Consider the following 108,917-nt stretch of genomic DNA (forward strand, 5'->3'; position numbering starts at 1 on the left):
GGCGGTCTCCGAGGTGAACCGGTCACCGGTGAGCTGCATGCCGTCACCCGAGTCCCCCGCGAACCGGATGATCACCCGGTCCAGGCGCCGCACGTCCTTCGCGCCGCCCGGTTTGCGCTGCTCTCCAACGACGGTACCGTCGGCCTGCTCCGCTGGGCTGCTGACCTGGCTGGTCACTGAACTGGACCTCCTTCGAGGCGGCTGTCCGTCGGGTGGTCGTCCCACGGACCATCCCAGGATCAACCCTACGTCGGTTAGGGTCGCCTTCCCGAGGCCATCCAAAGATTGGACGGTGTTTCGAGACGGCCTGTCGCGCTGCTACTCACTCTCCCGCATGATGACCCGGGACGCCGGAACTCCGATCAAGAAGTTCCCGAGCGTCCCTCGGTTGTCTCCTGAGTCCTCCCCAGCCGGGTGCCCGGCCGCCGCGGCGACCGGGTGGTGCTCCGCCGGGAGCCGGCTCAGGAGTTCAGGTACGTCAGAACGGCCAGAACGCGCCGGTGGTCCCCGTCGCTCGGGGCCAGCCCGAGCTTCAGGAAGATGTTGCTGACGTGCTTCTCCACGGCACCGTCGCTGACCACCAGCTGCTTGGCGATCGCCGAGTTCGTGCGCCCCTCCGCCATCAGCCCGAGCACCTCGCGCTCGCGCGGGGTCAGCCCCGTCAGCACGTCCTGCTTGCGGCTGCGGCCGAGCAGCTGCGCCACCACCTCCGGGTCCAGCGCCGTACCGCCCTCGGCCACCCGCACCACCGCGTCCACGAACTCGCGCACCTCGGCGACCCGGTCCTTGAGCAGATAGCCCACGCCCCGGCTGGAACCGGCCAGCAGCTCGGTGGCGTAACGCTCCTCCACGTACTGCGACAGCACCAGCACGCCGAGCCCGGGATGCGCCTTCCGCAGCCGTACGGCGGCCCGTACGCCCTCGTCGGTGTGCGTCGGCGGCATCCGTACGTCCGCCACCACCACGTCGGGCAGCGTGCCCTGTGCCTCCAGGTCGGCGATGGTCTTCACCAGCGCCTCCGCGTCCCCGACGCCGGCCACGACGTCGTGCCCGCGGTCGGTCAGCAGCCGGGTCAGGCCCTCCCTGAGCAGCACTGAATCCTCGGCGATGACCACCCGCACCCTGTCCTCCACGATCTGCCGGCCCCCCCAAGCCCATGCCGTCCGCCCCGGCGCCCGTCCGTTCGACCCGCGACGCTCGCCCGTGCGGACGTTCGTCCGTACGAAGGTCAAGCATCTCAGTATCCGATCAGCACCGCCGCTGCACGGCACGATCCGGCCGACGGGAGACGGCTGTTGGGGGCTGGGGGCTGGGGGCTGGGGGCTGGGGCCTGCGGTCCCGCCGGTTTGCCGTGCGGGGCGCGGGGGCGGGGCGTGCCCTGGGCGGGGCTGCCGGGTGTTTCGTACCGGCTGTCAGGCCCGCCAGGGGAGTTCGGCGATCACCCGGGTGGGGCCGCCCGGCGGGGAGTCCACCACGAGGATGCCGTCCACCGCGTCCAGGCGGCCGGCGAGGCCGGCCAGGCCCGAACCGCGGGAGACGTCCGCGCCGCCCACACCGTCGTCGGTCACCTGCAGCATCAGCTGGTCCTCCGTGCACCACACGTCGACCGAGGCGGACCGGGCCCCGCTGTGCTTGCTGATGTTCTGCAGCAGCTCGGACACCGTGAAGTAGGCGATGCCCTCGATGGCCGGCGCCGGGCGGGCCGGCAGCTCGACCTCGACCCGTACCGGCACCGTGCAGCGGGAGGCGACCGAGGACAGGGCCGCGTCCAGACCACGGTCGGTCAGCACCGCCGGATGAATGCCACGGGCGAGGTCGCGCAGCTCCTGCAGCGCCGTCTTCACCTCGCCGTGCGCCTCGTCCACCATCCGCGCCGCCGCCCGCGGATCCTCCCGGAGCTTCTCCTTGGCCAGCCCCAGATCCATGGCCAGGTTGACCAGCCGGGCCTGGGCCCCGTCGTGCAGGTCGCGCTCGATGCGCCGCAGGTCGGCGGCGGCCGTGTCGACCACGACCCCGCGGTCCGACTCCAGCTCCACCACCCGCGCCGACAGCGGCGACGGCCCCAGCAGCCCCCGCACCAGCAGCCCGTCCACCGTCGTCAGGGCCCTCACGATCCACGGCGTGACCAGCGTGAACAGCAGGCCGACCAGCGCGGTCACGGTGATCTCGAACGGGTTGTCGAGGTAGACGCTGTGGTGCTCGTCGCCGTACAGCTGCAGCCCGCCCTGGCCGCCGTACATCGGGAAGACCCAGAACCACAGCGGGTACGTCAGCATCGTCAGGCTCGTCGTCCACAGGGTCACCGCCACGCAGAACGAGAACACCGCCCAGGGGAACTGCACCAGCGCGTACAGCAGGTTCCGCCAGGAGGTGCCGCTCTTGAGCACCGCGCCCATCCAGGCCAGGGCACCAGGTCTGCGCATCCGCAGCGGCTCCGGCTCGGCCACCTCCAGCCGCAGCAGCCCGCGTGCCCGCGCCCGCTCCAGCGCGCCGAAGCCCCGGCAGCCGGCGAGCGCCGCCGCGAGCACCGGGATGCCGAGGAAGGTCACCAGCAGGCCCGCGCCGAGCGAGGCCATGGTCACCGTCCAGGTGAACAGCACGACGGAGATCGGCAGGCTCAGCAGGACATAGCCGAACTCGCGCGCGCTGCGTGCCTCGAACGGCGCCCGCAGCGCGGCGGGCAGCCGACGACCGGGGCCGGGGGACCGTCCGTCCTCCCGCCCGTACCCGTGTCCGTACTCCGTGGCCATCGATGTCGTCCTGTTCTCGTCGTTCGAGCGGCGGTTCAGCCGTGTCTCCAGGGTCGTGGGCCGGAGGGTGCCGGGCCATGGAGTTCGTCGGCGTCTTGGGCGGGGGGTTTTCCCCACCCCCACCCCCGCCGGTCCGGCCGGCCGCACGGTGCCGTCGGCTTCCGGTTGCCGTCGGCCGCGGTCGGCTCAGGAGTTCGCCATGGGGATTCGCCGGAGGGATTCGCCGTAGGGATTCGCCGTAGGGGTGCTGCTGTGGGCCGGCTGCTGGTTCGTCGGCCGCCCCGCTACTCCGTCCGGTCCCGCCACGGCAGCTCTGCCGTGATCACCGTCGGGCCGCCGGCCGGGGAGTCGAGCACGAACAGGCCGTCCACCGCGCCCAGCCGCTCCGCAAGGCCCCGCATCCCGGTACCGCCCTCCAGCCGGGCGCCACCACGGCCGTCGTCCCGGACCTGGATGAGCAGCCGGTCCGCCGCCCGCCACACGTCGACCGAGGCGGACCGGGCCCCGCTGTGCTTGCTGATGTTCTGCAGCAGCTCGGACACCGTGAAGTAGGCGATGCCCTCGATGGCCGGCGCCGGGCGGTCCGGCAGGTCCACGGTCACCTTGACCGGCACCGTGCAGCGGGTGGCGACCGAGGACAGGGCCGCGTCCAGGCCCCGGTCCGTGAGCACCGCGGGATGGATGCCACGGGCGAGGTCGCGCAGCTCCTGCAGGGCCAGCTTCACCTCGCCGTGCGCCTCCTCCACCATCGCCGCCGCAGAGTCGGGATCCTCCAGCAGCTTCTCCTTGGCCAGACCGAGCCCCATGGCCAGGTTGACCAGCCGGGCCTGGGCGCCGTCGTGCAGATCGCGCTCGATGCGCCGCAGGTCGGCGGCGGCGGTGTCGACCACGACCCCGCGGTCCGACTCCAGCTCGGCGATACGGCGTTCCAGCTCGTCCGAGGGCGACAGCAGACCGCGCACCATGAAGCGGTCCACGTTCGCGAGGCCCCGGGCCAGGTACGGCAGTACGGGCCACAGCACGAACAGCGAGGTCAGCACGGTGCAGAAGGTGAGGACGCCCCAGGGCAGCCGGATGGCGTCGTACAGCATCGTCCGCCAGCCCACCGGGTCCTTCAGCGCCATCCACAGCCGCTGCGTCAGCGTGCCGCTCCTGGCGAGCGGCAGCGGCGTCGGCTCCTCCACCCGCACCCCGAGCAGCCACCGGGCACGGGCCCGCTCCAGCTTCCCCAGCTGCCGGGAACCCAGCAGGCTGAGCGCCAGCAGCGGAAGGCCGATCACGGTGAGCGTCAGGGACCCGCCGACGGACAGCACGGTGATCGCGTAGACGAAGCCGAACACCGTCACCGGCAGGTTCAGCAGGAGAAAGAGGATCTCCTTCCACGTGTGCGCGTCGTACGCCGGCCGGATCGGCGGCAGCCGGTCGGTGCCGTCGGCCGCCCGGCCGGTGGCGGAGCTGGTAGCGGTCATACCGGTCAGCCTGCCGTGCACGGCACCCTCCGCGCCATGCGGTATGCCGCCCTCGGCCGCCGGGGGAAAACCCCACCCTCGCGCGCCTCTTCTGTCTCACCCCGTGACGGGCTGCTTACCCGCTCTTTATCAGGGCCTAGACTCCCGTGCGTACAGATCGTCGAATCGCGTCACATCACGGCGCATCACAGAGTTCACGAATTCACCAAGGTCACGAGGTCAGGGAGCGAGGTCGGACGGTGCGGGAGACGTTGGGGGACTCGTCGGCCGCCGCGGCGCACGTCATCGCGGCCGGCTACTTCCGGTCCTACTCGGTGGTGGGACTGCTCGCGCTCATCGGCGTGCTGTTCGTCGCGGTCGCCTTCGGCGCCGGCCGCCTGCTGCGCCCGGTCGTACCGACACCGGAGAAACTCCTCACCTACGAGTGCGGTGTCGACCCCGTCGGCGAGGGCTGGGCCCACACCCAGGTCCGCTACTACGTCTACGCCTTCCTGTACGTGATCTTCGCGGTCGACTCGATCTTCCTGTTCCCCTGGGCGACGGTCTTCGCCGCCCCCGGCTACGGAGCGACGACCCTGGTGGAGATGTTCGTCTTCCTCGGCTTCCTCGCCGTAGGCCTGCTGTACGCATACAAGAAGGGCGTCCTGGCATGGACGTGACCCCGGATCCCGTGTACCTGCCGGAGCCCAGGCGGCTCGGCGCCCTGGCCCGCCTGGCCCCCGAGCCGATGAAGGTGGTCCTCAACTGGGGCCGCCGCTACTCGCTCTGGGTCTTCAACTTCGGCCTCGCCTGTTGCGCGATCGAGTTCATCGCCGCGTCGATGGCCCGCCACGACTTCATCCGCCTCGGCGTGATCCCGTTCGCTCCCGGGCCGCGCCAGGCCGACCTGATGGTGGTGTCGGGCACGGTGACGGACAAGATGGCCCCGGCGGTCAAGCGCCTGTACGAGCAGATGCCGGAGCCGAAGTACGTCATCTCCTTCGGCGCCTGCTCCAACTGCGGCGGCCCCTACTGGGACTCCTACTCGGTGACGAAGGGCGTCGACCAGATCATCCCGGTCGACGTGTACGTCCCCGGCTGCCCGCCGCGCCCCGAGGCGCTGCTCCAGGGCATCCTCAAGCTCCAGGAGAAGATCGCCCGCGAGTCGCTCGCGGAGCGGTATGGCACCGGTACCTCCCGGCCGTCCGCGGCGGCCCTGACCAGCGACCTGGTGAAGCCCCCGGCCCGAGCGGACGCGACGGACGACCCGGCCCAGCCCCCGGCGGCTCCGGCCCCGGCCGGTGGGACCGGGAGCCCGGCGGGGCCTTCGGCGGCGGCCGGTGGGACGGGGAGCCCGGCGGGGCCTTCGGCGGCGGCCGGTGAGGAGGACGCCCGATGAGCGCGGTCGGCTGGCTGCCCGCCCCCGCCGAGGAACTCTTCGGCGCCGAGGCGGTGGCCGAGGAGTCGTACGAGGTCCTGACGGTGGACGTCCCGCCGTCCTCCTGGCTCACCGCCCTGGAGACGGCGCGTACGACCCTGGGCTGCACCTACTTCGACTGGCTGAGCGCCGTCGACGAACCGGGCACGGGTTTCCGCGTCTCGGCCCATGTCGTCGCCCTCCACCCGGTCCGGCGTCTCCTCGTCCGCACGACCGTCCCGCACGAGGCACCGACACTGCCCTCCGCCGTCGGCGTCTACGCGGGCGCCGCCTGGCACGAGCGCGAGACCCACGAGATGTTCGGGGTCCGTTTCGAGGGCCACCCGTCGCTGGAGCACCTCCTCCTCCCCGAGAACTTCGAGGGCCACCCGCTCCGCAAGGACTTCGTCCTCGCCGCCCGCGTCGCCAAGGCCTGGCCCGGTGCGAAGGAGCCCGGCGAGTCCGAACACGGTGGTCCGAAGCGCCGGCAGATGCTGCCCCCGGGCGTGCCGGACCCCAACGAGTGGGGCCCGCTGAAGGGCCAGCTCCCGCCTGCCCCGGCCCGCCCTGCCCGTGCGGCGGCGGGTCGCGCGGCGGGAGAACGTCCGGCCCGCGCGGCGGGAGAACGTCCGGTACGACGCACCCGTACGGCTGCGGAGGGCTCCGCGAGCCAGACGGGAGCGGCACCCACGAGTGCAGCCGAGGCAACCGGAACCGTCGGGGCCACTGGTGCCGATGGTGCGGCCATCGGCGCTGCTGGGGCTGCTGGAGCTACTGGGGTTCCTGGTGCCGCCGGGGCTCGGCCGCGGCGGATGCGGAGCGCGAGCGAAGGCTCGGTGAGCCAGACGCGGGCCCCGCAGGACGCGGCCGAGCAGAAGCAGGCCGCGGCTGAGGGCGACACGACCCGGACGGCGAGCGCGGAAGGTCCGGCCGCCGAGGCCTCCGTGGCGCACGAGCCCGGCCCGGCCCCGGCCCACCCCCGCCGCGCGCGCAGCGCCTCAGAGGGCTCGGCCTCACAGAGGGCTCATGCCGCCGCGGAGCCGTCCGGTGAGCCGACGGCCGCGGGTTCCGGAGAGCCGACGGCACCGGACGACGTGGCTGACCCTGCCCGCCGGAGTACGGCCCCACGCAGCTCGGACGCCCCCTGGCACCACGCCCGGCCGACCTTCGACGAGCCGACGGATCCCGAGCGGAAGCGTGCGGGAACGGAACAACCCCCTGAGGAGCCGGAGCCCGAGCCGGCCTCCGCGGACACCGAGCCGGCCCCTGCCGTTCCTCGGCCGGCCCCCGCGGAACCCGAGCCGGCCGAGGAACGGCCCGAGCAGACCGCCGCCAGGGCCGACTCCACCGGAGGCGACTCCACCGGGGCCGACTCCGCCGGGGCCGACTCCGCCGGGGCCGACTCCGCCACCCGCGAAGACCCGGCCACCCCCGCCGACGGCGACAACCCCGACGACCCCCACCCCACAGGAGGCCCGCAGTGAACGGCGCGCTGGACGTCGCCCTGCGACTCCTCGTCGTGTTCGTCGTCTTCCTCACCTTCCCGCTGATCATCGGCCAGACCGAGCACAAGGTGATGGCCCACATGCAGGGCCGCCTCGGCCCGATGTACGCCGGCGGCTTCCACGGCTGGGCCCAGCTCATCGCCGACGGCGTGAAGTTCGCACAGAAGGAGGACGTGGTCCCGGCGGGCGCCGACCGCCGCGTCTTCCAGCTCGCCCCCGCCGTAGCCCTGCTGCCGTACCTCCTCGTCCTGCTCGCCATCCCGATCGGCCCGGGCGAGGGCGCCGTCGGCCAGGTCCTCGACGCGGGCGTGTTCTTCGTGCTCGCGGTGATGGGGGTCGGCGTGCTCGGCTCGCTCATGGCCGGCTGGGCCAGCGCGAACAAGTTCTCCCTGCTCGGCGGCCTGCGCACGGCCGCCCAGCTGCTCGCCTACGAACTCCCCATGCTGCTCGCCGCGGCCTCGGTCGCCATGGCGGCGGGCACGGTCTCCCTGCCCGGCATCCTGCACTCCTTCCACTGGTGGTGGGTGCCCTGGCAGATCGTCGGCGCCGTCGTCTTCTTCGTCGCCGGACTCGCCGAGCTGCAGCGCCCGCCCTTCGACATGCCCGTCGCCGACTCGGAGATCATCTTCGGCGCGTACACCGAGTACACCGGACTGCGGTTCGCACTCTTCCTCCTCGCCGAGTACGCCGGGATCGTCGTCCTGTGCGGTCTGACCACCGTCCTCTTCCTGGGCGGCTGGCACGGCCCGTGGGGCCACGACGGCCTGGGCTGGCTGTGGACCCTGCTGAAGACCGCGATCCTCGCCTTCCTCGTCATCTGGCTCCGCGTCACCTACCCGCGCCTGCGTGAGGACCAGCTCCAGAAGCTCTCCTGGACCCTCCTCGTGCCCCTCTCCCTCGCCCAGATCGCCCTCACCGGCATCGTCAAGGTGGTGATCTCCTAACCATGGCCGCGCCGTCCCAGCCCTCCCGTCCCCGCGTTCCCGGCTCCGGCCTCGTCAAGGGCCTGGCCGTCACCCTCCGCACGATGACCCGCAAGACGGTCACCGAGCAGTACCCGGACGCCCAGCCCGAACTGCCGCCCCGCACCCGTGGCGTGATCGGCCTGTTCGAGGAGAACTGCACGGTCTGCATGCTCTGCGCCCGTGAGTGCCCCGACTGGTGCATCTACATCGACTCCCACAAGGAGACGGTCCCGCCGGCCGCCCCCGGTGGACGCGAGCGCAGCCGCAACGTCCTCGACCGGTTCGCCATCGACTTCTCCCTGTGCATGTACTGCGGTATCTGCATCGAGGTCTGTCCTTTCGACGCGCTGTTCTGGTCCCCGGAGTTCGAGTACGCCGAGACCGACATCCGCGAGCTCACCCACGAGCGGGACAAGCTCCGCGAGTGGATGTGGACCGTCCCGGCCCCGCCTGCCCTCGACCCCGCGGCCGAGGAGCCGAAGGAGATCGCCGCCGCCCGCAAGACCGCCGAGAAACTGGCGGCCGCGCAGGCCGAGCCGGGGGAGGGCGACGCATGAGCCTCACCACGACCCTGAGCGCCGCAGCCGTGAGCCCGGCCGCGGGCCACCCCGGCTTCCTGTCCCCGGCCGGCGTCGAGATCGCCTTCCTCCTCGTCGGCCTGGGCACCTTCGGCGCCGCACTGGTCACCGTCACCACCCGGCAGCTGGTGCACGCCGCCCTGTGGCTGGTGGTCGCCCTCGGTGGTCTCGCCGTGGAGTACCTGCTGCTCACGGCCGAGTTCATCGCCTGGGTACAGGTCCTCATCTACGTCGGCTCCGTCGTCGTCCTTCTCCTCTTCGGGCTGATGCTCACCAACGCGCCCATCGGCCGCTCCCCGGACGCCGACTCCGGCAACCGGTGGGCCGCCCTGACCGTCGCGGTCGCCGCCGCCGTCGCCCTGGTCTGGGTGGTCGTCGACGCCTTCCGCACCACCTGGATCGACCTGAGCGGCCCGGCCGCCGGCTCCACCCGGGTCACCGGCGCGAGCCTGTTCCGGAACTGGGTGCTGCCCTTCGAGGCCCTGTCCGTGCTGCTCCTCGCGGCCCTGGTCGGAGCGATCGTGCTGTCCCGCAAGGCCAAGGCGGACACGGACACGGACACCGCCGCCGCTGTCGGCGTCCCCGGCGACAAGGAAGGCGCCCGCTGATGCACCTCGCCTACCCGGCCGTACTCTCCGCCCTCCTCTTCTGCACCGGCCTGTACGGCGTCCTCGCCCGCCGCAACGCGATCCTGGTCCTGATGTCGGTCGAGCTGATGCTCAACGCCGTCAACCTCAACCTGGTCGCCTTCGACGTCTGGCTCAGCCGGGCCGCGAAGGACACCCTGCACTCCGGCCAGGCGCTGACCCTGTTCACCATCGCTATCGCCGCCGCCGAGATCGGCATCGGCCTGGCGATCGTGCTCGCCGTCTACCGCAACCGCGGCACCTCCGACATCGACAAGCTCCGCGACACCGCCGAGGGCCCCGGCACCGAGGGCCCCGGCACCGAGGGCCCCGGCACCCCCGCGGCCGGGAAGGCTGAGGCCACCGCGTGACCACGACCACCCTCGCCGTCCTCGTCCCCCTCCTGCCGTTCCTCGGCGCCGCGGCCGGACTGCTGCTCGGCCGCACCGCGCCCGGGTTCCTCCGCCCGCTCGCCGTACTGCCGACGCTGGCCTCGCTCGTCATGGCCGCGCTGGTCGCCGTGCACCAGGGCGGCGAGGCGGCCATCGACGCCCACACCGAGCTGACGCCCACCGGATCGGTCCCCATCGAGCTGGCACTGCACATCGACGGCTTCGCCGCGCTCGTCGCGATCCTGGTCGCGTTCGTCGCCGCCTGCGTGCAGATCTACTCGACCGGCTATCTGCGCGACGACCCGCGCTACCCCTCGTACGCCGCTCTGGTCTCCCTCTTCACCTCCGCGATGCTCCTGGTCGTCTACTCCGGCGACCTGATCGTGCTGCTGGTCGGCTGGGAAGTCATGGGCATCTGCTCCTACTTCCTGGTCGGCCACTACTGGGAGACCCCCGAGGCCCGCGCCGCCTCCCTGAAGGCCTTCCTCGTCACCAAGCTCGGCGACGTGCCGTTCCTCATCGGACTGTTCGCGCTCGCCACCGACGCCGGCTCCTTCCGCATCACCCGCGTCCTCGGCGCCGTCGCGAGCGGCAACCTGCACCACCCGACGCTGATCGCCCTGCTGCTCCTCGCGGGCGTCGCGGGCAAGTCGGCGCAGTTCCCGCTGCACACCTGGCTCCCGGACGCCATGGCGGGCCCGACGCCCGTCTCGGCGCTGATCCACGCCGCGACGATGGTCGCCGCCGGTGTCTACTTCATCGCCCGTCTCCTTCCCGTCTTCGAGGCCTCCTCGGCCGCGATGGTGGTCCTCGCCGTCATGGCCGCCGTCACCATGGCGGGCTCGGGACTCGCCGCGCTCGCCCAGGACGACATCAAGCGCGTGCTCGCCTACTCGACGATCGGCCAGCTCGGCTACATGACCGGCGCCCTCGCCGTCGGCGACCGCGGCGCCGCCGTCTTCCACCTCCTGTCCCACGGCGCCTTCAAGGCGCTGCTGTTCCTCGCGGCCGGCGTGATCATCCACGCCGCCGGCACCAACTCCCTGGCCGCCATGTCCCGCATGCACGGCCTGCGCGACCGTGTCCCGGACGCCTACTGGACGATGACCGTGGCACTCCTCGCGCTCGCCGCGGTCCCGCCCTTCAGCGGCTTCTTCTCCAAGGAGTCCGTCCTCGGCGCCGCCGAACACGCCGTCGACGGTCGCACGGCGCACGTGCCCGGCGCGGCCGGCTGGATCGTCCTCGTCGCCGGCCTGGTCACGGCCCTGCTCACGGCCGCCTACGCGACCCGGCTGTGGCTGCTGGCCTTCTGCGGCCGGGGCGCCGAGGCCCCGGACCACGGCCGTCAGCCGCTGACCATGACCGTCGTCCTGTGGGTGCTCGCGGTGCCCTCCCTCGCCTTCGGCGGGCTCGCCTACCGTTCGCTGCCCAGCTGGTTCGACGGCCGCGATCTGACCCCGACGCTGCTCACCTCCATCCTCGGCACGGGCCTCGCCCTGGTCGGCGGGCTGCTCACCTACGGTGCCTGGCAGCGCACCGCCCAGCTCGCCGCCCGGGTCCCGCTGGGCGCGGTCGCCGCCCACCCCGAGGGCGACGCCGGCCTGGTCGAGGCCGAGGCCATCGCCACCCACGAACCGGCCTACGGCGACATCGCCCACGCCCCCGATCCGGCCGACCCCGGCCGGCTGCTGCTCGGCCCGCTGCACCGGCCCGCGGCCGCCGGGTTCCACCTGGACGCCGTGTACACGGCGCTGTTCGTCCGCCCGGTCCAGGCCGGGGCGAGTCTTGTCCGGTTCCTCGACAGCGAGGTCGTCGACACCTACGTACGCGGCGCGGCCGCCCTGCCCCGGCTGCTCGGGGCCGCCGTACGGCGGGCGCAGACCGGCAATGTGCAGACCTATGTGAGCGCGCTGCTCGCCGGCACCGTCGTCCTGGCGGTCGCCGTCGTCCTCGTCGCCACGGGAGCGTGAGCAGGCGTGATCGATATCAACGAGTCCGTGATGCAGTTCCTTCTGGCGTTCGTCGTCGTCGGCCCGCTCCTCGGCGCCGTCGCCGCTCTCCTCCCGGCACCGCCCGGGCTGAAGGGGAAGTCACCCGGACAGGCCGTGCTGCGCCACGGCGTGACCGTGACCGGCGCGATCCTCATCGCCGCGATCGTCCTCGCGCTCGGCTTCGACCACGACCACGCGTCGAGGATGCAGGCCACGACCGACATCAGCTGGATCCCCGCACTCGACGTGCGGATCCACCTCGGCATCGACGGCATCTCCCTCCCCCTCGTCGTCCTGACCGCGCTGCTGACCTTCCTCTGCGCGCTGTACTCCTACTTCAACCCGCCCAAGGGGCCGTCCCCGAAGGCCTTCGTCGCGCTGCTGCTCCTGCTCGAATCCGGCACCCTCGCGACCTTCGCCGTCCTCGACCTGCTGCTGTTCTTCCTCGCGTTCGAGATGGTGCTCATCCCGATGTACTTCCTCATCGCCCGCTGGGGCGGCGAGGGCCGGACCCGGGCCGCGTGGAAGTTCATCCTGTTCACGCTGCTCGGCTCCGTGGTCATGCTGCTCGGCCTGCTCCTGATCGGAATCAAGGCGGGCACGTTCGACATGGTGGCACTCGCCACTGACAACGGCCGGTCGCTGACCGCATCCGTGCAGGTCATCGCCGTTCTGGCGATCGGGATCGGGCTCGCGGTCAAGACGCCGATGTGGCCGCTGCACAGCTGGCTGCCCGACGCCCACACCGCCGCCCCGACCGTCGGCTCGGTCCTGCTGGCGGGTGTCCTGCTGAAGATGGGTACGTACGGGGTCGTCCGGATTCTGCTGCCGATCGCACCGCACGGCTTCCACACCTTCGCGCCGTACCTCGCCGCGCTCGCCGTCGTCGGGATCATCTACGGATCCCTCGCCTGCCTGGCCCTGGCCAAGCGTGGCGCGAAGGGCGACCTCAAGCGGCTGATCGCCTACTCCTCCGTCGGCCACATGGGCTTCGTCCTGCTCGGCATCGCCACCATGACCCCGACCGGGGTGAACGGCGCCCTGTTCGCCAACATCGCCCACGGCCTCATCACCGGCCTGCTGTTCTTCCTGGTCGGCGGGCTGAAGGACCGCACCGGCACCACCGACCTGGACACCCTCGCCGAGGAGACGGGCGCCGCCCTGTACGGCAAGGCCCCGCGGCTCGGCGGACTGCTCGCCTTCGCCGCCGTCGCCTCGCTCGGTCTGCCGGGGCTCGCCGGCTTCTGGGGCGAGATGCTGGCCCTGTTCGGCGCGTTCAAGCCCGCCGCCGGCCTCAGCCGGCCCGCGTTCCTCACCTTCATGGCGATCGGCGCGTTCGGGACCCTCCTGACGGCCGCGTACATGCTGATCGTGGTCCGCCGCGTCTGCATGGGCGGCGTGGAGCAGGAGGTGCCGAAGCTCGCCGACGTCCACGGCTACGAGTTCGCCGCCTGGACCCCGCTCGTCGCCCTCACCGTCGTCGCCGGACTGTGGCCGAGGGCGCTGCTCGGCCTGACCGATCCGGCCGTGCACCAGCTCCTCGCAGGAGGCCCCCGATGAGCGCCCAGCCCCTCGCCGAGTCGCTGGTCCAGTCCGTCGACTGGCTCGCCGTCGCCCCGCCGACCATCGCCGCCGCGGTCGGACTCGTCGTCCTGGTCGCCGACCTGTTCCTGCCCGAGGCCCGCAAGGCCGTGCTCGGCTGGATCTCGGTCGCCGGACTGGCCGTGGCCGCGCTGATGCTGCTGCCCCTCCTGGACGGCGACCGCAGCACCTTCTGTGTGAACGGCGCCACGCGCGCGTGCAGTTACACCGCCGACCACTTCACGCTCGTCATCCAGTTCCTCGTCCTCGGCGGCGCGCTCCTCGCGGCACTGCTGTCGGTCACGAACCTCAGGGACGACCAGCGGCGCGTCCCGCCCGGCGAGTTCTGGTTCCTGCTGCTGTCCTCCGCCGCCGGCGCCGCCCTGCTGCCCGCCTCCCGCGACCTGGCCACCCTGATCGTCGCCCTGGAGGTCGCCTCCCTGCCCGCCTTCGCCCTCGTCGGCATCCGGCACGGCGACAAGCGGTCCTCCGAGGCCGCCCTGAAGTTCTTCCTGTCCTCGGTGACCGCCACCGCGGTCAGCCTGATGGGCATCAGCTTCGTCTACGCCTCCACCGGCACGCTCTACCTCACCCAGGTCGCCCAGCGCCTGACACACGTCGACGGGCAGCTGCACACACTCGTCCAGGCGGGTGTCGTCCTCACCCTGATCGGCTTCGCCTTCAAGACGGCCGCCGTCCCGTTCCACTTCTGGGTGCCCGACACCTACGTCGGCGCGCCGCTGCCCGTCGCCGCGTACCTGTCGGTCGTCGGCAAGGCGGTCGGCTTCTCCGGCCTGATCCTCGTCACCGTCGTCGCGTTCCCGTCGTACGCCGACGTCTGGGGCCCCGCGCTCGCCGTCCTGGCCGCTCTCACCATGACCGTCGGCAACGTCGGTGCCCTGCGGCAGCAGGCCACGCGCGCGTACAGCGCCGTACGGCTGCTTGCCTGGTCCTCCGTCGGCCAGGCCGGCTACCTGCTGGTGCCGATCGCCGCCGCCGGCTACACCAAGGACGCCCAGAAGGCGATCGGTTCGACGGTCGCGTACGCCCTGATGTACGCCGCGGTGAACCTCGGCGCGTTCGCGGTGGCCGCCCTGGTCGGCCGTAGCCGGGCGCTGAACCGGATTTCCGACTACCGCGGCCTGTACGCCACCAACCCGCTCACCGCGCTCCTCCTGGCCTTCTTCCTGCTGTGTCTGGCCGGACTGCCCCCGGGCGTCATCGGACTGTTCGCGAAGGTCACCGTGTTCTCAGCGGCCGTCGACGCGGGCCTCGGCTGGCTCGCCGTCGTCATGGCCGTCAACGTCGTGATCGCCCTCTTCTACTACCTGCAGTGGACGGCCCTGCTGTTCCGCGCCCCCGAGGGCGAGCCCGCCCGGCACCGCGTCCCGGCCCCCCTCACGGCCGCCCTCGCCCTCACCGGCGTGCTCGGCGTCGCCCTCTCCGGAGCACCCCAGCTGGTCCTCCGCTTCGCCGCCACCGGCCTCTTCTGAGAAGCCGTCACGCGCGCGTGTCCCCTCCACGTCTCCACGCGCGCGTGCCGTCGGAAAGCCGCCTCACCCGTACGGCCGAGGCGCGGCACCGCCCGCACCAGGGAACTCGTGGCGTCCGCCTGGCGTTGGGCAGTACGGGAGGGTCCACTGGACCGAAGGGTTCCCTGCTGCATGATTTGGAGGGCGTACGGTGCACCGCCGGCACAATGGGCTCAGGACCGCAGTACTCCTCGGGGGACTGTCCGCACTCATCATCGTCATCGGCAGCTTCTTCGGCCGTGCCGGCCTGGTCATCGCGGTCCTGGTCGCCCTCGGTACGAACGCGTACGCGTACTGGAACAGCGACAAGCTGGCCCTTCGCGCGATGCGCGCCCGCCCGGTCAGCGAGTTCGAAGCCCCGGCGCTGTACCGGATGGTGCGCGAGCTGTCCACGCAAGCCCGCCAGCCCATGCCCCGGCTCTACATCTCCCCGACGGAGGCGCCCAACGCCTTCGCGACTGGCCGCAATCCGCGCAACGCCGCCGTGTGCTGCACCGAGGGCATCCTGCGCCTGCTGGACGAACGCGAGCTGAGGGGCGTCATCGGCCACGAGCTGAGCCACGTCTACAACCGGGACATCCTCATCTCCTCGGTGGCCGGCGCCCTGGCTTCGGTGATCATGTTCCTGGTGAACTTCGCCTGGCTCATCCCGGTCGGCCGCTCGGACGACGACGACGGCCCCGGCCTGCTCGGCATGCTCCTGATCATGATCCTCGGCCCGCTCGCCGCCACCCTCATCCAGCTGGCCATCAGCCGCTCCCGCGAGTACGAGGCGGACGCCTCCGGCGCCCAGCTCACCGGTGACCCGCTGGCCCTCGCCGGCGCACTGCGCAAGCTGGAGGTCGGCGCCCAGCAGCTGCCGCTGCCGCCCGAGCCGCAGATCCAGACGGCCAGTCACATGATGATCGCGAACCCCTTCCGGGCGGGCCAGGGACTGACCAAGATGTTCTCCACGCACCCGCCGATGGCGGACCGCATCGCCCGGCTCGAAAAGATGGCAGGTCGCTACCAGTGAAGATCATCCTGAACGTCATCTGGCTCATCCTGAGCGGCTTCTGGCTGTTCCTCTGCTATCTCCTCGCCGGTGTCCTGCTCTGCATCACGATCATCGGCATCCCCTTCGGGATAGCCGCGTTCCGTATCGGCGTCTACGCCCTGTGGCCCTTCGGGTACACCACGGTCGAGCGCCGCGACGCGGGCGCCCCCTCCTGCATCGGAAACGTCCTGTGGCTGATCCTGGCCGGCTGGTGGCTGGCGCTCGCGCACATCGCCACCGGTATCGCCCTCTGCCTCACGATCATCGGCATCCCGTTCGGCATCGCCAACTTCAAGCTGATCCCGGTCTCCCTGCTGCCGCTGGGCCGCGAGATCGTCCCCACGGACCAGCCGTTCGCGACCCGCTGAGCCGGCCGGCAAGAGCCGCGCGCCGGGCCCGCGTGCGGCAGCGGGCGTACTGACCGCGCGTCACTCCCCGCGCCCCTGGCCGCCGCACTCGCCGCGCCGCCGGGCCCACCGCCGTACGCCGTGGGCGGCCGCGCCCACCGCGAGCACGCCCGCACCCGCCGCCACCGACCCGGCCGGCAGCGCGAACGCCAGCGTGGCGCAGCCCAGCAGGCCCACCACGGGCACCACGCGGGACCGCGGGGCCGGGACCAGGGTCCAGGCGGACGCGTTGGCGACGGCGTAGTAGGCGAGGACCCCGAAGGAGGAGAAGCCGATCGCGCCGCGCACGTCCACCGTCGCGGCCAGTACGGCGACCACCGCGCCCACGGCCAGCTCCGCCCGGTGCGGCACCTGGAAACGCGGGTGCACGGCCGCCAGCGCTCCCGGCAGGTGGCCGTCCCGGGCCAGGGCGAGCGTCGTGCGGGAGACGCCCAGGATCAGCGCGAGCAGCGAGCCGAGTGCCGCCACCGCCGCCCCGGCCCGCACGACGGGCACCAGCCCCGGTACACCGGCCGCGCGCACCGCGTCGGCCAGCGGTGCCACCGCCTCCCCGAGCCGGTCCGCGCCGAGGACATCCAGCACCGCGACGGCCACGCACGCGTACACCACGAGTGCGATCCCCAGGGCGACCGGGACCGCGCGCGGAATCGTGCGCGCCGGATCCCGTACCTCCTCCCCGAGGGTCGCGATGCGCGCGTACCCGGCGAACGCGAAGAACAGCAGTCCCGCCGCCTGGAGCACCCCGCCGGCGCCCGACGACAGTCCGACGTCCAGCCGCCCGGCGTCGGCCCGGCCGGAGGCCAGGCACACGGTCACCACTGCCGTGAGCACGGCGAGCACCACCGCGACGATCACGCGCGTCAGCCACGCCGACTTCTGGATCCCGCCGTAGTTCACGGCGGTCAGGGCCACCACGGCCGCGACCGCCACCGCGTGCGCCTGCCCCGGCCACACGTACGTGCCCACGGTGAGTGCCATGGCCGCGCAGGACGCCGTCTTGCCGACCACGAACGCCCAGCCCGCGAGGTATCCCCAGAAGGGGCCCAGCCGTTCCCGCCCGTACACGTACGTCCCGCCGGAGGCCGGATAGAGGGCGGCGAGACGGGCCGAGGACATGGCGTTGCAGTAGGCCACCACGGCGGCGAGCGCCAGACCGGGCAGCAGCCCCGGGCCGGCCGCGTCGGCGGCCGGCCCCAGGGCCGAGAAGACGCCGGCACCGACCATCGAGCCGAGGCCGACGACCACGGCGTCCCGCGCCCCCAGGGTGCGTCTCAGCTCGGTACCGGAAGACGTCATGAACCGCACCCTAGTGAGTACGGCAACCGCCGGGTGGCCCCGTGACGTCCTCTTCATCGACACGGCACGAACACGCGCGCGTGGACAGCGGTCCGCACCTGATTCCCAGCGGCCGGACAGTGCGGTCACAGCGCGGAAGGGCAGGTTCACGGCATGGGCATCATCGCTTGGATCATCCTGGGACTGCTGGCCGGAGCCATCGCCAAGGTCCTCCTGCCGGGCCGCGACCCCGGCGGCTTCATCGGTACGACCCTCATCGGCATCGCGGGCGCGTTCATCGGCGGCTGGATCTCCGCCCGCTGGCTGCACCATCCGATCACCAAGAGCTTCTACGACGGCGCCACCTGGGCCGCCGCCGTCGGCGGTTCCCTGGTGCTGCTGATCGTCTACCGCATCCTGTTCGGCAACTCCCGGGACTGAAGCCCCCGGGACTGAAACCCCCGGAACTGAGCACGGCACCGGCAGCACGGAAGGGTGGGCACCGCTCGGGGGCGCCCACCCTTTCCTGTGTTCCTGCCGATGTGCTGCCGGTCTCCTGCGACCTTTGGCGGCCTCTTACCGGTAGTTCACGAACTGGAGCGCGAAGTCGAAGTCCTTGCCCTTCAGCAGCGCGATCACGGTCTGCAGATCGTCACGGCTCTTGGAGGAGACGCGCAGTTCGTCGCCCTGGACCTGGGCCTTCACGCCCTTCGGACCCTCGTCGCGGATGATCTTCGCCACCTTCTTCGCGTTCTCCTGGGAGATGCCCTCCTCGATCGAGGCGAAGATCTTGTACTCCTTGCCGGACAGCTGGGGCTCGCCCGCGTCCAGCGCCTTCAGCGAGATACCGCGCTTGATCAGCTTGGACTGGAAGACGTCGAGGACAGCCTTCACCCGGTCCTCGGAGTTCGCCTCCATGAGGATCTTCTCGCCGGACCACGAGATCGAGGCACCCACGCCCTTGAAGTCGTAGCGCTGCGAGATCTCCTTGGCGGCCTGGTTGAGGGCGTTGTCGACCTCCTGCCGCTCGACCTTCGAGACGATGTCGAAACTGGAGTCGGCCATGTCCTGTGGCTCCTTGTATCGGGGTGCGTATCGGTGCGTATCGGGTGCGTGCCGGCGTGCGCGGCGGCGGCCGCCGGGCCCGGCGTCGCGCCGGGCCGCATCCGCACCAGCCTAGCCACCCCGCGAGCCGAGGGGTGGAGATCAACCGGGTGGCGAAGCACCCCCGTGTATCGGGTATTGTTTACGTCGTCGCCAGGGAGCACCGCCGAAGAGTGGTTCGATCTGGTGGCCGACCCGGCGGTGTGCCCGAGCGGCCAAAGGGAGCAGACTGTAAATCTGCCGGCTCAGCCTTCCCAGGTTCGAATCCTGGCGCCGCCACACGGGAACGAGAGCCCCGTGATCTGTGAGAACAGATCACGGGGCTCTCGTCGTTGTCGTGTGGCCGCCCTGCCCGGCCGGCAGCGACTCAGCGCACCGAAGGTGCGCTGAGTCGCTGACCTGCACTTATGTGCAGTTCCTCGTAAACGTTCAGGTCAGGAAGGCTTGACCGCCGAGACCGGGGTGACGGTCACCTTGTTGTCGCACTCGGCCCACACACCGTCGTTCAGGGCGACCTGGTGCTTCCCGGAGTGCGGCAGCCCGATGACCATCGTCGGATACGTCACCGGGTCCTTGCCCGACACGCAGTAGCCGTCGGCCTCCCCCTGGACCTGGACGAAGGTCAGCTTCACCCACGCCTTGCCGTGCGGCCGGACCGTCACGGTGGCCGCCCTGCCGGTGGGGGTGACCTTGAGCGGGGTGTTGTGGGCGGGGGAGCCGTTGCCGGCGCCCGCAACCGTCGGGTGGCCCTTCAGGACGCACGTCCTCCGGGAGACGTTGGTGAACTGCACGACCGCCGCCCCGGTCCCGGTCCCGACGGGCCGGTGGACGGCCTGCCAGGCGCTGACCTGGAGGGCCGAGGCCGGACAGGCGGGCGGCGGAGTGGAGGTGGTGGTGCTCGCCGCCATGGCGGTGCCGGGCAGGATGCCGGTCACCGCCGCCGCGACGGCCGTGACCGCCGTCGTCGCCAGAGCCGCCCTGCGAATGCCGTTGCTGTGACGCATGCTGTCGTCCCCCTGAGTCGTCTCGTCCGCGGGTTTCGGTCGTCGGTTGTTGTCCCGCGGTACGCGTGGTCGTGGTACGTGAGTGCAGACAGGGCGCGAGAGTGGCAGGGTTCCGTGCGGCGACTATTTGTGACGGAACGGTGACGACAGGCTGCACTCGTGCGGATGGCCGTCAGGGCAGACTGAAGCACCTCCAGCGCGCCCCGGGTTTTACCGCGCCCCCAGCGCGCAAGGTCCGATGGCAAACGGTCAAGATCCAGTGGCACGGGACAGCCGCATCCGCTGGTCGCACTTTCCGGCCGGTTCACTAGAATCGAACGCGTGAACGATGACCGTCTGCTGACGCGTCTCGACATGCTGCGTTTCGCCCGCCGCGTCGTCGAACATCAGGCCGCGAGGCATCTTGCCCTGATGGACCGGTGGATCGCGGACGAAGAGCGCAGGGAGGCCGAACGGCACCGCCGCCTCGCGACCCGGCAGGCCGCGCCGGAGTGGCTGATCGAGCGCGGTCTGAACGGCCGAACCGCCGTGTACGTCCATGTCGGCGGCTGCGCGAGCGCCGGCGGCCGTACCAAGGGGGCCGGCCGGGACGAGGCGGTACGCGCACTCACGGAAGGAAGTGTTCCCGCATGCCCGTTGTGCCGCCCCGACACCGCGCTGGGGATTCTGGAATGACCGGTCAGGGTGCGGGCCCGGGCGGTCCGGACGATGCTGGAGCCATGGCCGGGAAGCGACCCATCATCGTGCACCTGCCGTCCCCGACCGGGGGCCGCCGGGTCCGGGTGGACGGCGAGATTCTCGGCCTGGCACACAGCGTGCGGGACCTGGTGGAGTTCCTGCGCCGGGCGGGGCTGGAGATCGAGCCGGAGCAGGTGGCCGACTCGCCGTTGATCGACTGGCGCGGGGTGGGCCCCGACCGCTGGGAGGCCGAGACCCGCACCTGACGGCAGTGTCGCCTCCGCGCTGCTGCGGGCACACTGACGGCATGTCCTCGCCACGCAGAAACTGCCCCGTGTGCCGCCGCGACATCGCCGTCGTCGCGGGCCGTTTCGCGCGGCACGACCCGCCGGGGGCGCGGCGAAGCGGGGAACTCGTCTCCTGTGCCGGTTCACGGCGGCAGGCGGAACCGGATGTCGTCCAGCCGGCGTTGGACGGTTACGCCGTACCGGAGTTTCCCGGGCAGCTGCCTCTGTTCTGAGGTGCGGGACGGAGAGCCGGCTCGTACGAACCTGACGGGGCGGCAGGAGGCCGTGCTGAGGGGCGTGGTGGTGGGCCCGGTCGTTCAACGGCCGGTGGCCGGCCTCAGTTCCCGGCCACCGACTTCACCGCGACCGACACCGGCGTCGATCCGCCGATCAGCTCCAGCGTCAGGCCGGTCGTCGCCGGGGTGTCCACCAACTCCGCGAGGACGGCCGCCACATCGTCCCTTGGGACCGCGCCACGCCCGGTGTGCGCCTCCAGGCGGACCAGCCCGGTGCCCGCGTCGTCCGTCAGCGAGCCGGGGCGCAGGATCGTCCAGTCCAGGGCCTCCTGGCGGGTGACGTACGCGTCCGCCTCGCCCTTGGCGCGCAGGTACGCGTCGAAGACGTCATCTCCCTGGTGGGCGGGATCCGCGCCCATCGAGGAGACGACCAGGAAGCGGCGTACACGCGCGCGGACGGCCGCGTCCGCGAACAGCACCGCCGCACCCCGGTCCACCGTCTGCTTGCGTTCCGCGCCGCTGCCCGGGCCCGCGCCGGCAGCGAAGACGGCCGCGTCGGCGCCCTGCAGGTGCGCCGCGACCTCCTCGACCGAGGCGGACTCCAGGTCCAGCAGAACCGGTTCGGCGCCGACCGCCCGAAGATCGTCGCCCTGCTCCGCCTTGCGAATGATCCCCGCGACCTCGTCCCCGCGCGCGGAGAGCAGGCGCTCCAGGCGCAGCGCGATCTGACCATGACCACCAGCGATGACAATGCGCATGAATCCGACCGTACGCCGGAAGGAGTGCATTCGCCGCATGAGTTGACCGGCGTGGCCGGAGCGCTCCGGGCTCACGCCCTTCCCCACGCGCACGGCGAGCACAGGCACACCTGCGTCGGCCGGCTCAGCCATCTCACGAGAGTTCCCCACGCCCCTGCCGCGGCAGCCCGAGTTCCGCCGCGGCCGCGGAGTTGCAGTACTCGCGCACCGCGCTCGTGCGGGCCACCACCCGGCCCCGGTGGACCACGATCCGGCTGTAGGCCAGGGACAGGGCGCCGGACAGACGGTCGCCGCGTACGGCGAGGAGCTCGGCGGGGAAACCGGCCTCCACGCGCACCTCCGGCAGGCCCAGCGCCGCGCGCGCCGAGGCACTCACGGCGTCGTAGGCGTCCTGGGGGCGCAGGCCGTGGGCGGAGGCGAGGAGGTAGGCCGCCTCCAGGGGGTCACCGCGGCCGACGGGGTTGGAGAGGTCGCGCAGGGCGCCGCTGCCGGCCGCCACCCGCACCCCGGCCGCGCGCAGCAGCCGTACCGGAGCGGCGCCCCGGCGGTCGGCGCCGCAGCAGCCGCCCTGGGGCAGGCACACGACCGTCACACCGGCCGCCGCCAGCTGGTCGGCGGCGCGTGACGCGGCCTCGGCGGGCAGGCGGGCGAGACCGGCGCAGGGCCCGATCGTCACGCCGGGGCGCAAGCCCCCCGCCATGGCCGCGAGCCGGGACAGGCGGGCCGAGTCGGAGGCGTCGGTGTGCAGATCCACCGGGCAGCCGTGCTCGGAGGCCACCTCCAGGACCGTCTCCACGTACCCCGTGGGGTCGGGGTCCAGGTCGGGACAGCCGCCCACCACGGAAGCACCCATCTTCACCGCGTCGCGCAGCATCGCCAGCCCGTCGGCCCCGGCCACCCCGGTCAGCAGCCGTGGCATCGCCACCGCCGTCAGCTCAGCGAGCCCGCGCAGCGAGCGCCGGGCCTGCAGGACGGCACCCAGCGCGCCGAGGCCCTGGACGTCCCCCACGCGTACGTGCGCGCGTGCCGCCGTCGCCCCGTGCCCGAGCTGCAGCAGAGCCGCCTCCGTCGCACGGCGCTGGACGGCCTCGGGGGCATAGGACACCGGCCCGGGGTGCTCGGCGGACAGCGCGGTGTCACTGTGTGTGTGCGGTTCGGCCGGAGCCGGGAGGAGCAGGTATCCGTTCAGGTCCACGCGCGTGCCGTTCGTCCGGGCCGTGCCCGGGGCCAGGCTGCCTGCCGTGCCCACCGCCTCGATGCGCCCGCCGCCCAGCCGTACGTCCACGGTCCGGCCGTCGGTGAGCCGCGCCCCGCACAGCAGCAGGGCGGCCGTGTCGGACTGGCCGGAGGATCCCGAGGAGTTCGACGGTGGGTGGGGCTGCGGCTGGCTGTCGGGCATCGCGCTCCAGGTTCGGGGCCGGGGGCTCGGGCGGACCCGCGTGAGGGTTCGGGGTTCGGGCACCCAAAGATCACGCAGAGTGAGTCGAGCCTAGGACGGCGAGCCGCGCCGGGCGCGCAGGAGCGCAATAGTCGTACCGGTGTGGCCTGCCCTTTGGCGGTACCCGAGTCGCCCACGCGCGCGTGCACCGCTTCCGGCTCCATGCCCCCACCCATGCGGCTCACGAGGCCGCTGCGAGGCCTGGGATGGAGGTCACGGCGGGCGGCCCGATATGGATTTGGGTGAACGGCGGCGGACCGTGTAATGTCTTCATCGCTCGCCCCAATAGCTCAGTCGGCAGAGCGTCTCCATGGTAAGGAGAAGGTCAACGGTTCGATTCCGTTTTGGGGCTCTGGTGTGAGAGGCACCCGCCGAAAGGCGGGGTCCGATCGCATCACAGCGGTGTAGCTCAGTCGGTAGAGCAAGCGGCTCATAATCGCTGTGTCACCGGTTCAAGTCCGGTCACCGCTACTGACGGTAGCCGATTGCGGGGTCGGTCCTTCGATCGGCTACTCTTTTTGCGTTGAATCAGTCCATCCGTTCGTCTTAGGAGCACTCACGTGGCTGCCACCGACGTCCGCCCGAAGATCACGCTGGCCTGCGTGGAGTGCAAGGAGCGGAACTACATCACCAAGAAGAACCGGCGTAACAACCCGGACCGTCTTGAGATGAAGAAGCACTGCCCGCGTTGCAACGCGCACACCGCGCACCGCGAAACGCGATAAATCAGGCTCGTACACGAGGCCGTCCCCTCCGGGGGGCGGCCTCGTGTCGTTTCACCGGCGATCAACGGCTGGGCGCCCGCCAGGGTGCGCATTCCCCGGCTGGTTTCCGGCTAATTTGGGGCCATCACAGCAGACATCAGGAGGTGCCGGGCCATGGCGCTCGACCAGTCCTTCGTGGGACGGACCTACCCGCCCACCGCGCCCTACGAGGTGGGCCGGGAGAAGATCCGGGAGTTCGCCGAGGCGGTGGGCGAGACCAACCCGGTGTACACGGACCCCGAGGCCGCGAAGGCGTACGGACATCCGGATGTGATCGCCCCGCCGACCTTCGTGTTCTCCATCACCTTCCGGGCCGCCGGACAGGTCGTCGAGGACCCGCAGCTCGGCCTCGACTACAGCCGGGTGGTGCACGGCGACCAGAAGTTCGCCTACCGCCGCCCGGTGCGCGCCGGCGACCGGCTGACGGTCACCTCCACCATCGAGGGGATCAAGTCCCTCGCGGGCAACGACATCCTGGACATCCGCGGTGAGGTGCACGACGAGGCGGGCGAGCACGTCGTGACCGCCTGGACCAAGCTCGTGGCCCGTGCGGCCGAGGGGGCGTGAGGACCTGATGACGGCGAAGATCGCGTACGACGACATCGAGGTCGGCACCGAGCTGCCGGCGCAGACCTTCCCCGTGACCCGTGCCACGCTCGTGCGCTACGCGGGCGCCTCCGGGGACTTCAACCCGATCCACTGGAACGAGAAGTTCGCCAAGGAGGTCGGCCTGCCGGACGTCATCGCGCACGGCATGTTCACCATGGCCGAGGCGATCCGCGTGGTCACGGACTGGACCGGGGACCCGGGCGCGGTCGTGGAGTACGGCGTCCGCTTCACCAAGCCCGTCGTGGTACCCAACGACGACCAGGGTGCCCTGATCGAGGTCAGCGGCAAGGTCGCGGCCAAGCTGGACGACAACACCGTGCGCGTGGACCTCACGGCGACCAGCGGTGGGCAGAAGGTGCTGGGCATGTCCCGGGCCGTCGTACGGCTGGCCTGACGACTCCTCCGGAAGCGGTCGCGTAGGGGCCGAGACGAGTGGTGTAAGGGGCGTCCTCCCTGGTGGGGCGCCCCTTACGTCCGTTCTGAGCGGGCCGCTTGGCAAGCCGGCGCGGGCCGGCATGCCGATGCCCTTCGCGCCGGTCGCCGGGATCCTCTCCGACCGTGCCGGCGGCCACGCGCGCGTACGCATGTCTGGGCCGTGCCCGTCGGCCCGACCGGTGGGCCGGCCCGTGCCCGTCCGTCCGGACTGGCGGAGCCGTCTCGTAGTCTTGGGCCCGTGCAGGTACTCCACGACGCTCCTCTTGCCCCGCTGACCACCTTCCGGCTGGGCGGTCCCGCGACGCGCCTGGTGACCGCGGTGACCGACGCCGAGGTGATCGCCGCCGTCCGTGAGGCCGACGACACCGGGACGCCGCTGCTGGTCATCGGCGGCGGCTCGAACCTGGTCATCGGGGACAAGGGCTTCGACGGCACCGCCCTGCGCATCGCCACCCGCGGCGTCGAACTGCACGGCACGACGCTGGAGCTGGCGGCCGGTGAGGTGTGGACGGACGCCGTCGCCCGCACGGTCGAGGCCGGGCTCGCCGGTATCGAGTGCCTGGCCGGCATCCCCGGATCTGCGGGCGCCACGCCGATCCAGAACGTGGGCGCCTACGGCCAGGAGGTCTCCTCCACGATCACCGAGGTCATCGCCTACGACCGGCGCGCCGGCGAGACCGTCACGCTGACGAACGAGGAGTGCGCCTTCTCGTACCGCCACAGCCGCTTCAAGGCCGACCCCGAGCGCTATGTCGTCCTGCGCGTCCGGTTCGAGCTGGAGGACGCGGACGGGCTGTCCGCACCGGTCAGGTACGCCGAGACGGCGCGCGCTCTCGGCGTGGAGCCCGGCGACCGGGTGCCGCTGGCCGAGGCCCGCGCGTGCGTGCTGAGGCTGCGCGCCGGGAAGGGCATGGTCCTCGACCCCGAGGATCACGACACCTGGTCCGCCGGGTCCTTCTTCACCAACCCGATCCTCAGCGACGAGCAGTTCGCCGTGTTCCACGCGCGCGTGCGCGAGCGGCTGGGGGACGGCGCCGAGCCGCCCGCCTACCCGGCGGGGGAAGGCCGTACGAAGACCTCCGCCGCCTGGCTGATCGACAAGGCGGGCTTCACCAAGGGGTACGGCACCGGCCCGGCCCGCATCTCCACCAAGCACACCCTCGCCCTCACCAACCGTGGCGACGCCACCACCGAGGACCTGCTGGCGCTGGCCCGTGAGGTGGTCGCAGGTGTCCGCGAGGCCTTCGGGGTCACGCTCGTCAACGAACCGGTGACCATCGGCGTCAGCCTGTAGGAGGCGCTCAGTACGCCACCCCCACCCCCTGCTTCACCGTCCCCTTGTCGTCGATCATCGCCAGCATCGCGTGGGCGACGTCCGCGCGGGCGATGAAGCGGCCCTTGCGCGGGAATCCGCCGACGACGGTGCGGTAGCGGCCGGTGAGCGGTTTGTCCTGCAGGCGCGGCGGCCGTACGGACGTCCAGTCGGCGCAGCTGCGGGCCAGTTCGGCCTCCATCTCGTGCAGGTCGGCGTAGACGTCCCTGAGGATCGCGGACACCAGGCCGCGCGCGGCGCGGTCCAGCGGGCCGTCGTCCGCCGGTGCCGGGCCGACGGGACCGGCGCTGACCACGAGCAGCCGTCGTACGTCCTCCGCCTCCAGGGCGCGCAGGACCGTACGGGTCAGCCGGGTGGCGACCCCGGCGTCCTTGCGGCTGCGCGGGCCCAGACCGGAGAGGACCGCGTCCCGGCCCCTGACGGCGGCACGCAGGTCCTCCGGGTCGGTCAGGTCCGCGCGGAAGACCTGCAGGGCGTCCCCCGCCGCGTCGAGCCGGGCCGGATCGCGGACCACGGCGGTCACCCGGTGGCCGGCGCCGAGCGCCTGACGCACGATCTGTCGGCCGATGCCGCCGGTCGCGCCGAAAACGGTGAGGTTCATGAGTGCTCCCGTATACTCGGGACGGGTGGGTGAGCGTTCACTCACCCATGCTTCCCCCTAGAGTGGGTAAGTAATCACTCACTCGTCAAGCCCGATTGGACCTCCCATGGAGCCGAAGCCGGCGCGTGTGCGCATCCTCGACGCCGCTCACGAGCTCATGCTCACCGTCGGACTCGCCCGCGCCACCACCAAGGAGATCGCCCGCGCGGCCGGCTGCTCCGAAGCGGCCCTCTACAAGTACTTCGACAGCAAGGAGGAGCTGTTCGTGCGCGTGCTCACCGAGCGGCTTCCCCGGCTCACCCCGCTCCTGGACAGCCTCGCCGCCGAACCGGGCCGCGGCACCCTGGCGGGCAACCTCACGGAGATCGCCCGCCAGGCCGCCCTCTTCTACGAGCAGAGCTTTCCGATCGCCGCCTCCCTGTACGCCGAGACCCAGCTCAAGGAGCGCCACTACGAGGCACTGCGCACGCTCGGTTCCGGCCCGCACAAGCCCATCCAGGACCTGGACGCCTACCTCCGCGCCGAACAGGCCGCCGGCCGCGTCCGTGCCGACGCCGACACCTTCGCGGCCGCCTCCCTGCTGCTGGGCGCCTGTGCGCAGCGCGCGTTCGCCTACGACGCCACGGACCCGGGGGAGCGGCCGCCGGTCGACGACTTCGCCGCGCGGCTCGCGAAGACGCTGCTGGGAGGAATCTCCGTCGCGCCGGCCTCCGCCTGAGCTCCACGCCGGGTTCGGCGGCCGTGACGCCTGTGCCTGTCCGCCCTGTGCCCGCTTCGGGCGGCCCGTGCCCGCTTCAGGCGGCCGGGCGGGTCAGCCATTCGTCGATGCCGGCCAGCAGCCGCGCCCTGACGTCCTCCGGGGCGGCCGAGCCCCGCACCGACTGGCGTGCCAGTTCGGCGAGTTCGGCGTCCGAGAAGCCGTGGGCATGGCGGGCGATCTCGTACTGGGCGGCCAGCCGGGAGCCGAACAGGAGCGGATCGTCGGCGCCGAGCGCCATCGGGACCCCGGCTTCGAAGAACGTCCGCAGCGGCACGTCCTCGGGCTTCTCGTACACCCCGAGCGCCACGTTCGACGCCGGGCACACCTCGCAGGTCACCTGCCGGTCGGCCAGCCGCTTCAGCAGCCGCGGGTCCTCCGCCGCGCGCACCCCGTGCCCGATCCGCGAGGCGTGCAGGTCGTCCAGGCAGTCGCGCACCGAGGCCGGGCCGGTCAGCTCACCGCCGTGCGGGGCCGACAGCAGTCCGCCCTCGCGCGCGATGTGGAAGGCACGGTCGAAGTCCCGCGCCATGCCCCGCCGCTCGTCGTTGGAGAGCCCGAAACCGACGACACCCCGGTCCGCGTACCGCACGGCGAGACGGGCCAGCGTACGGGCGTCCAGCGGGTGCTTCATGCGGTTGGCGGCGACCAGCACCCGCATGCCGAGCCCGGTCTCCCGGGACGCCGTCTCCACCGCGTCCAGGATGATCTCCAGTGCCGGGATGAGACCGCCCAGGCGGGGCGCGTACGACGTCGGGTCCACCTGGATCTCCAGCCAGCCCGAGCCGTCCCTCAGATCCTCCTCGGCCGCCTCCCGGACCAGGCGCTGGATGTCCTCCGGTTCGCGCAGGCAGGAGCGCGCCGCGTCGTACAGCCGCTGGAAACGGAACCAGCCGCGCTCGTCCGTGGCCCGCAACTTCGGCGGTTCGCCGCTGGTCAGCGCTTCCGTCAGGCTCTCGGGCAGACGTACGCCGTGTCTGTCGGCCAGTTCCAGGACGGTGCCCGGCCGCATCGAACCGGTGAAGTGCAGGTGCAGATGGGCTTTCGGCAGCTCAGAGAGGTCACGTACACGCTCCATCCCAGGATCCTGCCGTACGCACCTGTCACACCGGTAGCCGTTTCCCCGTACGTGGTCTTGCTCGCACAAACGAACGGGGGCCGGCACTCCCGAACATTCGGGAGTGCCCCAGTCCAAAAATGGACCACCTCAGGCCTTGGCCTCCGCCAGCAGCTTCTGGATGCGGCTCACGCCCTCGACGAGGTCCTCGTCGCCGAGCGCGTACGAAAGGCGCAGATAGCCCGGCGTGCCGAAGGCCTCACCCGGGACGACCGCGACCTCGGCCTCCTCCAGGATCAGCGCGGCCAGCTCGACGGTGTCCTTCGGGCGCTTGCCCCGGATCTCCCTGCCGAGCAGGGCCTTGACCGACGGGTAGGCGTAGAAGGCGCCCTCGGGCTCCGGGCAGACCACGCCGTCGATCTCGTTGAGCATCCGCACGATGGTCTTGCGGCGCCGGTCGAAGGCCTCACGCATCTTCGCCACCGCCTCCAGGTCACCGGAGACGGCGGCCAGGGCGGCCACCTGGGCCACGTTGGAGACGTTCGAGGTGGCGTGCGACTGCAGGTTGGTCGCGGCCTTGACGACGTCCTTCGGGCCGATGACCCAGCCCACGCGCCAGCCGGTCATGGCGTACGTCTTCGCCACACCGTTGACCACGACGCACTTGTCGCGCAGCTCCGGCAGCAGCGCCGGCAGGGACACGGCGGCGGCGTCGCCGTAGACCAGGTGCTCGTAGATCTCGTCGGTGAGCACCCACAGGCCGTGCTCGACGGCCCAGCGGCCGACGGCCTCGGTCTCGGCCTCGGAGTAGACCGCGCCGGTCGGGTTGGACGGGGAGACGAAGAGCACGACCTTCGTCTTCTCGGTGCGCGCCGCCTCCAGCTGCTCGACCGAGACGCGGTAGCCGGTCGTCTCGTCGGCCACGACCTCCACCGGGACGCCGCCCGCGAGGCGGATCGACTCCGGGTACGTCGTCCAGTACGGCGCCGGGACGATGACCTCGTCGCCCGGGTCGAGGATCGCGGCGAACGCCTCGTAGATGGCCTGCTTGCCGCCGTTGGTGATGAGGATCTGCGAGACGTCGGGCTCCCAGCCGGAGTCGCGCAGGGTCTTCGCGGCGATCGCGGCCTTCAGCTCGGGCAGGCCACCGGCCGGGGTGTAGCGGTGGTACTTGGGGTTCCTGCAGGCCTCGACGGCCGCCTCGACGATGTAGTCCGGCGTCGGGAAGTCGGGCTCACCGGCGCCGAAGCCGATCACCGGACGCCCGGCGGCCTTCAGGGCCTTGGCCTTGGCGTCCACGGCGAGGGTGGCGGACTCGGAGATCGCGCCGACTCGGGCGGAGACCCGGCGCTCGGTGGGTGGGGTTGCAGCGCTCATGGAGCCCATCGTTCCAGACCGGAAATGTCCCCGGCACACGGGTTTCACAGACTGAACAGGCACGGGTCGAGGCGTGAACAAGGATCCGAATCCTGTCCCCGGCCAGGACGATCTTTGGTCACGTGGCCCCGGACGGGTACTTTCTGTTCGACGCCGGGCCGTTGACCACGTACACTCTCACCTCGTTGGCCTTCAGCGGCCACCGCCGAAACCGGTGCACACCGCGCACCCGGCCGAATGCGGTACGTTGGGGGACACACAAAGGGTCGTAGCTCAATTGGTAGAGCACCGGTCTCCAAAACCGGCGGTTGGGGGTTCAAGTCCCTCCGGCCCTGCTACACACACCGCCAGGATGTGTGCGCATGTACGTACAGCAATGCACCGCCGTGCGGCTCAGAAACCGGGCGCGGCACGGCCACGACCCGGGACCAGGTGAGGACGAATGACGGACGCCGTGGGCTCCATCGACACGCCTGACGCCCAGGACGAGCTGCCGGAGTCCAAGAAGAAGGCCCGCAAGGGCGGCAAGCGTGCCAAGAAGGGCCCGCTGAGGCGCCTCGCCACCTTCTACCGCCAGATCATCGCGGAGCTCCGCAAGGTCGTCTGGCCGACGCGTAACCAGCTGACGTCGTACACCACCGTGGTGATCTTCTTTGTCGCCATCATGATCGCGCTGGTGACCGTGATTGACTATGGGCTCAACCACGCGGCCAAGTACGTCTTCGGCTGAGTCAAGAGCGAAGGGCGCCGTGGCACCGGCGCCCGTTTTCGCATGTTCCACCCCTATGTATCCAGGAAGAAGCAGCCATCGTGTCTGACCCGAACCTGAACGACGACGCCACCGAGCCTCGCGGGAACGCTGCCGAGATGGTGGACGACGAGCTCGACATCGTCGAGGGCGCGGACGAGCAGGACGAGTTCGAGGCTGCCGAGGCCGAGGCGGGGGAGCCGGCCGAAGAGGCTGCCCTGAACGTCGAGGACGAGGAAGAGGCCGACGAGGCTGTCGCCGAGGCGGTCCAGGAGGAGCCGGCCGAGGAAGAGCCGGCCGCGCCCGTCGACCCCGTCCAGGCACTGCGTGAGGAACTGCGCACCCTGCCCGGCGAGTGGTACGTCATCCACACCTACGCCGGTTACGAGAACCGCGTGAAGACCAACCTGGAGCAGCGCGCCGTCTCGCTGAACGTCGAGGACTACATCTTCCAGGCCGAGGTGCCGCAGGAAGAGGTCGTCCAGATCAAGAACGGCGACCGCAAGACGATCAAGCAGAACAAGCTGCCGGGTTACGTCCTGGTCCGCATGGACCTGACCAACGAGTCCTGGGGCGTCGTCCGCAACACCCCGGGTGTCACCGGCTTCGTCGGCAACGCCTACGACCCGTACCCGCTGACCCTGGACGAGATCGTCAAGATGCTCGCCCCGGAGGCCGAGGAGAAGGCCGCCCGCGAGGCCGCCGAGGCCGAGGGCAAGCCCGCCCCGCAGCGCAAGGTCGAGGTCCAGGTGCTGGACTTCGAGGTCGGCGACTCGGTCACCGTCACGGACGGTCCGTTCGCCACGCTGCAGGCGACCATCAACGAGATCAACGCCGACTCCAAGAAGGTCAAGGGCCTGGTGGAGATCTTCGGCCGCGAGACGCCGGTCGAGCTGTCCTTCGACCAGATCCAGAAGAACTAGTCCTTTTTGGACTTCGTGCTTCCGCGCAGGTCAGGCAGGCCGTCACGGTCCGCCTGACCTGCACGGTTTTTAGCCGCGCATCTATACCCGTTATCGTTGTGCGGTATGCCTGCGTCAGGATCGCGATCCTTGCGTCGGCATGGACCCGAATGAAAGGACCCGGAGAGCAATGCCTCCCAAGAAGAAGAAGGTCACGGGGCTCATCAAGCTCCAGATCCAGGCCGGTGCCGCCAACCCGGCCCCGCCGGTCGGCCCGGCGCTGGGTCAGCACGGCGTCAACATCATGGAGTTCTGCAAGGCCTACAACGCCGCGACCGAGTCGCAGCGCGGTTGGGTCATCCCGGTGGAGATCACGGTCTACGAGGACCGTTCCTTCACCTTCGTCACCAAGACGCCGCCGGCCGCGAAGATGATCCTCAAGGCCGCGGGTGTCGAGAAGGGCTCTGGCGAGCCGCACAAGACCAAGGTCGCCAAGATCACCGAGGCGCAGGTCCGCGAGATCGCCCAGACCAAGATGCCCGACCTGAACGCGAACGACCTGGACGCCGCGGCGAAGATCATCGCCGGTACCGCGCGCTCCATGGGCGTCACGGTCGAGGGCTGACCTCAACCCCCAGCAGTCATGCGGCCGTAGCCGGTCGCACGTGGCAGGGCCTGCTCGGCCCAGGGACCACGACTCCTTTCAGAACACACAGGAGCAAGTTGTGAGCAAGCGCAGCAAGGCTCTCCGCGCTGCGGACGCCAAGGTCGACCGGGAGAAGCTGTACGCCCCGCTCGAGGCCGTCCGTCTCGCCAAGGAGACCTCCACGACCAAGTTCGACGCCACCGTCGAGGTCGCCTTCCGTCTGGGTGTCGACCCGCGCAAGGCCGACCAGATGGTCCGTGGCACCGTGAACCTTCCGCACGGCACCGGTAAGACCGCCCGGGTCCTGGTCTTCGCGACCGGCGACCGTGCCGAGGCCGCGCGTGCCGCGGGCGCCGACATCGTCGGCGCCGACGAGCTGATCGACGAGGTGGCGAAGGGCCGTCTGGACTTCGACGCCGTCGTCGCCACCCCGGACCTCATGGGCAAGGTCGGCCGCCTCGGCCGCGTCCTCGGCCCGCGTGGTCTGATGCCGAACCCGAAGACCGGCACCGTCACCCCCGACACCGCCAAGGCCGTCACCGACATCAAGGGCGGCAAGATCGAGTTCCGCGTCGACAAGCACTCGAACCTGCACTTCATCATCGGCAAGGCGTCCTTCGACGACGCCAAGCTGGTGGAGAACTACGGCGCCGCGCTGGAGGAGATCCTCCGTCTGAAGCCGTCCGCCGCCAAGGGCCGCTACATCAAGAAGGCCGCCATCACCACCACGATGGGCCCCGGCGTTCCGGTCGACCCGAACCGCACCCGCAACCTCCTCGTCGAGGAGGACCCGGCCGCCGTCTGAGCCCTTCGCTCACCCTGGTAGCCGCGTCAGGTACGCGTGACTAGAGGGCGGGCCCCGCACCCTTCCAGGTGCGGGGGCCGCCCTTTCTTCGTCCCGCCTCACCGGGACATGCCCCTGTGCGTGCCTGTGGCCGCGCTCCTCGTCCTCCCCCGGCACGGCCGGCTGTACGACGGCCGTGGCCGGCGAGAGGGCCCCAGGCGGCCCGGCAGCGACGGCCGCGACCCGCGCGGCGCGTGCCACCGAGGACCTCTCCTCGCTGCCCCACCGGATCGCCGGGCGCGCGTCCGAGCGGGGCCGGATCCGGGTCGAGGGCTGGCCGCCGCCGACCCCCCGGCGGGCCGGGCGCGGATCACCACCCTCGACGGCGAGCGGCCCGGCTCCCTGGAACTGCGCCTGACCGACCGGCATCCGTACGCGAGCAGAGCCTGACCCTGGACGTGTGGCTCGACCGGCCGGGACCAGGTCAGGCGGCAGCACGTACGCGGCTCCGGCCCACCGGTGAGCTGCGGGCTGGGCCTCGTGTGGCGCCCGCGGCATGTGCGGGACCTGCGGCGCGTACGGCAGGTGGGCCGGGGCGGCGGCGACCCGGCGCAGTGTGGCAGCCGGCACCGCAGAAGCCGTGGCCGTGCCGACGTACCGTGGCGGTGCGGCAGAACCCGCCCCCCGGTGGAATCGCCTGCGGAGGGGGCCGTGGGGGAGTCTCGCTCGGGGGCAAGGGCCCCGGAGCGTGTCGCTGGCGGCAGGCGTGCCGGGACGGCGTGCGTGGAGGGGGCTGATGAGAGTCGGTCAGGGGCCGATTTGCTCGACGGAGCCCCGGTCCCGTACTCTCTTGCAGAAGCCAAAGACCGCTGGTCGTTGCCGTGCACTCGAGCGAGGGTGCGGTGGCCGAAGGATCCGCTGAAAAGTGGACGACCCGCGCAGGTGACAGTGGAAGAACTCCCGGAGTGCGCGCGCCGAGCGCGTGTGCGGCCGGTCGAGTCCGCCCCGTGCGCCTGCGCCGGGGCGTTTCGTTTTACCCAGTCCTCCTTCGGGTCCGCGCGGTCCGAATCACCCGGAAGGAGGCCGAGGCTCTATGGCGAGGCCCGACAAGGCTGCCGCGGTTGCGGAGCTGACGGACAAGTTCCGCAGCTCCAACGCCGCCGTGCTGACCGAGTACCGCGGTCTCACCGTGGCGCAGCTCAAGACGCTGCGCCGGTCGCTCGGTGAGAACGCCCAGTACGCCGTGGTGAAGAACACGCTGACCAAGATTGCGGCCAAGGAGGCCGGGATCACGCTGGAGGACCAGCTCTTCGCTGGCCCGACGGCCGTCGCCTTCGTCACCGGTGACCCGGTGGAGTCGGCGAAGGGTCTGCGTGACTTCGCCAAGGACAACCCCAATCTCGTCATCAAGGGCGGTGTCCTCGAGGGCAAGGCCCTCTCCGCCGACGAGATCAAGAAGCTTGCGGACCTCGAGTCCCGCGAGGTTCTGCTCAGCAAGCTGGCCGGTGCCTTCAAGGGCAAGCAGTCCCAGGCTGCTCAGCTCTTCCAGGCGCTGCCGTCGAAGCTCGTCCGCACCGTGGACGCGCTGCGCGCCAAGCAGGCCGAGCAGGGCGGTGCCGAGTAATTCGGCTCGCTTTCTGATCCTGGCCGCATGAGGCGGCGAGGGTCGCAGCGGGCCGACGTACGCCCGCCTTACCCAGTACATCCGGCACCTGCCGATTGAGTGGAAGGACCGCCATCATGGCGAAGCTCACCCAGGACGAGCTGCTTGCCCAGTTCGAGGAGATGACCCTCATCGAGCTCTCCGAGTTCGTGAAGGCCTTCGAGGAGAAGTTCGACGTCACCGCCGCCGCCGCGGTCGCCGTCGCCGGCCCGGCCGGCCCGGCCGCCCCGGCCGAGGCCGAGGAGGAGAAGGACGAGTTCGACGTCATCCTCACCGGCGCCGGCGACAAGAAGATCCAGGTCATCAAGGTCGTGCGTGAGCTGACCTCGCTGGGTCTGAAGGAGGCCAAGGACCTCGTCGACGGCACCCCGAAGCCGGTCCTCGAGAAGGTCAACAAGGAGGCTGCTGAGAAGGCCGCCGAGTCCCTCAAGGCCGCCGGTGCGGCTGTCGAGGTCAAGTAAGACCTTCCGGGTCCCAAGGACTCGAACACGCGCTCACCGCAGTCTCGTGGCGCCCTGAAAAGTGCCCCGTAGGGCTGTAACGCGAACGCATCGAAGAGCGATCATCCATCCGGGTGGTCGCTCTTCGGCGTATCCGGCGGGCCGACCACGGTTGCCTTGCACTCGCGACGGCGAGGGGTATGGTGATCTTCGTCGTGTCTCCGCCACGCTCCGCTTCGGGCTGGGGGGCCTTGACGAACCGCACGCAGCGCGCAATTCTCAGGACGCGTCGTCACAAGGATCCGAATCCGAGGCATGGATCGACGACGAAGAGGGCAGTATCAACGTGCGTTGAGGGCAGGCATGCCGAGGGCGTTGACAAGAGCGGTGAGCACAGCGAGGGTCTCGAAAAACCCGCACTGGACATCAGTGTGCCAAGTGGCTACACTGACCCTTTGCGCTGCCTGTTAGCTGTCCCCTGCCCGTCACCAGGGGTCTGCCCTCACTCGAGCACCGATGACAAGAGCTCCCTTGACCTGGGGTTTCTGTCGTTGTGTATGGGAGAGGGGCCGGCACGCGCGTAGTGAGTCCGAGCCCTCGGAAGGACCCCCTCTTGGCCGCCTCGCGCAATGCCTCGACCGCGAATACGAACAACGGCGCCAGCACCGCCCCGCTGCGCATCTCCTTTGCAAAGATCAAGGAGCCTCTCGAGGTTCCGAACCTGCTCGCGCTGCAGACCGAGAGCTTCGACTGGCTGCTCGGCAACACCGCCTGGCAGAGTCGGGTCGAGGAGGCTCTGGAGAACGGTCAGGACGTCCCCACCAAGTCCGGTCTGGAGGAGATCTTCGAGGAGATCTCCCCGATCGAGGACTTCTCCGGGTCGATGTCCCTGACGTTCCGGGACCACCGCTTCGAGCCGCCGAAGAACTCCATCGACGAGTGCAAGGAGCGCGACTTCACGTACGCCGCCCCGCTCTTCGTCACCGCCGAGTTCACCAACAACGAGACCGGTGAGATCAAGTCCCAGACGGTCTTCATGGGCGACTTCCCGCTCATGACGAACAAGGGCACCTTCGTCATCAACGGCACCGAGCGTGTCGTGGTGTCTCAGCTGGTCCGTTCCCCCGGTGTCTACTTCGACTCCACCATCGACAAGACGTCCGACAAGGACATCTTCTCCGCCAAGATCATCCCGTCCCGGGGTGCCTGGCTGGAGATGGAGATCGACAAGCGCGACATGGTCGGTGTCCGCATCGACCGCAAGCGCAAGCAGTCGGTCACCGTGCTGCTGAAGGCGCTCGGCTGGACGACCGAGCAGATCCTCGAGGAGTTCGGCGAGTACGAGTCCATGCGCGCCACCCTGGAGAAGGACCACACCCAGGGCCAGGACGACGCGCTGCTCGACATCTACCGCAAGCTGCGCCCGGGCGAGCCCCCCACGCGTGAGGCCGCGCAGACGCTGCTGGAGAACCTGTACTTCAACCCGAAGCGCTACGACCTCGCCAAGGTCGGCCGCTACAAGGTCAACAAGAAGCTCGGTGCGGACGAGCCGCTGGACGCCGGCGTGCTCACCACCGAGGACGTCATCGCCACCATCAAGTACCTGGTGAAGCTGCACGCCGGTGAGACCGAGACGACCGGTGAGTCCGGCCGTTCGATCATGGTCGAGACCGACGACATCGACCACTTCGGCAACCGCCGTATCCGCAGCGTCGGTGAGCTGATCCAGAACCAGGTCCGTACGGGTCTCGCCCGTATGGAGCGTGTCGTGCGCGAGCGCATGACCACCCAGGACGTCGAGGCGATCACGCCGCAGACCCTGATCAACATCCGCCCGGTCGTGGCGTCGATCAAGGAGTTCTTCGGCACCTCGCAGCTGTCCCAGTTCATGGACCAGAACAACCCGCTGTCGGGGCTGACGCACAAGCGTCGTCTGAACGCCCTCGGCCCGGGTGGTCTCTCCCGTGAGCGGGCCGGCTTCGAGGTCCGTGACGTGCACCCCTCGCACTACGGCCGCATGTGCCCGATCGAGACGCCGGAAGGCCCGAACATCGGCCTGATCGGCTCGCTGGCCTCCTACGGCCGGGTCAACGCGTTCGGTTTCATCGAGACGCCGTACCGCAAGGTCGTCGACGGCCAGGTCAGCGACGAGGTCGACTACCTGACCGCCGACGAGGAGGACCGCTTCGTCATCGCGCAGGCCAACGCGCCGCTGAACGACGAGATGCGGTTCGCCGAGGCCCGCGTGCTGGTCCGCCGCCGTGGCGGCGAGGTCGACTACGTCGGCCCCGAGGACGTGGACTACATGGACGTCTCGCCGCGCCAGATGGTGTCGGTCGCGACCGCCATGATCCCCTTCCTCGAGCACGACGACGCCAACCGTGCCCTCATGGGCGCGAACATGATGCGTCAGGCCGTGCCCCTGATTAAGTCCGAGGCCCCGCTCGTCGGCACCGGCATGGAGTACCGCTCCGCGGTCGACGCCGGCGACGTGGTCAAGGCCGAGAAGGACGGTGTGGTCCAGGAGGTCTCCGCGGACTACATCACCACCGCCAACGACGACGGCACGTACATCACGTACCGCCTGGCCAAGTTCTCCCGGTCCAACCAGGGCACCTCGGTCAACCAGAAGGTCATCGTCAACGAGGGCGACCGCGTCATCACCGGCCAGGTGCTGGCCGACGGCCCGGCCACCCAGAACGGCGAGATGGCCCTCGGCAAGAACCTGCTCGTGGCGTTCATGCCGTGGGAGGGTCACAACTACGAGGACGCGATCATCCTGTCGCAGCGCCTCGTGCAGGACGACGTCCTCTCCTCGATCCACATCGAGGAGCACGAGGTCGACGCCCGTGACACCAAGCTCGGCCCCGAGGAGATCACCCGGGACATCCCGAACGTCTCCGAGGAGGTCCTCGCCGACCTCGACGAGCGCGGCATCATCCGTATCGGTGCCGAGGTCATCGCCGGTGACATCCTCGTCGGCAAGGTCACCCCGAAGGGTGAGACCGAGCTGACCCCCGAGGAGCGCCTGCTGCGCGCGATCTTCGGTGAGAAGGCCCGTGAGGTGCGTGACACCTCGCTGAAGGTGCCGCACGGCGAGACCGGCAAGGTCATCGGCGTGCGCGTCTTCGACCGCGAGGAGGGCGACGAGCTGCCGCCGGGCGTGAACCAGCTGGTCCGCGTCTACGTCGCGCAGAAGCGCAAGATCACCGACGGTGACAAGCTCGCCGGCCGTCACGGCAACAAGGGTGTCATCTCCAAGATCCTGCCCATCGAGGACATGCCGTTCCTCGAGGACGGAACCCCGGTCGACATCATCCTCAACCCGCTGGGTGTGCCGTCCCGAATGAACCCGGGACAGGTCCTGGAGATCCACCTCGGCTGGCTCGCCAGCCGCGGCTGGGACGTCTCCGGCCTCGCGGACGAGTGGGCCCAGCGCCTGCAGGCCATCGGCGCCGACCAGGTCGCCCCGCGCACCAACGTCGCGACCCCGGTCTTCGACGGTGCCCGTGAGGACGAGCTGGCGGGTCTGCTGCAGCACACCATCCCGAACCGCGACGGCGACCGCCTGGTCCTCCCGTCCGGCAAGGCGCGGCTGTTCGACGGCCGCAGCGGTGAGCCGTTCCCGGACCCGATCTCGGTCGGCTACATGTACATCCTGAAGCTGCACCACCTGGTCGACGACAAGCTGCACGCCCGCTCGACCGGTCCGTACTCGATGATCACCCAGCAGCCGCTGGGTGGTAAGGCGCAGTTCGGTGGCCAGCGGTTCGGTGAGATGGAGGTGTGGGCCCTCGAGGCCTACGGCGCCGCGTACGCCCTCCAGGAGCTGCTGACCATCAAGTCCGACGACGTCACCGGCCGCGTGAAGGTCTACGAGGCCATCGTCAAGGGCGAGAACATCCCCGAGCCCGGCATCCCCGAGTCCTTCAAGGTGCTCATCAAGGAGATGCAGTCGCTCTGCCTGAACGTGGAGGTGCTGTCCAGCGACGGTATGTCCATCGAGATGCGTGACACCGACGAGGACGTCTTCCGCGCTGCGGAGGAGCTCGGCATCGACCTGTCCCGGCGCGAGCCGAGCAGCGTCGAAGAGGTCTGACGGGAGTCCGGCAGGGGCCTCACCACCGTGAGGCCCCCGCCGACCCCCAGGCCCCCGTTTCAGACCAAAGACTTTCGACCCTGAGAGGGATTGACGCATAGTGCTCGACGTCAACTTCTTCGACGAGCTCCGGATCGGCCTGGCCACCGCTGACGACATCCGTCAGTGGAGCCACGGTGAGGTCAAGAAGCCCGAGACCATCAACTACCGCACCCTGAAGCCCGAAAAGGACGGACTCTTCTGCGAGAAGATCTTCGGTCCGACCCGGGACTGGGAGTGCTACTGCGGCAAGTACAAGCGCGTCCGCTTCAAGGGCATCATCTGCGAGCGCTGCGGCGTCGAGGTCACGCGCGCCAAGGTGCGCCGTGAGCGGATGGGCCACATCGAGCTGGCCGCGCCCGTCACGCACATCTGGTACTTCAAGGGTGTCCCGTCGCGCCTCGGCTACCTGCTGGACCTGGCGCCCAAGGACCTCGAGAAGGTCATCTACTTCGCCGCGTACATGATCACGTACGTCGACGAGGAGCGCCGTACCCGCGACCTGCCCTCCCTGGAGGCGCACGTCTCGGTCGAGCGCCAGCAGATCGAGAACCGCCGCGACGCCGACCTCGAAGGCCGCGCCAAGAAGCTCGAGGCCGACCTGGCCGAGCTGGAGGCCGAGGGCGCCAAGGCCGACGTGCGCCGCAAGGTGCGCGAGGGTGCCGAGCGCGAGATGAAGCAGCTGCGCGACCGTGCGCAGCGCGAGATCGACCGCCTCGACGAGGTGTGGAACCGGTTCAAGAACCTCAAGGTCCAGGACCTCGAGGGCGACGAGCTGCTCTACCGCGAGCTGCGTGACCGCTTCGGCACGTACTTCGACGGCTCGATGGGTGCCGCGGCGCTGCAGAAGCGCCTGGAGTCCTTCGACCTCGAGGAGGAGGCCGAGCGTCTCCGCGAGATCATCCGCACCGGCAAGGGCCAGAAGAAGACCCGCGCCCTCAAGCGCCTGAAGGTCGTCTCCGCGTTCCTGCAGACGTCCAACAGCCCCAAGGGCATGGTCCTGGACTGCGTCCCGGTCATCCCGCCGGACCTGCGTCCGATGGTGCAGCTGGACGGTGGCCGCTTCGCGACCTCCGACCTGAACGACCTGTACCGCCGTGTCATCAACCGCAACAACCGTCTGAAGAGGCTCCTCGACCTCGGCGCGCCCGAGATCATCGTCAACAACGAGAAGCGCATGCTTCAGGAGGCTGTTGACGCCCTCTTCGACAACGGTCGTCGCGGCCGTCCGGTGACCGGTCCCGGTAACCGCCCGCTGAAGTCCCTCAGCGACATGCTGAAGGGTAAGCAGGGCCGCTTCCGTCAGAACCTGCTCGGTAAGCGAGTCGACTACTCGGCGCGTTCCGTGATCGTCGTCGGCCCGCAGCTGAAGCTGCACCAGTGCGGTCTGCCGAAGGCGATGGCGCTGGAGCTGTTCAAGCCGTTCGTGATGAAGCGCCTGGTCGACCTGAACCACGCGCAGAACATCAAGAGCGCCAAGCGCATGGTGGAGCGCGGCCGCACGGTCGTGTACGACGTCCTCGAAGAGGTCATCGCCGAGCACCCGGTTCTGCTGAACCGTGCTCCCACCCTGCACCGCCTCGGCATCCAGGCCTTCGAGCCGCAGCTGGTCGAGGGCAAGGCCATCCAGATCCACCCGCTCGTCTGTACCGCGTTCAACGCGGACTTCGACGGTGACCAGATGGCCGTGCACCTGCCGCTGTCCGCGGAGGCGCAGGCCGAGGCCCGCATCCTGATGCTGTCCTCGAACAACATCCTCAAGCCCGCCGACGGCCGTCCGGTGACGATGCCGACCCAGGACATGGTCCTCGGTCTGTTCTTCCTCACCACCGACGGCGAGCTGCGTGACACCAAGGGCGAGGGCCGGTCCTTCGGCTCCACGGCCGAGGCGATCATGGCGTTCGACGCCGGCGAGCTGGCGCTGCAGTCGGCGATCGACATCCGCTTCCCGGTGGGCACCATCCCGCCGCGCGGCTGGACCCCGCCGGCCCGCGAGGAGGGCGAGCCCGAGTGGCAGCAGGGTGACACCTTCCGCCTGCGCACCACCCTGGGCCGCGCGCTCTTCAACGAGCTGCTGCCCGAGGACTACCCGTTCGTCGACTACTCGGTGGGCAAGAAGCAGCTCTCCGAGATCGTCAACGACCTCGCCGAGCGCTACCCGAAGGTCATCGTGGCGGCGACGCTCGACAACCTGAAGGCGGCCGGCTTCTACTGGGCGACCCGTTCCGGTGTCACCGTCGCCATCTCCGACGTCGTCGTTCCCGAGGCGAAGAAGGAGATCGTCCGCGGGTACGAGGCGCAGGACGAGAAGGTCCAGAAGCAGTACGAGCGCGGTCTGATCACCAAGGAAGAGCGCACTCAGGAGCTCATCGCGATCTGGACCAAGGCGACCAACGAGGTCGCCGAGGCGATGAACGAGAACTTCCCCAAGACGAACCCCATCTTCATGATGGTTGACTCGGGTGCCCGAGGAAACATGATGCAGATGCGGCAGATCGCCGGTATGCGTGGTCTGGTGTCGAACGCGAAGAACGAGACCATCCCGCGTCCGATCAAGGCGTCCTTCCGTGAGGGCCTGTCCGTGCTGGAGTACTTCATCTCCACGCACGGTGCCCGTAAGGGTCTGGCGGACACCGCCCTGCGTACCGCCGACTCGGGTTACCTCACCCGTCGTCTGGTCGACGTCTCCCAGGACGTCATCATCCGCGAGGAGGACTGCGGCACCGAGCGTGGCCTCAAGCTCCACATCGCGGAGGTCGGCGCGGACGGCGTGCTGCGCAAGGCGGACAACGTCGAGACGTCCGTGTACGCGCGCTGCCTCGCCGAGGAGATCGTGGTCGACGGCAGGGTGCTGGCCCCGGCCGGCACCGACCTGGGCGACGTGCTCATCGACGAGCTGGTCAGGAACGGCGTCTCGGAGGTCAAGACCCGCTCGGTCCTGACCTGTGAGTCCGCCGTCGGTACCTGCGCGATGTGCTACGGCCGTTCGCTGGCCACCGGCAAGCTGGTCGACATCGGTGAGGCGGTCGGCATCATCGCCGCCCAGTCCATCGGTGAGCCCGGTACCCAGCTGACGATGCGTACCTTCCACACCGGTGGTGTGGCCGGTGACGACATCACCCAGGGTCTGCCGCGTGTCGTCGAGCTCTTCGAGGCCCGTACCCCGAAGGGTGTCGCCCCGATCTCCGAGGCGAGCGGCCGTGTCCGCATCGAGGAGACCGAGAAGACCAAGAAGCTCGTCGTCACCCCGGACGACGGCAGCGACGAGACGGCGTTCCCGATCTCGAAGCGTGCCAAGGTCCTGGTCAGCGAGGGCGAGCACGTCGAGGTGGGCCAGCAGCTCACCGTGGGTGCCACCAACCCGCACGACGTGCTGCGCATCCTGGGCCAGCGTGCCGTCCAGGTCCACCTGGTCGGCGAGGTCCAGAAGGTCTACAACTCGCAGGGTGTGTCGATCCACGACAAGCACATCGAGATCATCATCCGGCAGATGCTCCGCCGCGTGACGATCATCGAGTCCGGCGACGCCGAGCTGCTGCCCGGCGAGCTGGTCGAGCGCTCCCGCTTCGAGCAGGAGAACCGTCGTGTGGTCCAGGAGGGCGGTCACCCGGCCTCCGGTCGTCCGCAGCTGATGGGTATCACCAAGGCCTCGCTGGCGACGGAATCCTGGCTGTCGGCCGCCTCCTTCCAGGAGACGACCCGAGTCCTGACGGACGCGGCGATCAACGCCAAGTCCGACAGCCTCATCGGCCTCAAGGAGAACGTCATCATCGGTAAGCTCATCCCGGCCGGTACGGGTCTGTCCCGCTACCGCAACATCCGGGTCGAGCCGACCGAGGAGGCCAAGGCCGCGATGTACTCGGCCGTCGGCTACGACGACATCGACTACTCGCCGTTCGGCACGGGCTCCGGCCAGGCCGTTCCGCTGGAGGACTACGACTACGGTCCGTACAACCAGTAAGCGAGCAGCTTGAACCGAAGGGCGGTCACCCTCATGGGGTGGCCGCCCTTCGGCGTGTCCGGTGAGCGTCAGCGACGCAGGCCGAGGTAGGGCTGCAGGGCGTTCAGGCGGGTGACGTGGTCCGGGTGGGAGGACAGGAGCCTGTCCAGGGTGCCGGGTTCCTTCAGCTTCTGGCCGGTCGCGGCGAGGGCCGCCTTCGTCGCCGCCTCCTCGGCCTGGGAGTGGTGGAGAACCTCCGCCAGCTGACGGGCGAAGCCCAGCTCGGCGGCCTGCTGGTCCGCGCGCAGCTCGCCGCGCCGGCCCGCGTAGGCCAGCAGATAGGGGGCGAGCACGAGCGGGATCGTGAGGTACCAGGCGGCGAAGAACGCGGCGACCGCGACCAGCGCCATGAAGAGGATCAGGAACCCGGTCGCCGCCATGGAGAAGACACCGGCGACCGCGATCGCGAACCGGGCCAGTCCACGGGTCACCGCCCAGGCGATCCGGCCGGGCAGCGAGTACCAGTAGCCGAGCAGACCGGCCCAGGCATGACCACCGGTGTGGTGCCCCAGCTCGTGCGCGAGCACGGCGGCCAGGTTGCTGGTCGGGATCCGGTTGAGGGAGTACGTCGTGACGCCGACGACATGGCCGGCCACCGCCACGGCGTTCAGCTCGTCGCTGTTCTCCACCATCAGCTCGTACGTGCCCGGTTCGATGCCCGCGCGGGCGGTCACCTCGTTCCAGATCGGCTCCAGCCGGGCCCGCTCCTCCTGGGTGGGCGGGCGGAGCTTGAGCACGTACCGGGCGAAGGCCAGCTCGGTCGGCCGGTGGAAGACGAGCAGACCGGAGGCGACCCAGGCCACGACCACCAGCGTTCCCACGACGCTTCCGAACAGGCCGAGGGCTATGGAGCTGACCAGCGCGAGGCTCACCAGGGCCCCCGGCAGCTGCACCGCCAGCCGCCCGATCGCCGTCGCGTCGGCCCCCCGCTGATGCTCGGCCACGTGCAGGCGGGCGCCGCGGTGCCGGTAGTCGAGGTCGTCGGGAGCGGGTTCCGGAGCGGGAGCGGGAGCGGGCGGTGCCGTGTCCGGGACGTACGGCGTTCCGGGCGGCGCGGGCGGGACGTACCCGGAGGCGGGGTACTGCGGGGGCTGGTCGGCGACCTGACCGGGATGGTCGGGGCCCTCGCTCGGATACATCGGGGGCCGGCCCGGGGCCGCCGGTGCGGTCGCCGGGTACTCCGGGGGCGGGGCCGGGGGAGCGAAGGCCTGGCTCGGGGCAGCGTGCGGGTACGGCGGTGCGGCGCCCGGGTACGCAGGCTCGCCCGGATACGACGGCGGGCCGGGCGGCGGTGTCGGGAGTGTGGCTTGGGGGGAGGGGCCTTCGCCCGGGTAGGCCGGGGGGCCGGCGGGTGGGGTCGGAACTGACGTTTCCGGGTATGGCAGTGCACCTGGGTATGACGGCGGACCCGCGGGCGGCGCCGGGATCGTGGCCTCGGGGTAGGACGGCTCGGGGTACTGGGGCGGTACGGACGGATCCGGCGGCTGTGACATGGGCGGGGCTCCTTTGAGCGAGTGCGGGGACGTCAGCCGATCAGCGCGGCGGTGGGCAGCAGCAGGGCGCCGGCGCAGAAGGCGATCAGGCCGGTACGGATCCACCGGTGCTTGGACGCGGCGATCCGGCTCTTCTCGGCGAGGGCGGCCAGCACGGCGGCGGTGGGATCCCGGTCGGTGTCGGCGAGCGCCTGCGCCAGCCGGCCCTGCCGTACCGCCTGCTGGATGTCGCCGAAGTAGCACAGGGGGCGTCCCTCGGCCCACGCCCCGGAGCGGAAGCGGGGCAGCACCGCGAGCAGCAGCGCGACCAGTGACAGGGCCAGCGCCGTCGCCCCCGCCCACCACAGACCGGTTCCGGGGGCGGAGAGCCGGCCCGGTGACCAGTTCTTGCCTGCGACCAGCCCGGTGAACACTCCCGCGGTCATGCCCAGCGCCGCCACCAGGACGGAGGCCTTGGTGTCGGCCCGCGCGATTTCCTCGCGCAGCTCGGCCAGCAGCCGTTCCGCCGCGGGGTGGGAGGAGGTCATGCCGACCCCGCCTCGGAGGACTCGTCCCCGGCTGTTCCGGGCACGGGCGGTACGGCCGGCGCGGGCCCGTCGGAGACGAGCGTCAGCGGAGGCATACCCGGCGCGGGCGGCGCCGGGGGTGTGGAGGGCGGTGGAGGCGTCGGGAAGGCCGGGGAGACGGAGGACGCCCGGTCGTGGGACACCTGGTCGTGCGGCCCCTGCCCGTACCCGTACGGCGGTGGTGCCTGCGGCGGCTGCCCGTACGGGGCCGGTGGCTGGGCGGGCGGTGGGCCCGGTGCGTAGGGCTGCGGGGGCACGTACGGCTGCTGCGGCGGCATGCCCGGGGGCAGGGCCTGGGGCGGTGCCGCCTCCTCACGCATGAGGTCGTCCACGGAACGCAGCACGGCGCGGGCCGACTCGGCCTTCTGGTAGTCCTCCAGGGAGTCCCCGGCGATCAGCTCGAGTTCCTTGCGGATGGCGCCGAGCTGGTCCTTCTGCAGGGTGCCGACGACCATCCGGGTGTCCCCGGGATGGGCCGCCAGGTGCAGGGCCCAGGCGGCGACACCGCCGTGCTGGAGCCAGTACTGGTAGAAGGCGATCTTCTGCGCGACCAGCTCCTGGGACTGCTGGTCGCGCAGGACGTTCCGTTGGTGCTCGAGCTGTGCCTGGCGCATCAGGTACTCGTGCTCGGGGTCGAGCATCTCCGACTCGTAGCGCAGGGCGCGCCTGCGCCGGCGGTGGGCGACCGCGTCGTCGTCCAGCCGCAGCCGCACCACGCACGTCACCTTCAGACCCGTGCCCGCGGCGAACGAGACGTCCTCGACCGCCCGTTGCACGGCCCGCTCGGCGGCGGGGCTGTCCTCGATGGGGTAGCGCCGGGTCACCGGGCGGGCCACCTGCTGCAGTTCGCTGGTGAGCCGGGTCGGCACGTCCCGTTCGCCGCTCGACACCAGGGCGATCGGATCGGCCACCCGCCAGGTGAGGTCGGCGGTCGCGCCGAAGGAGAACGCGTCGTCGTCACTGGGCAGTTCGAGTTCCAGCTGGACCGGGTGGCTGCCCATGTCCACCTCGTACACCGAGGTGTAGCGACGGGTCGCGGCCTCCGTGCGGCTCGGGCGGTGCGGCGGCAGGTAGACGTCGTACGAGCCGCTCGCGGTGACGAAGACCAGGGCGTGGTCGATCGCCCCGACCTGCCGGCGGGCGGTGTAGTCGAACCGTGAGATCGGACGCACGGTCAGCACCGGGTCGATCAGCGCGGTGTGCCGGTCGGCGTTCTGCGTCCACTCCGGCGGTCGGCGGAAGTCCGCCATGGCTCAACTCCTCTTGTTCCTGGGTCTTTCAGTGCGCTGCCGATGCCGGGTGCAGCACCGTGAGCAGGTGCTCGGCCATCGGCGGGTGGGGGCTGCCGTCCTCGGCGCGCATGGTGCGCAGTTCGTGGTCGAGGCGCTTGCGGTCCTCCGCGGTGACGACCAGCGCGGGCAGCAACAGCTCCAGGGCCCGCGCCGCGTCCGCGCGGCGGGCGGCGACGTGCACCCACGTCTGCAGGGCGTTCAGCGCGGGCCGGGTGTGCGTGCGGTCGCCCAGTGCCGTGCGCCACAGGGTGGCCGTGTCGCGGGCCGCGTCCGCCTGGTACATGCCGGTCTCGGCGTACCAGCCGACGAGGGCGCCCTCCTCGGCGTTGTCACAGGCGCGGGCGAAGGCCGCGAGGGCGAGGTCGCGGACCGCGGGGGTGTCCCGGTACAGCAGCCGTACGAACTCGGCGAGCACCTCGCCGCGGCGCGGGCCGGCGGACAGCAGCAGGGCGGCGGACTCGGTGAGGTTGTTCTGCTCGGCCTGGCTGCTGGTGGCGGCGCGGGCACGGGAGGCCAGCGCGTCGAGGGCCGGCCCGGCCAGGTCGGGGCGGAGCGGGGCGAGCAGCCCGAGGGCGCGGATGGCCGTCCAGCGGCGTTCCCACCGGCCGTCGTTGCACCACTGGGTGAGCAGCCGCAGAACGACCGGAGCGCCGAGCAGCTGGGCCAGCGTGAGGGTGTTGGCGGCGGTGAGGCGTGGTCCGACGGCGCGTGCGGTCGCCCAGCCGTCGACGAGCAGCGCCATCGTGGAGGGCAGGTCGGCGGCGGCGAGCAGCGCGGCGGCCGCGGCGGCGCGGGTGCGGACGAGCGGACGGCCGTCGCGGGCGAGCTGCCGCAGCCATTCGACCACGGCCGGGCGGGCCGAGGGGTGGCTGGTCCACACCTCGGTGAGCAGGACCCGGGGGGTGCGCTCGTCGTGGAAGGCGGCCATGAACTGCGGCACCGGCCCCCAGTCGGTCTGCTCCTGCCGTACATCCCCCTCGGCCCGTGCGAGCTTGAGGCGGTCCTCGGCGGCCGGCCCGAACACCGGGATGGTCGGCGGCCTGTCGGGATGCTGCAACCGCTCGAAGTGCACGAACAGCTTGTCGGCCAGCTCGGCGGCGAGGACGTACGGCGCCTGGTCGAAGACGGCGAGCGCGATGAGGAAGGCCTTGTCGCGCAGATCGGTCTCCGGGTCGCCGAGCCAGTCCCGGCACTGTTTCTCCACGGCGGCCTGTCCGAAGTCCGCCAGCCGCGCCAGGGCCTCCGGGCTGCCGTCGTACGTGGTCAGGGCCTCGGCGAACGCGGCGGCCTCGGCCGGATGGCGGTCGGCGCCGGCGAGGAAGCCGGCCACCGGCTCCAGCGCGAGCAGGGCGTCGGCGTCAGCGGGTCTGCGCCGGGCGAGCAGGGCCCTTACGACGTCCTCGGCGGGCGGCGGGGTCCACGGGCAGGGGGTGACGCCGGGCAGATGGGGCGAGTTCTCGACGGTGACGACGAGATAGCCGTCGGACCTGACGAGCTGCTCGCGGGCCGCGAACAGATGGGTGTCGCGCAGCGGCCGGTTGCGGCTGAGCGGCAGGTCGCGCAGGACGTGGCCGCCGGGCCGGCCGAGCAGGCCGCTGAGGGCGGCGGGCGTGGTCTCGGGGCTGAGCGCGTACACGGCGGGGACGCCGAGACGGTGCACCAGCATCAGGGCGGCGGCGTTGCGGCCGGTGGCGTGGGCGCCGGACAGGACCAGCACCCTCTCCTCGCGTAACCGCTTCAGCGCGGACGCGAAGGCGGGTCCCTCGGCGTAGCCGGCCGCCAGCTCCTCGATCCGCTCGCGGGGTATCTCACCGGAGGCGTCGGGCGTGACGCCCGCGCTGCCGTAGTGGATCTCCATACGTCCGCCCAGGTAGACGTCACCGTCGACCCGGCCGCCGGACACGCCGTGCTGGGCGCCGCCGACCAGGCTGCCGCCGAAACGGGCCTCGCCGCCGAGGAAGAAGCCCGGGGTGTGCGCGACCAGCTCCCGCTGGGCGGCCCGGGCCTCCTGGATGCCGTCCGCCTCCGGCTCCGCGCCGGCGGTGTCCTGCAGGGGGTCCTCGGCGGGCCCCGGCTGTCCCTGCGGTGACGGGCCGGGCGGGGACTGCGGGGGAGGAGCGGCGCCCGGGGAACCGCCGTCGAAGGCGGGCGCGGCGCCGGGTGCGGCCGTCACGACCCCTCACCCGCCGTTCCCCCGAGGTGCACGTCCCCGGTGACCTGGCCGCCGGACACGCCGTGCTGGTCACCGGCGACGAGGCTGCCGCCGAAGCGGGGCGAGCCAGTGCCGAAGTTGAACACGACACCGCCGGAAGGCGCCTGCTGCTGCGGAGCCGCGCCGGCCCTGCCCGCTCCTGTGGCGGCGTTCGTACCCGCGTCCGCGTGGTCCGCCGGTGCCGTCGGCGACCCCGGTGCCGGGACGTCCCCCGACGTTCCCGGCACCGGGGTTTCCCCCGCCCCCGTGTCACCGTGGTCCGCGCCGCCGCGCGGCGCCGGCCCGTGCAGCCAGGCGCGCAGCGGTCCGTTCTTGCTGGTCAGTGTCACCGCGTGGAAGTCGTCGGCCCGGATGCCGTGGTGGTCGTGGCGCACGATCCCCGCGTGCACGCCCTCCGACACGCACAGCGCGAAACCGTCGGCCCGCTCCCGCAGGGCGTCGCGCAGCAGCGGGGCGTCGAGCAGCCGGCAGGCGTGGTTCAGGTCGGAGCCGACCCAGCCGCCGTGCTCGTCGACGGCCACGTACCCGGTGGCGACCACGCCCCGGAGCCGGATCTGGGCCGAACTCGACGCCAGCCGGTTGTAACCGTGCAGCTGGGCCGGCACCTCGGTGAACAGGGCCCGCAGCAGGGCCGGTACGGAGGCGCCCGCGTCGATCAGCTCCATGACGGAGTCGCCCCGGTCGGCCCGCAGGCGCCGGGTCTCGTCGATCCCGGCGTGCTCCAGGGCCCGGTCGGCGATGTTGTAGAGAACGCGTCGCAGATACGCCTGCTCCACGTCGTCCCGGTCGCTGTACCTCTCGATGTCGAGCAGGAGCATCGTCCGGCTCACGGGGTCGTTCATGATCGCCTCTCGGTGAGTGCCGTACTGGGTGGGGCCGCGCCGCCGGTCAGCAGAGTGGCGCGGGGGGACGGAGGGGCGTGAGGACGGATGAACCAGTCGGACTGTGACCGTGTGCACAGAAGGCGCCCCGGCCCACGGGTGGCGCACACGGCACGGCGTGCGCGCCGCTCACTGCGGCGCCTCCGCCCGCGCGATCCTGCGCAGCACGTCCGGCCGTACGATCACCAGCGCGCGTCGGCCGGTGCGCACCACGTCACGCTCCCGCAGCTCCTTCAGCAGCCGCTGCACGGCCTCGCGTGAGGCGCCCACCGAGCCCGCCAGCTCCTGTTTGCTCAGCGGCACCGACAGCTCGACGCCCTCTGGGGTGCGGCGGCCGTGGGTGCGGGCGAGATCGAGCAGCAGGGTCGCGAACCGCTCCCTGACGGTCATGGACGCGAACTCCAGACGGCGCCTGTCGGCGGCGCGGGTGCGGTCCGAGGTGAGGCCGAGCAGGGCGAAGGAGACCGCCGGAGAGGCCGCCAGGAACTCCGTGAACCGTTCGCGCTGGACGGCCACGGTCCGTACGTGCTCCAGCGCGGTGACGGTGGCCGAGCGGGTGCGGCCGGTCAGCGCGGCCGACTCGCCGATGATGTCGCCGGGCCCGCGCAGGGCCAGCAGCGCCTCGTAGCCGTTGGCGGCGGCCGCCGTGACCTTCGTCCAGCCGTGGACGACGAACAGCACGTGCGAGGACGGCTCCCGCTGGCGCAGCAGCACCCCGCGGGGCGGGAAGTCCAGCTCGTGGCCGAGGGCGAGCAGGGTGGCCCGGTCCGCCTTCTCCAGGCGGGCCAGGAACGGCACCCGGTCGTCGAGCCCGTCGTCCGCGGCTGTCTCGTCGCCTGCCGCGGCAGTATTCTGCCGCGGTAACGCGTGCGGTGCGTCCCCCGTCATCGAACCTCGTCCCCCCACACCCGACCAGGGAGCGCTCAACGTACCGAAGGCGCGAGGCGCGCGTGGACGGAACGGCCGGGTTCATGCGGAAGCGGCGGGGAACCCGGCACAGGGAACAGGGACAAGTCCGGCGTGTCGGGGCCCGCTCCATTTGTTTTGACCGAAGTCCGTGAGGTAGGTACGCTCAGACCTTGTGCCTGGGGTGTGCCCTGGCCCGCGTGCGTGCCTCCACACCGCACCGCGAGCCGCGACCGGCCACCGTAATCTGCGCCCTTTTCGCCTTGCGGCGGGAGTCTGCGGGATTCGACACACCCGACCGCGTGGGTCGGCGAAGTTCCAGGTTAGCTGTACCTATCGGCACACAGAAACCGGAGAAGTAGTGCCTACGATCCAGCAGCTGGTCCGCAAGGGCCGGCAGGACAAGGTCGAGAAGAACAAGACGCCCGCACTCGAGGGTTCCCCTCAGCGTCGTGGCGTCTGCACGCGTGTGTTCACGACCACCCCGAAGAAGCCGAACTCGGCCCTGCGTAAGGTCGCGCGTGTGCGTCTGACCAGCGGCATCGAGGTCACCGCTTACATTCCGGGTGAGGGACACAACCTGCAGGAGCACTCCATCGTGCTCGTGCGCGGCGGCCGTGTGAAGGACCTGCCGGGTGTTCGCTACAAGATCATCCGTGGCTCCCTCGACACCCAGGGTGTCAAGAACCGCAAGCAGGCCCGTTCCCGCTACGGCGCCAAGAAGGAGAAGTAAGAATGCCTCGTAAGGGCCCCGCCCCGAAGCGCCCGGTCATCATCGACCCGGTCTACGGTTCTCCTCTGGTCACGTCGCTCATCAACAAGGTGCTGCTGAACGGCAAGCGCTCCACCGCCGAGCGCATCGTCTACGGCGCCATGGAGGGCCTGCGCGACAAGACCGGCAACGACCCGGTCATCACGCTCAAGCGCGCTCTCGAGAACATCAAGCCGACCCTCGAGGTCAAGTCCCGCCGTGTCGGTGGCGCCACCTACCAGGTCCCGGTCGAGGTCAAGCCCGGCCGTGCCAACACCCTGGCGCTGCGCTGGCTGGTCGGTTACTCCCGCGCCCGTCGCGAGAAGACCATGACCGAGCGTCTGCTCAACGAGCTTCTCGACGCTTCGAACGGCCTCGGTGCGGCCGTCAAGAAGCGCGAGGACACGCACAAGATGGCCGAGTCCAACAAGGCCTTCGCGCACTACCGCTGGTAGTCGCAGTCCACATCGAGACCGAGAGAAGACTGAAGCCTTATGGCTACCACTTCGCTTGACCTGGCCAAGGTGCGCAACATCGGCATCATGGCCCACATCGACGCGGGCAAGACGACCACCACCGAGCGGATCCTGTTCTACACCGGCGTTTCGTACAAGATCGGTGAGGTCCACGACGGCGCTGCCACCATGGACTGGATGGAGCAGGAGCAGGAGCGTGGCATCACGATCACCTCTGCTGCCACCACCTGCCACTGGCCGCTGGAGAACGTCGACCACACGATCAACATCATCGACACGCCGGGTCACGTCGACTTCACCGTCGAGGTGGAGCGCTCCCTGCGCGTGCTCGACGGCGCTGTGACGGTGTTCGACGGCGTCGCCGGCGTTGAGCCCCAGTCCGAGACCGTGTGGCGTCAGGCGGACCGTTACGGCGTTCCGCGTATCTGCTTCGTCAACAAGCTCGACCGCACCGGTGCCGAGTTCCATCGCTGTGTCGACATGATCAGCGACCGCCTGGGTGCGCAGCCGATCGTCATGCAGCTCCCGATCGGTGCCGAGGCCGACTTCAAGGGTGTCGTGGACCTGGTCCGCATGAAGGCGCTCGTGTGGTCCGCCGAGGCGACCAAGGGCGAGATGTACGACGTCGTCGACATCCCGGACACGCACACCGAGGCTGCCGAGGAGTACCGCGGCAAGCTGCTCGAGGCCGTGGCCGAGAACGACGAAGAGCTGATGGAGCTGTACCTGGAGGGCCAGGAGCCCTCCGAGGAGCAGCTGTACGCCGCGATCCGTCGCATCACCATCGCGTCCGGCAAGGGCACCGGCACCACCGTGACCCCGGTGTTCTGCGGTACCGCGTTCAAGAACAAGGGCGTCCAGCCCCTGCTCGACGCGGTCGTGCGCTACCTGCCGTCCCCGGTCGACATCGAGGCCATCGAGGGCCACGACGTCAAGGACCCGGAGACGGTCGTCAAGCGCAAGCCGTCCGACGACGAGCCGCTGTCCGCGCTGGCGTTCAAGATCATGAGCGACCCGCACCTCGGCAAGCTCACCTTCGTCCGGGTCTACTCGGGCCGCCTGGAGTCCGGCTCTTCGGTGCTGAACTCCGTCAAGGGCAAGAAGGAGCGCATCGGCAAGATCTACCGCATGCACGCCAACAAGCGTGAGGAGATCGAGTCGGTGGGCGCCGGCGACATCGTCGCCGTCATGGGCCTGAAGCAGACCACCACCGGTGAGACGCTGTCCGACGACAAGAACCCGGTCATCCTGGAGTCCATGGACTTCCCGGCGCCGGTCATCCAGGTCGCCATCGAGCCCAAGTCGAAGGGCGACCAGGAGAAGCTCGGCGTCGCGATCCAGCGCCTGGCCGAGGAGGACCCGTCCTTCCAGGTCCACTCGGACGAGGAGACCGGCCAGACCATCATCGGTGGTATGGGCGAGCTGCACCTCGAGGTGCTGGTCGACCGTATGCGCCGTGAGTTCAAGGTCGAGGCCAACGTCGGCAAGCCGCAGGTGGCGTACCGCGAGACGATCCGCAAGGCCGTCGAGCGCGTCGACTACACCCACAAGAAGCAGACCGGTGGTACCGGTCAGTTCGCGAAGGTGCAGATCGGCATCGAGCCGCTCGAGGGTGGCGACACCTCGTACGAGTTCGTGAACAAGGTGACCGGTGGCCGTATCCCGAAGGAGTACATCCCTTCGGTGGACGCCGGTGCGCAGGAGGCCATGCAGTTCGGCATCCTCGCCGGTTACGAGATGACCGGTGTCCGCGTGATCCTGCACGACGGTGCCTACCACGAGGTCGACTCCTCCGAGCTCGCCTTCAAGATCGCCGGTTCGCAGGCCTTCAAGGAGGCCGCGCGCAAGGCCAGCCCCGTGCTGCTCGAGCCGATGATGGCCGTCGAGGTCACCACGCCCGAGGACTACATGGGTGAGGTCATCGGCGACATCAACTCCCGCCGTGGTCAGATCCAGGCCATGGAGGAGCGGGCTGGTGCCCGCGTCGTGAAGGGCCTCGTGCCCCTGTCGGAGATGTTCGGCTACGTCGGCGACCTCCGCAGCAAGACGTCGGGTCGCGCAAGCTACTCGATGCAGTTCGACTCCTACGCCGAGGTTCCGCGGAACGTCGCCGAGGAGATCATCGCGAAGGCCAAGGGCGAGTAACGCTCCGCGTTCACACGCTTTAGGCTTGACTCCGGAGCCTCAAGGGGCATTCAGCCGCAATCCCGGATGAATGCCCCGGGTTCCGGGCTTTCCAGCAAAGATCACCTGGCGCCGATGAAGTAAGGCGTACAGAACCACTCCACAGGAGGACCCCAGTGGCGAAGGCGAAGTTCGAGCGGACTAAGCCGCACGTCAACATCGGCACCATCGGTCACATCGACCACGGTAAGACGACCCTCACGGCCGCCATTACCAAGGTGCTGCACGACGCGTACCCGGACCTGAACGAGGCCACCCCGTTCGACAACATCGACAAGGCGCCCGAGGAGCGCCAGCGCGGTATCACCATCTCCATCGCGCACGTCGAGTACCAGACCGAGGCGCGTCACTACGCCCACGTCGACTGCCCGGGTCACGCGGACTACATCAAGAACATGATCACCGGTGCCGCCCAGATGGACGGCGCGATCCTGGTGGTCGCCGCCACCGACGGCCCGATGCCGCAGACCAAGGAGCACGTGCTCCTGGCCCGCCAGGTCGGCGTTCCGTACATCGTCGTCGCCCTGAACAAGGCCGACATGGTGGACGACGAGGAGATCCTGGAGCTCGTCGAGCTCGAGGTCCGTGAGCTCCTCTCCGAGTACGAGTTCCCCGGCGACGACGTTCCGGTCGTCAAGGTCTCCGCTCTCAAGGCCCTCGAGGGCGAGAAGGAGTGGGTGGACTCCGTCCTCAACCTGATGAACGCCGTCGACGAGTCGATCCCGCAGCCGGAGCGCGACGTCGACAAGCCGTTCCTCATGCCGATCGAGGACGTCTTCACGATCACCGGTCGCGGTACGGTCGTCACCGGCCGTATCGAGCGTGGTGTCCTGAAGGTCAACGAGACCGTCGACATCATCGGCATCAAGACCGAGAAGACCACCACCACGGTCACCGGTATCGAGATGTTCCGCAAGCTGCTCGACGAGGGCCAGGCCGGTGAGAACGTCGGTCTGCTGCTCCGCGGCATCAAGCGCGAGGACGTCGAGCGCGGCCAGGTCATCATCAAGCCGGGCTCGGTCACCCCGCACACGGAGTTCGAGGCCCAGGCCTACATCCTGTCCAAGGACGAGGGTGGCCGCCACACGCCGTTCTTCAACAACTACCGCCCGCAGTTCTACTTCCGTACGACGGACGTGACCGGCGTGGTGACCCTCCCCGAGGGCACCGAGATGGTCATGCCGGGTGACAACACCGAGATGACGGTGTCGCTCATCCAGCCCGTCGCCATGGAAGAGGGCCTGAAGTTCGCCATCCGCGAGGGTGGCCGCACCGTGGGCGCCGGCCAGGTCACCAAGATCGTCAAGTAAGTTCCGCTTGCTTGAGGGTCACCTGACCTGAGGTCTCTGGCCTGAGGTCTCAGACCTGAGGAGAGGCCCGTACGACTTCGGTCGTACGGGCCTCTTCGTCGTTTCCGGGGGCCGCCTTCACCGCGCAGCCCCAGGGTGGTCCCTTCACCGCACGCCTGCCGCGGCGATTGCCGTACGATGCGCCATCGTGGCGATACAGAATCCGTATCCGTGGGGACCTCCGTACGGCGGTCCGCCGCCTTCACCGGCCGACGTCCCGGCGAAGGACGTGCGGCCCCGGCGCATCTGGTACCTGGTAGCGGCGCTGCTGGGACTCGTGCTGGCCGGTGCCGGCGTCGCCTTCATCGTGACGACGGTGAAGAACACCGTGGACTCGATCGACACCGCCCACAGCTTCGCCAGCGGCGACTCGCGGACGTTCGGCTTCGTGCAGGGGAAGACCAAGGCGATCTACGTCTCCCAGGCCGGACCGGGCCATGTCGTCTGCCGGATCCCGGAGATGCGGTCCGGGTCGATGACCCAGCCGGACAGCACCTTCACCATCACCGCCGGGTCCCGCACCTGGGACCGCGTCCTCGAGGTGAAGCCCGACAGCAGCGGCGACTACACGCTGACCTGCACCTCGGATCTGCCGTCGGCCGAGTTCGCGCTGGGGGACAAGCCCCGGGTGGGCGCCACGATCGGGAGCATCGCCGCAGGGGTCGTCTGTTTCCTCGCCGCGTTCGCCACGACCGCGACCATCGTCATCGTCACTGCGGTCCGCCGCGGCCGCCACCGCCGACGACTGGCCGCCGCGTCGGCCCCGCCACCGCAGTGGGGTCCACCGCCCTCCGGACCTACGGCGTGGCCCCCGGCCGGGCCGGTGTCCTGACACGGTTCGTCACCCGGCCGCGCGGGGAGCGGCCGGCCGTCGGCTCACCGGCCCAGGTAGGTGATCTGCAGGACATAGACGCGCTCGCTGCGCACGACGATCTGGTACGTGAACATCCCGCCGGGAACGATGACGTCTCCGCCCTTGGGGTCATGACCGGCGTGGGCTCGGCCGTGCACGTACAGCGCCTCAGCGGCTCGGACAAGCTCGGCTGCCTTGCGTTCAACCTCGGCGAGGAAGCCGGGTGGGAGATGACGGGCGGCTGCCTCTGCTGCGAAGGCGTACTCCCAGGTCCAGCTCAAGCGCGTACTGCCTCCATCGCCTCGTCCAGGACAGCGCTCAGTTCCCGCAGGGCTGCCCCGGCGACGGCCGGGTCGTCATGTTCCAGGTCGTTCTTGGCTCGGGCATGGCGGGCGGCGAGGTCGGGGCGGCGGGCGATCTCGATGTCCCTGGCCCAGGCCAGAACCCAGCTCCGCACCGGGCTGAGTGACTGCCACTCCACGGCCTTGGCGAACGCCTCGTCCTTCGTCCGCTGCATCTCCGGCAGGCGCCCCGGATCGACGACGGCGAGGGCGGCCCGCAAAGCGTCCGGAGTCTGTTCGGGACGAGGAACCAGCTCGTGCCCGTGGTCGGCCTGCGTGCTCATGGAGTCCTCCCGGGAGTGCACTGGCCAGGGTAGTCGTCCGGGACGGCTGTGGTACGGGAGCGCGGACATGCTGTGCCGCCTTCCTGGTCAGGGGGTGGGGGAGTGGCTGGGGCCGGAGCCGGGCCGAGATACTGCGTGGCTCGCGGCCGTGGCACGGCAGTCCCGGCACAGACCTTCGGGCTCGGGTCCGCGGAAGGCGCGGTCGCAGCCGTCGCAGTTCCGCAAGGGATGCCGGACGGGGCGTGGGGCGGTCGGGGCTCGGAAGGGGGGTGGGGGCGGGAGCCGGGCTGTGAGGCGGTGGGCCAGCAGAGCTGCTGGGCGGCGCACGCCCTCGGGTGGCAGGTCGGCGGTCAGGGCGCGGCGTACGGCGGTCGGGGACACGTCGTGCAGCAGCCAGGTGACGACGCCGGGGGCCAGGTGGGCGGTGTCGCAGGCGGAGAGGAGGAGGCGGGGGTCCTCGCGGTGGAGAGTGGCGAGGAGATCCGTGGCCTGCTCGAGGAGGGCGGGAGAGGGGTGCGCCGGCTGGGGGACCGGGGGAAGCGGGTGCCGCTTCTTGCGGGGTTCGTGGGGCTTGTCGTGCCTTGCGGGGGGTTCCTCGGGGGCCGCCGTGTGGTTGGTGCGGGCGGTGGCGGGTGGGTGCCGGCGTACGGCTGCCTGTGGCTGGTTGCAGGAGATCGTGCGGGTGACGATGCGCCCGCCGGGGATGCGGGCGCGTTCGCGGCGCAGATAGCCGTGGGCCTCCAGTTCGCGCAGCGCGGCGCCGATACGGGTCGCGCCCTCCGGGAAGCGAGCAGACAGGGTCTTGATGTCGACGCGGGCGCCCTTCGGCAGGGACTGGATGTGGCAGGCCAGACCGATCGCGAGGAGGGACAGATCCGGGTGCTGGGTGAGGTGGTTGCCGATCACCGTGAAGCGGGTGGTGTGGCGGGTGTGCTCGTGGATGAGCCCACCGGCGTACGGCGTGGACGGGGGACGCCGGTTCGGGTGCTTGTAGCCCGCAAAGCGGGACCGGGCGGGTGAGGCCGCGCTAGGGTGCTGGGTATCCATCAGGAAGATGTGACCTTCCTCGGTGGTCAGGCCCTCGCACTGGGATTGCCGTCCCGGCGGGGGCCGTCGCATGTCTTGGGTTGTGTTGCGCCGAGCGTAAGGCAGGCAACGGGGCGCAAATCCACCTGAGTTGGCGATGTTCACCCAGGCGAGTGAGTTTGCGCCGTGGGCGGGAGGGGTGGGGCTTGGCGGGGGTCCTTTTCACTTCGTTTTTCTTCTTTGGGAAAGGCCGCCCGTGGCACCGGAGCGCGAGGCCCCGGGTTCCGGTGCGGGGACGGTGACCTCGGCCCAGACGGTCTTGCGCGGAGTCCGGCCCGACGACACGCCCCAGCGGTCGGCCAACGCGTCCACGAGGACCAGTCCCCGGCCCGACTCGCCCTGCGCGGACGGGGATTGGAGCCTGGGCAGGCGGTCACCGCGCGTGTCGGTCACCTCGATGCGAAGTGTGTCGCCGACGACGTAGAGCGTGAGCCGGAAGTTCCGTCCGGACACCCGGCCGTGGGTCGCGGCGTTGGCCGCCAGCTCGGCCACGATGTGCTGCGCCGCGTCCAACGGAAGTCCCCAGGTGCGGAGTTGTTCAGTGGCCAGCAGTCGGGCCAGGCGGGCGCCGCGCCGTGTGGGGGACAGGAGGACGGTGAAGTTCGGGACGGGGCCTTGATTCATGTCACTCAGCGTGGCCGAGCGTGCTTCCGTATATGGGTGACAACGCCTGCACGTACGGTCACTGTCCCGGCTTTGTCTCGGCTGTCTCGGCTGTCTCGGGCGTTGTACGGGGTACGAGTGCGCGCCGAAGGAGGGGCCATGGGTGAGGGTGTGGACGAGTCGGGCTGGGACGTGGAGCCCGGCGACGAGATCGAGCCGGTGGTGCAGGCGGTGGGGCGCCTGCTCAAGGTGTGCCGGGAGGCGGCCGGGCTGAGCGTGTCCGAGCTGGCCGAGGCCCTGGGGTACGGCGAGGACATGATCCGCAAGATCGAACGCGGGGCGCGGATTCCCCGGCCGGAGTCGCTGGACAGGGCGGACCAGATCCTGAAGGCGCAGGGGCATTTGAGGGCCTTCATGGAGGACATGCGGAAGGCTCGGTATCCGAAGAAGGTACGCCAGTTGGCGGAGCTGGAGAGCCGCGCCGCCGACGTGCTCCTGTACAACAACCTCCACATTCACGGGCTCTTGCAGACCGAGGAGTACGCACGGGCGATGTTCGGTGTGCATCGGCCCGCACACTCGCCGGACGTGCTGGAGGCGGGTGTGGCGGCGCGTATGGCTCGGCGGTCCATCTTCGAGCGAACTCCCATGCCCGAACTGAGCTTTGTCCAAGAGCAGATGACGCTCGAACGCCCGGTCGGGGGGACAATGGTTCTGCGGCGGCAGCTCGAGCACCTCTTGGAGGTGGCGGAGAGGCCCAACGTAGAACTCCAGGTGATGCCGACCACGCGGTGGGATCACCCTGGGCTGAACGGTCCGATCGAGTTGCTGAGGTTCGCGGACGGCACGGCAATTGGGCGCTCCGACGGCGCATTCAACGGCCGCCCGACCCAAGACCCCCGGCAACTCCGGATCCTCGAACTGCGGTATGGCATCATCCGGGCGCAGGCTCTCTCACCAGGGGAGTCTCTGGCCTTCATTGAGCAAGCGCTGGGAGCACTATGAGCACCCCTGAACTCCACTGGTTCAAGAGCAGCTACAGCAGCGGACCTGATGTGAACGACTGCCTCGAAGTCGCCCCCACCCCCACCACCATCCACATCCGCGACTCCAAGAACACCGACGGCCCCCGCCTGACCGTCGCCCCCACCACCTGGACCGCCTTCGTCACGTACGCCGCCGAAGGCTGACGGCCCACACCACCAGGCCCAGCCCCAGCAGCGCAGCTCCCGTCGCCGGGACGGCCCCCCACCCGCCGAACCGGTACGCGGTGACGCCGAGGGCGGAGCCCGCCGCGCCGCCGAGGTAGTACGACGTCATGTAGACGGACGCGATCCGGGCCCGGGGGTGGTCCGGGAGGTCGTAGACCACGCTCATGTTGAGCAGGTGGACGCCGTGGATCACGACGTCCATGACCAGCGCCCCGGCCACCAGCCAGGCCAGGCTGCGGCCGCCCGGCCACGTCGCCGCGAAGGCGATCACGCCCAGCGACAGCAGCACACCGGTGGCCACCTCCTGTCGGCCCCGGTCGGCGAGCCGGCCCGTCGCCTTGGCTGCGAGCGCGCCTGCCGCGCCCACCAGCGCGAACAGCCCGATCGCGGAGGCGCCCCAGCCGTAGTGCGGGCCGGCCAGCAGGAACGCCGAGGTCGCCCAGAATGCGCTGAACGCCGCGAAGCAGCACGCGCCGACCAGTGAGCGTCGGCGCAGCACCGGCTCCGCGGCGGCCAGCCGGAGCGTGGCGGCGAGCTGGGCGCCGTAGCCGAGCGACACGTCCGGCGGTGACGGCGGCAGCACCCGCGTGAGGAGCAGGGCCACCGCCGCCAGCGTCCCGGCCGCGGCCAGGAACACCGCGCGCCAGCCGAACGCCCCGCCGACCAGCCCGGCCGCCGTACGGGAGCACAGGATGCCGAGCAGGACGCCGGTGAGGAGGGTGCCCATCGCCCGGCCGCGCTGGTCGGCGGGCACGACGGAGGCGGCGTACGGGATGAGGATCTGCACGACGACCGCCCCCGCGCCCACGGCCAGGCCGCCGGTCAGCAGCACCCACAGCGCAGGGGCCGCTCCCGACAGGAGCATTCCGGCGCTGCCTAAGCCGAGCAGGATCCCGACGAGGCGCCGGCGCGCCACGATGTCACCGAGCGGCACGATCAGCAGCAGGCCCAGGGTGTAGCCGGCCTGGGTGGTGGTCACCAGTGCTCCCGCCGCGGAGGGCGAGGCGCCGTACGAGGTGGCGATCCGGGGGAGCAGGGGCTGGCAGTAGTAGAGGCAGGCGGCGATCAGGCCACAGGCCGTCGCCAGGAGGCCGATCAGGCGGGGGTGTGGTGGGGACGGCGCCGCGGCCCTGGCTGTCGGCTCGGACGACTGGTCGAGGTCTGTCTTCTCGGTCGGGGCGGGAACGGTCATGACAGGGACGCTAGGCCGCCTGTGGACCCACCCCAAGACCCAATGTCGGGCGTCGGCAGAGGCCCAATCCGTCCGCCGGCCGGCGGCACCCCGCCGTAAAGGAAACGCCAAAGCAGGCTGGTCGACTGCCTGATGACGCCGAGTCGTTTGCTAGCGTGACGCGGTCACGCCAGAACGGCATACGGGGGTTGGGATCGTGGCAGGAAGTGGCGGCGAACACGCCGTGGGGATGCGGCTCAATCAGTACCCGGCCGACTCGGGCGGCGGAGGATCGACGGGGGGCGGCCGGCCGGACCTCGCGCACTCCCCGGACGAGAAGAAAGCCGCGGCGGACACCCTCTTCAACGAGATCGAACCGCACACCAAAACAGCAGGGAAATGGGCGGATGACGAGACGGGCGCCGTGGTGAAGGCGTTCGACGCCAAGGATGGTCATGGCTGGCTCACGTCAACTGCCGTGAGCAAGGTGCACAAGACCTGGGGTGAACAGGTCCAGAACTTTCTGACCCGGCTGGCGCAGGACGAATCGGCCCTCCGGTACAACAACACCGTGTTGACCGGTACGGACGCTGGAGTGGCTGGTACGGCGCGCAAGGTGTCCGTGTTCGACACGTACTCACCGCCACCGAAGCACTGAGACACAGCCGACCCCTTTCGCACGCCACCAGAACCAACGGGGACCCATGCCGACCTACCACGAGATCCTGACGACCGACCTGTCCACGCTCACCAAGGCCGCCGAACGCTGGGACGGCATGGCGAAGGAGCTCAACAAGCAGGAAACCGCGTACCGGCGGGACGTGCACGGCATCACCCTGCGCCCGACCTTCGCCGGTGAGAGCCGGCAAGCCGCCAACGCGCGCTTCGGTGTCAGGCTCACGGAGTACCAGAGCGCCCAGACAGAGGCCAAGGCGATCGCCTCGCTCCTCCGTGACGCGCACACCCAGTTCGTGGACCTGCGCAAGAAGCTGGAGTCGGCCCGCGACGACGCGATAGCCAAGGGTATGAAGGTGTCGGACCAGGGCGTGGTCTCGCTCGACGACGACAGGCTCAGCACGAGGGACCGCCAGCGGCTGGCGACGGACACCGACTACGGGCTCAGTGTCCGCAAGTCCGTCGCCTCCTTCCAGGCCCGCATCGACCAGTGCGTGAAGGACGTGGACGACGCCGACAAGGGCGCCGAGGTCGCCTTCGCCGCCGTCGTGAAAGGCCCCGACATGGGCGACGGCAAGGTCCCCGGCTTCAACGGCAAGGCCCAGGGCGACATCGAGAAGTACGAGGCCCAGGAGGCGGACGACATCGCCCGGCGGGTCGCACACGGTGACAAGGTGTCCGCCGCAGACCTCGCCGAACTGCGCCGCGCCTTCCGGGACAACAAGGGCGACAAGGCGTTCAGCCAGACCTTCCTGCACGGTCTGGGGCCGGACAACACGATCAAGTTCACCAACGAGCTGAACGATCTCGCCTATTCGTCCGACAAGAGCCACCAGAACGTGTACATGGACCTTCAGGGTGGGCTGGCCGACACGCTCGCCAACGCCACGCAGGTGCCGGGCTCGGTCGCCGACATGCCTCCCGGATCACCGAAGTTCAAGGCGTGGCTGGACAGTGCCGATGGCTCGTTCTACCGCCAGTGGATGCAGGGGCTGGAGAAGTACGGCACAAAAAACTACGGCTCCACGTCGAATCCGCTGCGCGGCTACCAGTCGGTCGTCGGCATGATGCAGCAGAGCGACACCAAGTACGACGACCAGTTCCTGTACCAGATGGGCGACGACATGATCGCCGCCGAGAAGAGTCATGCGGGCCTGTTCACCGGATGGGGAGGGGGCCACGACGGCACCCGTGCCGACGCCCTCGACGGGCTCCTCGCCGTGATGAGCAACAACCCCGATGCCGCGACTCACTTCTTCGATCCGGCCGGCAACGGCAGCGGTGCCGACCATGTCGGCAATGATCACCTGCACTACCTGCTCAACACCCGGGACTGGCCGAAGAACGTGCTCGACGACGCGGGCTTCGCGACCGTTGACGACCCCTTGAGCCGGACGGGGCTGGGGGCGGCGCTCGAAGCTGCGTCTACCGGGCATCCTCCTCTCGCCGCAGGCCAGGACCCGTGGCCCGAGGTGCGCCACAACGCGGCACAGACTCGTGTCATGGCTGGCATCATCGACCAGCTCAAGCCCAGTTCCGACACGAGCACGTCCGTGCCCGAGAATCTCCGGCAGCCGATCGCCGACGCGCTGGGCGAGTACGCATCGGACACCCATCAGATCCTGGCCGGGGTGGACACTGACTACATCAAGCACGCCGACATCAACGGCTCGGTCAGCTACGGACACGGCTACTTCACCGACAAGGCGGGCCACATCCATCTGGCGACTGACCCCAAGAGCCTTGTGCAGGTGATGCGCGGTCTCTCCGACGATCCCAATGCCTATGCGACGTTGCAGAAGGCCGAGGACCGGCACATCAACTACGAACTGGACAAGCTGCCGCACGGAGTCCTTCACCAGGACGTCAACTCGAAGTTCGAGAACATCGGAACGGTGCGCGCAACCTACAGTGTCATCCAAGAGGACGTCATCAACGACGACCGCATGAACAAGTACGCGGCCGCCGACTGGAAGGCGAAGGTCGCCTACCACGTGATCGGCGGTGCGGTGACGCCGCTGTACTTCACAGTGGGCGAAACGTCCATCGCCTACGGTGACTCCTTGCAGCGTGGCGTGGACACGGTGACCTGGGAGATGGACAACGAGTGGAAGGCCGGTGCGGACGCCGAGGCCAATGCCAAGGTCGCCGACACCTTCCTTTCGGCGAACAAGCATTTGCCGCTGCTGATCAACGGATGGGCCGATGGGCGGTCGGACATCGACATGAATGACAAGGACGACAAGAACAAGGTCGAGGGCCTGACCACAGCGGCGCTGGCCGGCCAGACCCGAGGAATCACGAACGCTAGGAATTACCTGGTCGACACCACGAACTGAGACAGACCGAGACCGTGTCCACAGAAAGCAGCCACCCCGTCATGCCGCCACCTTCGGCGCCGAGCCCCCGCCGACTCCGATTGAAGATCACAGTCACCGCTGTCTGTCTGGCCATGGCCGCTGGCATCGCGAGCTGGCTGTGGCTGGGACAGGCCTCGGACTCAGGGATGTGTCAGGAGCTACTGGGCGACAAGAGGGTGCGCTCGGCGCTGTCAGAGCAGTACCGGAGTGATCTGAACTGCTCAGGATTGGGGGCGGCCGCGAAGCGTGCCACCACCGGTGCTTCTCCGGGCAAGCACTCCCTTCAGCAGGCGCGATCCATGCAGAATCTGTTGCTGGCCATGGACGACAAGCTCGGTCCGGGCCCACGACGCATGGACCCCGCCCTTGCCGTCCCCTTCGCCCAAGCGCTGGCCGACTATGCGGACGACACGGACCAGATCCTGACGTCCGTGAACGTCGACTACATCCGCGCGGACACTCGGTCGACCTCCCCCTGGCAGGACCGGGCCGGCGTGCACATGTCCGTTTCCTTGGATTCCCTGATCCGCGTCCTGCGGGTGCTGTCGGACAGCCCCGCCGCGTACGCCACGGTCCGCGAAGCCGCCACCCGGCACATCGCGGCCGACCTCGCGGCGACCCCCCGCACCGCCGACCAGGACACGCTGGGTCTGCGCGCCAAACTGGCTGGCCGGATCCTCGGCTCCCTGGACGGCGTGGCCCAGAAGGTCACGCAGGACAACGGGCGAACCGAGGGCGAGAAATGGGGTGCGGACGTTGACGCGGCCCTCGCGGCGAACGCGGAGGCGCCGCCCGCCTATCGTGAGGATCCAGCCGGCCACCTGCTGTACTCGTGGAAACGGGAGCTGAAGGACGCAGGCCCGCAGGACCCAATCACACAAATGGAAGCGCAGAGCCAGGACATGACCCGGTTGTGGGCCCAGGCGCTTCGGCTTGAGCGTGGGACGCAGGACTCACTCCCCGGAGAGTCCCGCGACAATGCGATCGCAGCACGCAGCGACGCGCTGGACAAGCTGCGGTGACTCCTTCTGGGCTCGGACGGGCGCGGGGACGTGCGGCCACCTGCTCGGTGACAAGCCGCTGCACACGGCGCTGGGCAGCGGCCACCGGTCCGGGATGACCTGTCCCGACCTGGGGGTGGCCATCAGAAACGCCGCAGTGGGCGCCAAGCCGGGCCTTCCCGCGATGAGGAGAAAATGACACGCCGATCAACGGCTCGTACCGGCCCTGCAGCCATGAGGACGACCACCGACGCTCCCGAGCGCCTGCAGTACCCGACAGTGGAGAAGTTCCGCGCGCAGGTGGATGCCAGGTGACGGCGGACCACGGGGGACCGGCCAGGTGGCCCCGCCTCGGTCAAGGCAGCCGTCGCCGTCGGCTGGCCACGCTCGCTCTGGCGATCAGCAGCGCCCTCATCGGCGCCGGACTCGTCGCCTGGCGGACCCACACGCTGCCGTTCGTCGATTCGCCCTGCTGGGACTCCGTGAGCAGCAGCGACCTCGACGCACTGTTCGGCGACCGGGACACCGAGGCGAGCGAGGTACGGCCGGCCTGGACCCCGAACGGGGCGGAGGGGCGCGGCTCACTGGACGGCAGGTGCCGTGTCACCAGCGGTGAACGCGAACTCGACATCCATGTGCACCGGCTCACCGGCGGTGTGGAAGAGGACAACATTCCCTGGTCCGACGCGTTCCTGTCGGCAAGCCTCACGCCGCTCGGCCACGGGCTGCTCGGCATGGCCTCGGACACGCGCGCCTGGGTGGCCCTCCCCTCCGGCTGTGCCGATCCGGGAGCATCCTCCGGCTATGCCGTCGTCGACGTGGTCATGGGATACGACAGCTTCTGGGATCTCCGGTCGCCGGACACCCAGGCCACCCTGCGCAAGGCGCTCGCCCGCACGGCCGTCCACGTCGCGAACGGCAGCATGGCGGAACTCGGCTGCTCGGGTGCGCTGCCCGGACCCGAGCAGCCGCACCCGGCGCCGGCGCCCCGGCCGGTGGCTGCGGACCGGCGGATCTGCGGTGTCGCCGGGGTGCGTCTGCCGGCGGACGTGGGGTCGCGCCCTTATGTGCGGATGACCTCGGGAACAGACGGACCCGTCCGTACGTGCGACATGGTCACCGGCGGAAACGCCCACCCTCAGTACCGGCTGCAGACGATCGGGCAGGACGGCCTCGGCGGGGCCTTCGCCGGACTGGAAGCGTCCACGGGCCCCGGTATCCGGGCGAAGGGCCGACGCGACGCGGTCGGCGCCTACGCCCCGGCGCGTGCCGTGGTGTACGCCCAGTGCCGCCAGGGCTCGGTGGTGTTCCTCGCCCAGCAGAAGGACGGTACGTACGGCTACACCTTCATCCGCCAGGCCTTCCCGGCCTACGTGGCCGCGGAGGCCGGCCGGCTGGGCTGCGGCCCACTGGAGATCCGGCTCCCGGAGTGACGTGAGCAAGGTGGATCGCCACGGGCCGCACCGGCGTTTGACTTACGTCACTCCAGGGGTAATCTCTACGGCCCGATTGGCACAGCCCCCGCCCCATATGGCAGACTGTCGGAGTTGCTCGGTCGAGTGTTGATGCTGCGCGCCTCCCGCCGGGAGGACCGGAAGCGAGTCCCACAGTACTCGTCGCCCTAACTGCCCACGGGCAGCACTGGGGCGGACGTACGGGAATCTTCCGGGAAGTGTGAGCGCGGCACCGGCCAGGCACCCGGTGGGCCCGAGGTCCCCGGTCCGCGGTTCCGGAAGGGCCGTCGCATTCCCCGCAGGGATGTTCGAACAAGGGACATCTGTGTCAGTGGAAGCGCGACACACCCGACCGCGTGGGTCGGAGGAACAAGGGGCAAGAAGGAACCCGCCGGGTTCCAGAGCGTAAGAGAGACAGGACTACTGAGTAGCCATGGCGGGACAGAAGATCCGCATCCGGCTCAAGGCCTACGACCACGAGGTCATCGACTCCTCGGCGAAGAAGATCGTCGAGACGGTGACCCGCACTGGTGCGTCGGTCGCGGGCCCGGTGCCGCTGCCCACTGAGAAGAACGTGTACTGCGTCATCAAGTCGCCGCACAAGTACAAGGACTCGCGCGAGCACTTCGAGATGCGCACGCACAAGCGCCTGATCGACATTCTCGACCCGACCCCCAAGACCGTTGACTCTCTGATGCGACTCGACCTCCCGGCCGGTGTCGACATCGAGATCAAGCTCTGAGGCTGGTGGGCTGAGAATGGCTAAGCAGATCAAGGGCATCCTGGGCGAGAAGCTCGGCATGACGCAGGTGTGGGACGAGAACAACCGTGTTGTTCCGGTCACCGTCGTCAAGGCCGGCCCGAACGTCGTCACCCAGGTTCGTACGAACGACGTCGACGGCTACGAGTCGGTCCAGATCGCCTTCGGCGAGATCGACCCGCGCAAGGTGAACAAGCCCCTCAAGGGCCACTTCGCCAAGGCCGACGTCACCCCCCGTCGCCACCTCGTTGAGATCCGTACGGCTGACGCCGCCGAGTACACGCTCGGTCAGGAGATCACCGCCGAGGTCTTCGAGGCCGGCGTGAAGGTCGACGTCACCGGCAAGAGCAAGGGCAAGGGCTTCGCCGGTGTCATGAAGCGCCACAACTTCCGTGGCCTCGGCGCCGGGCACGGCACCCAGCGCAAGCACCGCTCGCCCGGTTCCATCGGTGGCTGCGCCACCCCGGGCCGCGTGTTCAAGGGCCTCCGTATGGCGGGTCGCATGGGCAACGAGCGGGTCACCACCCAGAACCTGACCGTCCACGCCGTTGACGCGGAGAAGGGTCTGCTGCTCATCAAGGGCGCGGTTCCCGGTCCGAACGGCGGCCTCGTCCTGGTCCGCACCGCGGCCAAGGGGGCCTGAGGTAACCGATGAGCACTGTTGACATCCTTTCGCCGGCGGGCGAGAAGGCCGGTACCGTCGAGCTCCCCGCGGAGATCTTCGACGTAGAGAAGATCAGCGTTCCGCTGCTTCACCAGGTCGTCGTCGCGCAGCTGGCCGCGGCCCGTCAGGGCACGCACAAGACCAAGACCCGTGGCGAGGTTCGCGGTGGCGGCAAGAAGCCGTACCGCCAGAAGGGCACCGGCCGCGCCCGTCAGGGCTCGACCCGTGCGCCGCAGTTCGCCGGCGGTGGCGTCGTCCACGGCCCGCAGCCGCGTGACTACTCGCAGCGGACCCCGAAGAAGATGAAGGCCGCGGCCCTGCGCCACGCCCTCACCGACCGGGCCCGCCACAACCGCATCCACGTCGTCTCCGGCGTGGTCGAGGGCGCGAACCCCAGCACCAAGGCCGCCAAGTCGCTGTTCGGCAAGATCTCGGAGCGCAAGAACCTGCTCCTGGTCGTCGACCGCGCCGACGAGGCCGCGTGGCTGTCCGCCCGCAACCTGCCCCAGGTCCACATCCTGGAGCCGGGCCAGCTGAACACGTACGACGTTCTCGTCTCGGACGACGTGGTCTTCACCCAGGCCGCTTTCGAGTCCTTCGTCGCCGGCCCGAAGGCCAACGACACCGAAGGGAGCGAGGTCTGATGGCCATCCGTCACCCCGCTATCGCCTCGAAGGCCGCCAAGGCCGCCAAGGCCGCGCGCGTCGCCAAGGCGCGCCGTCACGCCGCCGAGGGCAAGAACACCGTCGAGACCCCGCTGAGCAAGTCCTTCACGGACCCCCGTGACGTGCTGCTCAAGCCGGTTGTCTCGGAGAAGAGCTACGCGCTCCTCGACGAGAACAAGTACACGTTCGTCGTCGCCCCGGGCGCCAACAAGACCCAGATCAAGCAGGCCGTCCAGGCGGTCTTCGACGTCAAGGTCACCGGGGTCAACACGATCAACCGCCAGGGCAAGCGCAAGCGCACGAAGACCGGTTTCGGTCAGCGTGCCGCGACCAAGCGCGCGATCGTGACCCTCGCCGAGGGCGACCGTATCGACATCTTCGGCGGTCCGACCGCCTAAGGGCGGTCCGGATCGTCCGATATCGGACGAGGACTGAGAAATGGGAATCCGCAAGTACAAGCCGACTACGCCGGGCCGTCGTGGCGCCAGCGTCGCCGACTTCGTCGAGGTCACGCGGTCCACGCCGGAGAAGTCGCTGGTCCGCCCCCTGCACAGCAAGGGCGGCCGTAACAACGCCGGTCGTGTGACCGTTCGCCACCAGGGTGGCGGACACAAGCGCGCCTACCGAGTGATCGACTTCCGTCGTCACGACAAGGACGGCGTGCCGGCGAAGGTCGCGCACATCGAGTACGACCCCAACCGCACCGCGCGCATCGCGCTGCTGCACTACGCCGACGGCGAGAAGCGCTACATCCTCGCCCCGCGCAACCTGCAGCAGGGTGACCGCGTCGAGAACGGTCCCGGGGCCGACATCAAGCCGGGCAACAACCTGGCCCTCCGCAACATCCCGGTCGGTACCACGATCCACGCGATCGAGCTCCGTCCCGGTGGCGGTGCCAAGTTCGCCCGCTCCGCCGGTGCCTCCGTGCAGCTGCTCGCGAAGGAGGGCGCCTACGCCCACCTGCGCATGCCGTCCGGCGAGGTCCGCCTGGTCGACGTCCGCTGCCGCGCCACCATCGGCGAGGTCGGCAACGCCGAGCAGAGCAACATCAACTGGGGTAAGGCCGGCCGTAAGCGGTGGCTGGGCGTTCGCCCGACCGTCCGTGGTGTCGTGATGAACCCGGTTGACCACCCGCACGGTGGTGGTGAGGGCCGGACCTCCGGTGGTCGCCACCCTGTGTCCCCGTGGGGCAAGAAGGAAGGCCGTACTCGTTCGCCCAAGAAGGCGTCGAACAAGTACATCGTCCGCCGCCGCAAGACGAACAAGAAGCGCTAAGGACGGGTTGAGATGCCTCGTAGCTTGAAGAAGGGGCCCTTCGTCGACGACCACCTGATCAAGAAGGTGGACGCCCAGAACGAAGCGGGCACCAAGAACGTCATCAAGACCTGGTCCCGTCGCTCGATGATCGTCCCGGCCATGCTCGGTCACACGATCGCGGTGCACAACGGCAAGACCCACATCCCGGTGTTCGTCACCGAGTCGATGGTCGGCCACAAGCTCGGCGAGTTCTCGCCGACGCGCACCTTCCGGGGCCACGTCAAGGAAGACCGGAAGTCGAAGCGCCGCTAGTAGCGGATCGCACTCAGACACGTAAGTAACTGAAGGGACAACCATGGAAGCCAGGGCCCAGGCGCGGTACATCCGCGTCACGCCCATGAAGGCCCGCCGCGTGGTGGACCTCATCCGTGGCATGGATGCCACGGAGGCCCAGGCTGTTCTGCGATTCGCTCCGCAGGCAGCCTCCGTGCCGGTCGGCAAGGTGCTCGACAGCGCCATTGCCAACGCCGCGCACAACTACGACCACACCGACGCCGACAGCCTCTACATCTCCGAGGCGTACGTCGACGAGGGCCCGACCCTGAAGCGGTTCCGGCCGCGTGCCCAGGGCCGTGCCTACCGGATCCGCAAGCGGACCAGCCACATCACCGTGGTCGTCAGCAGCAAGGAAGGAACCCGGTAATGGGCCAGAAGGTTAACCCGCATGGGTTCCGGCTCGGTGTCACCACGGACTTCAAGTCCCGGTGGTACGCCGACAAGCTGTACAAGGACTACGTCAAGGAAGACGTCGCCATCCGTCGGATGATGACGTCCGGCATGGAGCGCGCCGGCATCTCGAAGGTGGAGATCGAGCGCACCCGTGACCGTGTCCGCGTGGACATCCACACCGCGCGTCCGGGCATCGTCATCGGCCGCCGTGGCGCCGAGGCCGACCGCATCCGCGGCGACCTCGAGAAGCTCACGGGCAAGCAGGTCCAGCTGAACATCCTCGAGGTCAAGAACCCCGAGACCGACGCTCAGCTGGTTGCCCAGGCCGTTGCCGAGCAGCTCTCCTCCCGCGTCTCCTTCCGCCGCGCCATGCGTAAGAGCATGCAGTCGGCGATGAAGGCCGGCGCCAAGGGCATCAAGATCCAGTGCGGCGGCCGCCTCGGCGGCGCCGAGATGTCCCGCTCGGAGTTCTACCGCGAGGGCCGTGTGCCCCTGCACACGCTCCGCGCGAACGTGGACTACGGCTTCTTCGAGGCCAAGACGACCTTCGGCCGCATCGGTGTGAAGGTCTGGATCTACAAGGGCGACGTCAAGAACATCGCCGAGGTCCGCGCCGAGAACGCTGCGGCCCGTGCGGGTAACCGCCCGGCCCGTGGTGGTGCCGACCGCCCGGCCCGTGGTGGCCGTGGTGGCGAGCGGCGCGGTCGCAAGCCGCAGCAGGCTGCCGGCGCCGAGGCCCCCAAGGCCGAGGCTCCCGCGTCCGCTCCGGCTGAGAGCACCGGAACGGAGGCCTGACCGAAATGCTGATCCCCCGTAGGGTCAAGCACCGCAAGCAGCACCACCCGAAGCGCAACGGTATGTCCAAGGGTGGAACGCAGGTTGCGTTCGGCGAGTACGGCATCCAGGCGCTGACCCCGGCCTACGTGACGAACCGCCAGATCGAGGCGGCTCGTATCGCGATGACCCGCCACATCAAGCGTGGCGGCAAGGTCTGGATCAACATCTACCCGGACCGTCCCCTCACCAAGAAGCCGGCCGAGACCCGCATGGGTTCCGGTAAGGGTTCTCCGGAGTGGTGGATCGCCAACGTCAAGCCCGGACGTGTGATGTTCGAGCTGTCGTACCCCAACGAGAAGATCGCCCGTGAGGCGCTGACCCGTGCGGCCCACAAGCTGCCGATGAAGTGCCGGATCGTCAAGCGCGAGGCAGGTGAAGCGTGATGTCGGCCGGTACCAAGGCGTCCGAGCTGCGCGAGCTGGGCAACGAGGAGCTTCTGGCGAAGCTCCGCGAGGCCAAGGAAGAGCTGTTCAACCTCCGCTTCCAGGCGGCGACCGGTCAGCTCGAGAACCACGGTCGGCTGAAGGCCGTCCGTAAGGACATCGCGCGGATCTACACCCTGATGCGTGAGCGCGAGCTGGGCATCGAGACGGTGGAGAGCGCCTGATGAGTGAGAGCAACGTGACTGAGCAGACTGCAGAGGCCCGCGGCTTCCGCAAGACCCGTGAGGGTCTCGTCGTCAGCGACAAGATGGACAAGACCGTCGTCGTCGCCGTCGAGGACCGCGTCAAGCACGCGCTGTACGGCAAGGTCATCCGCCGTACCAACAAGCTCAAGGCGCACGACGAGCAGAACGCCGCGGGTGTCGGCGACCGCGTCCTCCTGATGGAGACCCGGCCGCTGTCCGCGACGAAGCGCTGGCGCGTCGTCGAGATCCTCGAGAAGGCCAAGTAATTTCCTGCGGGGCTAACCTCGCAGGTCAGTTCCGCCAGGCTCGGCAGGGGTTCCGCAGAGGAACCCCTGCCGGGAACCGGCAGACAAACAGGAGATAGACGTGATCCAGCAGGAGTCGCGACTGCGTGTCGCCGACAACACTGGTGCGAAGGAGATCCTTTGCATCCGTGTGCTCGGTGGCTCCGGTCGCCGCTACGCGGGCATCGGTGACGTCATCGTCGCCACCGTCAAGGACGCGATCCCCGGTGGCAACGTGAAGAAGGGTGACGTCGTCAAGGCGGTCATCGTTCGCACCGTCAAGGAGCGCCGCCGTCCGGACGGCTCGTACATCCGCTTCGACGAGAACGCCGCCGTCATTCTGAAGAACGACGGCGACCCTCGCGGCACCCGCATCTTCGGCCCGGTCGGCCGTGAGCTGCGCGAGAAGAAGTTCATGAAGATCATCTCGCTCGCGCCGGAGGTGCTGTAAGCATGAAGATCAAGAAGGGCGACCTGGTCCAGGTCATCACCGGTAAGGACAAGGGCAAGCAGGGCAAGGTCATTGCCGCTTACCCGCGCGAGGAGCGTGTCCTGGTCGAGGGTGTCAACCGGGTCAAGAAGCACACCAAGGCCGGTCCGACCGCTCGCGGTTCCCAGGCCGGCGGCATCGTGACCACCGAGGCCCCGATCCACGTGTCCAACGTTCAGCTGGTCGTGGAGAAGGACGGCAACAAGGTCGTCACGCGTGTCGGTTACCGCTTCGACGACGAGGGCAACAAGATCCGCGTTGCCAAGCGGACGGGTGAGGACATCTGATGGCTACCACCACCACTCCGCGTCTGAAGACGAAGTACCGCGAGGAGATCGCGGGCAAGCTGCGTGACGAGTTCAAGTACGAGAACGTCATGCAGGTTCCCGGCCTCGTCAAGATCGTGGTCAACATGGGTGTGGGCGACGCCGCCCGCGACTCCAAGCTGATCGAGGGCGCCATCCGCGACCTCACCACGATCACCGGTCAGAAGCCGGCCGTCACCAAGGCCCGCAAGTCCATCGCGCAGTTCAAGCTGCGTGAGGGCCAGCCGATCGGTGCCCACGTCACGCTCCGTGGCGACCGCATGTGGGAGTTCCTGGACCGCACCCTGTCGCTCGCGCTCCCGCGCATCCGCGACTTCCGCGGCCTGTCCCCCAAGCAGTTCGACGGCCGTGGCAACTACACCTTCGGTCTCACGGAGCAGGTCATGTTCCACGAGATCGACCAGGACAAGATCGACCGTACCCGGGGCATGGACATCACCGTGGTCACCACGGCGACCAACGACGCTGAGGGCCGCGCGCTCCTTCGTCACCTCGGCTTCCCGTTCAAGGAGGCGTGAGCGAGATGGCGAAGAAGGCTCTGATTGCCAAGGCTGCTCGCAAGCCCAAGTTCGGTGTGCGTGGCTACACCCGCTGCCAGCGCTGCGGCCGTCCGCACTCCGTGTACCGCAAGTTCGGCCTCTGCCGCGTGTGCCTTCGTGAGATGGCTCACCGTGGCGAGCTGCCGGGCGTGACCAAGAGCTCCTGGTAATCCCGGTAATTCGGGATTCCCAAGGCTCTCGGTAAGCAGATAGGGCGGTCAGACGCCCACTCCACATGCCTTAGGCTTGTGGGGTTGGGCGTCTGTCGCCGCCCATACGACTTACTACGCCGTAGGTCCACCGCGCCGCACCCGTCCCGTCTCGGATCGGGGAGAGGGATGGCGCACCAGGAAACCCCGGCGAGAGAGGCCGAAGGCCAATTCATGACCATGACTGATCCGATCGCAGACATGCTGACGCGTCTGCGGAACGCGAACTCGGCGTACCACGACTCCGTGACGATGCCGGCGTCCAAGATCAAGTCTCACATCGCGGAGATCCTCCAGCAGGAGGGCTTCATCACGGGCTGGCGCGTCGAGGACGCCGAGGTCGGCAAGAACCTCGTCCTCGAGCTGAAGTTCGGCCCGAACCGTGAGCGCTCCATCGCGGGCATCAAGCGGATCTCCAAGCCCGGTCTCCGGGTGTACGCGAAGTCCACCAACCTGCCGAAGGTGCTGGGCGGCCTCGGCGTGGCGATCATCTCCACGTCGCACGGGCTCCTCACCGACAAGCAGGCCGGCAAGAAGGGCGTGGGTGGGGAAGTCCTCGCCTACGTCTGGTAGCAGAAGGGAACGGAGGAAACAGCTATGTCGCGCATCGGCAAGCTCCCCATCGCGGTTCCCGCCGGCGTGGACGTCACCATCGACGGCCGTACGGTCTCGGTCAAGGGCCCCAAGGGCTCGCTGACCCACACCGTTGTCGCGCCGATCGACATCGCTAAGGGCGAGGACGGCACCCTGCAGGTGACCCGCCCGAACGACGAGCGTCAGAGCAAGGCCCTGCACGGCCTCTCCCGCACGCTGGTGGCGAACATGATCACCGGCGTGACCCAGGGTTACGTGAAGAAGCTCGAGATCAGCGGTGTCGGTTACCGAGTGACCGCCAAGGGTTCGAACCTGGAGTTCGCTCTCGGTTACAGCCACCCGATCCTCGTCGAGGCCCCCGAGGGCATCACCTTCAAGGTGGAGTCCCCGACCCGTTTCTCGGTCGAGGGCATCGACAAGCAGAAGGTCGGCGAGGTTGCGGCCAACATCCGCAAGCTGCGCAAGCCCGACCCGTACAAGGCCAAGGGCGTCAAGTACGAGGGCGAAGTCATCCGCCGCAAGGTCGGAAAGGCGGGTAAGTAAGCCATGGCATACGGGCAGAAGATCCTCAAGGGCGACGCCTACAAGCGCGCCGCGATCAAGCGCCGTCACATCCGGATCCGCAAGCGGATCTCCGGTACGGCGGAGCGTCCCCGTCTGGTCGTGACCCGCTCCAACCGCCACATCGTGGCGCAGGTGATCGACGACCTGAAGGGCCACACCCTGGCGTCGGCGTCCACCCTGGACGCGTCGATCCGTGGCGGCGAGGCCGACAAGTCCGCGCAGGCCAAGCAGGTCGGCGCCCTGGTCGCCGAGCGTGCCAAGGCCGCCGGTGTCGAGGCCGTCGTGTTCGACCGTGGTGGCAACCAGTACGCCGGGCGCATCGCCGCCCTGGCGGACGCCGCCCGCGAAGCCGGGCTCAAGTTCTGAGCCGCTTGTAGCTAGCGGAAAGAGAGAGGTAATCCAATGGCTGGACCCCAGCGCCGCGGCAGCGGTGCCGGTGGCGGCGAGCGGCGGGACCGGAAGGGCCGTGACGGCGGCGCTGCTGCCGCCGAGAAGACCGCGTACGTTGAGCGCGTCGTCGCGATCAACCGCGTCGCCAAGGTTGTGAAGGGTGGTCGTCGCTTCAGCTTCACCGCGCTGGTCGTGGTGGGCGACGGTGACGGCACCGTGGGTGTCGGATACGGCAAGGCCAAGGAGGTGCCGGCCGCCATCGCCAAGGGCGTTGAGGAGGCCAAGAAGCACTTCTTCAAGGTCCCCCGGATCCAGGGCACCATCCCGCACCCGATCCAGGGTGAGAAGGCTGCCGGCGTCGTGCTGCTCAAGCCCGCGTCCCCGGGTACCGGCGTTATCGCCGGTGGTCCGGTGCGTGCCGTGCTCGAGTGCGCCGGTATCCACGACATCCTGTCGAAGTCGCTCGGCTCCGACAACGCGATCAACATCGTGCACGCGACCGTGGAGGCCCTCAAGGGCCTGCAGCGTCCCGAGGAGGTCGCGGCCCGCCGCGGTCTGCCGCTCGAGGACGTCGCCCCCGCGGCTCTTCTCCGTGCGCGTGCCGGGGCGGGTGCGTAATCATGGCGCAGCTCAAGATTACGCAGGTCAAGTCCTACATCGGCAGCAAGCAGAACCACCGTGACACCCTGCGCTCCCTTGGTCTCAAGGGCATCAACACGCAGGTCGTCAAGGAGGACCGCCCCGAGTTCCGCGGCATGGTGCACACCGTCCGCCACCTCGTGACGGTCGAGGAGGTCGACTGATCATGGCGGAGCAGAACCCGCTCAAGATCCACAACCTCCGTCCCGCCCCGGGCGCCAAGACCGCCAAGACCCGTGTCGGTCGTGGTGAGGCGTCGAAGGGTAAGACGGCCGGTCGTGGTACCAAGGGTACGAAGGCCCGTTACCAGGTTCCGGAGCGCTTCGAGGGCGGCCAGATGCCGCTGCACATGCGCCTCCCGAAGCTGAAGGGCTTCAAGAACCCGTTCAAGACCGAGTTCCAGGTCGTGAACCTCGACAAGCTGGCCGCGCTCTACCCCGAGGGTGGCGAGGTCACCGTCGAGGGTCTGGTGGCCAAGGGTGCCGTTCGCAAGAACAGCCTCGTCAAGGTCCTCGGCCAGGGCGAGATCTCCGTGGCGCTGCAGGTGACGGTCGACGCCGTCTCCGGCTCCGCCAAGGAGAAGATCACCGCCGCCGGCGGTACGGTCACCGAGCTGGTCTGAGCCCCTCAGGTCCACTCGATGACGTGAACGATCCCGACCGGGGATACCCCACAAAAGGGGTATCCCCGGTTGGTCGTTCCTAGGGCGGTGCTCTCGCCGGTAAGGTGGCCAGCACTGCCTACTTTCACTGACTGCTCCCATGGGGCACCCTGAGCGGCAGTTGACCGTTAGCTATTCGTCTGTATCCGTCGAACCTCAAGACCGTCACCCTTGACGCAGTTGCGCGGGGGTCGCAGGAGGCACCGTGCTCACCGCGTTCGCCCGGGCGTTCAAGACGCCCGACCTGCGCAAGAAGCTGCTCTTCACGCTGGCCATCATCGTGGTCTACCGGGTCGGTACCCACATCCCGATCCCCGGCGTCAACTACAAGGCCGTCCAGCAGTGCGTCCGGGAGGCCTCGGGCAACCAGGGCCTCTTCGGGCTGGTCAACATGTTCAGCGGCGGCGCGTTGCTGCAGATCACGATCTTCGCCCTCGGGATCATGCCGTACATCACGGCCAGCATCATTCTGCAGCTGCTCACCGTCGTGATTCCGCGTCTGGAAGCCCTGAAGAAGGAGGGGCAGGCCGGCACGGCGAAGATCACCCAGTACACGCGTTACCTGACGGTGGCGCTGGCCATCCTGCAGGGGACGGGCCTCGTCGCCACCGCGCGCAGCGGCGCGCTGTTCGGCAGCTGCTCGGTGGCCGGCCAGATCGTCCCGAACCAGGCGATCTTCACCACGATCACGATGGTCGTCTGCATGACCGCCGGCACCTGTGTCGTGATGTGGCTCGGTGAGCTGATCACCGACCGCGGCATCGGCAACGGCATGTCGATCCTGATGTTCATCTCGATCGCCGCGACCTTCCCGTCCGCGCTGTGGGCCATCAAGAAGCAGGGCACCCTGGCCGGCGGCTGGATCGAGTTCGGCACCGTGATCGTGGTCGGCCTGGTCATGGTCGGCCTGGTCGTCTTCGTCGAGCAGGCCCAGCGCCGCATCCCGGTGCAGTACGCGAAGCGGATGATCGGCCGTCGTTCCTATGGTGGTACGTCCACCTACATCCCGCTCAAGGTGAACCAGGCGGGTGTGATTCCCGTCATCTTCGCCTCCTCGCTGCTCTACATTCCGGCGCTCGTGGCGCAGTTCGCGGGGGGCAGGTCGGGCTGGAAGGACTGGATCCAGCAGAACCTGACCAAGGGCGACCACCCGATTTACATCACTCTGTACTTCTTGCTCATCGTTTTCTTCGCGTTCTTCTACGTGGCGATCTCCTTCAACCCCGAGGAAGTCGCCGACAACATGAAGAAGTATGGTGGCTTCATCCCGGGCATCCGGGCTGGCCGACCGACCGCTGAGTACCTCAGCTACGTGCTCAACCGGATCACCTGGCCGGGTTCGCTGTATCTGGGGCTGATCGCTCTCGTACCGACAATGGCGTTGGTGGGCTTCGGGGCAAGCCAGAACTTCCCCTTCGGAGGGACGAGCATCCTGATCATCGTGGGTGTCGGTCTCGAGACGGTGAAGCAGATCGAGAGCCAGCTCCAGCAGCGCAATTACGAAGGGTTCCTCCGCTGATGCGTATCGTCCTCGTCGGGCCGCCGGGTGCCGGTAAGGGAACGCAAGCCGTCCGCCTCGCCGAGAAGCTGTCGATCCCGCACATCTCCACGGGCGACCTGTTCCGGGCCAACATCAGCCGGCAGACCGAGCTGGGCAAGCTCGCGAAGTCCTACATGGACGCCGGCAACCTCGTCCCGGACGAGGTGACCATCGCGATGGCCAAGGACCGCATGGAGCAGCCGGACGCGGAGGGCGGCTTCCTGCTGGACGGCTTCCCGCGGAACGTCTCGCAGGCCGAGGCGCTGGACGAGCTGCTGCGCATCGAGGGCATCACGCTGGACGCCGTCCTGGACCTGGAGGTCCCGGAGGATGAGGTCGTCAAGCGGATCGCCGGGCGCCGTATCTGCCGCAACGAGTCGTCGCACGTCTTCCACGTGACGTACAGCCCGCCGAAGAAGGAGGGCGTGTGCGACGTCTGCGGCGGTGAGCTGTACCAGCGCGACGACGACTCCGAGGACACCGTGCGCAAGCGCCTCGAGGTCTACCACACGCAGACCGAGCCGATCATCGACTACTACAAGGCGCAGGGCCTGGTCGTGACGATCTCCTCCCTGGGCCCGGTGGACGAGATCACGCAGCGGGCGCTGGAGGCACTCAAGCGCGAGAAGGCCGAGAACAAGTAGATCGCGGTCCTTCCGGTCGCGGTGCCCTTGGCGGGGTGCCGCGGCCGTACTGTTGTACAGGTAACCCAGTCGACGTGAGTGACGGAGAGCGCAGGCCCCCCATGGTGCAGATCAAGACGCCCGAGCAGATCGCCAAGATGCGTGCGGCGGGCCTGGTCGTAGCCGCCATTCACGCGGCGACCCGTGAGGCCGCGGTGCCCGGCGCCTCCACCAAGGACCTGGACGAGGTCGCCCGCAAGGTCCTCGCCGAGCACGGCGCCAAGTCGAACTTCCTGGGCTACGGCGGCTTCCCCGCCACCATCTGCACCTCCGTGAACGACGTGGTCGTCCACGGCATCCCCTCCGACGACGTCGTCCTCAAGGACGGCGACGTCATCTCCATCGACTGCGGCGCGATCGTCGACGGCTGGCACGGCGACGCCGCCTACACGGCGTTCGTGGGCTCCGGTCACTCCCCGGAGCTGGTCGAGCTCTCCCGGGTGACCGAGGAGTCGATGTGGGCGGGCATCGCGGCCATGAAGCAGGGCAACCGCCTGGTCGACGTCTCCCGGGCGATCGAGACCTACATCCGCCGCCAGCCCAAGCCCGGCGGCGGCCGCTACGGCATCATCGAGGACTACGGCGGCCACGGCATCGGCACCGAGATGCACATGGACCCGCACCTGCTGAACTACGTCGACCGGCGCCGCGGCAAGGGCCCCAAGCTGGTGCCCGGCTTCTGCCTCGCGATCGAGCCGATGGTGTCCCTCGGCACGCCGCGCACGGAGGTCCTGTCGGACGACTGGACGGTCATCACGACCGACGGCACCTGGTCCTCGCACTGGGAGCACTCGGTCGCCCTGACCGAAGAGGGCCCGCTGGTCCTGACGGCCCCGGACGGCGGCAAGGCGAAGCTGGCGGAATACGGCATCCAGGCCGCTCCCGACCCCCTGGCATGACACGCGCTTCCGTGGGGCAGACTTCCTCGATTCGCCTTTCGGAGAGTGGCGACGTAGACTGACTCGTCGGCTCTCGTGCACCCGCATGTCCGCATGCACCCGTAAGGGAAAGCGGGAGAGTCGATCAAGGTAGTCGATTCGAAGGGCGAAGCGTGGCCAAGAAGCAAGGTGCCATCGAGATCGAGGGCACTGTCGTCGAGTCTCTGCCGAACGCCATGTTCAAGGTCGAGCTCCAGAACGGCCACCAGGTCCTGGCACACATCAGCGGCAAGATGCGTATGCACTACATCCGCATCCTCCCTGACGACCGGGTCGTGGTGGAGCTGTCTCCGTACGACCTGACGCGTGGCCGGATCGTCTACCGGTACAAGTAGATCTTGCCCGCATCCCGTCTCGGCGGGGTGGTGGCACTGACCCGGAGAACCTCAATCCCATGAAGGTCAAGCCGAGCGTCAAGAAGATCTGCGACAAGTGCAGGGTGATCCGCCGTCACGGTCGGGTCATGGTCATCTGCGAGAACCCGCGCCACAAGCAGCGCCAGGGCTGACGCACGACCGTAACCCTCTGCACCCCTATCGCAGAGATTCGCGCGACGCGAGCTGAATATGTTCATACGCAGAGCCCGAGCCACCCAGCTCGACACCCCCGGTTCGGAGGCCGGGGACCCGGTTCGTACCTCGTACGGCGGCCGGGAGCCGGTTCTGCGGAAGACCTCCGAAGATCACCAGGAGCCATTGAATGGCACGCGTTTCCGGTGTTGACATCCCGCGCGAAAAGCGCGTGGAGGTCGCCCTCACCTACGTGTTCGGCATCGGCCGGACCCTCTCGAAGGAGACGCTGGCTGCGACCGGCGTCGACCCCAACACCCGTGTTCGTGACCTGACCGAAGAGCAGCTGGTCGCGATCCGCGAGTACGTCGACAACAACATCAAGACCGAGGGTGACCTCCGTCGCGAGATCCAGGCCGACATCCGCCGCAAGGTCGAGATCGGCTGCTACCAGGGTCTCCGTCACCGTCGCGGTCTGCCCGTCCGCGGTCAGCGCACCAGCACCAACGCCCGTACCCGCAAGGGCCCGCGTCGCGCCATCGCCGGCAAGAAGAAGCCGGGCAAGAAGTAGTCCGCAGCGGACACCTGTCCACGGTCTTCGCTGTAGGACCGACCACCTCCCGTAGGAGTTAGTAGATGCCCCCCAAGGGACGTCAGGGCGCTGCCAAGAAGGTGCGCCGCAAGGAAAAGAAGAACGTCGCTCACGGCCACGCGCACATCAAGAGCACGTTCAACAACACGATCGTCTCCATCACGGACCCGTCGGGCAACGTGATCTCCTGGGCCTCCGCCGGCCACGTCGGCTTCAAGGGCTCCCGGAAGTCCACGCCGTTCGCCGCGCAGATGGCTGCCGAGTCGGCTGCCCGCCGCGCCCAGGAGCACGGCATGCGCAAGGTCGACGTGTTCGTGAAGGGCCCGGGTTCCGGTCGTGAGACCGCGATCCGCTCCCTGCAGGCCACGGGCCTCGAGGTCGGCTCCATCCAGGACGTCACCCCGACCCCGCACAACGGCTGCCGTCCGCCGAAGCGCCGTCGCGTCTGACGCACGGCTGCCTCACAAGGCCGCGGTTTCGGGCGGTACGGCTCTTTCGGGTCGTGCCGCCCGTACCCTTGCAGTACCCGCGCTTTTCATGGGCGCGGTTTCCGTCGGGCGTCAAATAGCGGGCGTCCACGAATGAAGGATCTGATCCACACATGCTGATCGCTCAGCGTCCCTCGTTGACCGAAGAGGTCGTCGACGAGTTCCGCTCCCGGTTCGTGATCGAGCCGCTGGAGCCGGGCTTCGGCTACACCCTCGGCAACTCCCTGCGTCGTACCCTCCTGTCCTCGATCCCCGGCGCTGCTGTCACCAGCATCCGGATCGACGGCGTGCTGCACGAGTTCACCACCGTGCCGGGCGTCAAGGAGGACGTCACCGACCTGATCCTCAACATCAAGCAGCTGGTCGTCTCCTCGGAGCACGACGAGCCGGTCGTGATGTACCTGCGCAAGCAGGGCCCGGGTCTGGTCACCGCCGCCGACATCGCGCCCCCGGCCGGTGTCGAGGTGCACAACCCCGACCTCGTCCTCGCCACGCTCAACGGCAAGGGCAAGCTGGAGATGGAGCTGACGGTCGAGCGCGGCCGCGGTTACGTCTCCGCCGTGCAGAACAAGCAGGTGGGCCAGGAGATCGGCCGTATCCCGGTCGACTCCATCTACAGCCCCGTGCTGAAGGTCACGTACAAGGTCGAGGCCACGCGTGTCGAGCAGCGCACCGACTTCGACAAGCTGATCGTCGACGTCGAGACCAAGCAGGCCATGCGTCCGCGTGACGCCATGGCGTCGGCCGGCAAGACCCTGGTCGAGCTGTTCGGGCTCGCCCGCGAGCTGAACATCGACGCCGAGGGCATCGACATGGGCCCGTCCCCGACGGACGCCGCCCTGGCCGCCGACCTCGCGCTGCCGATCGAGGAGCTGGAGCTCACGGTCCGCTCCTACAACTGCCTCAAGCGTGAGGGCATCCACTCCGTGGGTGAGCTCGTCGCCCGCTCCGAGGCCGACCTCCTGGACATCCGCAACTTCGGTGCGAAGTCCATCGACGAGGTCAAGGCGAAGCTGGCCGGCATGGGCCTGGCCCTGAAGGACAGCCCGCCCGGATTCGACCCCACGGCCGCTGCCGACGCCTTCGGCGCCGACGACGACGCGGACGCGGGTTTCGTGGAGACCGAGCAGTACTGATCGGTCGCAGCCGGTGGGCATCCGCTCATCGGGTTCCTGACCCCGGTACCTGACACGGCCGGGGCAGACACACAGGAGAAGAACAATGCCGAAGCCCACCAAGGGTGCCCGTCTGGGCGGCAGCGCCGCGCACGAGAAGCTGCTCCTCGCGAACCTCGCGAAGAGCCTCTTCGAGCACGGCCGTATCACCACCACCGAGGCGAAGGCCCGCCGCCTGCGCCCGTACGCCGAGCGTCTGATCACCAAGGCGAAGAAGGGCGACCTTCACAACCGCCGTCAGGTGCTCCAGGTCATCACGGACAAGGGCATCGTCCACACGCTCTTCACCGAGATCGGCCCGCGGTACGAGAACCGTCCCGGTGGCTACACCCGCATCACCAAGATCGGTAACCGCCGTGGCGACAACGCGCCCATGGCCGTCATCGAGCTGGTCGAGGCGCTGACGGTGCAGCAGAAGGCCGTGGGTGAGGCCGAGGCCGCCACCAAGCGTGCGGTCAAGGAGGCCGACGAGGCCAAGGCCGCGGAGACCACCGAGGCTCCGGCCGAGGAGGCCGCTGCCGAGGAGTCGAAGGACGCCTGAGGCTCTGCCTGACGTGAAGCGGGTCCGCCCTTCGGGGCGGGCCCGCTTTCACGTTTCTTCGACACGTTCTTTCGAGGGGCACCGCCCTGAGAGGATTCGCACGTGAGTGATGAAGTACAGCCCGGTCACGTCCGCGTCCGCCTCGACGTCTCCTACGACGGCACCGACTTCCACGGCTGGGCCAAGCAGGCCGGCGGCAAGCGGACCGTGCAGGGCGAGATCGAGGACGCCCTGCGCACGGTGACGCGGTCGCGGGAGACGTACGAGCTGACCGTCGCCGGGCGGACCGACGCCGGGGTGCACGCGCGCGGGCAGGTGGCCCACGTGGACCTGCCCGAGGGTGTCTGGCGGGAGCACAACCAGAAGCTGCTCAAGCGGCTCGCCGGGCGGCTGCCGAAGGATGTGCGGGTGTGGGCCCTCAGGCCGGCGCCGAGCGGCTTCAACGCCCGTTTCTCCGCCGTCTGGCGCCGGTACGCCTACCGGGTCACCGACAACCCCGGCGGTGTCGACCCCATCCTGCGCAACCACGTCCTCTGGCACGACTGGCCCCTCGACGTGGACGCCATGAACGAGGCCGCGGCGGCGCTGCTCGGTGAGCACGACTTCGCGGCGTACTGCAAGAAGCGCGAAGGGGCGACCACGATCCGCACCCTGCAGGAGCTGAGCCTCGTGCGCGGGTCCGACGGGATCATCACGGCCACGGTGCGCGCCGACGCGTTCTGCCACAACATGGTGCGCTCGCTGATCGGCGCGCTGCTGTTCGTCGGGGACGGGCACCGCGGGCCTCAGTGGCCGGGGAAGGTGCTGGCCGCGGGCGTACGGGACTCGGCCGTGCACGTCGTACGACCGCACGGACTGACCCTGGAGGAGGTGGGCTACCCCGCCGACGAACTGCTGGCCGCGCGCAACAAGGAGGCGCGGAACAAGCGCTCGCTTCCGCCGGCGGGGTGCTGCTGAGCTACCGGTCGGCCGCGGCGGAGGCCTGGGCCTGGCCGCGGCGGTAGATCTGGTTGAAGGTGAACTGCTGCAGGTCGTTGCCGACGGAGAAGACCTTCGTGTCCTTGTCGGTGACGTTCTTGCCGCTGAGGAAGCCGACGGTCGTGAAGTAGACGTAGCGGCCGGCGGCGTTCGTGGTCGTCAGGCAGACCGCGGCGTTGCAGAAGTCCTTGACGCCCTTGCCGGGCAGGGAACGCACCATGGCGTTCTTCTTGGCCTGCGTCTTGACCTTCGCGGCCTGTGCCTGGTCGTCGAAGACGGCGACGCCGACGGTGCCGGCGATGCCGTCCTTGCTGTAGGTCACCCGGATCAGCCGGGTGCAGCCGTTGGCGGTGAGGATCTTCGGAAGGTTGCTGCCGGCGCCGGAGGCGCACTTGGTGGTGTCGGCCGTGGCGCCCTTCTTGTACACCGCGTTCCCCATGGTCAGCTGGGTGCCGGGGAAGAGGGTGTCGGCGCTGAGCGGGGCGGTGTCCTTCTTGGCGTTGGCTATGAAGTCCTTCGGGTCCAGCGGCGGCGGGGCGCTGGTGGGGGCGAAGGACGGCGTGGCCGAGCCGCTGGGCACGGAGGCGCTGGCCGGAAGGCCGGTGGGGGAGCCGCCCGCCTCGTCGCTGCCGTTCGCGGAGACGACGGCCATGGCGACGGCGGTGCCTATCGCGACCGTGGCGACCGCGCCGCCCCCGATGAACAGCAGCTTGCGGCGCTTGTTGCGGGTCTCGGAGGCCTCCGCGAGCGCGGCCCAGTCCGGCGTCCCGTCGTCACCCCCGCTGCTCCAGGGCTGCTGGGAATTCGGTTTCCAGGGATCCCACTGAGACTGGGGTCCCCCCTGCCCGTAACTCATGGGGCGCATCTTAGACGGGGTGCGCAAGGTGCCGGGGCCGCTGCGGCGGCATGCCGTGTTTGTCCGCCGACATGAGGGGGAAGGGCGTCGTTTTGACCCGTCCGGGGGCCTCACGGTAACCTGCTTCTTCGTTGTGTATTGGCTTGCTCATTCTCACGGGACGGGCCCTTACACCGGTCCACCGGGCCGATGACCAGCGATCAGCACGCGGTTTGCGTCACCGCGGTGCGGTCAAGGCTGTCGTGATCGTTTCGGTGACCTGTTCAGGACCATTCACTCGAAGCGAAGGCTACGAACCGTGCGTACGTACAGCCCCAAGCCCGGCGATGTGACGCGCCAGTGGCACGTCATCGACGCTCAGGACGTTGTCCTGGGCCGTCTCGCCACCACTGCAGCGACCCTCCTCCGGGGCAAGCACAAGCCGATCTACGCGCCGCACGTCGACGCTGGTGACTTCGTCATCATCATCAACGCCGACAAGGTGCACCTGTCCGGCAACAAGCGGACCCAGAAGATGGCGTACCGCCACTCCGGCTACCCGGGTGGTCTGCGCTCCGTCCGTTACGACGAGCTGCTCGACAAGAACCCCGAGAAGGCCATCGAGAAGGCCGTCAAGGGCATGCTCCCCAAGAACACGCTGGGCCGTCAGATGCTCTCGAAGCTGAAGGTCTACAAGGGTGACCAGCACCCGCACGCTGCCCAGCAGCCGGTGCCGTTCGAGATCACCCAGGTCGCGCAGTAAGTCCGGCCACCCCCTAAGACTGAAGAGAATCTGAGGAGAATCGTGGCCGAGACCACTGCCGAGCAGCCGATCGAAGAGATCGACATCGAGAGCTACACCACCGAGTCCGAGGTCCCCGTCGAGGGCGAGTACACCTCGGAGTCCCTGGCCTCCCGCTTCGGCGAGCCCCAGCCGGCCGCCGGCCTGGGCCGCCGCAAGAACGCCATCGCCCGCGTCCGGATCGTTCCGGGCACCGGCAAGTGGAAGATCAACGGTCGCACCCTCGAGGACTACTTCCCGAACAAGGTGCACCAGCAGGAAGTCAACGAGCCCTTCAAGGTGCTCGAGCTCGAGGGCCGTTACGACGTCATCGCCCGCATCGCGGGTGGCGGTGTCTCCGGTCAGGCCGGTGCGCTCCGTCTCGGTGTCGCCCGTGCGCTGAACGAGGCCGACGTCGACAACAACCGCGGCCCGCTGAAGAAGGCCGGCTTCCTCAAGCGCGACGACCGTGCGGTCGAGCGCAAGAAGGCCGGTCTCAAGAAGGCCCGCAAGGCTCCGCAGTACAGCAAGCGCTAACCAGCAGCTGCCTGCTCGTACTCCGAACGCCCCGGCGGCACGCCACATGTGCCGTCGGGGCGGTCGTTTATCCCGGCCAAGGGCGTATAACGACACAAGACGTTCAAAGGCTGGTGTGATCGGATGACCCGGCGTCTGCCACCATGCAGGGCAGCAAGGACGCTTCCTCAGGAGGACAAGTGGGACGACTCTTCGGCACGGACGGCGTGCGCGGTGTCGCCAACGCGGGCCTGACGGCCGAGATGGCGCTCGGCCTGTCCGTAGCGGCGGCGCACGTGCTGGCCGAGGCGGGCACCTTTGAGGGCCACAAGCCGAAGGCGGTGGTCGGACGGGACCCGCGCGCGTCCGGGGAGTTCCTGGAGGCCGCGGTGGTCGCCGGTCTGGCGAGCGCGGGCGTGGACGTCCTGCTGGTCGGCGTGCTGCCGACGCCCGCGGTGGCCCACCTGACCGGCGCGCTCGGCGCCGACCTCGGTGTGATGCTCTCCGCCAGCCACAACGCCATGCCGGACAACGGCATCAAGTTCTTCGCCCGCGGCGGCCACAAACTCGCCGACGAGCTGGAGGACCGGATCGAGGCCGTGTACGAGTCCCACCGGCACGGCGAGCCGTGGGAGCGGCCCACCGGTGCGGGCGTCGGGCGGGTGCGCTCCTACGACGAGGGGGCCGAGCAGTACGTCGGCCATCTGCTGTCGGTGCTTCCCAATCGGCTCGACGGACTGAGGATCGTCCTGGACGAAGCGCACGGCGCGGCCTCGGGGGTCTCGCCGGAGGCGTTCTCCCGGGCGGGCGCCGAGGTCGTCACGATCGGCGCGGAGCCCGACGGGCTCAACATCAACGACGGCTGCGGCTCGACCCACCTCGGCAAGCTGAAGGCCGCGGTCGTCGAGCACCGCGCGGACCTCGGCATCGCGCACGACGGCGACGCCGACCGCTGCCTGGCCGTGGACCACACCGGCGAGGAGATCGACGGCGACCAGATCCTCGCCGTGCTCGCGCTGGCGATGCGGGAGCGTTCCGCACTGCGCTCCGACACCGTCGTCGCGACCGTCATGTCCAACCTGGGCTTCAAGCTGGCGATGGAGCGGGCCGGGATCCGGCTCGTGCAGACCGCCGTCGGTGACCGGTACGTGCTCGAGGAGATGAAGGAGCACGGGTACGCCCTCGGCGGCGAGCAGTCGGGACACGTGATCATCCTCGATCACGCGACGACCGGTGACGGCACACTGACCGGGCTGCTGCTGGCGGCGCGGGTCGCCGAGACCGGGCGCAGCGTGCGGGAGCTGGCCGCGGTGATGGAGCGCCTGCCGCAGGTGCTGATCAACGTGCCGGACGTGGACAAGTCGCGGGTGCGGACGTCCGCGGACCTCGCCGCCGCCGTGGCCGAGGCCGAGCGGGAACTCGGCGAGACCGGGCGGGTGCTGCTGCGGCCCTCCGGCACCGAGCCGCTGGTGCGCGTGATGGTCGAGGCGGCGGACATCGACCAGGCGCGGTCGGTGGCCGGGCGGCTGGCCGACGCGGTGAAGTCCGCCCTGGGTTGATCCCCAAGGCGTAGCAAAAAGTGCACGATCCGTCACCGACTGTTTCGCTGACGTCGAGGCCGCTGAGCGCGGCGTCCCTCCTCGACGAAAGAGAAACAAGCATGAAGATCGTGAGCAGCACCCTGAAGCGGGCGGCCGGTCCGGCCGTGGTGGCAGGTCTCCTCGTCGCCGCGACAGCCACGTCGGCCGCCGCTCAGACACCCCCGGGGTCCACGGCGTTCCGCATCTTCGGCGGCCTCGTCGGCCTCCAGGCACGTGCCGGTGTGGACAACACGGTCACGGCCACCGTGTCCGGCACCCATCTGATTCTGACCGATGGCACGGGCATCGCGATCGGCCCGGGCTGCACGCGCGTGGACAGCGACCCCACCATGGCCGACTGCGGCCCCGTCAGCACGGTGACCCGGCTCGCCATCCAGCTGGGCGACGGGAACGACACCTTCGACGGTTCCACTGTGCATGTCAACACTCTCGTCGACGCGGGTACGGGCACCGACAAGGTGCACACCGACGGTGGCAACGACACGGTCAGCGTCCAGGACAACGCCCCTGGGGACACGGTGGACTGCGGCGGTCCCGGCGACGCCGACACGGTGTTCGCCGACCCCGGCGACACCATCACGAACTGCGAAAGACGGTTCTAGAAGCCGAAGGCGACGTAGGCCGCCGGGACAGCGAGAGGCCAACCCCCGCAGGCCGGCGATGAGTTCGCCGCCGGCCTCGCGGGCCACGTCGCACAGGACGACATCAGCGAGCGGGGGGCTACAGCTTGCGCAGCCTCAGCCGCTGCACCTTGTGGTCCGGGCCCTTGCGCAGGATGAGGGTGGCGCGGCCGCGGGTGGGGGCGATGTTCTCGACCAGGTTGGGCTTGTTGATCGTGCGCCACAGCGTGCGGGCGTAGTCGAGGGCCTCCTCCTCGGAGACCTGGGTGTACTTGCGGAAGTACGAGTTCGGGTTCTGGAAGGCGGTCTGCCGCAGCTTCCTGAAGCGGTTGAGGTACCAGCGCTCGATGTCCTCGGTGCCCGCGTCGACGTACACGCTGAAGTCGAAGTAGTCGGCGAGACCGACCCGGGTGCGGCCGTCCTTGCCGGGCAGGGCGGGCTGCAGGACGTTGAGGCCCTCGACGATCAGGATGTCGGGCCGGCGGACCGTGAGCCGCTGGTCGGGGACGATGTCGTAGATGAGGTGGGAGTAGACGGGGGCCGTGACCTCGTCCTTGCCCGCTTTGATGTCGGCGACGAAACGGGTCAGGGCCCGGCGGTCGTAGGACTCGGGGAATCCTTTCCGCGACATCAGGCCGCGGGCCTGGAGCTCCTTGGTGGGCAGCAGGAAGCCGTCGGTGGTGACCAGTTCGACCCGCGGGTGCTCGGGCCAGCGGGACAGCAGGGCCTGCAGGAGCCGGGAGACGGTGGACTTGCCGCAGGCCACGGAGCCGGCGACACCTATCACGAACGGGGTGCCGGACTGGGAGCCCTTCTCCCCGAGGAAGGTGTTCAGGGCGCCTCGGAGACCGTCGGTGGCCCCCACGTACAGATTGAGGAGCCGGGAGAGCGGGAGGTAGATGTCCCGCACCTCGTCCAGGTCGATGACGTCGCCCAGACCGCGCAGCTTCTCCACCTCCTCGGCGGTGAGCGGCAGCGGCGTCTTGTCGCGCAGCGCGCTCCACTCGGCGCGGGTGAGGTCGACGTAGGGAGTCGCCTCCGGCCTGTGCCGGTGGGCGCTCCGGGGCATCGAGGAGACCGGTGAGATCACATTCCATTGTTAACGGAGTTTGAACGGGGCGGAGGGTGGGGTCCGTCACGCGCCCCGAAGTCCTCCCCGAAATCGGCGTAGTGCCAGAAATGACCTTCGTACGGCGGTGGGAATTTCCGAATTCGGGCAGGCAGAGGCCGTTTCCGGTCGCCGCCGGGCCGTAGGCTGCGGCTCATGTGCGGAATCGTGGGATACGTAGGGTCACAGTCGGCGCTCGATGTCGTGATGGCCGGGCTGAAGCGGCTGGAGTACCGGGGGTACGACTCGGGGGGTGTCGCCGTGCTGGCGGACGGCGGCCTGGCCTCGGCGAAGAAGGCCGGGAAGCTGGTCAACCTGGAGAAGGAACTGGTCGAACGGCCGCTGCCGGCGGGCTCGACCGGCATCGGACACACCCGCTGGGCCACGCACGGCGGGCCGACCGACGCCAACGCCCATCCGCATCTCGACAACGCGGGGCGCGTCGCCGTCGTCCACAACGGCATCATCGAGAACTTCGCGGTGCTGCGGGCCGAACTGGCCGAGCGTGGCCACGAGCTGACCTCCGAGACGGACACCGAGGTCGTCGCCCACCTGCTGGCCGAGGAGTTCTCCTCCTGTGCGGACCTCGCGGAGGCCATGCGGCTGGTGTGCCGTCGGCTGGAGGGCGCGTTCACGCTGGTCGCGGTGCATGCCGACGCTCCCGACGTGGTCGTCGGCGCGCGGCGCAACTCGCCGCTGGTGGTGGGCGTCGGCGAGGGCGAGGCGTTCCTGGCCTCCGACGTCGCGGCGTTCATCGCCCACACGCGCTCGGCGATCGAGCTGGGCCAGGACCAGGTGGTGGAGCTGCGCCGGGACGGTGTCACGGTGACGGGCTTCGACGGCAGCCCCGCCGAGGTCCACAGCTACCACGTGGACTGGGACGCCTCCGCCGCCGAGAAGGGCGGCTACGACTACTTCATGCTCAAGGAGATCGCCGAGCAGCCCAAGGCGGTCGCCGACACGCTCCTCGGCCGCATCGACCCGTCCGGCTCGCTGACGCTGGACGAGGTGCGGATCTCGCCGTCCGAACTGCGGGAGGTCGACAAGGTCGTCATCGTCGCGTGCGGTACCGCCTTCCACGCCGGCCTGATCGCGAAGTACGCCATCGAGCACTGGACGCGGATCCCCTGTGAGGTGGAGCTGGCCAGCGAGTTCCGCTACCGGGATCCGATCCTGGACGGCCGCTCCCTGGTCATCGCCATCTCCCAGTCCGGCGAGACCATGGACACCCTGATGGCGTTGCGCCACGCCCGTGAGCAGGGCTCCAAGGTGCTGGCCATCTGCAACACCAACGGTTCGACGATCCCGCGCGAGTCGGACGCGGTGCTGTACACGCACGCGGGCCCGGAGGTCGCCGTCGCCTCCACGAAGGCGTTCCTGACCCAGCTGGTGGCGTGTTACCTGGTGGCGCTGTACCTGGGCCAGGTGCGCGGCACCAAGTGGGGCGACGAGATCCAGGCGGTGATCAAGGACCTCTCCCGGATCTCCGAGGAGGTCGAGCGGGTCCTGGAGACGATGGAGCCGGTACGGGCGCTCGCCCGGACGCTGGCGTCGAAGAACACCGTGCTCTTCCTGGGCCGGCACGTGGGCTACCCGGTGGCCCTCGAAGGCGCCCTGAAACTCAAGGAACTCGCCTACATGCACGCCGAGGGCTTCGCGGCGGGCGAGCTCAAGCACGGCCCGATCGCGCTGATCGAGGAGGACGTGCCGGTCGTGGTCGTCGTCCCCTCCCCGCGCGGCCGTTCGGTCCTGCACGACAAGATCGTCTCCAACATCCAGGAGATCAGGGCCCGCGGGGCGCGCACGATCGTGATCGCGGAGGAGGGCGACGAGGCGGTGGTCCCCTACGCCGACCACCTGATCCGCATCCCGGCCACGCCGACGCTGCTGCAGCCGCTGGTGGCGACGGTGCCGCTGCAGGTCTTCGCCTGCGAGCTGGCCACCGCCAGGGGCAACGAGGTGGACCAGCCCCGGAATCTGGCGAAGTCGGTGACGGTGGAGTAGCGGCCGTTCGGCCGCCGCGACGCGGCTCAGTGCACCGAGAGGCCGCCGTCCACGAACAGCGACTGGCCGGTGACGTACGCGGAGGCGCGGCTCGCGAGGAAGACCGCCGCGCCTTCGAAGTCCTCGGCGAGCCCGTTGCGGCCGGTCATCGTGCGGGCGGCCAGGGCGGCGACCTTCTCCGGGTCGGACGACAGCCGCTGGTTCAGCGGCGTCATCACGAAACCCGGCACCAGGGTGTTGACGGTGACGCCGTACGGCGACCAGGCCTCGGCCTGCGAGCGGGCCAGCGACTCCAGCGCGCCCTTCGAGACGCCGTACGCCCCGCTCTGCACGAAGGCGCGGTGGGCCTGCTGGGAGGTGATGTGGATGATCCGGCCGAAGCCCCGCTCCGCCATGCCGGGCCCGAACCGCCGGCCCAGCAGGAAGGGCGCCTCCAGGTTCACCGCCATGGTGGTGTCCCACACGTCCTCGCCCAGCTCGCTCATCGGCGGCCGCAGGTTGATCCCGGCGGAGTTGACGAGGATGTCGGGCTCGCCGAAGGCACCGGCCGCCTCCTCGGCCGCCGCGCGCACGCCGTCCCGGGTCCCCAGATCGGCCACGACCCGGGCGGCCCGGCAGCCCTCGGCCGTCAACTCGCCGACCGCGGCGTCCAGTTGCTCCTTCGTGCGAGCCACGGCCACCACGCTCGCGCCGGCTCGCGCCAGCGCCCCGGCGATGGCCCGCCCGATACCGGAACTGCCCCCGGTCACCACGGCGACACGGCCGTCCAGCGAGAACAGGTCAGAGAGGTAGGCCTGGGTCGTCATGGGCGGAGCGTAGACGTCACCCGCCCGGCCCGCCAGGGGATTTCAGCAGGTGGGCAGGGTCTTTTCGGGTGGAATGACCGTAGGCTGCGGCTCATGAGCATCATCGGAGTGGGCATCGACGTCGCCGAGATCGACCGGTTCCAGGCGTCCTTGGAGCGGACGCCCGGGCTGGCCGACCGGCTGTTCGTGGAGCGGGAACTGCTGCTGCCCAGTGGTGAGCGGCGCGGAATCGCCTCGCTCGCTGTCCGGTTCGCCGCCAAGGAGGCGCTGGCGAAGGCGCTCGGCGCGCCGCCCGGGCTGCACTGGACCGACGCGGAGGTGTACGTCGAGGACAGCGGGCAGCCCCGGCTGCGGGTGAAGGGGAGCGTGGCGGCGCGGGCCGCGGAGCTGGGCGTGCGGTCCTGGCACGTGTCGCTCAGTCATGACGCGGGGGTCGCCTCGGCCGTGGTGGTCGCCGAGGGCTGAGCGCCCCGGGTGTGGGCGGCCGGGGTTCCGGGGCAGACTCGGTGCCATGCGTACTGCGTACAGCGTGGAGACGGTAAGGGCGGCCGAACGCGCACTGATGGCGCGGCTGCCGGAGGGCGCGCTGATGCAGCGGGCCGCCGCGGGGCTGGCCGCTGCCTGCGCCGAGTTGCTCGGACGGGTGTACGGCAGCCGGGTGGTGCTGCTCGTGGGCAGCGGGGACAACGGCGGGGACGCGTTGTACGCGGGGGCACGGCTGGCCCGGCGCGGAGCCGGGGTCACGGCCGTACTGCTCGCGCCCGAGCGGACGCACGCCGGGGGACTCGCCGCGCTGCGCAGGGCCGGGGGGTCCGTCGCCGCGTCCGGTGCCGTCGACGAGCTGATCGAGCGGGCCGGCCTCGTCGTCGACGGGATCGTGGGGATCGGCGGCAGGGGCGGGCTGCGGCCCGATGCCGAGAAGCTCGCGGGGGCGGTCGAGCGGTCCCGGGCAGCCGTGGTGGCCGTGGACCTGCCCAGTGGCGTCGAGGCCGACACCGGGGAGGTGCGGGGGACCGCGATCCGGGCCGACCTCACCGTCACCTTCGGCACCTGCAAGCCCGGGCTGCTGATCGATCCGGCGCGGGAGTACGCCGGGGTGGTGCGGCTTGTCGACATCGGGCTGGACCTGCCGGGCGAGGCCGAGCTGGAGGCCCTGCAGCATGCCGACGTGGCGCGGCTGTTGCCGGTGCCCGCGGCGGAGAGCGACAAGTACCGGCGGGGGGTGGTGGGGATCGCCGCCGGGTCCGCGCGGTACCCCGGGGCCGCCGTACTCGCCGTGTCCGGGGCGCTGCGGGGCGGCGCGGGCGCCGTACGGTACGTCGGGCCCGCGGGCGGGGCGGTCATCGCGCGCTTCCCGGAGACCCTCGTGTCCGACGCCGGGCCGGCCGGGGCCGGGCGGGTGCAGGCCTGGGTGGTCGGGCCCGGCGCGGGTGACGACGCGGCGACCGTGGCCGAGGTGCTGGCCGCGGACGTGCCGGTGCTGGTCGACGCGGACGGACTGCGGCTGGCCGAGCGGGACGCGGTGCGCGGGCGTACGGCGCCGACCCTGATGACCCCTCACGCCGGAGAGGCCGCCGCGCTGCTGGGGGTGCGGCGCGAGGAGGTCGAGGGCGCCCGGCTGGCCGCGGTACGGGAGCTGGCTGCGGCGTACCGGGCGACCGTGCTGCTGAAGGGGTCGACGACGCTGGTGGCCGACTCGGCGGGCGGGGCGGTGCGGGTGAATCCCACGGGGACGCCCTGGCTGGCCACGGCGGGCAGCGGTGACGTGCTGTCAGGGCTCGCCGGGTCGTTGCTGGCGGCCGGGCTGCCGGCGCCGGACGCGGGGAGCGTGGCGGCGTATCTGCACGGGCTGGCCGGACGGTTCGCCGCGGCCGGGGCGCCGGCCGGGGCACATGACGTGGCGGAGCGGATCCCCCACGCGTGGAGGGACGTGCGGGCCTGAGCCGGCGGCGCCGCGGCTCCCGGACGGCGTGATCAGCGGACGCACCCGGTCCCGGGCTGTCGCCGTGCTGCCCTCGCTGAGGCCGCAGGGCCGAAGAAGGACACCCCCGTCCACGTACGGGGGCGGCGGCCGGGTACCTGACACTGCACGCGGGGGCCCGTGCGGCCCTCTGAGAGACTGGGGGCGCGATGAGTGAGACTGCGACTGTGCCGACCGCCCCCCTGCGCGCCCGCGCCGAGATCGATCTGGGCGCCCTGCGGGCCAATGTGCATGCCCTGCGTGCCCGGGCGAAGGGCGCGGCCCTGATGGCCGTCGTCAAGTCCGACGGCTACGGCCACGGGGCGCTGCCGTGTGCCCGCGCGGCCCTCGCGGCGGGCGCCACCTGGCTCGGCACGGCCACGCCCGAGGAGGCCCTCGCGCTGCGCGCGGCGGGGCTGCCGGGCCGGATCCTGTGCTGGCTGTGGGTGCCGGGCGGCCCCTGGCGGCAGGCGGTCGAGGCCGGCATCGACGTGTCCCTGAGCGGGATGTGGGCCCTGCGGGAGGTCGTCGCGGCCGCCCGCGAGGCCGGGCGCACCGCGCGTGTGCAGCTCAAGGCCGACACCGGGCTGGGCCGCAACGGCTGCCAGCCCGGCCAGGACTGGGCCGAGCTGGTCGGCGAGGCCCTGCGCGCCGAGGCCGAGGGGCTGGTGAAGGTCACCGGGCTGTGGTCGCACTTCGCCTGCGCCGACGAGCCCGGGCATCCGTCCATCGCCGCCCAACTGGACCGCTTCCGGGAGATGCTGGCGTACGCCGAGGAGCAGGGTGTGCGGCCCGAGGTGCGGCACATCGCCAACTCACCCGCCACGCTCACCCTGCCCGAGACCCACTTCGACCTGGTCCGTCCCGGTATCGCCATGTACGGCATCTCGCCCAGCCCCGAGATCGGCACCCCGGCCGACTTCGGGCTGCGCCCGGTGATGACGCTCAGCGCCTCGCTGGCGCTGGTCAAGCACGTCCCCGGCGGGCACGGGGTCAGCTACGGCCATCACTACGTCACCCCCGGCGACACCACCCTCGGCCTCGTCCCGATCGGCTACGGCGACGGCGTCCCGCGGCACGCCTCCGGCACCGGCCCGGTGCTGGTCGACGGCAAGTGGCGGACGGTCGCCGGGCGGGTCGCCATGGACCAGTTCGTGGTGGACCTCGGCGGCGACGAGCCCCCGGTGGGCGCGGAAGCGGTGCTGTTCGGGCCCGGCGACCGCGGGGAGCCCACGGCCGAGGACTGGGCGCAGGCCTGCGGCACGATCGCGTACGAAATCGTCACACGCATCGGATCCCGGGTTCCTCGCGTCTATGTGAACGGGGAAGAACTCGGGTAACCCGTCCGGAAGCGGCACGGTCACCTAGGCAACAACAGCGTCCAGCACCACACCAGCACCACAGGTTTCATCCGTTTCACCCACCCGGGCGAACTGCAGTACGGCGAAGAGGAGCGGTACGTGAGCGAGAGCAGTGCGGAGGCCGTGGCGGACGTCGTCGCCTCGGCGGCCGCCGCCTCCGCCGCGGGGGCGGCCGGCAGCTGGCGCAGGGCGACCGGCATCGCCGGCGCCGCGATAGGCGTGCTCGCCGCGGGCGCGGCGGCCGGCGTGGCCATCGAGCGGATGACCGTGGGACGCGGCATGCGCAGGAAGGCGCGGCTGGCGCTGGACTCCGCGGGCCCCTACGGCACCCTGCGCGGCACCCCCGGCAAGGCCCAGGCCGACGACGGCACCGAGCTGTACTACGAGGTCGACGAGGCCGAGCCCGATACGGGCCCGAACGTCTCCCCGCGCCGGCGCCGTCTCTTCGGCCGCAAGGCTCCCGCGCCCGTGACCGTGGTCTTCTGCCACGGCTACTGCCTCAGCCAGGACTCCTGGCACTTCCAGCGGGCGGCGCTGCGCGGGGTCGTGCGGACCGTGCACTGGGACCAGCGCAGCCACGGCCGGTCCGGGCGGGGCGTGGCCCAGACCCGGGACCGGGTGCCGGTCACCATCGACCAGCTCGGCCGCGATCTGAAGGCCGTGCTCGACGCGGCCGTACCCGAGGGGCCGATCGTGCTGGTCGGCCACTCGATGGGCGGCATGACCGTGATGGCCCTCGCCGACCAGTACCCCGAGCTGATCCAGGACCGGGTCGTCGCCACGGCCTTCGTCGGCACCTCGTCCGGGCGGCTCGGCGAGGTCAACTTCGGGCTGCCCCTCGCCGGCGTCAACGCCGTGCGCCGCATCCTCCCCGGCGTGCTGAAGGCGCTCGGGCAGCAGGCGGAGCTGGTGGAGAAGGGGCGCCGGGCCACGGCCGACCTGTTCGCCGGGATCATCAAGCGGTACTCGTTCGCCGGGCGGGACGTCGACCCGGCCGTCGAGCGCTTCGCGGAGCGGATGATCGAGTCCACGCCGATCGACGTGGTCGCCGAGTTCTACCCGGCCTTCACCGACCACGACAAGACCGAGGCACTCGCCCGCTTCCAGGACATGCCGGTGCTCGTGCTGGCCGGCGTGCAGGACCTGGTCACGCCCAGCGAGCACAGCGAGGCCATCGCCGACCTGCTGCCCGAAGCCGAGCTGGTCCTCGTCCCGGACGCCGGGCACCTGGTGATGCTGGAGCACCCGGAAGTGGTCACCGACCGGCTCGCCGACCTGCTCACCCGTGCGGGTGCGGTGCCCGCAGGGGCTACCGTTACTGGCTATGGAAGCACCAGCAGCACCGCACAACCCCGCTGAGACCCGGCTGACGATCACCGCGCCCGAGCAGATGCGGGAGCTGGGCCGCCGACTGGCCAAGCTGCTGCGCGCGGGTGACCTGGTGATGCTCAGCGGCGAGCTGGGCGCGGGCAAGACCACGCTGACCCGCGGGCTCGGAGAGGGCCTCGGCGTGCGCGGCGCGGTCACCTCACCGACCTTCGTGATCGCCCGGGTGCACCCGTCCCTCGGCGACGGCCCGCCCCTCGTGCACGTCGACGCCTACCGGCTCGGCGGCGGTCTGGACGAGATGGAGGACCTGGACCTCGACGTCTCGCTGACCGACTCGGTGATCGTCGTGGAGTGGGGCGAGGGCAAGGTCGAGGAGCTGACCGAGGACCGCCTGCAGGTCGTCATCCACCGGGCCGTGGGTGACACCAGCGACGAGGTGCGGCACGTGACGGTCACCGGGCTGGGGGAGCGCTGGGCCGAGGCCGGCCTGGCGGCGCTCACCGCCTGACCGGCACCCAGGATTCCGACAGGCCGTCGGCAACATGTTGCGCAGGACGTCCCGGGCGTGGTCACATGGTGTCCAGCCCGTAGTTAGGCCTGCCTAACTACCCTCGCCCCCGCACATCAGGAGGCGCCCATGCCCGAGTCCCGTCCCGCCGAGGTCGCAGGGGTGACCATGCGCGACCTGTTGGCGGCGTGCACCGCGGCGAGGGCGGTCTCCATGCCACCCGAGGCCCCCGAGGACCGCCCCGAAGAGTCGCGGGACCGTACGGAACCCACGGCCCCCGCCGCCGTGTCCCGGCGGTCCGCCTAGCGGATCAACGACGCGCACCCCGATGGTGGCGAAGGCCGTCCGGATCTCCCGGATCCCGCCCGCCCGCACTCGGCTCGGCCGCGGAGCGCTGCTCACGGCCGCGCGGGTGCCTGACGGCGTGTCCCGGTGCTCCGGTTAGCGGATCACCACGACGCGGACCCCAATGGTGGCGAAGGCCGTCCGGATCTCCCGGATCCCGCCCGCCCGCACTCGGATCGGCCGCGGAGCGCTGCTCACGGCCGCGCGGGTGCCTGACGGCGTGTCCCGGTGCTCCGGTTAGCGGATCACCACGACGCGGACCCCAATGGTGGCGAAGGCCCACATCGCCGCGCCGTCCGCCCGGCTCTCCCGGATCCCGCCCGTCCGCGCACTCGGCTCGGCCGCCGTCCGCGGAGCGTTGCTCACCGCCGCGCTGAACCCGATCGCCAGGCCGTCCACGCTGGTGAAACGCACCACGTGCTCGACGGGGATGCCGTCGGAGCCGGTGACCGCGCTCGAGCGGGAGGTGACCCAGTACGTGCCGACCGGCGGATCGATACTGCCCGGGTTCACCCCGAAGCTGCGCTCCACCCTGTTCGTCGCGCCGACCAGCCAGACCCGGTCGTCGTCCAGCGAGTACACGACCCGTTCACCCGTGCCGGAGCCGCGCGGCAGGGCGGTCGGGTTGCGGCGGTCGCGGGGCGACTTGCCGGCGGCCGTCAGCGGCGGCGCGCCCGCCGCGGGCCGCACGCCCAGGTGCGCCGGCGCGGTCGCGTGGGCCTGGTAGGCGAGGAAGCCGACGGCTGCGAGGGCCGCCGCGGTGAGGCCGGCCACGATCCCCGAGCTGGTCCCTGCCACGTGCGCCCACCTCTGTCTCGCGCCATATGTCGTACTTCGTACGAACCGTAGCAGTCGGTGACCGTCCGACCAGGACGGCCATGCGTGAGCCGTGGGCGCCGTAGGCTGTTTGCGTGCTCTTGCTCGCTCTGGATACCGCCACTCCCGCCGTCACCGTCGCGCTGCACGACGGCACGGACGTCATCGCCTCGTCAAGTCAGGTGGACGCGCGCCGGCACGGTGAGCTGCTGCTGCCGGCCGTCGACCGTGTCCTCGCCGAGGCCGGGCTCAAGCTGGACGCCGTCACGGGCGTCGTCGTCGGCATCGGGCCCGGCCCCTACACCGGTCTGCGCGTCGGCCTGATGACCGCCGACACCTTCGGCCTCGCGCTCGGCGTCCCGGTGCACGGCGTGTGCACGCTGGACGGCCTCGCCTACGCCGCCGACATCGAGAAGGGCCCCTTCGTCGTGGCGACCGACGCCCGGCGCAAGGAGGTCTACTGGGCGAAGTACGCCGACTCCCGGACCCGGCTGACCGACCCGGCCGTGGACCGGCCGGCCGACATCGCCGAGCAGGTCGCGGGCCTCCCGGCGGTCGGGGCGGGAGCGCTGCTCTACCCCGGCACGTTCCCGAGCGCCCACGAGCCCGAGCACGTCTCCGCCGCCGCCCTCGCCTGGCTCGCCGCCGAGAGGCTGGCCGCGGGCGAGGAACTCCCGGCCCCCCGGCCGCTGTACCTGCGCCGTCCGGACGCCCAGGTCCCCAAGAACTACAAGGTGGTCACACCGAAGTGACCGTACGACTGCGCGAGATGCGCTGGTGGGACATCGACCCGGTCCTGGAGCTGGAGAGGGACCTGTTCCCCGAGGACACCTGGTCCCGGGGCATGTTCTGGTCCGAGCTGGCCCACTCCCGGGGCGCCGAGGCGACCCGGCGGTACGTCGTGGCCGAGGACGGGACCGGCCGGATCGCCGGGTACGCCGGCCTCGCCGCCTCCGGCGACCAGGCCGATGTGCAGACCATCGCCGTCGCCCGCGACTTCCAGGGCACGGGCCTCGGCGGACTGCTGCTGGCCGACCTCCTCGGCGCGGCGACCGCGTTCGAGTGCCACGAGGTGCTGCTGGAGTGCCGGGTCGACAACGTCCGCGCCCAGAAGCTCTACGAGCGCTTCGGCTTCGAACCCATCGGCTTCCGGCGCGGCTACTACCAGCCGGGCAACGTGGACGCCCTGGTCATGCGTCTGACCGACCCTTCCGCTTCAGTACAAGGAACCGAGATCAATGGCTGACGAACCCCTCGTCCTCGGCATCGAGACCTCCTGCGACGAGACCGGCGTCGGCATCGTCCGCGGCACCACCCTGCTGGCGGACGCCGTCGCCTCCAGCGTCGACGAGCACGCCCGCTTCGGCGGCGTCGTACCGGAGGTGGCGTCCCGGGCGCACCTGGAGGCGATGGTCCCGACCATCGACCGCGCGCTGAAGGAGGCGGGGGTCAGCGCCAGGGACCTCGACGGCATCGCGGTGACCGCCGGTCCCGGTCTCGCGGGCGCCCTGCTCGTCGGCGTCTCGGCGGCCAAGGCGTACGCCTACGCCCTCGGCAAGCCCCTGTACGGCGTCAACCACCTCGCCTCGCACATCTGCGTCGACCAGCTGGAGCACGGCCCGCTGCCCGAGCCGACGATGGCCCTGCTGGTCTCCGGCGGCCACTCCTCGCTGCTGCTGTCCGAGGACATCACCTCCGACGTACGGCCCATGGGCTCGACCATCGACGACGCGGCCGGCGAGGCCTTCGACAAGATCGCCCGCGTGCTGAACCTGGGCTTCCCCGGCGGCCCCGTCATCGACCGGTACGCGCGCGAGGGCGACCCGGAGGCGATCGCCTTCCCGCGCGGCCTGACCGGCCCCCGCGACCCGGCGTACGACTTCTCCTTCTCCGGTCTGAAGACCGCCGTGGCCCGCTGGATCGAGGCCAGGCGCGCGGCCGGCGAGGAGGTCCCGGTCCGTGACGTGGCCGCGTCCTTCCAGGAGGCCGTCGTCGACGTCCTGACCCGCAAGGCCGTCCGCGCCTGCAAGGACGAGGGCGTCGACCACCTGATGATCGGCGGCGGTGTCGCGGCCAACTCCCGGCTGCGCGCCCTCGCCCAGGAGCGCTGCGAGGCGGCCGGCATCCGGCTGCGCGTGCCGCGCCCCAAGCTGTGCACGGACAACGGCGCGATGGTGGCGGCGCTCGGCGCCGAGATGGTCGCCCGGAACCGGAGCGCCTCCGGCTGGGACCTGTCGGCCGACTCCTCCCTGCCGGTCACGGACCCGCACGTCCCGGGCAACCACGACCATGTGCACGAGGTCAGCAAGGAGAACCTGTACTCGTGACCGTCGCGCTGATGTGGGAGGCCCGGGCGGCCGAAGGGCGGGGAGCGGAACTTCTCGCCTGGGTGCGCGCACAGCGCCTGACGGAAGAGCCGCTCAGGTGCGAGACCTTCCGGGCGCCGCAGGACCGGGTGCTGGTCATCACCTGGTGGGACGCGCCCTACGACGCCGAGCTGCCCGAACTGCCCGAGCCGGACGGGGAGTTGGTGACCCGGGCGGTGCACCGCTGGCGGTTCGAGCAGGTGATTTGACGGAGGGGCCCGAACATCCGCTATGATCATCACACAGCGAACGGCCGGAACCCGGAAACGGGGAACCGTCCCGGACGCAGTGCGTTGGTGGTCCAAGGAAAGACGTCCCGCTTCCTGCGGGGAGATGCAGGTGCAAGGCCTGCCCGGCGCTCCACACAAACCCCGCCCCGGTTCACCGGGGCGGGGTTTCGCGTCTCACGGGCGTCCGGCCTCCTCCTGCGGGCGGACCGCCTCCCCCTCCGGACCGGTGAACTCCGGTGCCGTCGCCGCCCGCCGCTCCTTGAGGAGCGCGTACCCCATCAGGCCGAACAGCACGGCGAGCAGGACCGCCGAGGAACCGGCCGTACCGAGGTCGAGGCCGCCCTTGGCGACCGGCTTGGTCAGGAAGTCGCCGGCCGTGGCGCCCAGCGGGCGGGTCAGCACGAACGCGACCCAGAAGAGCAGCACGTTCGGCACGGCCGGGACCTTCATCAGGGCGACCAGGACCAGCAGTACGCCGGTCACCAGGGACGCGCCGCCCAGATAGCCGAGGCCCGAGCTGTCGGAGAGGAAGTCGCCCATCGAGGTGCCGAGGGTGTTGGAGACCAGGATCGCCGACCAGAACAGGGCCTCACCCCTGAAGGTCACGATCTCGGTGATCTGGAACGTCATCCCGCTCAGCTTCCAGCCGAGGAAGATCAGCAGCAGGATCGAGACCAGGATCGCGGCGCCCTCCGGGTAGCCGAGGCCCAGGCCCTGCGGGCCCCAGCCCAGTTTCGTCGCGCCGTTCGAGAGGTACTTCGCGCTGGCGTCCCGGTTCATGAAGTCGGACATGGTGGTGCCGGCCATGGAGGTCGAAAGGATCACGGTCCAGTAGAAGAACGGGTTGTAGCGGGACGAGCGCAGCTGGACCACCAGCGTCACCACGAAGACCAGGAACAGGGCGAGGGTGGTGAGGAAGTAGCCCAGCTTGAGGGTCTGGGCGAACAGGTCGCCCGCGGTCTCGCCCAGGGTCGTCGCAGCGATCTTCATGACCCAGAACGCGAGGGTGACCTCGGGCAGCTTCTTCATCACGGATTTCGTCGTCGAAGGCGTCGGCAAGAGTGCTCCTGTGAGGGGGTGTCAGATGATCGACGACCCTGCCAGGGGCAACCTGAAGCCTTCCTGAACGCCCGTGTCAGGGGTCTTGCGGAAGCGAGGTCGCTGTGCTCCCGCCGTGGTCCCATACGTTCCACACGGCCCCTTGGGTTCAATCAGTTCCCCCGGACACCTCCACCTCGCACCGCAGCCGCCGCTCGGCGCCCACCACCCGGACCGGCCCCGTCAGCCGCAGCCGCACCCGGTGCCGTACGTCCGTGCTCGACGCCCCGAGCCGCAGCTCCAGCGCGCCCGGCTCCACCACCCGGGTCCCCGTGCGGTCCGTGAAGGAGGACAGGTCGGCGTGGAAGCGGAAGGTGAGCCGGCCGGACGCGCCCGGGGCCAGCTCCACGCGCCGGTAGCCGATGAGCCGGACGTCCGGGCGGGTCACCGACGCCACGGGGTCGTGCAGATACAGCTGGACGACCTCCGCGCCGGCCCGGTCGCCGGTGTTGCGGACGGTCAGGGAGAGGTCGTACGCACCGTCCGTGGGGATCTCGGTCCCGGGGGCGTGCACGTCCTCCCAGGCGAACGTCGTGTACGAGCGGCCGTGGCCGAACGGGTACAGCGGGGTGGGGTCCAGGCTGCTCACCTCCCCGGCCAGGCCCAGCGGGGGCTGGAGATAGGTCCACGGCTGGCCGCCGGGCAGCCGGGGCACGCTCACCGGGAGCCGGCCGGAGGGGTTGACCCGGCCGGACAGCACTCCGGCCACCGCCGGGCCGCCCTCCTCGCCGGGGAAGAAGGCCTGCACGACCGCGCCGAGCCGGCCGTGCCAGCGGCCCAGCGCGTACGGCCGGCCGGTCAGCAGCACCAGGACCACCGGCACCCCCGTCGCCACCAGTGCGTCCAGCAACTCGGCCTGTACGCCCGGCAGATGGAGGTCGGCCACGTCGCAGCCCTCGCCGGAGGTGCCCCGGCCGAACAGGCCCGCCCGGTCGCCGAGCACCGCCACGCACACGTCCGCCTCCGCCGAGCGGGCCACCGCGTCCGCGAAGCCGGCCGTGTCCGGATCGTCGACCCCGCAGCCCTCGGCGAACGTGACCTTGGCGTCCGGGAGCTCGGCGCGCAGGGAGTCCAGCAGGGTGGGGATCTCGATGCCCAGCGGGACGTCGGGGTGGTGGGTGAGGACGTGGGAGGGGAAGGAGTAGCAGCCGAGCATGGCGAGTTCGTCCGCCGCGCGCGGGCCCACGACCGCGATCCGGGCGCCGGGGGCCAGGGGCAGCACACCGTCGGGGTTGTCCAGCAGCACCACCGACTCCTCCGCCAGGCGCCGGGCCACGGCACGGTTCTCCGCCGAGTCCAGCTCGACCGGGCCCGCCGGCTCCGGCCGCCAGTCCGCGTCCAGCAGGCCCAGTGCGCACTTCTGCAGCAGGACACGCCGGACCGCCCGGTCCACCAGGGACTCCGGGATGCGGCCCTCGTGCACGGCCGTGACGAGCGGTGTGCCGTAGCACTTCAGGGTCGGCAGCTCGACGTCGATGCCCGCGGCCAGCGCCAGCCGCGCCGCCTCCGCCTCGTCCGCCGCGACCCGGTGCAGGCTCTTCAGGAACCCGATGGCGAAGTAGTCGGCGACCACCGTGCCGGTGAAACCCCACTCCTCGCGCAGCAGTTCGGTCAGCAGACGCGGGTCGGCCGAGGCGGGCACGCCGTCGGTCTCGGTGTAGGCCGCCATCACCGAGCGGGCCCCGCCCTCGCGCAGCGCCATCTCGAACGGCGGCAGCGTAACGTCCGCGAACTCCCTGACACCCGCCCGCACGGGGGCCAGGTTCCGGGCGCCGGCCGAGGACGCGTACCCCGCGAAGTGCTTGAGCGTGGCGATCACCCCGGCCGACTCCAGGCCGCGCACATAGGCCGTGCCGATGGTGCCGACCAGGTACGGGTCCTCGCCGATCGTCTCCTCGACCCGGCCCCAGCGCGGGTCGCGGACCACGTCCAGGACGGGGGCAAGGCCCTGGTGGACGCCGGCCGCCCGCAGGTCGTGGCCGATCCGGTGGGCCATCTCCCGCACCAGATCGGGGTCGAAGGAGGCCCCCCAGGCCAGCGGCACCGGGTACGCCGTGGCCCGCCAGGCGGTGAAACCGGCCAGGCACTCCTCGTGGGCCACGGCCGGGATGCCGAAGCGGCCCGCCGCTGCGATCCGGCGCTGGGCGCGGGCCAGGGCCCGGGCGGCGAGCGCGGGTTCCACGGGGGCGGTGCCGAAGGAGCGCGTCAACTGGCCGAGGCCGAGGGTGATCAGCTCGTCCCAGTCGTGGTCGGCGGTCATCTCGCGCTGCAGGGGGGCGACTCCGTCGCCGTCCGTGGCGGCGCCCACCCACACGCCGTACAGCTGGGCCGCCTTCTCCTGAAGTGTCATCCGGGAGACCAGGTCGGCCACGCGGACGTCGGCGGACAGGGCGGGGTCGCGCCAAGGAGCGGTGGTCATGGAACTCCCGTCACTCTGGCTCTCGCTCACGGATCTCAGGACTGTGTCGAATGTTTCGAAACGAACACCGAATGTTCCGGGAACCTACGACCCGTGAAGGGCTTCGTCAAGAGACCCCGCGTGGATACGATCGTGGGCATGAAGCCCGTGAAGCCCGCAGAACCGCAGACGGCGACCCTCGCCGAAATCGCCCGTGAGGCCGGGGTGTCGGCTCCGACTGTTTCGAAGGTCCTCAACGGCCGCGCCGATGTCGCCCCCGCCACCCGCACCAGGGTCGAGGAACTGCTGCGTACCCACGGCTACCGGCGCCGGCGCGCCGAGACCTCCCGCTCGCCGCTGATCGACCTGGTCTTCCACGAGCTGGAGAGCGCCTGGGCGCTGGAGGTCATCCGGGGCGTGGAGAACGTGGCCAGGGACGCCGGTCTCAGCGTCGTGCTGTCGGAGTCGGCCGGCCGGCTCACCCCGGGCCGTACCTGGGCCGACCAGGTGGCCGCGCGCCGCCCGCACGGCGTCGTCCTGGTGCTGTCCGGTCTCGACGAGTCCCAGCGGGCCCTGCTGACCAGCCGCTCCATCCCCTTCGTGGTGATGGACCCGGCCGGCGACCCTGGCCCGGACGTGCCCTCCATCGGCGCCACCAACTGGCAGGGCGGCCTCGCCGCCACCCGCCATCTGGTCGAACTCGGCCACACCCGGATCGGCGCGATCAGCGGCCCCTCCCGGATGATGTGCAGCCGGGCCCGCGTCGACGGCTACCGCGCCGCATTGGAGACCGCCGGCCTGCCCGTCGACCCCTCGCTGATCGTGGCGGGCGACTTCCACCATGACTCCGGCCACCGCCTGGGCCTTGAACTGCTCAGCCGCCCCGACCGGCCGACGGCCGTCTTCGCGGGCAACGACCTGCAGGCGCTCGGACTGTACGAGGCCGCGCGCGAACTCGGTCTGCGCATCCCGGAGGACCTCAGCGTGGTCGGCTTCGACGATCTGCCGGTGGCCCGCTGGGTCGGCCCGCCGCTGACGACCGTACGGCAGCCGCTGACCGAGATGGCCGAGGCGGCGGCCCGGCTGGTGCTGGAGCTGGGGCGCGAGCAGGAGGAGCGGGCGGCGACGCGGGTGGAGCTGGCGACCAGCCTGGTGGTGCGGCAGAGCACGGATGCGCCTGCGGCGGTCCGGCGAGTGCGGTGACGACCGCCGAGACGGGTGGCGGGATGAGAATTTCGCAAGAAAAGCGATTCCTGCTGCTTCCGCTAACAGTCCGCTAATAATTCGGACTTACGTTCCTGCCCGTGACGCGACACGTGGAACGACGCGAGGAGCAAGGCGACGCGGGCAGACGGACGGGCCGGCGGCCGGGAGCGCTGAAGGCCGCCGGCCTCACCCTGGCGGGCGCCCTGGTGCTGGGCGCGGCGGGGGTGGGCTGGGCGTACCGGCATCTGAACCACAACATCACAAGCGTCGACATCAACAGCGCGCTCGGCGACGACCGGCCCGCCCGGGCGGTGCTCGCCCCGTCCCCGGCCGCCTCGGCCTCCGCCCCGCCGCTGCCGACCGGCTCGCTGAACATCCTGGTCCTGGGCTCCGACTCGCGCAGCGGCAAGGCCAACAGGGAACTCGGCGGCGGCGACAGCTCCGGCGCCCGCTCCGACACGGCGATGGTCGTGCACATCGACCCCGGCCGAACCCGGGCCACCGTCGTCAGCATCCCGCGCGACACCCTCGTCACCCGCCCGTCCTGCCCGCTCGGCTCCGGCGGTTCGACGGCGGTGGCCCACGGCGCGATGTTCAACACGGCGTACGAGGTGGGCGGCCCGGTCTGCGCCGTCAAGACGGTCGAGTCGATCACGAACGTCCGCATGGACCACTACATCGAGATGGACTTCGCCGGCTTCGCGAAGCTGGTGGACGCGCTCGGCGGGGTCGACGTCACGACCGCCCAGGACATCGACGACGACATGAGCCATCTGCACCTCGGGGCCGGCGCCCACCATCTGAACGGCAAGCAGGCCCTCGCGCTCGCCCGCACCCGGCACGGCATAGGCGACGGCAGCGACCTCGGCCGCATAGGGCTGCAGCAGCAGCTGGTGAAGGCGCTGTTGGAGCAGATGGCCACCACGGACCTGCTCACCGACCCGGCCAGGCTGTACCGGGCCGCCGACGCGGTCACCGCCGGCCTCACCACCGACACCGGCCTGGACTCCCTGAGCGAGCTGATGCGGCTCGGCCAGAGCCTGAAGGGCCTGACCGCCGGCCATGTGAAGACGGTGATGATGCCGGTCGTCACGGCACCCTCCGACCCCAACCGGGTGATCGCGAAGGAGCCGGCGGCGAGCGAGCTGTGGGCGTCGCTGCGGTGAGAAGCAAAAAGAATTTCCGGTGCGGGTGTCGATCCGGGGGGCTGCCGTTCGACACATGGGTGAGTGGCGGGGACGGACCCCGCCGCACCGACCGAAGGAGCCACCATGCCCCGCTACCTGTCCCTGGTGCGCATCGACGAGTCCTCCGCCCCCGCCGAGGGCCCGAGCCCCGAGCTGATGCAGCGGATGGGCGAGCTGATCGAGGAGATCACGAAGGCCGGCGTCATGCTCGACACCGCCGGGCTCACCCCGTCCGCGCAGGGCACCCGGGTGCGCTGGGAGAACGGGAAGATCTCCGTCACCGACGGGCCGTTCACCGAGACCAAGGAGGCCATCGGCGGCTACGCCCTCATGCAGTGCAAGGACAAGGCCGAGGCCCTGGAGTGGACCAAGCGGTTCCTGCAGGTCCACGAGGACTTCTGGACCGTGACCTGTGAGGTGCGGGAGATCGCCGAGGGCTGAGGTGCCTGGCGCCGTGCCGCACGGGGGTGTTGCATGGTGGGCTGTGGAACCACAGCCCACCGGGCCACAGCTCCCCGAGCCGCAAGCCTCCGAGCCACAGCCCCTCGAGCCCCAAGCCCCCGAGCCCCAAGCCCCCGAGCCCCAAGCCCCCGAGCCCCAAGCCCCCGGGTCCGCCGCCGTCCACGCGATCGAGACCGTCTTCCGCCTCGAGTCGCCCCGCGTCATCGCCGGTGTGGCCCGGATCGTCCGGGACGTCGGCATCGCCGAGGAGCTGGCGCAGGACGCGCTGGTCGCCGCCCTGGAGCAGTGGCCCCGCGACGGCGTGCCCGACAACCCCGGCGCCTGGCTCATGGCCACCGCCCGGCACCGTGCCGTCGACCTGATCCGGCGCCGCGAGACCTACGCCCGCAAGCTGCGGGAGATCGGCCGGGACCTCTCGCGGTCGGCCCCGCCGCCGTACGACGAGCCCGCCGGCCCGGACGACATCGACGACGACCTGCTCCGGCTCGTCTTCGCCGCCTGCCACCCGGTGCTGTCCCCGCAGGCCCGCACCGCGCTCACCCTGCGCCTGCTCGGCGGCCTGACCACGGCCGAGATCGCCCGCGCCTACCTGGTCCCCGAGCCGACGATCGCCCAGCGCATCGTGCGGGCGAAGCGGACCCTCGCCGCGCGGAACGTGGCCTTCGAGGTGCCGTACGGCCCCGACCGCGAGGCCCGCCTCGGTTCCGTCCTGGACGTCATCTACCTGATCTTCAACGAGGGGTACGCGGCGACCGCCGGCGACGACCTGCTGCGCCCCGGCCTGTGCGAGGACGCGCTGCGGCTGGCCCGGGTCCTCGCCGCACTGATGCCGAAGGAGCCGGAGGTGCACGGCCTGACCGCGCTGCTGGAGTTCCAGGCGTCCCGTACGGCCGCCCGCACGGGTGCGGACGGAGAGCCGGTCCTGCTGGGGGACCAGAACCGCCGCCGCTGGAACCGCATGCTCATCGCGCGCGGCATCCGCGCCCTCGACCGCGCCGGGGCCACGGCGACCGGCGCCCCGGGCCCCTACGCCCTGCAGGCGGCCATCGCCGCGTGCCACGCGCACGCGTACACGTACGAGGAGACCGACTGGCGCGCCATCGCCACCCTCTACGGCCTGCTGGCCGCCCGGGCCCCGTCCCCGGTGGTCGAGCTGAACCGCGCGGTCGCCGTGTCGATGGCCGACGGCCCGGCCGCGGGCCTGGAGCTGGTGGACGCCCTGGCCGCCGAACCCACCCTGCGCGACTACCACCTGCTGCCCAGCGTGCGCGGCGACCTGCTGGCCCGGC

The 108,917-nt window shown here is 70.2% G+C and carries 119 protein-coding genes and 4 tRNA genes (1 of these 123 running past the window's edge); 95 read left to right on the plus strand and 28 right to left on the minus strand.

Features of this window, described 5'->3' with window-relative positions; translation table 11 throughout:
• Positions 1 to 461 precede the first annotated feature (461 nt).
• The 3 genes from ACZ7HQ_RS34440 to ACZ7HQ_RS34450 form a co-directional block, all read right to left on the minus strand.
• Positions 462 to 1,121 (minus strand): LuxR C-terminal-related transcriptional regulator, encoded by a 660-nt coding sequence (locus tag ACZ7HQ_RS34440; protein WP_470998941.1) that lies wholly within the window; start codon positions 1,119 to 1,121, stop codon positions 462 to 464.
• A 291-nt stretch (positions 1,122 to 1,412) separates the two neighbouring features.
• A complete protein-coding gene (locus ACZ7HQ_RS34445; protein WP_470998715.1) occupies positions 1,413 to 2,750 on the minus strand; it encodes a sensor histidine kinase in 1,338 nt (445 codons plus the stop codon).
• A 284-nt stretch (positions 2,751 to 3,034) separates the two neighbouring features.
• Positions 3,035 to 4,219, minus strand: a complete 1,185-nt coding sequence (locus ACZ7HQ_RS34450) for a sensor histidine kinase (protein ID WP_470998718.1) — start codon at positions 4,217 to 4,219, stop codon at positions 3,035 to 3,037.
• 239 nt (positions 4,220 to 4,458) lie between these two features.
• On the opposite strand from ACZ7HQ_RS34450, the gene ACZ7HQ_RS34455 reads away from it, so the two are divergent.
• From ACZ7HQ_RS34455 to ACZ7HQ_RS34510, 12 genes are all read left to right on the plus strand, one after another.
• Positions 4,459 to 4,878, plus strand: coding sequence for an NADH-quinone oxidoreductase subunit A (locus ACZ7HQ_RS34455; RefSeq protein WP_470998721.1), 420 nt, complete (start codon positions 4,459 to 4,461; stop codon positions 4,876 to 4,878).
• Complete coding sequence (locus ACZ7HQ_RS34460; protein WP_470998724.1) at positions 4,869 to 5,597, plus strand: NADH-quinone oxidoreductase subunit B; 729 nt, start codon at positions 4,869 to 4,871, stop codon at positions 5,595 to 5,597. Before ACZ7HQ_RS34455 ends, ACZ7HQ_RS34460 begins: the two co-directional genes overlap by 10 nt.
• Complete coding sequence (locus ACZ7HQ_RS34465) at positions 5,594 to 7,099, plus strand: NADH-quinone oxidoreductase subunit C (protein ID WP_470998726.1); 1,506 nt, start codon at positions 5,594 to 5,596, stop codon at positions 7,097 to 7,099. The genes ACZ7HQ_RS34460 and ACZ7HQ_RS34465 overlap by 4 nt, the downstream gene beginning before the upstream one ends.
• A complete protein-coding gene (locus ACZ7HQ_RS34470; protein WP_470998729.1) occupies positions 7,096 to 8,064 on the plus strand; it encodes a complex I subunit 1/NuoH family protein in 969 nt (322 codons plus the stop codon). The genes ACZ7HQ_RS34465 and ACZ7HQ_RS34470 overlap by 4 nt, the downstream gene beginning before the upstream one ends.
• A gap of 2 nt (positions 8,065 to 8,066) precedes the next feature.
• Positions 8,067 to 8,642, plus strand: coding sequence for a NuoI/complex I 23 kDa subunit family protein (locus ACZ7HQ_RS34475; protein ID WP_470998732.1), 576 nt, complete (start codon positions 8,067 to 8,069; stop codon positions 8,640 to 8,642).
• Entirely contained in the window at positions 8,639 to 9,271 is a 633-nt protein-coding gene (locus tag ACZ7HQ_RS34480; protein ID WP_470998735.1) for an NADH-quinone oxidoreductase subunit J family protein, read from the plus strand. Before ACZ7HQ_RS34475 ends, ACZ7HQ_RS34480 begins: the two co-directional genes overlap by 4 nt.
• Entirely contained in the window at positions 9,271 to 9,660 is a 390-nt protein-coding gene (gene nuoK / locus ACZ7HQ_RS34485) for an NADH-quinone oxidoreductase subunit NuoK (RefSeq protein WP_470998738.1), read from the plus strand. The genes ACZ7HQ_RS34480 and nuoK overlap by 1 nt, the downstream gene beginning before the upstream one ends.
• Positions 9,657 to 11,651, plus strand: coding sequence for an NADH-quinone oxidoreductase subunit 5 family protein (locus ACZ7HQ_RS34490; protein ID WP_470998741.1), 1,995 nt, complete (start codon positions 9,657 to 9,659; stop codon positions 11,649 to 11,651). The genes nuoK and ACZ7HQ_RS34490 overlap by 4 nt, the downstream gene beginning before the upstream one ends.
• Before the next feature lie 6 nt (positions 11,652 to 11,657).
• Positions 11,658 to 13,232, plus strand: a complete 1,575-nt coding sequence (locus ACZ7HQ_RS34495) for an NADH-quinone oxidoreductase subunit M (RefSeq protein WP_470998744.1) — start codon at positions 11,658 to 11,660, stop codon at positions 13,230 to 13,232.
• On the plus strand, positions 13,229 to 14,746 hold the full coding sequence (locus ACZ7HQ_RS34500; protein ID WP_470998746.1) for an NADH-quinone oxidoreductase subunit N: 1,518 nt from the start codon (positions 13,229 to 13,231) through the stop codon (positions 14,744 to 14,746). The genes ACZ7HQ_RS34495 and ACZ7HQ_RS34500 overlap by 4 nt, the downstream gene beginning before the upstream one ends.
• Before the next feature lie 190 nt (positions 14,747 to 14,936).
• Positions 14,937 to 15,800, plus strand: a complete 864-nt coding sequence (gene htpX, locus ACZ7HQ_RS34505) for a zinc metalloprotease HtpX (RefSeq protein WP_470998748.1) — start codon at positions 14,937 to 14,939, stop codon at positions 15,798 to 15,800.
• A complete protein-coding gene (locus tag ACZ7HQ_RS34510) occupies positions 15,797 to 16,189 on the plus strand; it encodes a YccF domain-containing protein (RefSeq protein WP_470998750.1) in 393 nt (130 codons plus the stop codon). The genes htpX and ACZ7HQ_RS34510 overlap by 4 nt, the downstream gene beginning before the upstream one ends.
• 60 nt (positions 16,190 to 16,249) lie before the next feature.
• Here the strand turns inward: ACZ7HQ_RS34510 and ACZ7HQ_RS34515 are convergent, their stop codons facing one another.
• Entirely contained in the window at positions 16,250 to 17,524 is a 1,275-nt protein-coding gene (locus ACZ7HQ_RS34515; protein WP_470998752.1) for an APC family permease, read from the minus strand.
• Positions 17,525 to 17,677: 153 nt separating this feature from the next.
• Here ACZ7HQ_RS34515 and ACZ7HQ_RS34520 point away from each other — a divergent pair, with 153 nt between their 5' ends.
• Positions 17,678 to 17,944, plus strand: coding sequence for a GlsB/YeaQ/YmgE family stress response membrane protein (locus tag ACZ7HQ_RS34520; RefSeq protein WP_470998754.1), 267 nt, complete (start codon positions 17,678 to 17,680; stop codon positions 17,942 to 17,944).
• Positions 17,945 to 18,079: 135 nt separating this feature from the next.
• Here ACZ7HQ_RS34520 and ACZ7HQ_RS34525 read toward each other — a convergent pair whose 3' ends face one another.
• The gene (locus tag ACZ7HQ_RS34525; protein WP_468379990.1) at positions 18,080 to 18,568 is read right to left on the minus strand and encodes a YajQ family cyclic di-GMP-binding protein; all 489 of its coding nucleotides are present in this window, start codon (positions 18,566 to 18,568) and stop codon (positions 18,080 to 18,082) included.
• A 236-nt stretch (positions 18,569 to 18,804) separates the two neighbouring features.
• On the opposite strand from ACZ7HQ_RS34525, the gene ACZ7HQ_RS34530 reads away from it, so the two are divergent.
• Positions 18,805 to 18,886: transfer RNA gene (locus ACZ7HQ_RS34530), tRNA-Tyr, on the plus strand.
• Positions 18,887 to 19,041: 155 nt separating this feature from the next.
• Here ACZ7HQ_RS34530 and ACZ7HQ_RS34535 read toward each other — a convergent pair.
• Positions 19,042 to 19,611: a DUF4232 domain-containing protein gene (locus ACZ7HQ_RS34535; protein ID WP_116152629.1), complete on the minus strand. Its 570-nt coding sequence runs from the start codon at positions 19,609 to 19,611 to the stop codon at positions 19,042 to 19,044.
• A gap of 321 nt (positions 19,612 to 19,932) precedes the next feature.
• Here ACZ7HQ_RS34535 and ACZ7HQ_RS34540 point away from each other — a divergent pair, with 321 nt between their 5' ends.
• The 3 genes from ACZ7HQ_RS34540 to ACZ7HQ_RS34550 are packed head-to-tail and all read left to right on the plus strand — an operon-like array spanning position 19,933 to position 20,809.
• Complete coding sequence (locus ACZ7HQ_RS34540; RefSeq protein ID WP_470998757.1) at positions 19,933 to 20,286, plus strand: DUF6233 domain-containing protein; 354 nt, start codon at positions 19,933 to 19,935, stop codon at positions 20,284 to 20,286.
• Positions 20,287 to 20,330: 44 nt separating this feature from the next.
• Positions 20,331 to 20,555: a hypothetical protein gene (locus ACZ7HQ_RS34545; RefSeq protein ID WP_031167006.1), complete on the plus strand. Its 225-nt coding sequence runs from the start codon at positions 20,331 to 20,333 to the stop codon at positions 20,553 to 20,555.
• Positions 20,556 to 20,596: 41 nt separating this feature from the next.
• Positions 20,597 to 20,809, plus strand: a complete 213-nt coding sequence (locus ACZ7HQ_RS34550) for a hypothetical protein (protein ID WP_470998759.1) — start codon at positions 20,597 to 20,599, stop codon at positions 20,807 to 20,809.
• Between the two features lie 104 nt (positions 20,810 to 20,913).
• Here ACZ7HQ_RS34550 and ACZ7HQ_RS34555 read toward each other — a convergent pair whose 3' ends face one another.
• Complete coding sequence (locus tag ACZ7HQ_RS34555; protein ID WP_470998761.1) at positions 20,914 to 21,570, minus strand: SDR family oxidoreductase; 657 nt, start codon at positions 21,568 to 21,570, stop codon at positions 20,914 to 20,916.
• A 133-nt stretch (positions 21,571 to 21,703) separates the two neighbouring features.
• A complete protein-coding gene (locus ACZ7HQ_RS34560) occupies positions 21,704 to 22,969 on the minus strand; it encodes an amidohydrolase family protein (RefSeq protein ID WP_470998763.1) in 1,266 nt (421 codons plus the stop codon).
• 318 nt (positions 22,970 to 23,287) lie between these two features.
• On the opposite strand from ACZ7HQ_RS34560, the gene ACZ7HQ_RS34565 reads away from it, so the two are divergent.
• From ACZ7HQ_RS34565 to ACZ7HQ_RS34590, 6 genes are all read left to right on the plus strand, one after another.
• A tRNA-Thr gene (locus ACZ7HQ_RS34565) sits at positions 23,288 to 23,360 on the plus strand.
• Between the two features lie 46 nt (positions 23,361 to 23,406).
• Positions 23,407 to 23,479 (plus strand) — tRNA-Met (locus ACZ7HQ_RS34570).
• Positions 23,480 to 23,568: 89 nt separating this feature from the next.
• The gene (gene rpmG / locus ACZ7HQ_RS34575) at positions 23,569 to 23,733 is read left to right on the plus strand and encodes a 50S ribosomal protein L33 (RefSeq protein WP_003948671.1); all 165 of its coding nucleotides are present in this window, start codon (positions 23,569 to 23,571) and stop codon (positions 23,731 to 23,733) included.
• 153 nt (positions 23,734 to 23,886) lie between these two features.
• The gene (locus ACZ7HQ_RS34580) at positions 23,887 to 24,339 is read left to right on the plus strand and encodes an FAS1-like dehydratase domain-containing protein (RefSeq protein WP_470998765.1); all 453 of its coding nucleotides are present in this window, start codon (positions 23,887 to 23,889) and stop codon (positions 24,337 to 24,339) included.
• A gap of 7 nt (positions 24,340 to 24,346) precedes the next feature.
• Positions 24,347 to 24,775 carry a MaoC family dehydratase gene (locus ACZ7HQ_RS34585; RefSeq protein ID WP_067045418.1) on the plus strand — a complete coding sequence of 143 codons (429 nt, stop codon included), beginning with the start codon at positions 24,347 to 24,349 and terminating at the stop codon, positions 24,773 to 24,775.
• 279 nt (positions 24,776 to 25,054) lie between these two features.
• Positions 25,055 to 26,110 (plus strand): UDP-N-acetylmuramate dehydrogenase, encoded by a 1,056-nt coding sequence (locus ACZ7HQ_RS34590; protein ID WP_470998767.1) that lies wholly within the window; start codon positions 25,055 to 25,057, stop codon positions 26,108 to 26,110.
• 7 nt (positions 26,111 to 26,117) lie between these two features.
• Here ACZ7HQ_RS34590 and ACZ7HQ_RS34595 read toward each other — a convergent pair whose 3' ends face one another.
• Positions 26,118 to 26,750: an NAD(P)-dependent oxidoreductase gene (locus ACZ7HQ_RS34595; RefSeq protein WP_470998769.1), complete on the minus strand. Its 633-nt coding sequence runs from the start codon at positions 26,748 to 26,750 to the stop codon at positions 26,118 to 26,120.
• 106 nt (positions 26,751 to 26,856) lie between these two features.
• Here ACZ7HQ_RS34595 and ACZ7HQ_RS34600 point away from each other — a divergent pair, with 106 nt between their 5' ends.
• Positions 26,857 to 27,468 (plus strand): TetR/AcrR family transcriptional regulator, encoded by a 612-nt coding sequence (locus ACZ7HQ_RS34600; RefSeq protein WP_470998771.1) that lies wholly within the window; start codon positions 26,857 to 26,859, stop codon positions 27,466 to 27,468.
• A 76-nt stretch (positions 27,469 to 27,544) separates the two neighbouring features.
• Here the strand turns inward: ACZ7HQ_RS34600 and ACZ7HQ_RS34605 are convergent, their stop codons facing one another.
• Both ACZ7HQ_RS34605 and ACZ7HQ_RS34610 read right to left on the minus strand, forming a co-directional pair.
• Complete coding sequence (locus tag ACZ7HQ_RS34605) at positions 27,545 to 28,585, minus strand: adenosine deaminase (RefSeq protein WP_470998773.1); 1,041 nt, start codon at positions 28,583 to 28,585, stop codon at positions 27,545 to 27,547.
• Between the two features lie 129 nt (positions 28,586 to 28,714).
• Complete coding sequence (locus ACZ7HQ_RS34610) at positions 28,715 to 29,941, minus strand: pyridoxal phosphate-dependent aminotransferase (RefSeq protein WP_470998775.1); 1,227 nt, start codon at positions 29,939 to 29,941, stop codon at positions 28,715 to 28,717.
• 262 nt (positions 29,942 to 30,203) lie between these two features.
• Here ACZ7HQ_RS34610 and ACZ7HQ_RS34615 point away from each other — a divergent pair.
• The 10 genes from ACZ7HQ_RS34615 (at position 30,204) to ACZ7HQ_RS34660 (ending at position 43,223) form a co-directional block, all read left to right on the plus strand.
• A tRNA-Trp gene (locus ACZ7HQ_RS34615) sits at positions 30,204 to 30,276 on the plus strand.
• A 107-nt stretch (positions 30,277 to 30,383) separates the two neighbouring features.
• Positions 30,384 to 30,671: a preprotein translocase subunit SecE gene (secE, locus tag ACZ7HQ_RS34620; protein WP_470998777.1), complete on the plus strand. Its 288-nt coding sequence runs from the start codon at positions 30,384 to 30,386 to the stop codon at positions 30,669 to 30,671.
• Between the two features lie 80 nt (positions 30,672 to 30,751).
• The gene (gene nusG, locus ACZ7HQ_RS34625; protein ID WP_470998779.1) at positions 30,752 to 31,612 is read left to right on the plus strand and encodes a transcription termination/antitermination protein NusG; all 861 of its coding nucleotides are present in this window, start codon (positions 30,752 to 30,754) and stop codon (positions 31,610 to 31,612) included.
• A gap of 169 nt (positions 31,613 to 31,781) precedes the next feature.
• Positions 31,782 to 32,216: a 50S ribosomal protein L11 gene (rplK, locus tag ACZ7HQ_RS34630; protein WP_030747472.1), complete on the plus strand. Its 435-nt coding sequence runs from the start codon at positions 31,782 to 31,784 to the stop codon at positions 32,214 to 32,216.
• 100 nt (positions 32,217 to 32,316) lie between these two features.
• A complete protein-coding gene (gene rplA / locus ACZ7HQ_RS34635) occupies positions 32,317 to 33,042 on the plus strand; it encodes a 50S ribosomal protein L1 (protein ID WP_470998781.1) in 726 nt (241 codons plus the stop codon).
• Positions 33,043 to 33,162: 120 nt separating this feature from the next.
• Entirely contained in the window at positions 33,163 to 33,471 is a 309-nt protein-coding gene (locus ACZ7HQ_RS34640) for a hypothetical protein (RefSeq protein ID WP_470998783.1), read from the plus strand.
• Between the two features lie 643 nt (positions 33,472 to 34,114).
• Positions 34,115 to 34,645, plus strand: a complete 531-nt coding sequence (gene rplJ, locus ACZ7HQ_RS34645; RefSeq protein WP_069779227.1) for a 50S ribosomal protein L10 — start codon at positions 34,115 to 34,117, stop codon at positions 34,643 to 34,645.
• A 116-nt stretch (positions 34,646 to 34,761) separates the two neighbouring features.
• Entirely contained in the window at positions 34,762 to 35,145 is a 384-nt protein-coding gene (rplL, locus tag ACZ7HQ_RS34650; protein ID WP_470998785.1) for a 50S ribosomal protein L7/L12, read from the plus strand.
• Positions 35,146 to 35,737: 592 nt separating this feature from the next.
• Complete coding sequence (gene rpoB / locus ACZ7HQ_RS34655; protein ID WP_470998787.1) at positions 35,738 to 39,223, plus strand: DNA-directed RNA polymerase subunit beta; 3,486 nt, start codon at positions 35,738 to 35,740, stop codon at positions 39,221 to 39,223.
• A gap of 100 nt (positions 39,224 to 39,323) precedes the next feature.
• A complete protein-coding gene (locus ACZ7HQ_RS34660) occupies positions 39,324 to 43,223 on the plus strand; it encodes a DNA-directed RNA polymerase subunit beta' (protein WP_470998790.1) in 3,900 nt (1,299 codons plus the stop codon).
• 68 nt (positions 43,224 to 43,291) lie between these two features.
• Here ACZ7HQ_RS34660 and ACZ7HQ_RS34665 read toward each other — a convergent pair whose 3' ends face one another.
• The 6 genes from ACZ7HQ_RS34665 to ACZ7HQ_RS34690 all read right to left on the minus strand — a co-directional run bounded on the left by ACZ7HQ_RS34665 (position 43,292) and on the right by ACZ7HQ_RS34690 (position 50,594).
• Positions 43,292 to 44,401 (minus strand): M48 family metalloprotease, encoded by a 1,110-nt coding sequence (locus ACZ7HQ_RS34665; RefSeq protein WP_470998792.1) that lies wholly within the window; start codon positions 44,399 to 44,401, stop codon positions 43,292 to 43,294.
• A 386-nt stretch (positions 44,402 to 44,787) separates the two neighbouring features.
• The gene (locus ACZ7HQ_RS34670) at positions 44,788 to 45,282 is read right to left on the minus strand and encodes a Pycsar system effector family protein (RefSeq protein ID WP_470998794.1); all 495 of its coding nucleotides are present in this window, start codon (positions 45,280 to 45,282) and stop codon (positions 44,788 to 44,790) included.
• Entirely contained in the window at positions 45,279 to 46,571 is a 1,293-nt protein-coding gene (locus ACZ7HQ_RS34675) for a PE-PGRS family protein (RefSeq protein ID WP_470998796.1), read from the minus strand. The genes ACZ7HQ_RS34670 and ACZ7HQ_RS34675 overlap by 4 nt, the downstream gene beginning before the upstream one ends.
• A 28-nt stretch (positions 46,572 to 46,599) precedes the next feature.
• The gene (locus ACZ7HQ_RS34680) at positions 46,600 to 48,786 is read right to left on the minus strand and encodes a hypothetical protein (RefSeq protein ID WP_470998798.1); all 2,187 of its coding nucleotides are present in this window, start codon (positions 48,784 to 48,786) and stop codon (positions 46,600 to 46,602) included.
• On the minus strand, positions 48,783 to 49,667 hold the full coding sequence (locus tag ACZ7HQ_RS34685) for a hypothetical protein (protein WP_470998800.1): 885 nt from the start codon (positions 49,665 to 49,667) through the stop codon (positions 48,783 to 48,785). The genes ACZ7HQ_RS34680 and ACZ7HQ_RS34685 overlap by 4 nt, the downstream gene beginning before the upstream one ends.
• A 168-nt stretch (positions 49,668 to 49,835) precedes the next feature.
• Positions 49,836 to 50,594, minus strand: a complete 759-nt coding sequence (locus ACZ7HQ_RS34690) for a Crp/Fnr family transcriptional regulator (RefSeq protein ID WP_470998802.1) — start codon at positions 50,592 to 50,594, stop codon at positions 49,836 to 49,838.
• Between the two features lie 379 nt (positions 50,595 to 50,973).
• Here ACZ7HQ_RS34690 and rpsL point away from each other — a divergent pair, with 379 nt between their 5' ends.
• The 5 genes from rpsL (at position 50,974) to ACZ7HQ_RS34715 (ending at position 56,204) form a co-directional block, all read left to right on the plus strand.
• Positions 50,974 to 51,345, plus strand: a complete 372-nt coding sequence (gene rpsL, locus ACZ7HQ_RS34695; RefSeq protein ID WP_003948652.1) for a 30S ribosomal protein S12 — start codon at positions 50,974 to 50,976, stop codon at positions 51,343 to 51,345.
• A gap of 2 nt (positions 51,346 to 51,347) precedes the next feature.
• Positions 51,348 to 51,818 (plus strand): 30S ribosomal protein S7, encoded by a 471-nt coding sequence (gene rpsG / locus ACZ7HQ_RS34700; RefSeq protein ID WP_009330725.1) that lies wholly within the window; start codon positions 51,348 to 51,350, stop codon positions 51,816 to 51,818.
• 39 nt (positions 51,819 to 51,857) lie between these two features.
• Positions 51,858 to 53,984, plus strand: a complete 2,127-nt coding sequence (fusA, locus tag ACZ7HQ_RS34705) for an elongation factor G (protein WP_470998804.1) — start codon at positions 51,858 to 51,860, stop codon at positions 53,982 to 53,984.
• Positions 53,985 to 54,139: 155 nt separating this feature from the next.
• Entirely contained in the window at positions 54,140 to 55,333 is a 1,194-nt protein-coding gene (gene tuf / locus ACZ7HQ_RS34710; protein ID WP_031167057.1) for an elongation factor Tu, read from the plus strand.
• 187 nt (positions 55,334 to 55,520) lie between these two features.
• Positions 55,521 to 56,204 carry a serine/arginine repetitive matrix protein 2 gene (locus ACZ7HQ_RS34715; RefSeq protein WP_470998806.1) on the plus strand — a complete coding sequence of 228 codons (684 nt, stop codon included), beginning with the start codon at positions 55,521 to 55,523 and terminating at the stop codon, positions 56,202 to 56,204.
• Positions 56,205 to 56,248: 44 nt separating this feature from the next.
• Here ACZ7HQ_RS34715 and ACZ7HQ_RS34720 read toward each other — a convergent pair whose 3' ends face one another.
• The 4 genes from ACZ7HQ_RS34720 to ACZ7HQ_RS34735 form a co-directional block, all read right to left on the minus strand.
• Positions 56,249 to 56,506, minus strand: a complete 258-nt coding sequence (locus ACZ7HQ_RS34720) for a hypothetical protein (protein ID WP_470998808.1) — start codon at positions 56,504 to 56,506, stop codon at positions 56,249 to 56,251.
• Positions 56,503 to 56,850, minus strand: coding sequence for a hypothetical protein (locus ACZ7HQ_RS34725; RefSeq protein ID WP_470998810.1), 348 nt, complete (start codon positions 56,848 to 56,850; stop codon positions 56,503 to 56,505). The genes ACZ7HQ_RS34720 and ACZ7HQ_RS34725 overlap by 4 nt, the downstream gene beginning before the upstream one ends.
• Before the next feature lie 87 nt (positions 56,851 to 56,937).
• A complete protein-coding gene (locus ACZ7HQ_RS34730) occupies positions 56,938 to 57,897 on the minus strand; it encodes a helix-turn-helix domain-containing protein (RefSeq protein ID WP_470998812.1) in 960 nt (319 codons plus the stop codon).
• 201 nt (positions 57,898 to 58,098) lie between these two features.
• Positions 58,099 to 58,560, minus strand: a complete 462-nt coding sequence (locus tag ACZ7HQ_RS34735) for an ATP-binding protein (protein ID WP_470998814.1) — start codon at positions 58,558 to 58,560, stop codon at positions 58,099 to 58,101.
• A gap of 138 nt (positions 58,561 to 58,698) precedes the next feature.
• On the opposite strand from ACZ7HQ_RS34735, the gene ACZ7HQ_RS34740 reads away from it, so the two are divergent.
• Entirely contained in the window at positions 58,699 to 59,544 is an 846-nt protein-coding gene (locus ACZ7HQ_RS34740; RefSeq protein ID WP_470998816.1) for a helix-turn-helix domain-containing protein, read from the plus strand.
• Positions 59,541 to 59,729 carry a DUF397 domain-containing protein gene (locus ACZ7HQ_RS34745; RefSeq protein ID WP_470998818.1) on the plus strand — a complete coding sequence of 63 codons (189 nt, stop codon included), beginning with the start codon at positions 59,541 to 59,543 and terminating at the stop codon, positions 59,727 to 59,729. Before ACZ7HQ_RS34740 ends, ACZ7HQ_RS34745 begins: the two co-directional genes overlap by 4 nt.
• Here the strand turns inward: ACZ7HQ_RS34745 and ACZ7HQ_RS34750 are convergent.
• Positions 59,707 to 60,942: an MFS transporter gene (locus ACZ7HQ_RS34750; RefSeq protein WP_470998820.1), complete on the minus strand. Its 1,236-nt coding sequence runs from the start codon at positions 60,940 to 60,942 to the stop codon at positions 59,707 to 59,709. The genes ACZ7HQ_RS34745 and ACZ7HQ_RS34750 overlap by 23 nt on opposite strands.
• 229 nt (positions 60,943 to 61,171) lie before the next feature.
• On the opposite strand from ACZ7HQ_RS34750, the gene ACZ7HQ_RS34755 reads away from it, so the two are divergent.
• The 35 genes from ACZ7HQ_RS34755 (at position 61,172) to truA (ending at position 84,070) form a co-directional block, all read left to right on the plus strand.
• Positions 61,172 to 61,579 (plus strand): hypothetical protein, encoded by a 408-nt coding sequence (locus tag ACZ7HQ_RS34755; protein WP_470998822.1) that lies wholly within the window; start codon positions 61,172 to 61,174, stop codon positions 61,577 to 61,579.
• Between the two features lie 46 nt (positions 61,580 to 61,625).
• On the plus strand, positions 61,626 to 63,935 hold the full coding sequence (locus tag ACZ7HQ_RS34760) for a hypothetical protein (protein ID WP_470998824.1): 2,310 nt from the start codon (positions 61,626 to 61,628) through the stop codon (positions 63,933 to 63,935).
• A 113-nt stretch (positions 63,936 to 64,048) separates the two neighbouring features.
• The gene (locus tag ACZ7HQ_RS34765; protein WP_470998826.1) at positions 64,049 to 64,978 is read left to right on the plus strand and encodes a hypothetical protein; all 930 of its coding nucleotides are present in this window, start codon (positions 64,049 to 64,051) and stop codon (positions 64,976 to 64,978) included.
• Between the two features lie 290 nt (positions 64,979 to 65,268).
• On the plus strand, positions 65,269 to 66,390 hold the full coding sequence (locus tag ACZ7HQ_RS34770; RefSeq protein ID WP_470998828.1) for a hypothetical protein: 1,122 nt from the start codon (positions 65,269 to 65,271) through the stop codon (positions 66,388 to 66,390).
• A 454-nt stretch (positions 66,391 to 66,844) separates the two neighbouring features.
• Complete coding sequence (gene rpsJ / locus ACZ7HQ_RS34775; protein WP_003948644.1) at positions 66,845 to 67,153, plus strand: 30S ribosomal protein S10; 309 nt, start codon at positions 66,845 to 66,847, stop codon at positions 67,151 to 67,153.
• 16 nt (positions 67,154 to 67,169) lie between these two features.
• Entirely contained in the window at positions 67,170 to 67,814 is a 645-nt protein-coding gene (rplC, locus tag ACZ7HQ_RS34780; RefSeq protein WP_067045344.1) for a 50S ribosomal protein L3, read from the plus strand.
• An 8-nt stretch (positions 67,815 to 67,822) separates the two neighbouring features.
• Positions 67,823 to 68,479 carry a 50S ribosomal protein L4 gene (rplD, locus tag ACZ7HQ_RS34785; RefSeq protein WP_470998830.1) on the plus strand — a complete coding sequence of 219 codons (657 nt, stop codon included), beginning with the start codon at positions 67,823 to 67,825 and terminating at the stop codon, positions 68,477 to 68,479.
• Positions 68,479 to 68,898 (plus strand): 50S ribosomal protein L23, encoded by a 420-nt coding sequence (gene rplW, locus ACZ7HQ_RS34790; protein ID WP_470998832.1) that lies wholly within the window; start codon positions 68,479 to 68,481, stop codon positions 68,896 to 68,898. Before rplD ends, rplW begins: the two co-directional genes overlap by 1 nt.
• 40 nt (positions 68,899 to 68,938) lie before the next feature.
• Positions 68,939 to 69,775: a 50S ribosomal protein L2 gene (gene rplB, locus ACZ7HQ_RS34795; protein WP_069779215.1), complete on the plus strand. Its 837-nt coding sequence runs from the start codon at positions 68,939 to 68,941 to the stop codon at positions 69,773 to 69,775.
• Positions 69,776 to 69,787: 12 nt separating this feature from the next.
• Entirely contained in the window at positions 69,788 to 70,069 is a 282-nt protein-coding gene (gene rpsS, locus ACZ7HQ_RS34800) for a 30S ribosomal protein S19 (RefSeq protein ID WP_004984529.1), read from the plus strand.
• A 43-nt stretch (positions 70,070 to 70,112) separates the two neighbouring features.
• The gene (gene rplV / locus ACZ7HQ_RS34805; RefSeq protein ID WP_019329637.1) at positions 70,113 to 70,460 is read left to right on the plus strand and encodes a 50S ribosomal protein L22; all 348 of its coding nucleotides are present in this window, start codon (positions 70,113 to 70,115) and stop codon (positions 70,458 to 70,460) included.
• Positions 70,460 to 71,281 carry a 30S ribosomal protein S3 gene (rpsC, locus tag ACZ7HQ_RS34810; protein ID WP_003998826.1) on the plus strand — a complete coding sequence of 274 codons (822 nt, stop codon included), beginning with the start codon at positions 70,460 to 70,462 and terminating at the stop codon, positions 71,279 to 71,281. Before rplV ends, rpsC begins: the two co-directional genes overlap by 1 nt.
• A gap of 5 nt (positions 71,282 to 71,286) precedes the next feature.
• Complete coding sequence (gene rplP / locus ACZ7HQ_RS34815) at positions 71,287 to 71,706, plus strand: 50S ribosomal protein L16 (protein ID WP_009190136.1); 420 nt, start codon at positions 71,287 to 71,289, stop codon at positions 71,704 to 71,706.
• Positions 71,706 to 71,930: a 50S ribosomal protein L29 gene (rpmC, locus tag ACZ7HQ_RS34820; protein ID WP_003974259.1), complete on the plus strand. Its 225-nt coding sequence runs from the start codon at positions 71,706 to 71,708 to the stop codon at positions 71,928 to 71,930. Before rplP ends, rpmC begins: the two co-directional genes overlap by 1 nt.
• Complete coding sequence (rpsQ, locus tag ACZ7HQ_RS34825; protein WP_003992363.1) at positions 71,930 to 72,217, plus strand: 30S ribosomal protein S17; 288 nt, start codon at positions 71,930 to 71,932, stop codon at positions 72,215 to 72,217. Before rpmC ends, rpsQ begins: the two co-directional genes overlap by 1 nt.
• Positions 72,218 to 72,317: 100 nt before the next feature.
• Positions 72,318 to 72,686, plus strand: a complete 369-nt coding sequence (gene rplN / locus ACZ7HQ_RS34830) for a 50S ribosomal protein L14 (RefSeq protein WP_003998823.1) — start codon at positions 72,318 to 72,320, stop codon at positions 72,684 to 72,686.
• Between the two features lie 2 nt (positions 72,687 to 72,688).
• Positions 72,689 to 73,012, plus strand: a complete 324-nt coding sequence (rplX, locus tag ACZ7HQ_RS34835; protein WP_031477830.1) for a 50S ribosomal protein L24 — start codon at positions 72,689 to 72,691, stop codon at positions 73,010 to 73,012.
• Positions 73,012 to 73,569 (plus strand): 50S ribosomal protein L5, encoded by a 558-nt coding sequence (rplE, locus tag ACZ7HQ_RS34840; protein WP_015658460.1) that lies wholly within the window; start codon positions 73,012 to 73,014, stop codon positions 73,567 to 73,569. The genes rplX and rplE overlap by 1 nt, the downstream gene beginning before the upstream one ends.
• A gap of 5 nt (positions 73,570 to 73,574) precedes the next feature.
• The gene (locus ACZ7HQ_RS34845) at positions 73,575 to 73,760 is read left to right on the plus strand and encodes a type Z 30S ribosomal protein S14 (RefSeq protein ID WP_003948630.1); all 186 of its coding nucleotides are present in this window, start codon (positions 73,575 to 73,577) and stop codon (positions 73,758 to 73,760) included.
• A gap of 213 nt (positions 73,761 to 73,973) precedes the next feature.
• Positions 73,974 to 74,372: a 30S ribosomal protein S8 gene (gene rpsH / locus ACZ7HQ_RS34850; protein WP_030046382.1), complete on the plus strand. Its 399-nt coding sequence runs from the start codon at positions 73,974 to 73,976 to the stop codon at positions 74,370 to 74,372.
• A 24-nt stretch (positions 74,373 to 74,396) separates the two neighbouring features.
• Positions 74,397 to 74,936: a 50S ribosomal protein L6 gene (gene rplF, locus ACZ7HQ_RS34855; protein WP_356940756.1), complete on the plus strand. Its 540-nt coding sequence runs from the start codon at positions 74,397 to 74,399 to the stop codon at positions 74,934 to 74,936.
• A 3-nt stretch (positions 74,937 to 74,939) separates the two neighbouring features.
• Positions 74,940 to 75,323 carry a 50S ribosomal protein L18 gene (gene rplR / locus ACZ7HQ_RS34860; RefSeq protein ID WP_014674380.1) on the plus strand — a complete coding sequence of 128 codons (384 nt, stop codon included), beginning with the start codon at positions 74,940 to 74,942 and terminating at the stop codon, positions 75,321 to 75,323.
• 36 nt (positions 75,324 to 75,359) lie between these two features.
• Entirely contained in the window at positions 75,360 to 75,965 is a 606-nt protein-coding gene (gene rpsE / locus ACZ7HQ_RS34865) for a 30S ribosomal protein S5 (protein ID WP_016434633.1), read from the plus strand.
• Positions 75,966 to 75,967: 2 nt separating this feature from the next.
• On the plus strand, positions 75,968 to 76,150 hold the full coding sequence (rpmD, locus tag ACZ7HQ_RS34870) for a 50S ribosomal protein L30 (RefSeq protein ID WP_003974250.1): 183 nt from the start codon (positions 75,968 to 75,970) through the stop codon (positions 76,148 to 76,150).
• 2 nt (positions 76,151 to 76,152) lie between these two features.
• Entirely contained in the window at positions 76,153 to 76,608 is a 456-nt protein-coding gene (gene rplO / locus ACZ7HQ_RS34875) for a 50S ribosomal protein L15 (protein ID WP_023547373.1), read from the plus strand.
• 244 nt (positions 76,609 to 76,852) lie between these two features.
• Positions 76,853 to 78,166, plus strand: a complete 1,314-nt coding sequence (gene secY, locus ACZ7HQ_RS34880) for a preprotein translocase subunit SecY (RefSeq protein ID WP_470998841.1) — start codon at positions 76,853 to 76,855, stop codon at positions 78,164 to 78,166.
• Positions 78,166 to 78,831: an adenylate kinase gene (locus tag ACZ7HQ_RS34885; RefSeq protein ID WP_470998843.1), complete on the plus strand. Its 666-nt coding sequence runs from the start codon at positions 78,166 to 78,168 to the stop codon at positions 78,829 to 78,831. The genes secY and ACZ7HQ_RS34885 overlap by 1 nt, the downstream gene beginning before the upstream one ends.
• A 101-nt stretch (positions 78,832 to 78,932) precedes the next feature.
• A complete protein-coding gene (gene map, locus ACZ7HQ_RS34890; RefSeq protein WP_470998943.1) occupies positions 78,933 to 79,769 on the plus strand; it encodes a type I methionyl aminopeptidase in 837 nt (278 codons plus the stop codon).
• A gap of 152 nt (positions 79,770 to 79,921) precedes the next feature.
• Positions 79,922 to 80,143 carry a translation initiation factor IF-1 gene (gene infA, locus ACZ7HQ_RS34895; RefSeq protein WP_003948620.1) on the plus strand — a complete coding sequence of 74 codons (222 nt, stop codon included), beginning with the start codon at positions 79,922 to 79,924 and terminating at the stop codon, positions 80,141 to 80,143.
• A 59-nt stretch (positions 80,144 to 80,202) separates the two neighbouring features.
• Positions 80,203 to 80,316, plus strand: a complete 114-nt coding sequence (gene rpmJ / locus ACZ7HQ_RS34900) for a 50S ribosomal protein L36 (RefSeq protein WP_003998809.1) — start codon at positions 80,203 to 80,205, stop codon at positions 80,314 to 80,316.
• A gap of 191 nt (positions 80,317 to 80,507) precedes the next feature.
• Positions 80,508 to 80,888: a 30S ribosomal protein S13 gene (gene rpsM / locus ACZ7HQ_RS34905; RefSeq protein ID WP_023547369.1), complete on the plus strand. Its 381-nt coding sequence runs from the start codon at positions 80,508 to 80,510 to the stop codon at positions 80,886 to 80,888.
• A 65-nt stretch (positions 80,889 to 80,953) separates the two neighbouring features.
• A complete protein-coding gene (gene rpsK, locus ACZ7HQ_RS34910; RefSeq protein WP_003956432.1) occupies positions 80,954 to 81,358 on the plus strand; it encodes a 30S ribosomal protein S11 in 405 nt (134 codons plus the stop codon).
• A gap of 152 nt (positions 81,359 to 81,510) precedes the next feature.
• Entirely contained in the window at positions 81,511 to 82,533 is a 1,023-nt protein-coding gene (locus ACZ7HQ_RS34915) for a DNA-directed RNA polymerase subunit alpha (protein WP_003966937.1), read from the plus strand.
• An 85-nt stretch (positions 82,534 to 82,618) separates the two neighbouring features.
• Entirely contained in the window at positions 82,619 to 83,113 is a 495-nt protein-coding gene (gene rplQ / locus ACZ7HQ_RS34920) for a 50S ribosomal protein L17 (RefSeq protein ID WP_365580353.1), read from the plus strand.
• Positions 83,114 to 83,215: 102 nt separating this feature from the next.
• On the plus strand, positions 83,216 to 84,070 hold the full coding sequence (gene truA, locus ACZ7HQ_RS34925) for a tRNA pseudouridine(38-40) synthase TruA (protein WP_470998846.1): 855 nt from the start codon (positions 83,216 to 83,218) through the stop codon (positions 84,068 to 84,070).
• 1 nt (position 84,071) lies between these two features.
• Here the strand turns inward: truA and ACZ7HQ_RS34930 are convergent, their stop codons facing one another.
• Positions 84,072 to 84,947, minus strand: a complete 876-nt coding sequence (locus ACZ7HQ_RS34930; RefSeq protein WP_470998848.1) for a hypothetical protein — start codon at positions 84,945 to 84,947, stop codon at positions 84,072 to 84,074.
• Between the two features lie 298 nt (positions 84,948 to 85,245).
• Here ACZ7HQ_RS34930 and rplM point away from each other — a divergent pair, with 298 nt between their 5' ends.
• From rplM to ACZ7HQ_RS34950, 4 genes are all read left to right on the plus strand, one after another.
• Positions 85,246 to 85,689 carry a 50S ribosomal protein L13 gene (gene rplM / locus ACZ7HQ_RS34935; protein ID WP_030345455.1) on the plus strand — a complete coding sequence of 148 codons (444 nt, stop codon included), beginning with the start codon at positions 85,246 to 85,248 and terminating at the stop codon, positions 85,687 to 85,689.
• 42 nt (positions 85,690 to 85,731) lie between these two features.
• Complete coding sequence (rpsI, locus tag ACZ7HQ_RS34940) at positions 85,732 to 86,244, plus strand: 30S ribosomal protein S9 (RefSeq protein WP_100827765.1); 513 nt, start codon at positions 85,732 to 85,734, stop codon at positions 86,242 to 86,244.
• Positions 86,245 to 86,423: 179 nt separating this feature from the next.
• A complete protein-coding gene (gene glmM / locus ACZ7HQ_RS34945; RefSeq protein ID WP_470998851.1) occupies positions 86,424 to 87,782 on the plus strand; it encodes a phosphoglucosamine mutase in 1,359 nt (452 codons plus the stop codon).
• A 110-nt stretch (positions 87,783 to 87,892) separates the two neighbouring features.
• Positions 87,893 to 88,426 (plus strand): hypothetical protein, encoded by a 534-nt coding sequence (locus ACZ7HQ_RS34950; RefSeq protein ID WP_470998853.1) that lies wholly within the window; start codon positions 87,893 to 87,895, stop codon positions 88,424 to 88,426.
• Between the two features lie 118 nt (positions 88,427 to 88,544).
• On the opposite strand, the gene coaA is transcribed toward ACZ7HQ_RS34950, so the two are convergent.
• Entirely contained in the window at positions 88,545 to 89,513 is a 969-nt protein-coding gene (gene coaA, locus ACZ7HQ_RS34955) for a type I pantothenate kinase (RefSeq protein WP_470998945.1), read from the minus strand.
• Positions 89,514 to 89,708: 195 nt separating this feature from the next.
• On the opposite strand from coaA, the gene glmS reads away from it, so the two are divergent.
• Positions 89,709 to 91,556, plus strand: a complete 1,848-nt coding sequence (glmS, locus tag ACZ7HQ_RS34960; protein ID WP_470998855.1) for a glutamine--fructose-6-phosphate transaminase (isomerizing) — start codon at positions 89,709 to 89,711, stop codon at positions 91,554 to 91,556.
• 26 nt (positions 91,557 to 91,582) lie between these two features.
• On the opposite strand, the gene ACZ7HQ_RS34965 is transcribed toward glmS, so the two are convergent.
• Positions 91,583 to 92,362, minus strand: a complete 780-nt coding sequence (locus ACZ7HQ_RS34965; RefSeq protein WP_470998857.1) for an SDR family NAD(P)-dependent oxidoreductase — start codon at positions 92,360 to 92,362, stop codon at positions 91,583 to 91,585.
• A 93-nt stretch (positions 92,363 to 92,455) separates the two neighbouring features.
• Here ACZ7HQ_RS34965 and ACZ7HQ_RS34970 point away from each other — a divergent pair, with 93 nt between their 5' ends.
• The 6 genes from ACZ7HQ_RS34970 (at position 92,456) to ACZ7HQ_RS34995 (ending at position 97,826) form a co-directional block, all read left to right on the plus strand.
• The gene (locus ACZ7HQ_RS34970) at positions 92,456 to 92,827 is read left to right on the plus strand and encodes a holo-ACP synthase (protein ID WP_470998859.1); all 372 of its coding nucleotides are present in this window, start codon (positions 92,456 to 92,458) and stop codon (positions 92,825 to 92,827) included.
• A 46-nt stretch (positions 92,828 to 92,873) separates the two neighbouring features.
• On the plus strand, positions 92,874 to 94,304 hold the full coding sequence (locus ACZ7HQ_RS34975) for an NAD(P)H-hydrate dehydratase (protein WP_470998861.1): 1,431 nt from the start codon (positions 92,874 to 92,876) through the stop codon (positions 94,302 to 94,304).
• Positions 94,305 to 94,492: 188 nt separating this feature from the next.
• Positions 94,493 to 95,662: an alanine racemase gene (gene alr, locus ACZ7HQ_RS34980; protein WP_470998863.1), complete on the plus strand. Its 1,170-nt coding sequence runs from the start codon at positions 94,493 to 94,495 to the stop codon at positions 95,660 to 95,662.
• 120 nt (positions 95,663 to 95,782) lie between these two features.
• The gene (locus ACZ7HQ_RS34985; RefSeq protein ID WP_470998865.1) at positions 95,783 to 97,042 is read left to right on the plus strand and encodes an alpha/beta fold hydrolase; all 1,260 of its coding nucleotides are present in this window, start codon (positions 95,783 to 95,785) and stop codon (positions 97,040 to 97,042) included.
• Complete coding sequence (gene tsaE / locus ACZ7HQ_RS34990; protein WP_470998867.1) at positions 97,008 to 97,520, plus strand: tRNA (adenosine(37)-N6)-threonylcarbamoyltransferase complex ATPase subunit type 1 TsaE; 513 nt, start codon at positions 97,008 to 97,010, stop codon at positions 97,518 to 97,520. Before ACZ7HQ_RS34985 ends, tsaE begins: the two co-directional genes overlap by 35 nt.
• Before the next feature lie 129 nt (positions 97,521 to 97,649).
• Positions 97,650 to 97,826 (plus strand): hypothetical protein, encoded by a 177-nt coding sequence (locus ACZ7HQ_RS34995; RefSeq protein WP_470998869.1) that lies wholly within the window; start codon positions 97,650 to 97,652, stop codon positions 97,824 to 97,826.
• A gap of 276 nt (positions 97,827 to 98,102) precedes the next feature.
• On the opposite strand, the gene ACZ7HQ_RS35000 is transcribed toward ACZ7HQ_RS34995, so the two are convergent.
• Positions 98,103 to 98,663, minus strand: a complete 561-nt coding sequence (locus ACZ7HQ_RS35000; RefSeq protein ID WP_470998871.1) for a hypothetical protein — start codon at positions 98,661 to 98,663, stop codon at positions 98,103 to 98,105.
• Between the two features lie 113 nt (positions 98,664 to 98,776).
• Between ACZ7HQ_RS35000 and tsaB the strand changes: the two genes are divergently transcribed.
• The 4 genes from tsaB to ACZ7HQ_RS35020 are packed head-to-tail and all read left to right on the plus strand — an operon-like array spanning position 98,777 to position 101,256.
• A complete protein-coding gene (tsaB, locus tag ACZ7HQ_RS35005) occupies positions 98,777 to 99,433 on the plus strand; it encodes a tRNA (adenosine(37)-N6)-threonylcarbamoyltransferase complex dimerization subunit type 1 TsaB (protein ID WP_470998873.1) in 657 nt (218 codons plus the stop codon).
• Between the two features lie 17 nt (positions 99,434 to 99,450).
• On the plus strand, positions 99,451 to 99,927 hold the full coding sequence (gene rimI / locus ACZ7HQ_RS35010; protein ID WP_470998947.1) for a ribosomal protein S18-alanine N-acetyltransferase: 477 nt from the start codon (positions 99,451 to 99,453) through the stop codon (positions 99,925 to 99,927).
• On the plus strand, positions 99,920 to 101,008 hold the full coding sequence (gene tsaD / locus ACZ7HQ_RS35015) for a tRNA (adenosine(37)-N6)-threonylcarbamoyltransferase complex transferase subunit TsaD (RefSeq protein WP_470998875.1): 1,089 nt from the start codon (positions 99,920 to 99,922) through the stop codon (positions 101,006 to 101,008). Before rimI ends, tsaD begins: the two co-directional genes overlap by 8 nt.
• Entirely contained in the window at positions 101,005 to 101,256 is a 252-nt protein-coding gene (locus ACZ7HQ_RS35020; RefSeq protein WP_470998877.1) for a hypothetical protein, read from the plus strand. Before tsaD ends, ACZ7HQ_RS35020 begins: the two co-directional genes overlap by 4 nt.
• Before the next feature lie 195 nt (positions 101,257 to 101,451).
• Here the strand turns inward: ACZ7HQ_RS35020 and ACZ7HQ_RS35025 are convergent, their stop codons facing one another.
• Together ACZ7HQ_RS35025 and ACZ7HQ_RS35030 are read right to left on the minus strand one after the other, a co-directional pair.
• On the minus strand, positions 101,452 to 102,336 hold the full coding sequence (locus tag ACZ7HQ_RS35025) for a COG4705 family protein (protein ID WP_470998879.1): 885 nt from the start codon (positions 102,334 to 102,336) through the stop codon (positions 101,452 to 101,454).
• Between the two features lie 148 nt (positions 102,337 to 102,484).
• On the minus strand, positions 102,485 to 104,794 hold the full coding sequence (locus ACZ7HQ_RS35030) for a beta-xylosidase/alpha-l-arabinosidase (protein WP_470998881.1): 2,310 nt from the start codon (positions 104,792 to 104,794) through the stop codon (positions 102,485 to 102,487).
• 138 nt (positions 104,795 to 104,932) lie between these two features.
• Here ACZ7HQ_RS35030 and ACZ7HQ_RS35035 point away from each other — a divergent pair, with 138 nt between their 5' ends.
• The 4 genes from ACZ7HQ_RS35035 to ACZ7HQ_RS35050 form a co-directional block, all read left to right on the plus strand.
• Complete coding sequence (locus ACZ7HQ_RS35035; protein ID WP_470998883.1) at positions 104,933 to 105,976, plus strand: LacI family DNA-binding transcriptional regulator; 1,044 nt, start codon at positions 104,933 to 104,935, stop codon at positions 105,974 to 105,976.
• 113 nt (positions 105,977 to 106,089) lie between these two features.
• A complete protein-coding gene (locus tag ACZ7HQ_RS35040) occupies positions 106,090 to 107,145 on the plus strand; it encodes an LCP family protein (RefSeq protein ID WP_470998949.1) in 1,056 nt (351 codons plus the stop codon).
• A gap of 105 nt (positions 107,146 to 107,250) precedes the next feature.
• Positions 107,251 to 107,607, plus strand: coding sequence for a YciI family protein (locus ACZ7HQ_RS35045; protein WP_470998885.1), 357 nt, complete (start codon positions 107,251 to 107,253; stop codon positions 107,605 to 107,607).
• Between the two features lie 187 nt (positions 107,608 to 107,794).
• Positions 107,795 to 108,917, plus strand: the 5' portion of a protein-coding gene (locus ACZ7HQ_RS35050) for an RNA polymerase sigma factor (RefSeq protein WP_470998951.1). Its footprint extends 110 nt past the window's final position; the window shows 1,123 of its 1,233 coding nt (coding positions 1–1,123); the start codon lies at positions 107,795 to 107,797; its stop codon lies off the right edge, out of view.

The organism is Streptomyces sp. NPDC037290, from assembly GCF_055603245.1.

Bases quoted from the DNA above. Each gene is read 5' to 3' on its own strand.
- tsaE (WP_470998867.1), top strand. From the start codon at position 97,008: ATGGAAGCACCAGCAGCACCGCACAACCCCGCTGAGACCCGGCTGACG.
- ACZ7HQ_RS34970 (WP_470998859.1), top strand. From the start codon at position 92,456: ATGAGCATCATCGGAGTGGGCATCGACGTCGCCGAGATCGACCGGTTC.
- ACZ7HQ_RS34585 (WP_067045418.1), top strand. From the start codon at position 24,347: ATGACGGCGAAGATCGCGTACGACGACATCGAGGTCGGCACCGAGCTG.
- ACZ7HQ_RS34975 (WP_470998861.1), top strand. From the start codon at position 92,874: ATGCGTACTGCGTACAGCGTGGAGACGGTAAGGGCGGCCGAACGCGCA.
- rplV (WP_019329637.1), top strand. From the start codon at position 70,113: ATGGAAGCCAGGGCCCAGGCGCGGTACATCCGCGTCACGCCCATGAAG.
- ACZ7HQ_RS34730 (WP_470998812.1), bottom strand. From the start codon at position 57,897: ATGGATACCCAGCACCCTAGCGCGGCCTCACCCGCCCGGTCCCGCTTT.
- ACZ7HQ_RS34520 (WP_470998754.1), top strand. From the start codon at position 17,678: ATGGGCATCATCGCTTGGATCATCCTGGGACTGCTGGCCGGAGCCATC.
- ACZ7HQ_RS34740 (WP_470998816.1), top strand. From the start codon at position 58,699: ATGGGTGAGGGTGTGGACGAGTCGGGCTGGGACGTGGAGCCCGGCGAC.
- map (WP_470998943.1), top strand. From the start codon at position 78,933: ATGGTGCAGATCAAGACGCCCGAGCAGATCGCCAAGATGCGTGCGGCG.
- rplB (WP_069779215.1), top strand. From the start codon at position 68,939: ATGGGAATCCGCAAGTACAAGCCGACTACGCCGGGCCGTCGTGGCGCC.
- rpsS (WP_004984529.1), top strand. From the start codon at position 69,788: ATGCCTCGTAGCTTGAAGAAGGGGCCCTTCGTCGACGACCACCTGATC.
- rpsQ (WP_003992363.1), top strand. From the start codon at position 71,930: ATGAGTGAGAGCAACGTGACTGAGCAGACTGCAGAGGCCCGCGGCTTC.
- nuoK (WP_470998738.1), top strand. From the start codon at position 9,271: ATGCACCTCGCCTACCCGGCCGTACTCTCCGCCCTCCTCTTCTGCACC.
- ACZ7HQ_RS35035 (WP_470998883.1), top strand. From the start codon at position 104,933: ATGAAGCCCGTGAAGCCCGCAGAACCGCAGACGGCGACCCTCGCCGAA.
- ACZ7HQ_RS34915 (WP_003966937.1), top strand. From the start codon at position 81,511: ATGCTGATCGCTCAGCGTCCCTCGTTGACCGAAGAGGTCGTCGACGAG.
- ACZ7HQ_RS34445 (WP_470998715.1), bottom strand. From the start codon at position 2,750: ATGGCCACGGAGTACGGACACGGGTACGGGCGGGAGGACGGACGGTCC.
- glmS (WP_470998855.1), top strand. From the start codon at position 89,709: ATGTGCGGAATCGTGGGATACGTAGGGTCACAGTCGGCGCTCGATGTC.
- ACZ7HQ_RS34930 (WP_470998848.1), bottom strand. From the start codon at position 84,947: ATGAGTTACGGGCAGGGGGGACCCCAGTCTCAGTGGGATCCCTGGAAA.
- rpsE (WP_016434633.1), top strand. From the start codon at position 75,360: ATGGCTGGACCCCAGCGCCGCGGCAGCGGTGCCGGTGGCGGCGAGCGG.
- rplW (WP_470998832.1), top strand. From the start codon at position 68,479: ATGGCCATCCGTCACCCCGCTATCGCCTCGAAGGCCGCCAAGGCCGCC.
- rimI (WP_470998947.1), top strand. From the start codon at position 99,451: ATGCGCTGGTGGGACATCGACCCGGTCCTGGAGCTGGAGAGGGACCTG.
- rplJ (WP_069779227.1), top strand. From the start codon at position 34,115: ATGGCGAGGCCCGACAAGGCTGCCGCGGTTGCGGAGCTGACGGACAAG.
- rplF (WP_356940756.1), top strand. From the start codon at position 74,397: ATGTCGCGCATCGGCAAGCTCCCCATCGCGGTTCCCGCCGGCGTGGAC.
- ACZ7HQ_RS34675 (WP_470998796.1), bottom strand. From the start codon at position 46,571: ATGGCGGACTTCCGCCGACCGCCGGAGTGGACGCAGAACGCCGACCGG.
- ACZ7HQ_RS34450 (WP_470998718.1), bottom strand. From the start codon at position 4,219: ATGACCGCTACCAGCTCCGCCACCGGCCGGGCGGCCGACGGCACCGAC.
- ACZ7HQ_RS34515 (WP_470998752.1), bottom strand. From the start codon at position 17,524: ATGACGTCTTCCGGTACCGAGCTGAGACGCACCCTGGGGGCGCGGGAC.
- ACZ7HQ_RS34885 (WP_470998843.1), top strand. From the start codon at position 78,166: ATGCGTATCGTCCTCGTCGGGCCGCCGGGTGCCGGTAAGGGAACGCAA.
- rplC (WP_067045344.1), top strand. From the start codon at position 67,170: ATGGCTAAGCAGATCAAGGGCATCCTGGGCGAGAAGCTCGGCATGACG.
- ACZ7HQ_RS34670 (WP_470998794.1), bottom strand. From the start codon at position 45,282: ATGACCTCCTCCCACCCCGCGGCGGAACGGCTGCTGGCCGAGCTGCGC.
- rplX (WP_031477830.1), top strand. From the start codon at position 72,689: ATGAAGATCAAGAAGGGCGACCTGGTCCAGGTCATCACCGGTAAGGAC.
- rplE (WP_015658460.1), top strand. From the start codon at position 73,012: ATGGCTACCACCACCACTCCGCGTCTGAAGACGAAGTACCGCGAGGAG.
- ACZ7HQ_RS34480 (WP_470998735.1), top strand. From the start codon at position 8,639: ATGAGCCTCACCACGACCCTGAGCGCCGCAGCCGTGAGCCCGGCCGCG.
- rpsM (WP_023547369.1), top strand. From the start codon at position 80,508: ATGGCACGCGTTTCCGGTGTTGACATCCCGCGCGAAAAGCGCGTGGAG.
- ACZ7HQ_RS34595 (WP_470998769.1), bottom strand. From the start codon at position 26,750: ATGAACCTCACCGTTTTCGGCGCGACCGGCGGCATCGGCCGACAGATC.
- rpsK (WP_003956432.1), top strand. From the start codon at position 80,954: ATGCCCCCCAAGGGACGTCAGGGCGCTGCCAAGAAGGTGCGCCGCAAG.
- ACZ7HQ_RS34665 (WP_470998792.1), bottom strand. From the start codon at position 44,401: ATGTATCCGAGCGAGGGCCCCGACCATCCCGGTCAGGTCGCCGACCAG.
- rpsJ (WP_003948644.1), top strand. From the start codon at position 66,845: ATGGCGGGACAGAAGATCCGCATCCGGCTCAAGGCCTACGACCACGAG.
- ACZ7HQ_RS34545 (WP_031167006.1), top strand. From the start codon at position 20,331: ATGGCCGGGAAGCGACCCATCATCGTGCACCTGCCGTCCCCGACCGGG.
- ACZ7HQ_RS34690 (WP_470998802.1), bottom strand. From the start codon at position 50,594: ATGACGGGGGACGCACCGCACGCGTTACCGCGGCAGAATACTGCCGCG.
- ACZ7HQ_RS34460 (WP_470998724.1), top strand. From the start codon at position 4,869: ATGGACGTGACCCCGGATCCCGTGTACCTGCCGGAGCCCAGGCGGCTC.
- tsaD (WP_470998875.1), top strand. From the start codon at position 99,920: ATGGCTGACGAACCCCTCGTCCTCGGCATCGAGACCTCCTGCGACGAG.
- coaA (WP_470998945.1), bottom strand. From the start codon at position 89,513: ATGCCCCGGAGCGCCCACCGGCACAGGCCGGAGGCGACTCCCTACGTC.
- ACZ7HQ_RS35030 (WP_470998881.1), bottom strand. From the start codon at position 104,794: ATGACCACCGCTCCTTGGCGCGACCCCGCCCTGTCCGCCGACGTCCGC.
- ACZ7HQ_RS34610 (WP_470998775.1), bottom strand. From the start codon at position 29,941: ATGAGCGCTGCAACCCCACCCACCGAGCGCCGGGTCTCCGCCCGAGTC.
- rplP (WP_009190136.1), top strand. From the start codon at position 71,287: ATGCTGATCCCCCGTAGGGTCAAGCACCGCAAGCAGCACCACCCGAAG.
- rplD (WP_470998830.1), top strand. From the start codon at position 67,823: ATGAGCACTGTTGACATCCTTTCGCCGGCGGGCGAGAAGGCCGGTACC.
- ACZ7HQ_RS34600 (WP_470998771.1), top strand. From the start codon at position 26,857: ATGGAGCCGAAGCCGGCGCGTGTGCGCATCCTCGACGCCGCTCACGAG.
- ACZ7HQ_RS34725 (WP_470998810.1), bottom strand. From the start codon at position 56,850: ATGAGCACGCAGGCCGACCACGGGCACGAGCTGGTTCCTCGTCCCGAA.
- ACZ7HQ_RS34580 (WP_470998765.1), top strand. From the start codon at position 23,887: ATGGCGCTCGACCAGTCCTTCGTGGGACGGACCTACCCGCCCACCGCG.
- ACZ7HQ_RS34475 (WP_470998732.1), top strand. From the start codon at position 8,067: ATGGCCGCGCCGTCCCAGCCCTCCCGTCCCCGCGTTCCCGGCTCCGGC.
- ACZ7HQ_RS34995 (WP_470998869.1), top strand. From the start codon at position 97,650: ATGCCCGAGTCCCGTCCCGCCGAGGTCGCAGGGGTGACCATGCGCGAC.
- rplO (WP_023547373.1), top strand. From the start codon at position 76,153: ATGGCGGAGCAGAACCCGCTCAAGATCCACAACCTCCGTCCCGCCCCG.
- rplK (WP_030747472.1), top strand. From the start codon at position 31,782: ATGCCTCCCAAGAAGAAGAAGGTCACGGGGCTCATCAAGCTCCAGATC.
- ACZ7HQ_RS34745 (WP_470998818.1), top strand. From the start codon at position 59,541: ATGAGCACCCCTGAACTCCACTGGTTCAAGAGCAGCTACAGCAGCGGA.
- alr (WP_470998863.1), top strand. From the start codon at position 94,493: ATGAGTGAGACTGCGACTGTGCCGACCGCCCCCCTGCGCGCCCGCGCC.
- rpmC (WP_003974259.1), top strand. From the start codon at position 71,706: ATGTCGGCCGGTACCAAGGCGTCCGAGCTGCGCGAGCTGGGCAACGAG.
- ACZ7HQ_RS34765 (WP_470998826.1), top strand. From the start codon at position 64,049: ATGGCCGCTGGCATCGCGAGCTGGCTGTGGCTGGGACAGGCCTCGGAC.
- rpsG (WP_009330725.1), top strand. From the start codon at position 51,348: ATGCCTCGTAAGGGCCCCGCCCCGAAGCGCCCGGTCATCATCGACCCG.
- rpsC (WP_003998826.1), top strand. From the start codon at position 70,460: ATGGGCCAGAAGGTTAACCCGCATGGGTTCCGGCTCGGTGTCACCACG.
- ACZ7HQ_RS34845 (WP_003948630.1), top strand. From the start codon at position 73,575: ATGGCGAAGAAGGCTCTGATTGCCAAGGCTGCTCGCAAGCCCAAGTTC.
- ACZ7HQ_RS34560 (WP_470998763.1), bottom strand. From the start codon at position 22,969: ATGCCCGACAGCCAGCCGCAGCCCCACCCACCGTCGAACTCCTCGGGA.
- ACZ7HQ_RS34555 (WP_470998761.1), bottom strand. From the start codon at position 21,570: ATGCGCATTGTCATCGCTGGTGGTCATGGTCAGATCGCGCTGCGCCTG.
- ACZ7HQ_RS34605 (WP_470998773.1), bottom strand. From the start codon at position 28,585: ATGGAGCGTGTACGTGACCTCTCTGAGCTGCCGAAAGCCCATCTGCAC.
- ACZ7HQ_RS34965 (WP_470998857.1), bottom strand. From the start codon at position 92,362: ATGACGACCCAGGCCTACCTCTCTGACCTGTTCTCGCTGGACGGCCGT.
- ACZ7HQ_RS34755 (WP_470998822.1), top strand. From the start codon at position 61,172: ATGCGGCTCAATCAGTACCCGGCCGACTCGGGCGGCGGAGGATCGACG.
- ACZ7HQ_RS34550 (WP_470998759.1), top strand. From the start codon at position 20,597: ATGTCCTCGCCACGCAGAAACTGCCCCGTGTGCCGCCGCGACATCGCC.
- rpsH (WP_030046382.1), top strand. From the start codon at position 73,974: ATGACCATGACTGATCCGATCGCAGACATGCTGACGCGTCTGCGGAAC.
- ACZ7HQ_RS34735 (WP_470998814.1), bottom strand. From the start codon at position 58,560: ATGAATCAAGGCCCCGTCCCGAACTTCACCGTCCTCCTGTCCCCCACA.
- ACZ7HQ_RS34525 (WP_468379990.1), bottom strand. From the start codon at position 18,568: ATGGCCGACTCCAGTTTCGACATCGTCTCGAAGGTCGAGCGGCAGGAG.
- rplR (WP_014674380.1), top strand. From the start codon at position 74,940: ATGGCATACGGGCAGAAGATCCTCAAGGGCGACGCCTACAAGCGCGCC.
- rplL (WP_470998785.1), top strand. From the start codon at position 34,762: ATGGCGAAGCTCACCCAGGACGAGCTGCTTGCCCAGTTCGAGGAGATG.
- ACZ7HQ_RS35045 (WP_470998885.1), top strand. From the start codon at position 107,251: ATGCCCCGCTACCTGTCCCTGGTGCGCATCGACGAGTCCTCCGCCCCC.
- ACZ7HQ_RS34500 (WP_470998746.1), top strand. From the start codon at position 13,229: ATGAGCGCCCAGCCCCTCGCCGAGTCGCTGGTCCAGTCCGTCGACTGG.
- ACZ7HQ_RS34760 (WP_470998824.1), top strand. From the start codon at position 61,626: ATGCCGACCTACCACGAGATCCTGACGACCGACCTGTCCACGCTCACC.
- rpmD (WP_003974250.1), top strand. From the start codon at position 75,968: ATGGCGCAGCTCAAGATTACGCAGGTCAAGTCCTACATCGGCAGCAAG.
- ACZ7HQ_RS34685 (WP_470998800.1), bottom strand. From the start codon at position 49,667: ATGAACGACCCCGTGAGCCGGACGATGCTCCTGCTCGACATCGAGAGG.
- rplQ (WP_365580353.1), top strand. From the start codon at position 82,619: ATGCCGAAGCCCACCAAGGGTGCCCGTCTGGGCGGCAGCGCCGCGCAC.
- fusA (WP_470998804.1), top strand. From the start codon at position 51,858: ATGGCTACCACTTCGCTTGACCTGGCCAAGGTGCGCAACATCGGCATC.
- ACZ7HQ_RS34465 (WP_470998726.1), top strand. From the start codon at position 5,594: ATGAGCGCGGTCGGCTGGCTGCCCGCCCCCGCCGAGGAACTCTTCGGC.
- ACZ7HQ_RS34535 (WP_116152629.1), bottom strand. From the start codon at position 19,611: ATGCGTCACAGCAACGGCATTCGCAGGGCGGCTCTGGCGACGACGGCG.
- rpmJ (WP_003998809.1), top strand. From the start codon at position 80,203: ATGAAGGTCAAGCCGAGCGTCAAGAAGATCTGCGACAAGTGCAGGGTG.
- ACZ7HQ_RS34750 (WP_470998820.1), bottom strand. From the start codon at position 60,942: ATGACCGTTCCCGCCCCGACCGAGAAGACAGACCTCGACCAGTCGTCC.
- secE (WP_470998777.1), top strand. From the start codon at position 30,384: ATGACGGACGCCGTGGGCTCCATCGACACGCCTGACGCCCAGGACGAG.